At 45.2% G+C, this 84520-nt stretch carries 80 protein-coding genes and 1 other annotated feature (1 of these 81 only partly in view); of the genes, 47 read left to right on the forward strand and 33 right to left on the reverse strand.

Annotated features, from left to right (window positions below; genetic code table 11):
• Positions 1 to 330, forward strand: the final stretch of a protein-coding gene (locus J2T20_RS11530) for a YitT family protein (protein WP_307588553.1). Its footprint begins 561 nt before the window's first position; only the last 330 of its 891 coding nucleotides appear in the window; the start codon falls outside the window, past its left edge; the stop codon is at positions 328 to 330.
• A gap of 168 nt (positions 331 to 498) precedes the next feature.
• Here the strand turns inward: J2T20_RS11530 and ligD are convergent, their stop codons facing one another.
• From ligD to ku, 3 genes are read right to left on the reverse strand one after another with little or no spacing between them, the layout of a single operon-like run.
• The gene (gene ligD, locus J2T20_RS11535) at positions 499 to 1383 is read right to left on the reverse strand and encodes a non-homologous end-joining DNA ligase (RefSeq protein WP_307588419.1); all 885 of its coding nucleotides are present in this window, start codon (positions 1381 to 1383) and stop codon (positions 499 to 501) included.
• A 16-nt stretch (positions 1384 to 1399) separates the two neighbouring features.
• Positions 1400 to 2350, reverse strand: a complete 951-nt coding sequence (locus J2T20_RS11540; protein ID WP_307588421.1) for an ATP-dependent DNA ligase — start codon at positions 2348 to 2350, stop codon at positions 1400 to 1402.
• A 12-nt stretch (positions 2351 to 2362) separates the two neighbouring features.
• Positions 2363 to 3295, reverse strand: coding sequence for a non-homologous end joining protein Ku (gene ku / locus J2T20_RS11545; protein ID WP_307588423.1), 933 nt, complete (start codon positions 3293 to 3295; stop codon positions 2363 to 2365).
• A 133-nt stretch (positions 3296 to 3428) separates the two neighbouring features.
• Between ku and J2T20_RS11550 the strand changes: the two genes are divergently transcribed.
• The 8 genes from J2T20_RS11550 to J2T20_RS11585 all read left to right on the forward strand — a co-directional run bounded on the left by J2T20_RS11550 (position 3429) and on the right by J2T20_RS11585 (position 10214).
• The gene (locus tag J2T20_RS11550; RefSeq protein WP_307588425.1) at positions 3429 to 3599 is read left to right on the forward strand and encodes a hypothetical protein; all 171 of its coding nucleotides are present in this window, start codon (positions 3429 to 3431) and stop codon (positions 3597 to 3599) included.
• A 32-nt stretch (positions 3600 to 3631) separates the two neighbouring features.
• Complete coding sequence (locus J2T20_RS11555; RefSeq protein ID WP_307588427.1) at positions 3632 to 3817, forward strand: H-type small acid-soluble spore protein; 186 nt, start codon at positions 3632 to 3634, stop codon at positions 3815 to 3817.
• A gap of 164 nt (positions 3818 to 3981) precedes the next feature.
• Positions 3982 to 4977: a DMT family transporter gene (locus J2T20_RS11560; RefSeq protein WP_307588428.1), complete on the forward strand. Its 996-nt coding sequence runs from the start codon at positions 3982 to 3984 to the stop codon at positions 4975 to 4977.
• Between the two features lie 96 nt (positions 4978 to 5073).
• Complete coding sequence (gene tsaE / locus J2T20_RS11565) at positions 5074 to 5571, forward strand: tRNA (adenosine(37)-N6)-threonylcarbamoyltransferase complex ATPase subunit type 1 TsaE (protein ID WP_307588430.1); 498 nt, start codon at positions 5074 to 5076, stop codon at positions 5569 to 5571.
• Entirely contained in the window at positions 5561 to 6361 is an 801-nt protein-coding gene (gene tsaB, locus J2T20_RS11570) for a tRNA (adenosine(37)-N6)-threonylcarbamoyltransferase complex dimerization subunit type 1 TsaB (RefSeq protein ID WP_307588432.1), read from the forward strand. Before tsaE ends, tsaB begins: the two co-directional genes overlap by 11 nt.
• Positions 6362 to 6364: 3 nt before the next feature.
• Positions 6365 to 6883, forward strand: coding sequence for a ribosomal protein S18-alanine N-acetyltransferase (gene rimI / locus J2T20_RS11575; RefSeq protein ID WP_307588434.1), 519 nt, complete (start codon positions 6365 to 6367; stop codon positions 6881 to 6883).
• Between the two features lie 2 nt (positions 6884 to 6885).
• Positions 6886 to 7947 carry a tRNA (adenosine(37)-N6)-threonylcarbamoyltransferase complex transferase subunit TsaD gene (gene tsaD, locus J2T20_RS11580; RefSeq protein WP_307588436.1) on the forward strand — a complete coding sequence of 354 codons (1062 nt, stop codon included), beginning with the start codon at positions 6886 to 6888 and terminating at the stop codon, positions 7945 to 7947.
• 380 nt (positions 7948 to 8327) lie between these two features.
• Positions 8328 to 8600, forward strand: a binding site (T-box leader).
• 75 nt (positions 8601 to 8675) lie between these two features.
• Complete coding sequence (locus tag J2T20_RS11585; RefSeq protein ID WP_307588438.1) at positions 8676 to 10214, forward strand: 2-isopropylmalate synthase; 1539 nt, start codon at positions 8676 to 8678, stop codon at positions 10212 to 10214.
• Between the two features lie 408 nt (positions 10215 to 10622).
• On the opposite strand, the gene J2T20_RS11590 is transcribed toward J2T20_RS11585, so the two are convergent.
• Positions 10623 to 12578: an ABC-F family ATP-binding cassette domain-containing protein gene (locus tag J2T20_RS11590; protein WP_307588439.1), complete on the reverse strand. Its 1956-nt coding sequence runs from the start codon at positions 12576 to 12578 to the stop codon at positions 10623 to 10625.
• Positions 12579 to 12797: 219 nt separating this feature from the next.
• Between J2T20_RS11590 and J2T20_RS11595 the strand changes: the two genes are divergently transcribed.
• The 12 genes from J2T20_RS11595 (at position 12798) to msrA (ending at position 23325) form a co-directional block, all read left to right on the forward strand.
• Entirely contained in the window at positions 12798 to 13427 is a 630-nt protein-coding gene (locus tag J2T20_RS11595; RefSeq protein WP_307588440.1) for a 5-formyltetrahydrofolate cyclo-ligase, read from the forward strand.
• 2 nt (positions 13428 to 13429) lie between these two features.
• Entirely contained in the window at positions 13430 to 13906 is a 477-nt protein-coding gene (gene moaC / locus J2T20_RS11600) for a cyclic pyranopterin monophosphate synthase MoaC (RefSeq protein ID WP_307588442.1), read from the forward strand.
• A gap of 44 nt (positions 13907 to 13950) precedes the next feature.
• Positions 13951 to 14436 carry a MogA/MoaB family molybdenum cofactor biosynthesis protein gene (locus tag J2T20_RS11605; protein ID WP_307588443.1) on the forward strand — a complete coding sequence of 162 codons (486 nt, stop codon included), beginning with the start codon at positions 13951 to 13953 and terminating at the stop codon, positions 14434 to 14436.
• 161 nt (positions 14437 to 14597) lie between these two features.
• The gene (locus J2T20_RS11610; RefSeq protein WP_307588445.1) at positions 14598 to 14837 is read left to right on the forward strand and encodes a twin-arginine translocase TatA/TatE family subunit; all 240 of its coding nucleotides are present in this window, start codon (positions 14598 to 14600) and stop codon (positions 14835 to 14837) included.
• Between the two features lie 114 nt (positions 14838 to 14951).
• Positions 14952 to 15713, forward strand: a complete 762-nt coding sequence (gene tatC, locus J2T20_RS11615; protein WP_307588447.1) for a twin-arginine translocase subunit TatC — start codon at positions 14952 to 14954, stop codon at positions 15711 to 15713.
• Between the two features lie 464 nt (positions 15714 to 16177).
• Entirely contained in the window at positions 16178 to 16459 is a 282-nt protein-coding gene (gene groES, locus J2T20_RS11620; RefSeq protein WP_307588449.1) for a co-chaperone GroES, read from the forward strand.
• A gap of 125 nt (positions 16460 to 16584) precedes the next feature.
• On the forward strand, positions 16585 to 18213 hold the full coding sequence (gene groL / locus J2T20_RS11625) for a chaperonin GroEL (protein ID WP_307588450.1): 1629 nt from the start codon (positions 16585 to 16587) through the stop codon (positions 18211 to 18213).
• A 363-nt stretch (positions 18214 to 18576) separates the two neighbouring features.
• On the forward strand, positions 18577 to 19725 hold the full coding sequence (locus J2T20_RS11630) for an ImmA/IrrE family metallo-endopeptidase (protein WP_307588452.1): 1149 nt from the start codon (positions 18577 to 18579) through the stop codon (positions 19723 to 19725).
• Between the two features lie 2 nt (positions 19726 to 19727).
• Positions 19728 to 20222 (forward strand): DUF4411 family protein, encoded by a 495-nt coding sequence (locus J2T20_RS11635; RefSeq protein ID WP_307588454.1) that lies wholly within the window; start codon positions 19728 to 19730, stop codon positions 20220 to 20222.
• Positions 20223 to 20694: 472 nt separating this feature from the next.
• Positions 20695 to 21546 carry a PIN domain-containing protein gene (locus J2T20_RS11640; protein ID WP_307588455.1) on the forward strand — a complete coding sequence of 284 codons (852 nt, stop codon included), beginning with the start codon at positions 20695 to 20697 and terminating at the stop codon, positions 21544 to 21546.
• A 450-nt stretch (positions 21547 to 21996) separates the two neighbouring features.
• Positions 21997 to 22182 carry a hypothetical protein gene (locus J2T20_RS11645; RefSeq protein WP_307588458.1) on the forward strand — a complete coding sequence of 62 codons (186 nt, stop codon included), beginning with the start codon at positions 21997 to 21999 and terminating at the stop codon, positions 22180 to 22182.
• Between the two features lie 177 nt (positions 22183 to 22359).
• Entirely contained in the window at positions 22360 to 23325 is a 966-nt protein-coding gene (msrA, locus tag J2T20_RS11650; protein ID WP_307588460.1) for a peptide-methionine (S)-S-oxide reductase MsrA, read from the forward strand.
• 104 nt (positions 23326 to 23429) lie between these two features.
• On the opposite strand, the gene J2T20_RS11655 is transcribed toward msrA, so the two are convergent.
• Positions 23430 to 23969 (reverse strand): NADPH-dependent FMN reductase, encoded by a 540-nt coding sequence (locus J2T20_RS11655; RefSeq protein WP_307588462.1) that lies wholly within the window; start codon positions 23967 to 23969, stop codon positions 23430 to 23432.
• Between the two features lie 901 nt (positions 23970 to 24870).
• On the opposite strand from J2T20_RS11655, the gene J2T20_RS11660 reads away from it, so the two are divergent.
• The 10 genes from J2T20_RS11660 to J2T20_RS11705 all read left to right on the forward strand — a co-directional run bounded on the left by J2T20_RS11660 (position 24871) and on the right by J2T20_RS11705 (position 34890).
• Entirely contained in the window at positions 24871 to 25218 is a 348-nt protein-coding gene (locus tag J2T20_RS11660) for a P-II family nitrogen regulator (protein ID WP_307588463.1), read from the forward strand.
• A gap of 159 nt (positions 25219 to 25377) precedes the next feature.
• A complete protein-coding gene (locus J2T20_RS11665; protein ID WP_307588465.1) occupies positions 25378 to 26661 on the forward strand; it encodes an ammonium transporter in 1284 nt (427 codons plus the stop codon).
• The gene (locus J2T20_RS11670) at positions 26658 to 26816 is read left to right on the forward strand and encodes a hypothetical protein (protein WP_307588467.1); all 159 of its coding nucleotides are present in this window, start codon (positions 26658 to 26660) and stop codon (positions 26814 to 26816) included. Before J2T20_RS11665 ends, J2T20_RS11670 begins: the two co-directional genes overlap by 4 nt.
• A 203-nt stretch (positions 26817 to 27019) precedes the next feature.
• Positions 27020 to 28813, forward strand: coding sequence for a sensor histidine kinase (locus J2T20_RS11675; RefSeq protein ID WP_307588469.1), 1794 nt, complete (start codon positions 27020 to 27022; stop codon positions 28811 to 28813).
• 12 nt (positions 28814 to 28825) lie between these two features.
• Positions 28826 to 30415: a response regulator gene (locus J2T20_RS11680; RefSeq protein ID WP_307588470.1), complete on the forward strand. Its 1590-nt coding sequence runs from the start codon at positions 28826 to 28828 to the stop codon at positions 30413 to 30415.
• Between the two features lie 108 nt (positions 30416 to 30523).
• Positions 30524 to 31870, forward strand: a complete 1347-nt coding sequence (locus tag J2T20_RS11685; protein ID WP_307588472.1) for an ABC transporter substrate-binding protein — start codon at positions 30524 to 30526, stop codon at positions 31868 to 31870.
• Positions 31871 to 31974: 104 nt separating this feature from the next.
• Positions 31975 to 32856 carry a carbohydrate ABC transporter permease gene (locus J2T20_RS11690; RefSeq protein WP_307588474.1) on the forward strand — a complete coding sequence of 294 codons (882 nt, stop codon included), beginning with the start codon at positions 31975 to 31977 and terminating at the stop codon, positions 32854 to 32856.
• A gap of 16 nt (positions 32857 to 32872) precedes the next feature.
• On the forward strand, positions 32873 to 33715 hold the full coding sequence (locus tag J2T20_RS11695) for a carbohydrate ABC transporter permease (RefSeq protein ID WP_052087805.1): 843 nt from the start codon (positions 32873 to 32875) through the stop codon (positions 33713 to 33715).
• Positions 33716 to 34161: 446 nt separating this feature from the next.
• The gene (locus J2T20_RS11700; protein ID WP_307588475.1) at positions 34162 to 34644 is read left to right on the forward strand and encodes a DUF2975 domain-containing protein; all 483 of its coding nucleotides are present in this window, start codon (positions 34162 to 34164) and stop codon (positions 34642 to 34644) included.
• A 15-nt stretch (positions 34645 to 34659) separates the two neighbouring features.
• Entirely contained in the window at positions 34660 to 34890 is a 231-nt protein-coding gene (locus J2T20_RS11705; protein ID WP_307588477.1) for a helix-turn-helix domain-containing protein, read from the forward strand.
• Between the two features lie 138 nt (positions 34891 to 35028).
• On the opposite strand, the gene J2T20_RS11710 is transcribed toward J2T20_RS11705, so the two are convergent.
• From J2T20_RS11710 to J2T20_RS11720, 3 genes are all read right to left on the reverse strand, one after another.
• Entirely contained in the window at positions 35029 to 36018 is a 990-nt protein-coding gene (locus tag J2T20_RS11710; RefSeq protein ID WP_307588478.1) for an aldo/keto reductase, read from the reverse strand.
• Between the two features lie 180 nt (positions 36019 to 36198).
• Positions 36199 to 37047 (reverse strand): AraC family transcriptional regulator, encoded by an 849-nt coding sequence (locus J2T20_RS11715; protein ID WP_307588481.1) that lies wholly within the window; start codon positions 37045 to 37047, stop codon positions 36199 to 36201.
• A 158-nt stretch (positions 37048 to 37205) separates the two neighbouring features.
• Positions 37206 to 37517, reverse strand: a complete 312-nt coding sequence (locus tag J2T20_RS11720) for a (2Fe-2S) ferredoxin domain-containing protein (protein ID WP_307588483.1) — start codon at positions 37515 to 37517, stop codon at positions 37206 to 37208.
• 295 nt (positions 37518 to 37812) lie between these two features.
• Here J2T20_RS11720 and J2T20_RS11725 point away from each other — a divergent pair, with 295 nt between their 5' ends.
• Entirely contained in the window at positions 37813 to 39021 is a 1209-nt protein-coding gene (locus J2T20_RS11725; RefSeq protein WP_307588485.1) for a YsnF/AvaK domain-containing protein, read from the forward strand.
• Between the two features lie 74 nt (positions 39022 to 39095).
• Here J2T20_RS11725 and glpX read toward each other — a convergent pair whose 3' ends face one another.
• The 4 genes from glpX to J2T20_RS11745 all read right to left on the reverse strand — a co-directional run bounded on the left by glpX (position 39096) and on the right by J2T20_RS11745 (position 42664).
• Complete coding sequence (glpX, locus tag J2T20_RS11730; protein WP_307588487.1) at positions 39096 to 40091, reverse strand: class II fructose-bisphosphatase; 996 nt, start codon at positions 40089 to 40091, stop codon at positions 39096 to 39098.
• Positions 40092 to 40107: 16 nt separating this feature from the next.
• Positions 40108 to 40908 (reverse strand): pyruvate, water dikinase regulatory protein, encoded by an 801-nt coding sequence (locus J2T20_RS11735; RefSeq protein WP_307588488.1) that lies wholly within the window; start codon positions 40906 to 40908, stop codon positions 40108 to 40110.
• An 18-nt stretch (positions 40909 to 40926) separates the two neighbouring features.
• A complete protein-coding gene (locus tag J2T20_RS11740; RefSeq protein ID WP_307588490.1) occupies positions 40927 to 41571 on the reverse strand; it encodes a helix-turn-helix transcriptional regulator in 645 nt (214 codons plus the stop codon).
• A 166-nt stretch (positions 41572 to 41737) separates the two neighbouring features.
• Positions 41738 to 42664, reverse strand: coding sequence for a DMT family transporter (locus J2T20_RS11745; protein ID WP_307588492.1), 927 nt, complete (start codon positions 42662 to 42664; stop codon positions 41738 to 41740).
• Positions 42665 to 42802: 138 nt separating this feature from the next.
• On the opposite strand from J2T20_RS11745, the gene J2T20_RS11750 reads away from it, so the two are divergent.
• On the forward strand, positions 42803 to 44224 hold the full coding sequence (locus J2T20_RS11750) for an aminotransferase-like domain-containing protein (RefSeq protein WP_307588494.1): 1422 nt from the start codon (positions 42803 to 42805) through the stop codon (positions 44222 to 44224).
• Positions 44225 to 44233: 9 nt separating this feature from the next.
• Here the strand turns inward: J2T20_RS11750 and J2T20_RS11755 are convergent, their stop codons facing one another.
• The 16 genes from J2T20_RS11755 to J2T20_RS11830 form a co-directional block, all read right to left on the reverse strand.
• Complete coding sequence (locus tag J2T20_RS11755; RefSeq protein ID WP_307588495.1) at positions 44234 to 45034, reverse strand: phosphosulfolactate synthase; 801 nt, start codon at positions 45032 to 45034, stop codon at positions 44234 to 44236.
• A complete protein-coding gene (locus tag J2T20_RS11760; protein WP_307588497.1) occupies positions 45031 to 45717 on the reverse strand; it encodes a 2-phosphosulfolactate phosphatase in 687 nt (228 codons plus the stop codon). The genes J2T20_RS11755 and J2T20_RS11760 overlap by 4 nt, the downstream gene beginning before the upstream one ends.
• A 939-nt stretch (positions 45718 to 46656) precedes the next feature.
• Positions 46657 to 48066 carry a nucleoside recognition domain-containing protein gene (locus J2T20_RS11765; protein ID WP_307588498.1) on the reverse strand — a complete coding sequence of 470 codons (1410 nt, stop codon included), beginning with the start codon at positions 48064 to 48066 and terminating at the stop codon, positions 46657 to 46659.
• Complete coding sequence (locus J2T20_RS11770; RefSeq protein WP_307588500.1) at positions 48044 to 48775, reverse strand: FeoB small GTPase domain-containing protein; 732 nt, start codon at positions 48773 to 48775, stop codon at positions 48044 to 48046. The genes J2T20_RS11765 and J2T20_RS11770 overlap by 23 nt, the downstream gene beginning before the upstream one ends.
• Complete coding sequence (locus tag J2T20_RS11775; RefSeq protein WP_307588555.1) at positions 48772 to 49026, reverse strand: FeoA family protein; 255 nt, start codon at positions 49024 to 49026, stop codon at positions 48772 to 48774. Before J2T20_RS11775 ends, J2T20_RS11770 begins: the two co-directional genes overlap by 4 nt.
• A gap of 238 nt (positions 49027 to 49264) precedes the next feature.
• On the reverse strand, positions 49265 to 49723 hold the full coding sequence (locus J2T20_RS11780) for an SRPBCC domain-containing protein (protein ID WP_307588502.1): 459 nt from the start codon (positions 49721 to 49723) through the stop codon (positions 49265 to 49267).
• Between the two features lie 104 nt (positions 49724 to 49827).
• The gene (locus tag J2T20_RS11785; protein ID WP_307588503.1) at positions 49828 to 50784 is read right to left on the reverse strand and encodes a helix-turn-helix transcriptional regulator; all 957 of its coding nucleotides are present in this window, start codon (positions 50782 to 50784) and stop codon (positions 49828 to 49830) included.
• An 81-nt stretch (positions 50785 to 50865) separates the two neighbouring features.
• Positions 50866 to 52818: an FtsX-like permease family protein gene (locus tag J2T20_RS11790; RefSeq protein ID WP_307588505.1), complete on the reverse strand. Its 1953-nt coding sequence runs from the start codon at positions 52816 to 52818 to the stop codon at positions 50866 to 50868.
• Complete coding sequence (locus J2T20_RS11795; protein ID WP_307588506.1) at positions 52793 to 53563, reverse strand: ABC transporter ATP-binding protein; 771 nt, start codon at positions 53561 to 53563, stop codon at positions 52793 to 52795. The genes J2T20_RS11790 and J2T20_RS11795 overlap by 26 nt, the downstream gene beginning before the upstream one ends.
• Before the next feature lie 136 nt (positions 53564 to 53699).
• Positions 53700 to 54791 carry a GerAB/ArcD/ProY family transporter gene (locus tag J2T20_RS11800; RefSeq protein ID WP_307588509.1) on the reverse strand — a complete coding sequence of 364 codons (1092 nt, stop codon included), beginning with the start codon at positions 54789 to 54791 and terminating at the stop codon, positions 53700 to 53702.
• 256 nt (positions 54792 to 55047) lie between these two features.
• Positions 55048 to 56289 (reverse strand): Ger(x)C family spore germination protein, encoded by a 1242-nt coding sequence (locus J2T20_RS11805; protein ID WP_307588510.1) that lies wholly within the window; start codon positions 56287 to 56289, stop codon positions 55048 to 55050.
• On the reverse strand, positions 56286 to 57392 hold the full coding sequence (locus J2T20_RS11810) for a GerAB/ArcD/ProY family transporter (protein ID WP_307588557.1): 1107 nt from the start codon (positions 57390 to 57392) through the stop codon (positions 56286 to 56288). Before J2T20_RS11810 ends, J2T20_RS11805 begins: the two co-directional genes overlap by 4 nt.
• Positions 57386 to 58894 (reverse strand): spore germination protein, encoded by a 1509-nt coding sequence (locus J2T20_RS11815; RefSeq protein ID WP_373457788.1) that lies wholly within the window; start codon positions 58892 to 58894, stop codon positions 57386 to 57388. Before J2T20_RS11815 ends, J2T20_RS11810 begins: the two co-directional genes overlap by 7 nt.
• A gap of 245 nt (positions 58895 to 59139) precedes the next feature.
• On the reverse strand, positions 59140 to 60138 hold the full coding sequence (locus tag J2T20_RS11820; protein ID WP_307588559.1) for a sensor histidine kinase: 999 nt from the start codon (positions 60136 to 60138) through the stop codon (positions 59140 to 59142).
• A complete protein-coding gene (locus J2T20_RS11825; protein WP_307588513.1) occupies positions 60138 to 60836 on the reverse strand; it encodes a response regulator transcription factor in 699 nt (232 codons plus the stop codon). Before J2T20_RS11825 ends, J2T20_RS11820 begins: the two co-directional genes overlap by 1 nt.
• A 508-nt stretch (positions 60837 to 61344) precedes the next feature.
• The gene (locus tag J2T20_RS11830; RefSeq protein ID WP_307588515.1) at positions 61345 to 62511 is read right to left on the reverse strand and encodes a phosphodiester glycosidase family protein; all 1167 of its coding nucleotides are present in this window, start codon (positions 62509 to 62511) and stop codon (positions 61345 to 61347) included.
• 160 nt (positions 62512 to 62671) lie between these two features.
• On the opposite strand from J2T20_RS11830, the gene J2T20_RS11835 reads away from it, so the two are divergent.
• The gene (locus tag J2T20_RS11835; protein ID WP_307588516.1) at positions 62672 to 63250 is read left to right on the forward strand and encodes a histidine phosphatase family protein; all 579 of its coding nucleotides are present in this window, start codon (positions 62672 to 62674) and stop codon (positions 63248 to 63250) included.
• Positions 63251 to 63588: 338 nt separating this feature from the next.
• Here the strand turns inward: J2T20_RS11835 and J2T20_RS11840 are convergent, their stop codons facing one another.
• Complete coding sequence (locus tag J2T20_RS11840) at positions 63589 to 64803, reverse strand: SLC45 family MFS transporter (RefSeq protein WP_307588518.1); 1215 nt, start codon at positions 64801 to 64803, stop codon at positions 63589 to 63591.
• 4 nt (positions 64804 to 64807) lie between these two features.
• A complete protein-coding gene (locus J2T20_RS11845; RefSeq protein WP_307588520.1) occupies positions 64808 to 65545 on the reverse strand; it encodes a glycerophosphodiester phosphodiesterase in 738 nt (245 codons plus the stop codon).
• Between the two features lie 246 nt (positions 65546 to 65791).
• Between J2T20_RS11845 and J2T20_RS11850 the strand changes: the two genes are divergently transcribed.
• The gene (locus J2T20_RS11850) at positions 65792 to 66280 is read left to right on the forward strand and encodes an NAD(+) diphosphatase (RefSeq protein ID WP_307588522.1); all 489 of its coding nucleotides are present in this window, start codon (positions 65792 to 65794) and stop codon (positions 66278 to 66280) included.
• 78 nt (positions 66281 to 66358) lie between these two features.
• Here the strand turns inward: J2T20_RS11850 and J2T20_RS11855 are convergent, their stop codons facing one another.
• Positions 66359 to 66598: a glutaredoxin family protein gene (locus tag J2T20_RS11855; RefSeq protein ID WP_307588523.1), complete on the reverse strand. Its 240-nt coding sequence runs from the start codon at positions 66596 to 66598 to the stop codon at positions 66359 to 66361.
• Positions 66595 to 66921: a bacillithiol system redox-active protein YtxJ gene (gene ytxJ / locus J2T20_RS11860; RefSeq protein WP_307588524.1), complete on the reverse strand. Its 327-nt coding sequence runs from the start codon at positions 66919 to 66921 to the stop codon at positions 66595 to 66597. Before ytxJ ends, J2T20_RS11855 begins: the two co-directional genes overlap by 4 nt.
• 661 nt (positions 66922 to 67582) lie before the next feature.
• Between ytxJ and J2T20_RS11865 the strand changes: the two genes are divergently transcribed.
• The 11 genes from J2T20_RS11865 (at position 67583) to J2T20_RS11915 (ending at position 82947) form a co-directional block, all read left to right on the forward strand.
• Positions 67583 to 68035 (forward strand): YhcH/YjgK/YiaL family protein, encoded by a 453-nt coding sequence (locus J2T20_RS11865; RefSeq protein ID WP_307588526.1) that lies wholly within the window; start codon positions 67583 to 67585, stop codon positions 68033 to 68035.
• Positions 68036 to 68301: 266 nt separating this feature from the next.
• On the forward strand, positions 68302 to 69831 hold the full coding sequence (locus J2T20_RS11870; protein ID WP_307588528.1) for a response regulator: 1530 nt from the start codon (positions 68302 to 68304) through the stop codon (positions 69829 to 69831).
• 17 nt (positions 69832 to 69848) lie between these two features.
• Positions 69849 to 71648: a sensor histidine kinase gene (locus J2T20_RS11875; protein ID WP_307588530.1), complete on the forward strand. Its 1800-nt coding sequence runs from the start codon at positions 69849 to 69851 to the stop codon at positions 71646 to 71648.
• A gap of 20 nt (positions 71649 to 71668) precedes the next feature.
• Positions 71669 to 73210 (forward strand): response regulator transcription factor, encoded by a 1542-nt coding sequence (locus J2T20_RS11880; protein WP_307588532.1) that lies wholly within the window; start codon positions 71669 to 71671, stop codon positions 73208 to 73210.
• Between the two features lie 115 nt (positions 73211 to 73325).
• Positions 73326 to 75020, forward strand: a complete 1695-nt coding sequence (locus tag J2T20_RS11885; protein WP_307588534.1) for a sugar ABC transporter substrate-binding protein — start codon at positions 73326 to 73328, stop codon at positions 75018 to 75020.
• An 89-nt stretch (positions 75021 to 75109) separates the two neighbouring features.
• Complete coding sequence (locus tag J2T20_RS11890) at positions 75110 to 76078, forward strand: ABC transporter permease (RefSeq protein ID WP_307588536.1); 969 nt, start codon at positions 75110 to 75112, stop codon at positions 76076 to 76078.
• A 47-nt stretch (positions 76079 to 76125) separates the two neighbouring features.
• Complete coding sequence (locus J2T20_RS11895) at positions 76126 to 77040, forward strand: carbohydrate ABC transporter permease (RefSeq protein ID WP_307588561.1); 915 nt, start codon at positions 76126 to 76128, stop codon at positions 77038 to 77040.
• Positions 77040 to 78578, forward strand: coding sequence for a glycoside hydrolase family 43 protein (locus J2T20_RS11900; RefSeq protein WP_307588538.1), 1539 nt, complete (start codon positions 77040 to 77042; stop codon positions 78576 to 78578). Before J2T20_RS11895 ends, J2T20_RS11900 begins: the two co-directional genes overlap by 1 nt.
• 24 nt (positions 78579 to 78602) lie before the next feature.
• Complete coding sequence (locus J2T20_RS11905; RefSeq protein ID WP_307588540.1) at positions 78603 to 79595, forward strand: endo-1,4-beta-xylanase; 993 nt, start codon at positions 78603 to 78605, stop codon at positions 79593 to 79595.
• A gap of 91 nt (positions 79596 to 79686) precedes the next feature.
• On the forward strand, positions 79687 to 81777 hold the full coding sequence (locus tag J2T20_RS11910; protein WP_307588542.1) for an alpha-glucuronidase family glycosyl hydrolase: 2091 nt from the start codon (positions 79687 to 79689) through the stop codon (positions 81775 to 81777).
• A 30-nt stretch (positions 81778 to 81807) separates the two neighbouring features.
• The gene (locus J2T20_RS11915; protein ID WP_307588544.1) at positions 81808 to 82947 is read left to right on the forward strand and encodes a glycosyl hydrolase family 8; all 1140 of its coding nucleotides are present in this window, start codon (positions 81808 to 81810) and stop codon (positions 82945 to 82947) included.
• 52 nt (positions 82948 to 82999) lie between these two features.
• Here the strand turns inward: J2T20_RS11915 and J2T20_RS11920 are convergent, their stop codons facing one another.
• Positions 83000 to 83509 (reverse strand): GNAT family N-acetyltransferase, encoded by a 510-nt coding sequence (locus tag J2T20_RS11920; RefSeq protein ID WP_307588546.1) that lies wholly within the window; start codon positions 83507 to 83509, stop codon positions 83000 to 83002.
• A gap of 102 nt (positions 83510 to 83611) precedes the next feature.
• Between J2T20_RS11920 and J2T20_RS11925 the strand changes: the two genes are divergently transcribed.
• Entirely contained in the window at positions 83612 to 84304 is a 693-nt protein-coding gene (locus J2T20_RS11925) for a copper homeostasis protein CutC (RefSeq protein ID WP_307588548.1), read from the forward strand.
• The last annotated feature ends 216 nt before the right edge of the window (positions 84305 to 84520 follow it).

The following is an 84520-nucleotide window of genomic DNA, read 5'->3' on the forward strand; positions in this document are numbered from 1 at the left end:
TTCTCACTGATTGCCTACTATATCGCATTTAAGATGATCGATGTAACGCTTGAAGGTCTGGATCAATCGAAGTCTGTCTGGATTATCAGTGATAAATTCCGAGATATTGGTGAGGCACTGACGGAGCGTTTAGGACGTGGTGTTACTTACCTGGAAGGTGAAGGCGGGTTTTCAGGTGACAACAAAAAAGTTATCTTTGTAGTCATCACACGTCTTGAAGAAGCGAAGCTTAAAGCTATCGTTGAGGATTGGGATACGGATGCATTTGTTGCAATCGGTAATATCCATGATGTTAAGGGTGGGCGTTTCAAGAAAAGAGCCATCCATTAGCCGAGTTCATATACAAGCTCTACTTAACTGAAAGGCATTTGTACGTAAGATTAGAGCAATAAATGCGGCGGGGAAATTCCTGTGGTCGTATTCTCATATATATTACTTTCGTCCACGAGTTGGGCGTTGGATCAGCCCGTAGCATGGGTTCATGCTGCGGGCTGATCTTTATTTTAGCTGTCTGATAATATCTTCCACCGGCTGAGGGGGCACCTTTTCTATCAAATCTCCTAAGCGGCCCAATCGCTCTTCAATGTTCAGCAGGTGAAAGTCAGTAGGAGCCACATCCTTATCGACCTCGGCCCAGGTTAGAGGTGTAGATACAGTAGCTAATGGGCGTGCGCGCGGAGTATAAGGAGCTGCTAAAGTTTTCCCCCCGAAATGTTGAAGGTAGTCAAAATAAATTTTATCCCCACGGTCTTTCTTCAAACGTTCCAGTGTGAATAGTCCCGGGTATTTTTCGGTGACAAAACGTCCGACAAAGTGGCCGATTTTACGAAGCTCCAAAAAGGTGACACCCGGTTTAACGGGAATAATAATTTGAATACCGGTGGCCCCGGAAGTCTTGGGTACGGAGTTCAATCCAAGTGAGCTAAGCACGCGCCCTACAATAGATGCAGCTTCCATAATACGGGGTTCGATCTCAAGGGAGGGATCCAGATCGATCATCCATTCACAGGGGAGGTCGCTGCCGATATAGTGTAAGGAGGGGTGGAATTCCAGTGCGGCGAGATTGCCAAGCCAGAGCAGTTCGGGCAAACCTTCAAGCACAATATAAGTGATGTTGTCTTGAGTATAGGTTTGAACGAAGGGAGGCAAGGGATCGGGTGCATTTTTTTGATAAAAAGACATCCCCCCTACACCATGGGGATAGCGGATGACCGTCAGCAACCGTTTTTGGCAATAGCGGAGCAGATACGGGGATAAGGCGGCAAGCTTTTCTAAATAGATTCGTTTCGTGATGCCGCGCTCGGGCCAGAGCAACTTATCTGGATTGGTGATGGATAAGGTTTGGCCGTGTATGGTAATAGAGCCTTTGACGGATACCGGCATATAAATGTCCTCCTTTCTAGTTTTTTTGCCCCGTTAATCTGCATTCCCTAGGTGGAATATCCACTGAAGCCTGAATCACCGGGTGGCGAAGCGTACCTGAAGGGTTCCACTCCAGAAAATGAACCTTAAAGACCAACTGAGGGGAAACCCAGAAAGCTCCTGCATAGCGCTGTGGGAGGTTGGTAAAAGGCATGGTTGGGGTAGCAAGCTTAAGGGCTTGGTTAGTCAACAGGCGCCAGTCCTCCATTTTCAATCTTCCGGAACCTGCATGGCCTATATATTGCAATCTTCCTTCTTCGTCATACAGGCCCAGCAGAAGGGCGTTAACCCGTCCATCTCGAAAGGTAACGCCTCCGGCTACGGCTGTGACGTCGGAAATGATTTTTCGTTTTTGCCAGCGTTTGTCTTTTCCGCCTGGAGTATAGGTGCTAGAGAGGTCTTTACACATAATCCCTTCTAATTCATGGGATTGGGCTGAAGCCCAAAGTTCTTCCGGATTCGTATAGCTAGGGACAATTTGAACATGCGGATATGGGATTAACATTTCCTTAAGCAGTGCCTGTCGACTTGATAAGGGCTGGTTGAGTGTCCAAATCCCGTTGCAAAATAAAATATCGAATACCATATAAATGACCTGTATCTGATCCTTTGCTGAGCGGATGGCGGCTTCTTTCCTTAAGCTGTCACGCCTCATGACCTCTTGGAAGGAGGGTTTTCCGTTGCTTAGCGCAATAATTTCTCCATCCAGAATAACGGAGTCTGCCTTGCAGTAAGCCTTGATGTCTGTAAGCTCAGGGTATTGCGGAGTTCTGCGATTCCCCCGACGGTTAATTAGCTCCGTGCAACCCCCGTCATAATAGGACAGCATACGAACGCCATCCCATTTGATCTGGGCAATCCATGTATCTCCAACGGGAAGCTGATTCGTAAGGATCGGCTCAAAAGGTATAATAGGAGAAAATTTCATTAGCCGATCCCCCTAAGATACGGTTTCTTTACTCTTGGCACTCCGCCGCTTGGGCTTGGGTGTGATCACAGGTGCTTCTGCCGTATCTTTTTTTGATTTTGTCGCTGCCTTTTTGGCACCGCCTGCTGCAGCTTTGCGGGATTTCGGTGCAGTTACAGTCCCAGGATCTGAAGGGATATGCTGTACCGCTTCTATACTGGCCTGTAAAGCTGCCATCAGGTCGATCACATTGCTCTCCTGGCGTACTGGTACAATGTGGAATTCTTCCCCTGCTATCTTGTGGGAAATTAGATCAAGCATTCGTTGCCGATAATCATCGGTATATTTGCCAGGCTCAAATGGAGTGGATAATTGGGAAATAAGAATCTTAGCCATATCCAGCTCCTTATCATTTACAGCTGCTGCTTCCGGCAGGTTAGGGACTTGGGAGACCGGGCGAATCTCATCGGGATAATAGATGGTCTCGATCGCCAGGCATTCTTCCAGAACTCTGATGGCTGCCAGACTGCTTTTAGAGCGGATGGATATTTTGGCAATGCCGATTTTACCGGTTAGTCTCATAGCTTCCATAAGAAGACGGTATGCATTAGTCCCTGCTTGGTCTGGAGATAAATAATAGGTTTTCTGAAAATACATCGGGTCAATCTCAGTCAAGTCTACAAAGTCCAAGATGGTAATGTTCTTGGTACTTTCCTCAGTAAGCTGATCCAGTTCTTCTTTATCGAAGGTGATGAACTTCCCTTTCTCATATTCATATCCCTTGCCGATCTCTTCCCAGGCGACCTCTTTATCACAGACAGGGCATTTGCGTACGTAGGACAATGGACTTCCGCATTCTTTGTGGATATAACGCAATGAAATGTCTTTGTCTTCCGTAGCCGAGAACATTTTAACCGGCACATGGACAAGTCCGAAGCTTATAGCCCCTTTCCAAACGGTATGCATGACTGACACCTCCTACAATTTTTACGCTTAGTATGAAGCGAAAGGCATTTTTCTAGCCAGATGCATTTTTTGTAAAGCATGGGGGAGAATAAGCCAAGCACAAAAACGAAATCGGTTATAGCGGAGGAATATTGTGGATCATCGATTAAGCGAAACCTTAGGTGAGGGCTTTATCCCGGCTGTTGCAGTGGATTGGGAGGCCATAACCTCTCTCTCGGAAGATTTTGAATCGGATATGGATACGAATAACTTAGATCCGGAGGGGACCTTAGGTGATCTCTCCGAGATGGAACCGAACGAATAGACTTTAACGACCGATGGAAGGGGAACAGGGTAATGGATGTTCAGCGCGCACAGGATATTTTTGCATCCAAGGATATGATTGCCGTTCATTTAGACGGAGAACCGGTATGGATTGAGGAAGTGGATGTTGCGAATAAGATGGCTACCGTTCAGGTTGGATCCCGACCAACCAATACGCACACAGTGGGTGTGGAACGGCTGGAGGAACAAGATCACTAACTCGTAAAATTGGAAGTACATCGATAAATATTGTCGACTTAAGGCCATGTGTGGGATTACCACACATGGTTTTTTTTGTTTTTATGGATTGACGATATGATCTGACAACCCATATATTAATTTTAAATATAAGTTTGAATTGGATAAGGAAAGAGTTGATAGTCATGCGTCCTTTGTTGCTCGGTATTTGTTCGGCTTTATTTTTTGCAGTAACATTTGTATTAAATCGCCGGATGGAGCTTTCAGGGGGAAGCTGGGCATGGAGTGCGTCTTTACGCTATTTGTTTACACTGCCTTTCTTTTTCACTATTGTGGCAGGGCGGAGGAAGCTTAAACCTCTGTTAACAGCGATGTCAGAGCGCCCTGTGGCCTGGTTGAAATGGGGAACCGTCGGCTTCGGGCTGTTCTATGCTCCAATCTGTTTTGCTGCTGCCTACGCCCCGGGCTGGCTCACTGCAGGAACATGGCAGATTACCATCATCTCCGGCTCCCTGCTTGCCCCTTTCTTCGGACAATGGGTGACGAGTCCTAATGGCACTGTGTACCAGCGTGGGAAGCTTCCTTTAATGGGACTAGCTATGTCTCTTATTATTCTCGCAGGTGTGGCCTTGCTTCAGTTGGAGCATTCACAGTCTTTGACACCAAGACAGATCCTGCTGGGTATCCTCCCGGTTCTAATCGCTTCCTTCGCGTACCCGCTCGGAAATCGTAAAATGATGGTGCTGTGCGGCGATCAATTGGATGTATATCAGCGAATTCTCGGGATGACTTTGGCGAGTCTACCTTTTTGGCTTATTATAGCTGTTTACGGGTTGTTTGAGACGGGTCTACCTTCTACAGAACAGATAGGGCAATCCGCGATTGTAGCGGTATGCTCAGGAGTGATTGCGACAGTACTTTTTTTCCGCGCTACAGATATGGTTCGGCACAGTATGACAGGTTTGGCTGCAGTCGAGGCCACTCAGTCATTGGAGGTACTGTTTGCCTTGTTTGGTGAAATGTTGATCTTATCGGCCCCGGCACCTTCCGCCCTCTCTTGGATAGGAATTGCAGTCATTATGATTGGGATGATATTTCATAGTTTGGTGTCACAGCGATCAGGCAGAAAGTTCTCAACAGTAAAACATAGCACAAAGAAAATATATCCTCCCAGTGCCTAAGGAATCGGTATCGACAATTGTTGCGGTAGGGCAATCATATCCGATATAATAAAAAGTATTGAAATTCGGAGGGTATAAGAAAAAGGTGGTCGTTGAGTGGACAATATTACAGAGACGGTTTTCACTTACCGTTCTTACAGCCTTGAGGATACTGAACTTTTGGCGGGTGCAATTGCAGCTGCTTCTACGGCAGGTACTGTCATAGGACTGGACGGTGACTTGGGAGCAGGGAAAACAGCATTTTCGCAAGGTTTTGCCCGCCATTTGGGAGTACAGGGCATCGTTAACAGTCCTACTTTTACAATTATTAAGGAGTACTCGGGACACTTGCCGCTCTACCATATGGATGTTTATCGGCTATCCATTCAGGAGGCAGATGAGCTCGGGCTAGATGAGTATTTTTATGGACAAGGGGTTTGCCTTGTAGAATGGAGCAGTATCATCACAGAGTTATTGCCTCCGCGGCATTTGCACATCTATATTGAGACGGTTGGATTGGAAGAACGAGTGATCACGCTGACCGGAATCGGGGAGCCATATGGGGCCGTTTGCCGTAATCTGATCCAGAATGGGGTTAAGAAAGATGACGATTGAAAAGAAGGAGCCGCGTAAGCGGTTTTTGGCGTTGGATACCTCCACGGCAACACTTGGTGTAGCCGTTACGGAGAACAATAGTGTGGTTCATGAGATTAATGCTTCCGGTGAGCGGAATCATTCTGTTCATTTGCTGCCTATTATAGAACAGGCTTTGCAGGCTTCGGGAACAAGCGGGAATTCACTTGCTGGTATTTCCGTTGGAGTGGGACCCGGCTCTTATACAGGCACACGTATTGCTGTAAGTGCTGCGAAGACGCTGGCTTGGGCTTGGGATATTCCTGTGGTCGGCGTCTCTAGTCTCCAAGCGCTGGCATGGGGTGGCTTCATGAAAAGTTCGGAGGATGCTGTGGATGATCATCACGCTCCGGATTGGATTATTCCGCTGCTGGATGCCCGCAGAGGTCAAGCCTATACGGCTTTATTTGCTTCTAACGGGAGGGTTAGCCCGGAGAGGCTTGCGCCCGATGCCATCCGTTTAATGCAGGATTGGGTTCAGCAATTAATACAACTTCTACAGCAGGCCGAAGTCGAAGGGAACAAGCCGCACTGCCTATGGTTCGTAGGGGAGACCTCACTACATGCAAGTGATGAATCACTTGAATTGCTTAGAGGAATAACGGACATACGTGCGGTGCCTTATGAGCTTGAAGGTCGCTGGACGGGATTTCTGGGTGAAGAACGGCATTCTCACGGGAGTGACGACATTCATAGCCTGATTCCTAACTATACACAGCTTACCGAAGCGGAAGTTAATTTGCGTAAAAGCACTGAAGGAGGCTCGAAATAAAAGATGACGGAAGCGGATGCAGTTAGAGAGCAAAGTGACCGGCTTGTATTTCGGCTGATGAGGGTGGAGGATATCCCTAATATTCTGATTATCGAGCGGGAAGCTTTTACAATGCCATGGACCGAAGAAGCGTTCCGGAATGAACTGACGCATAATCATTTTGCTAAATATATGGTTATGGAACATCAAGGTCAAATTATCGGTTACGCAGGTTTGTGGGCGATTGTGGATGAGGCGCATGTGACGAATATCGCTTTGCTTGAGGCTTTTCGGGGGCGGAAGTGGGGAGAACAGCTGCTGGATGAGCTGATGAAAACGGCCTCATACCTCGGTATGAAATCTATAACACTGGAAGTAAGGGTATCGAACCAGATCGCCCAGAATTTATATCGCAAAAAAGGCTTCCGGTCCGCCGGCACGCGTAAGGGATATTACTCCGATAACCGTGAGGACGCACTGATTATGTGGGCCGATCTGCCGGCTTACGAGGAAGAAAGGGTTAGGGAAGGAAGCGTGAAATAGGAATGGAGATTGACAAGGATATGGATAAGGGAGCTTCTCAAGCTGTATATATATTGGCGATTGAGACAAGTTGTGATGAGACAGCCGTCGCAGTCGTTAAGGACGGCAGTGAGGTGCTGTCCAACATCATTTCCAGCCAGATTGAAACTCACCGAGCCTTTGGTGGAGTTGTACCGGAGGTGGCCTCCCGTAAGCATGTAGAGGTAATTACGCTGATCATAGAAGAGGCAATGGCTGCTGCCGGAATACAACCTCACCAGCTAGCCGCTATAGCTGTAACCCAAGGCCCCGGCTTAGTGGGGGCTTTGCTTGTAGGAGTGGTAGCCGCGAAGAGTCTTGCACTGGCTTGGGGTAAACCTCTAATCGGTACACACCATATTGCCGGTCATATTTATGCTAACCGGCTTGTGACAGAATTGAAATATCCCTGCATGACTCTGGTAGTGTCCGGGGGCCATACCGAGTTGGTTCATATGGAGCAGGAAGGCAAGTTCCGTATAATCGGCCGTACCAGAGATGATGCTGTAGGTGAAGCCTACGACAAGGTTGCCCGAGCTTTAGGTTTTCCTTATCCTGGAGGTCCGCATGTGGACCGTCTGGCCCGGGAAGCATCGGAAGTAGTAACCCTCCCGCGTGCCTGGCTGGAGCCGAACTCCTATGACTTCAGCTTCAGTGGCCTGAAATCGGCTGTCTTGAATGTAGTGAATCAGACCAAGATGAAGGGTCTGACACCTGACGTGGCTGCGATTGCCCGCGGTTTTCAAGAATCGGTTGTTGAAGTCCTTGTAGAGAAGGCTATTCGTGCGGTTCGGTCGACTGGTGCCAAACAGCTTCTGCTGTGTGGTGGTGTTGCTGCTAATGGGGGTTTGCGCGCGGCGCTTACAGCGCGGTGTAAAGTAGAGGGAATCGAGCTTATTATCCCGCCTCCTATATATTGTACGGATAATGCGGCAATGATAGGTGCTGCGGCTTATGTGAAATGGCGGCATGACGGCGGCACTCCGCTGGATATGGTGGCTGATCCCGGCTTTTCATTGGAAAAGTGGTCCGTTTCAGCCTATTGACTATTGCCATAGAACCCGAGTATAATCTTGTCAATTAAAGAAAAGATAAACGCAATGATCGGAAGCATTAGGGGAATCCGGGATAAGAGAGCTGCGGGTAGGTGCGACGCAGTCGAAGGATACCTGAACTCGTCCGTGAGCGGAATGGTGGAACAGGGACCAAAAGCTAAGGTCTAAGTACACGATTACGGGTCACCTCCGTAAGAGGGTTGTCATGTAAGTGACGAGGAAGAATGATTTCCTTGAAGCTGTGTGACAGGTAGAGTGGGTGTCTTGGACTGCATAAGTATTGCAGAATCTTGATGTCAACAAGAGTGGTACCGCGAAGGTTAACAGCCTGTCGTCTCTTGAATGAGATGGCAGGCTTTTTTGTGTATATTTATAACGCAATGAACGGGAGTAGTAAAGGGTAATGTGATGATCAGAGAGCTGCGGGGTGGTGTGACGCAGACATCGCAGCCCTTGAAGCTCGCCCGGGAGCGGAATGGCGGAAAGGTAAAGATACGCCGTTACGGATGTCTCCGTTACCAGACCTTCACTTATTTCGTGCTTTAGCAAGAAGATGAGTGGAGCAGAGCTGGACGCAGCTGGGTCATTACTGCCTATGCGTCAACAAGAGTGGTACCGCGGAGGGGAAACCCGTCGTCTCTTACAAAGAGATGACGGGTTTTTGCGTTTTTTTATTAACGTATCCTTCAGAACCATATAAAACTTTAGGAGGAATTTCCATGATTATTCCGGTAAAGAAACGTATTCAGATTTTTGATACCACCCTGCGTGATGGTGAACAGGCTCCAGGTGCCAGCCTGACTCCCGAGCAAAAGATACTACTTGCCGTAAAGCTGGGCGATCTGGGTGTGGATGTATTGGAGCCCGGTTTTCCAGTATCGAGTCCGGGTGATTTCGCGGCGGTTGAGACGATTTCACGTAAGATACGGAATGTGGAAATTTGCGGTTTTGCACGTGCGGTTAAAGGAGATATTGATGCTGCCCTGAGGGCTACACGTGACGCCGAACGTAGACGTATTCATTTGTTCATCTCGTCCTCCGACATTCATCTGCGCCATCAACTGCGCAAGAGCAGACCTGAGGTTGTGGCTGCTGCAAGAGAAATGACAGCATATGCCCGCCAGTTCTGTGAGGTTGTAGAGTTTACAGCTATGGATGCAGCACGAACCGGAATGGATGACTTAATTGAGATGGTCGAAGCGGTTATTGAAGAGGGAGCTACCATAATCAATTTGCCGGATACCGTAGGTTATGCTCTGCCGGGGGAATACGGAGAGATGTTTCGCAGGGTAAGACTGGGTGCAAGAGGAGGGGAAAGGGTTAGTTATAGTGCTCACTGCCACAATGATTTGGGTCTTGCTGTTGCGAATAGTCTAGCGGCGATCGAGGGGGGAGCGACCCAAATTGAAGTAACCGTTAATGGTGTGGGCGAACGTACGGGTAACTGTGCATTAGAGGAACTGGTGATGGCGCTGGAGACACGCGGGGATGTTCTTGGTGCTGAGACGGGAATTGTTCTGGATAAGTTATATGACGTCTCGCGATGGGTTAGCGGAGCCATGCATTTCCCAATTGCTTATAATAAACCGGTTGTAGGCCGAAACGCCTTCCAACATGAATCGGGTATTCATCAGGATGGATTGCTGAAGGATCGCAGTACGTACGAGATTATGGACCCTGAGCGTTTGGGGATTCCAAGAAGCATGATTATTCTGGGCAAGCATTCTGGCAGACATGCATTAAAAGATCGTGTAGCAAAATACGGAATCGCTCTGGACCCTCAGGAACTGGAGACGCTGTACGAATCCTTTAAGCAAACAGCAGACCGTCAAAAGGTTGTCAGTGATGATCAGCTGCTTCGAATGGTAAGCAGCACAACAGGTCAGCAGGCACAGGTCTATGATCTGGGTGATGTACAGGTCTTGGCCGGAAGTGCACCGCGCCGAATTGCAGCGGTCACCGTTCGTCACTTGAAAAGCGGTACGGAATCGTCGCATACCAGTATGGGAGACGGACCGCTTGAGGCCGTGATCGCTGCGATTGGGCAAGGGATATCTGAGAATATCGAATTTGCTGGTCTTGAACTCCACTCCCTTGGAAGCGGGGAGAATGCTCAGGCGGAGGCAGCCGTAATGGTGGAGTGGGAAGGGATGAAATTCAGAGGAACAGCCACCCATCAGGATATTGTAATGGCGGCTGGGATTGCTTATATCGCTGCCTGCAACTCTGCTTTGCTCAGCACCCTCTCTGATAAGTAATACCTACAAATTCACGGCCTTACTAAATAAGGAAACTGAAGCTTCATTTTAGGCTTAAAAAGTAGAGATTTAGAGCGGACGCGCATTTTGTCAAGATGTGGACAAAGTTATCCACAACTTCTTCTGCAATTGTGTAAAAAGCGTGTAAAACCAGCATTATCGCCCCTTTTTTGAATCCTCAAAATAGGGGCTTTTATTAAGGAGATAAGTTGTGGAAATTGTGGATAATGTGGATAAATCGGTGGATAAAAAATCATTGACAACATAAATAGCGATTTAATGCCTAAAAAAAGACCCAAAGGGTCTTTTTTTAGGGAAGGTTATACACCGAATCTGGGGATACAGCTGTGGATAAGTATTTATGAACAAAACCAAAACAGTTTAAAAATATTTTCTGTGTAATTTACACTATTCGTCAGCTAGAATTTCCCATTCGCTAAAATATCCTGCCAGCCGCTCTTTTTTGATTTTTAAATCCTGTTCATGCTCCTGCAGCGCCATATAATCCTGATAGACCTCCGGCTTCGTCATTTCATTCTCTATACCGGCAATTTCTTCTTCCAAGGAGGAAATGTTTTCTTCCAGTTCGGCAATACGCCGCTGGCGGGTACGTTCCTCTCGTTTGGTCTGTTTATCCGCTTCAAAGGAGGTAGAAGTTCCTTTTTCAACAATTGTGGCGCTGTCCTTTCCGATATTCTTTGAGGCTCCTGCGGATGCTTGCTCTGCTGCTTCTTTGGCAATATCCTCAAGCTCGCGTTTTTTATCGACATAATCATCGTAGTTCCCAAGATAAGGATCAATACCGTTCGGATGAAGCTCTAATACACGCTCCGCCATCTTGTTAAGGAAATACCGGTCATGGGATATGAAAAGCAAAGTGCCCTCAAAATCCATCAGTGCGGCCTCAAGCACTTCCCGGCTGACCAAATCCAAATGGTTGGTAGGCTCATCGAGAATAAGCATGTTAGCACCGCGCAGCATGAGCTTGGAGAGGGCAACCCGCGCTTTTTCACCGCCGCTTAATGCCGCAATCCTTTTCAGGACATCCTCGCCGCTGAACAGGAAGTTGCCGAGAATGGTTCTAATCCGAGCTTCCTCCAGCATCGGATATTCGCTCCATAGCTCTTCAAGAACGGTATTACGAGGGTTGAGACGGGTCTGCTCCTGATCATAGTAACCAATCTTTACCTTGGCACCCCAGTTCACGCTTCCGGCCGAAGGCTCACGGCTGCCGATTAGGCATTGCAGCAAGGTGGACTTCCCGATTCCGTTTGGACCAATAAGTGCAGCAGTTTCACCGCGCCGAAGTTCAAAGGATGCCCCAGTGAACAAGGGTTCGCCTTCAACAAAGGCGACTGCGGCGTCACGAACCTGCAATACCTCTTTACCGGACATGAAATCAGGCTCGAAGGAAAAGTTGGCTTTTTTTAGATCACCCATAGGTTTATCCAATCGGTCCATTTTCTCCAAGGCCTTACGCCGGCTTTGTGCCCGTTTTGTAGTTGAGGCCCGTACGATATTGCGTTGAACAAAATCCTCCATACGGGAAATTTCATCCTGTTGCTTATCGTATTGCTTAAGTCTGATTTCATACTCGGCAGCTTTAAGTTCCATATATCGTGAGTAATTTCCAGTGTAGCGTTGGGATTGATGGCGTTCGATCTCGACTATGGTAGTGACAAGACGATCTAGGAAATAACGGTCATGGGATACGACCAGTATCCCGCCGGCATACCCTCGTAAATAATCCTCCAGCCAAGTGAGGGTTGCGATATCCAAATGGTTGGTAGGCTCATCCAGTAACAGAAGATCAGGGGCCTGAAGTAGAATGCGGGCCAATGCGAGTCTAGTCTTCTGACCGCCGCTTAATGTGGAGATCGGTGTCTCTGGAGCAAAGTCGCCAAAGCCCATGCCGTGGAGAATACTCCGAATACGTGTATTCATTTCGTAGCCGCCATGATCCTTGAACCAATCTGAACGCTGGGCGTACTTTTCCAGCAGGTCTTCATATCGCTTCGGATCTTCCGCAAGCCGTGGATCAGCAATCTGCTGCTCCAGCCGACGAAGTTCTCCCTCTGCTTCTATCAGCGGAGCGAATACAGCCAACATCTCTTCTTGAATGCTGCGCTCGGATTGCAATCCGCTGTTCTGGGCCAAGTAACCAATGGTGGTTTCTTTTGATTTATGAATTTGTCCGCCGTCATAAGACATTTCTCCGGCTAGAATTTGTAGGAATGTAGATTTACCGGCACCGTTAACTCCCACGAGACCGACTCTTTCCTTTTCATTTACTTGCAGGCTGATGCCGTCTAATATGCTTGTTATACCGTATGATTTCGTAATACCTGTCGCTTGAAGAAGCATAACAATGAAACCTCCACCCATGCATTTTTCGCCTTGGCATCTATAGCCGCAGCCTTGGATTATCTATTACTTTAGTTTACATGAAAAGCGTTTTCTACGCGAGAGCCTGCAACTGGCGGGTGAGATTACGTATTTAAGCTATCTTGGCGAACCGGGGACAAGAGTGGTAAACTGAATGTACCAACAAGATTAGGAATGGAAAAGAGGAGGGGGCCGCTGATGTCAGGCCACGATGTTATCCTCGCTGAAGAAAAGCAGGTGCTTCGCCGTCAGATGGCTGTTGCCCGGGACACGGTATCCCCCGACCAGAGAGAGTACTTATCCTCGCTGGTCTGCGGTCATGCTTGGAACTTTCTGCAGATGAATAATGCAACTTCTCTTATGACCTACGTCGCCTTTCGTTCCGAGCTGGATACCCGGCCTATTATCGGCAAAGCTTGGGAGGAACAGTGGGAAGTATATTTACCCCGTGTGCTTCCCGGCAGCGGGACGATGGCCGTACATCGGGTTCGTTCCTGGAGCGAGCTGGCTCCCGGAGCCTTCGGGATTCCGGAACCGATTGTTCCCGAGGAAACCGATTCAACTCTTAGTTCTTTGCCGGCCATTGTATTTGTACCTGGGCTCGCTTTTGACAAGCGGGGTGGCAGGCTTGGCTACGGGCGAGGCTACTATGACCGTTTACGGGCGACCTGGGAGTCTGTTACTCTGGATTCGGAGATACCTCCGATTTGGATTGGACTTGCCTACAGTATACAGCTGGTAGATAAAGTGCCAATGGATATTCATGATGCCTTCATGGATTTTCTAATTACCGAGGATGGCATACTAGACTGTCGGAAGGAGAATTAGGATTGAAGCTGACACATTTCAACGAGCAAGGAAGAGCAAGAATGGTTGATGTGAGCGACAAGGAAATTACCACTCGGATGGCTACCGCAGTAAGTCAGGTCAAGATGTCTCCCGGGACATTCAAGGCCATTAAGGAAGGCACCGTTGGTAAAGGGGATGTCCTTGCCGTTGCTCAGGTTGCCGGAATTATGGCGGCCAAGAAGACGGCAGACTGGATACCCATGTGCCATCCATTACCGCTTACGGGTATTGATATCCGCTTTTCCGATAACAACAAAGATGAACTATATATAGAAGCAACAGTCAAAACTACAGGGAAGACGGGTGTGGAGATGGAGGCGCTGACCGCTGTTTCCGCATGTGCATTAACTGTGTACGACATGTGCAAGGCACTGCAGAAGGACATGATTATTGGACCGACCATGCTTGTCTCCAAGAGTGGCGGCAAGAATGGGGATTACGAGCGGGAAGAAGGATAATATCCTGGAGCACTACAAAGTACATAGAGAGGAAGGTCGAACCTATGGCGTGGAAGACAGCAATCCTGACAGCTAGCGATAAAGGGGCTAGAGGTGAACGTGAAGATACGAGCGCCCAGGTCATCAGGGAACTGGTTGAGGAGGAGCTTGGGGGCGAGATTGTTGAATACAGAATCGTACCCGATGAGCAGGATGAGATTATCGCGGCATTAATTGAATTGACAGATTATTTTCAGGCCGATCTGGTACTGACAACCGGTGGAACAGATCTGGCGATACGTGATGTAACACCCGAAGCAACCCGGCGTGTAATCGAGCGGGAGGTACCTGGACTATCGGAAGCTATGCGGAGTACTGTTATGCAGAAGAATCGGAGTGTAATGCTGTTTCGCGGGATATGCGGTATTCGCGGACGTACACTTATTGTCAATCTGCCCGGAACTCCGAAAGGTGTTCACGAGAATCTGGCGGCCATAATGGATCAGCTGCCTGAAGCACTTTTAATGGTCACAGGCCAATATCGTCAATAACCACCTCTGTTCAAAAGAAAGCCTTGCGGCAGCTCTCCCTGTTACTACAATCGTTACAGCATTTGTCATAGATAAGAGATGCATGTGTGACATTAGTTATGGTATCATTGAATTGTTAGAACGATATCGTGAACGGTTAACAGTAACAAGGAGGGATAACTATGCCGAATATAGGTACACCAGGAATTATTTTGTTAGTCATATTGGCGCTGCTGCTCTTTGGTCCTAATAAACTTCCAGAGCTTGGCCGTGCGGTAGGACGGACTTTTCGTGAGTTTAAAGAAGGTGCGCGTGATGTTATAGGCGATGCAGAACCGACTCATAAAAAAGAAGCTCCTGTTGCGGCTGCCCCGCAGAACGTTTCTGCAAATATTACGCAGGACAAACGCTTGCCGGAATAATAGTACAACGAACACAGGGGGCTATCCTGTAAGTCACAAAGACTTATGGGACACTCCCTTTTTTGCGCTTAAAAGCCAATATGAACTTTATAGCTGAAATGGGATGGTGGCAGCATGTCTCTGGAATCGGAAGGAATGTCGGTGGTTGATCATCTCACCGAACTGCGCAAAAGAATCATCTATGTGCTGCTTGTATTTTTAGCGGGACTTGTGGGCGGACTGTTCTGTGCGAGACCCATTTATAATTATCTGATCAGCGCGGATATTGCCCAAGGCTTCGTCTTGCATGCTTTTTCGTTTTGGGATGGGATCGGGATGTATATGAAGATTGCGATGACGGTATCACTTGTGTTATCCATACCTTTCATCGTTTATCAGCTGTGGGCGTTTATAAGTCCCGGACTGCGCCCGGAGGAACGAACAGCAACCCTGCGTTATGTACCTTATGTATTCATACTTTTTGTACTCGGTGTCGCTTTTGCTTATTACGTTATTTTTCCAATGGCACTCTCCTTTACCATCTCCATTACTAGAAGTATGGGGCTTGAAGAGACTTACGGAATCGCACAATATTTCAGCTTTATGTTCAGTTTGGTCATACCGTTGGCGATCTTGTTTGAGCTACCCTTGCTCGTTATGTTTTTGACTAAGCTACGTATTCTTAATCCGCTGCGTCTGCGTAAAATGCGTAGATATGCTTACTTTGCGCTTGTCTTTATTGCGGTGGTCATTACTCCGCCGGACTTCATTTCGGACTTTCTAGTCACGATTCCACTGCTGGTGCTCTATGAGTTCAGTGTATTTCTGTCCTCCATTGTGTACCGTAAGCAACTTACTGCCGATGCGGAGCGGGAGGCGCGTTATAGTAAGACCTAAACCCTCCAGAGGTTGACTATAGGAGCGAACAGAGCGGAGGGTCGGAGGGATTCTGAAGAAACGGCAGTGTTCGCAAGAACCCTCCGAACCCGTAGCGGTTTGTTTCACATACGTTCAACCACTGATTTTGGTTTTGAGCCAAGATTTTAAGGCATATTTTTTTTCGGAGTGGATAGAATGAAAGAAGGTATGACTTGTACAGGCCCTAAAACCATATTTTTCCCGAAAAAGAGGGCGATTTGTGTAAAAGGACTTGAAATTCCCATTCAAGTTGAGTATCATAAAAATTGTTGTTAGCACTATAGGCTGTCGAGTGCTAATGTGCTGAAAAATATGGAAACAGGCGCTGAATGTTACGCTAAGCTCATATTTTTCGAGAATATCTGTGAATCTAACGATTCATTTGATAGTCCTAACTATTGTTTTCAAGGTAAAAAACATAATTCAAAGGAGGCTATTTTTTCATGATCAAACCTTTAGGTGAACGCGTATTAGTAGAAGCGAGCGAAGCGGAGGAAACCACTTCTTTCGGAATCGTACTTCCAGACTCTTCAAAGGAAAAGCCGCAAGAAGGTAAAGTTATTGCCGTAGGAAGCGGAGCATTGAAGGATGGAGTTCGTGTACCTTTGGAAGTTAAAGAAGGCGATCGCGTTATTTTCTCCAAGTATGCAGGAACAGAAATCAAGTATGAAGGTAAAGAATATTTGATTATGAAAGAAAGCGACATTCACGCGATCTTGGGCTAAGCACAAGATTCTCATAAGTAGTAACCCAATTACTTACAACACATAAGATTATGCTTCCGGGGTAGTTTTGAACGAAGTATGGTCACGAAGTAACGCTCACAAAACTTTTAGGAGGTAATCTAACAATGGCTAAGGAAATTAAATTTAGTGAAGACGCTCGCCGGGCAATGCTCCGCGGTGTGGATGCTTTGGCAAACGCAGTAAAAGTAACACTTGGACCGAAAGGCCGCAACGTGGTACTGGAGAAGAAATTCGGCAGCCCGCTTATCACTAACGATGGTGTTACTATCGCTAAAGAAATCGAGCTTGAAGATGCATTTGAGAACATGGGTGCACAACTCGTTAAAGAGGTTGCTACCAAGACTAATGATGTAGCCGGTGACGGTACTACAACTGCAACTGTTCTTGCTCAAGCGATGATTCGCGAAGGTCTGAAGAACGTAACTGCAGGCGCTAACCCTATGGTTATCCGCAAAGGGATCGACAAAGCAGTTAAAGCTGCTGTTCTGGAATTGCAAAGAATTTCCAAGCCGGTTGAAGACTCACAAGCTATCGCTCAAGTAGCTTCAATCTCCGCAGCTGACGAAGAAGTAGGTCAACTGATTGCTGAAGCTATGGAAAAAGTCGGCAAAGACGGCGTTATCACCGTTGAAGAATCCCGTGGATTCCTTACTGAGCTTGAAGTTGTAGAAGGTATGCAATTCGACCGTGGCTATATTTCTCCATACATGATTACAGATACGGACAAAATGGAAGCTGTTTTGGAAAACCCGTACATCTTGATTACCGATAAAAAAATCAGCAGCACGCAAGAAATTTTGCCGTTGCTTGAAAAAATCGTTCAACAAGCTAGACCGCTTGTAATCATCGCTGAAGATATCGAAGGCGAAGCACAAGCTATGCTGATCGTGAACAAACTGCGTGGTACTTTCAACGCTGTTGCTGTTAAAGCTCCTGGCTTTGGCGACCGCCGCGAAGCTATGCTGCAGGATATCGCTGCTCTGACTGGTGGTCAAGTGATCACTGAGAAGTTGGGCTTGGATCTGAAAAGCACTTCCATCGATCAACTGGGTAACGCTCGTCAAGTGCGCGTAACCAAAGAGAACACTACAATTGTAGACGGAAGCGGCGACAAGGCTGATATCAATGCACGTGTGAGCCAAATCCGCTCCCAATTGGAAGATACAACTTCCGAGTTCGACAAAGAAAAACTGCAAGAGCGTCTGGCTAAATTGGCTGGCGGCGTAGCCGTTGTCAAAGTTGGAGCTGCAACTGAAACTGAATTGAAAGAGCGCAAACTTCGCATCGAAGACGCCCTGAACGCAACTCGCGCTGCGGTTGAAGAAGGTATCGTGTCTGGTGGGGGTACAGCTCTTGTGAACGTATATGCTGCTGTTGCTGCTGTAGAAGCTACTGGCGACGAGAGAACAGGCGTTAACATCGTTCTACGCGCTCTGGAAGAGCCTGTACGCACTATCGCTGCTAACGCGGGTCAAGAAGGTTCCGTTATCGTGGACCGTCTGAAAAAAGAAGCTATCGGCATCGGCTACAACGCTGCTACTGATGAGTGGGTGAACATGTTCGAAGCAGGTATCGTTGACCCTGCTAAGGTAACACGTTACGCGCTGCAAAACGCAGCTTCCGTAGCTGCAATGTTCCTGACTACCGAAGCGGTAATCGCTGACAAGCCAGAACCAGACAAGGGCGGAATGCCTGATATGGGCGGCATGGGCGGTATGGGCGGCATGATGTAAGATTTTTGAGCCTTGCATTGGTGAAGTAGTCTAGGCTATTTCAGCCCAGTTTGAGAACTGGTCACGTTAAAAACTATTTTCTAAAGTATAGACTACTTCCTAAAAACAGGAGGTAGTCTTTTTTATGTTATTAAAATTTGCTTTTCAGGATTTTCTCGATGACAGACGGTTTAAGAACACAACAGAAAAGAATATAAGGAACTATCAAACTATGCTTGGTGAGTTTGTGGGGTAAAATGTAAAACGATACGATAGCCTATAATTCCAGTATGTGGTATTATAGGCTCAATATACATATATGATGTATGAGTTGGAATGTAGGACTTAAGTAATAGGGTTGAGAATATTTACAGGAGGTGAACTATGACTACAAGAGTTCCTGTTAAAAAAGAATTATTAATATGGGCATACAATCGTAGTGTTCAACAGGATAAGTTGCACAAAAAGTTTAAGTTATTAGATGATTGGTTGTTAGGTGAAAAACAGCCGACATTTATACAACTAGAAGATTTTGCCGCAGCTACTGCCACTCCTTTAGGGTATTTTTTCTTAAAAACACCCCCAATAGAAAAGTTACCTATTCCTCATTACAGAACACTAGAAGATGGGGAAAGAGAGCAAGTAAGCCCAGACCTAATTGAAACATTACATATAATGCAGAGAAGACAAGATTTTATGCGGGATTATTATGAACAATATGTTGGAACAAGACTTGAGTTTGTTGGTTCTGGCAAAGATTCTAATGTCTCTGAATTAGCATATAAGATTCAAAACTTATTAGATTTAAAGGGAAATTGGGCATATCAATTTAGAAATTTCCAAGAGGCATTAAAATATTTAATTGAAAAATGTGAGAAAAATAGAATTACAGTAATGCAAAATGGGATTGTAGGTAATAACACTCATCGTCCATTAAATGTTGCGGAGTTTAGAGGGTTTGTACTAGTAGATGATATGGCTCCATTGATTTTTATTAATGCAGCGGATTCAAAGTCTGCTCAGATATTTACTCTTGTACATGAAATAGCACATATTCTATTGGGTTCTAGTGCAGTAATTGAGGCATCTCCAATAAATACAAATAACCAACATATTGAGAAATTGTGTAATGAAGCAGCCGTTGAAATGTTGTGTCCTAAAGAGTTGTTTGAAGTCCAATGGGAAACTCATTATCCTGATGGGGTTGTTTATGAAACATTAAGTAACATATTCAGAGTTAGTCCAATTGTTATCGGAAGAAGAGCAATGGATTTACATTGTATTACTAAAGAAGAGTTTTTTAGTTTTTACTATGACTATTTAGAAAAATTAAAAAAGCAACAATCTAAAGGTTCCTCTGGTGGCGATTTCTATAACACGACTAAAAGTAGATTAGGTAATATATTTACAAGTGCAGTTATCTACCAAACCATTACAGGCAATATTCAATATACAGATGCATTTAGATTAACTGGATTAAAAAACAAAACGTTTGAAAATTATGTTAATTTCGCAAGAGAAAGGGGTGTGTAACAGTGTATGTATTAGACGCAAATGTATTTATAAGTGCACATAGAGGATATTATGATTTTGATTTAGCCCCAAGTTTTTGGAAATCTTTAATTACCCATGCTGGCAAAAATAATATATGTAGTATAGATAAAATTCAAGATGAAATTATTTCTCCAAACTCACAAAATGCAGATAAACTGCATATATGGACTGCTGAGAATTTTAAAAATTATTTCGAACGTACAGATTCTCAAGATGTGATTGAAAGTTATGCGGAAATTCAACAATGGGCATACAGTAACCCACAATTTACAGATAGTGCTAAAGAGGAGTTCGCTCGGAATGCAGATGCTTGGTTAATCGCCTATGCGAAATCTAAAAATTATAAACTAGTCACGCATGAAGCAAATAATCCAGAAATGAGAAAGAGAATATTGATTCCTGTTGTTTGTAGAGAATTTAATGTTGAATATGTAAACACTTTTGAAATGTTAAGAACTTTACAAGTAAGTTTTTAGTTGAAATCATATTATTTAAAATTTCGAATGAGTGTCAATCATAAAGAAATACTAATACTCCATAAGTATACACAAAGTCGTGATCAATTGAAGCCAAAGAACAATTCAAATTCCTTGACGCTTTTCTGGTCAGGGTAACTTCAAACTTTTAATTTCTATTAGAAGTTTAGGAGAAGAATTGTCATGATTTTCATTAGTCACGCGAAAGCAAGGGCATGTGAGATAAGAGGAAGATATAATTGTCATTCAAAGTTTATGTGCACACAGTTCAGCAGATATGTTTTAAAGGCAGAGACTCCCGAGTAAAGAAGATAAGCAGAAGCTGTAGTTAGCATTTGTTATAGGGTAAAATTCGAACCGTAATTCAGTTTTATCTAGGAGATTCAACTGCCACTTTTGGGGATTAGTACGTTAGCGTTGACACAAGATTTAATTGAAAATATAAAGTGTCTTGAACGAAAGGGAAACGCATATGAAATACTTGTTAATAGATACAAATATTTATTTTGATTTCATCGTATTTAGGACAAAACACAATCCTCCGGAATCATTGCAAGCGTTAGAGCGAATGTTGAATTTTTATACGGCACAATTAATAGTTCCGGAAATTGTAGTTAAGGAAACTAATCGACACATTAACCAAATGGTTCATTCTATAGGGAATAATTTGAAGGATATTTCTGAACGGTTGGAAAAAAGTTATTGGTTAAGTTTCGATGAACAAGGTAATAAGGAATTTAAAAAAGACATTGATGACTTGAATAATAGCTTAAAGGGGATTTACAATCGTTTCAAGGAAAAAGAACTTGCTTATTTAACTGTTGCAAAGAGAAAAATAAATGGCGGACTATTTAAAAATGAAAATTCGGTAATCATTCCAACGACACCACAAATGATTACCAACGTGATGAAGAGAAAAATGTTCAAAACGTGCCCTTTTCATAAAGATACTGAATCATACGGAGACGCCTTGATACTAGAAACGCTTTTTGATGTGACTAACTCTGATTTTTTTGATACAGCAAATGACAAAATCTATTTTGTCAGTCGAAATGAAAAAGAATTTGCTAATCCGAGTAATAAGGATGAATTTCATGAAGATATAGTCCAACAGCTTGAAGATACTGGTTTGAAGAATACCATCTTTTATTCTCGATTCTTCTACAAGACACTGAAAGAAGAGTTCAATGTCGAAATCGCTGACGCTATCCAATTCGAAGAGGATTATTATAATGATATGATAGCTGGTTACGGTGATGAGACTGATTTAGAAATTGATGAAGATTGGTATTACGAATCATATAGAGATGACAGAGAAAGATGAAATTAGAAAGCAGTGAAATGCGACTAATACTGTCATTTTCTTGTATGGGTAAGATAATAAGAGGCTTCTCATGAGTTCACTGAACTTGTGGGCAGCTTCCTTTTTCATGGTCTTGGTGCATTACCGACGGTACCAGTGTGTGCAGACCCCGATGGTTTTGTTGCAACCTATAAATCTGGCGGCCGGGCCTATACTTCCAAACCAAATGGCACCTAATCCTGATTTTTGGATACTAAATCCTTTACTACTTAGTGGGATTTGTTTACCATGGCATTTGGGACATGCTTATCTAAGTTTCCCAAATGTACGTTTGAGGTCGAAGCAATTGCCCAAGGTTCTATAACTGCACCAATTCCGTCCTCAGATATCTTTGATAGCCTATATTAAATAATTCGTCCATTTAGAAAACCCCTGTGAAGGCAGAGATTCAACATAGAAAGGAGAATGACGATGACCTATTCGCAGCGTTCAACCTTCTCAGCAGCCTCCTCAGATATAACCTATCTGGAAGTTCAAATCGAGGCTGCCAAGGAAGAATTGGAACAAGCCAAGATTGCTGGCCAGCAGACGCTATTAGAGGCGGCCCGAAACAAACTTGAAGGTTTGGAATCCGAACTTGCCAAGTTTGAGGAATAATTCGTTAGCGTAGAACGAAATTAATTTAATCTTCATAATACTTTCATATGAAGTTAAGCTAAGAGGTTTATATTAAACACATAACCCCCTTATAAAATATAACTCGACCCCGCTAAACATTGGCGGGGTCACTTTTTTTCTATAAACTTTAGAAAAGAAATGAAGGGAGCACGGCAGATGAATGGAAACTCTCCAAAGGAACAGCTAGCCACTTTTGCAGGCGGCTGCTTCTGGTGTATGGTTAAGCCTTTTGACGAGCTGCCGGGCATTATCTCCGTTCTTTCGGGCTATACGGGAGGACATACGAATCATCCTACTTATGAAGAAGTAGGTACAGAAACGACCGGGCACTTAGAGGCGGTTCAGATTACGTACCAAGAGGACATTTTCTCCTATCAAAGACTTCTAGATATCTATTGGCAGCAGATTAATCCGGTGGATGATGCGGGGCAATTTATGGATCGCGGGTATTCCTATCGTACAGCCATATTTGTTCACAGTGAGGAACAACGGGAGCAGGCGGAGGCTTCAAGAAAGGCGTTGCAGACAAGTCGACGATTCAAGGGCCGCATAGTTACAGAAATCCTTCCAGCGGGGCCGTTTTACCCGGCAGAGGAGGTTCACCAGCATTATTATAAGACCCACCCGTTTGATTATAAAATGTACCGTAAGAGTTCAGGACGCGACGACTTTGCGGAGAAACATTGGAATACGAAAGAAGATCTGAAGCGTCTGCGAGAACGGCTGACGGATCTGCAATATGAAGTCACAAGGAATAGGGGGGATGAGCCTCCGTATCAGAATGAATATTGGGACAACGACCGGGACGGAATTTATGTCGATGTGGTCGACGGAACGCCGTTGTTCAGTTCAAGGGATAAATTCGATTCCGGATCAGGCTGGCCCGGCTTTACTAAGCCCATTGCAGAAGGCCTGATAACCAAGGAGGCGGATTTACGCAATGGCCAGGTCCTGACGGCTCTGAACAGTCGGTTCAGCCATTCCCATCTGGGACACCTATTCTATGATGGTCCTGAAGCCGAGAAGCTGCACTACCGAGTGAAATCAGCGTCTCTACGGTTTATTCCGAGGGAAGATCTGAAACGGAGTGGGTTGGAACGTTATCTGAATCTATTTGATTAAAGAAAACAAACACCCCTCATAGTTGCATCGGGGACACCATAAGGTGCTTAGCCAATGTCTGCAATGAGGGGTGTCTTTTCATATTGAAAAAAATGGATCGAGTATTAGCGTAATACCTTCAATGCGCCGCTCCAAGCAACCACTTGGTCAAGCATGCCGTTTACATTGGTGAGGTGTAGATCAGCTGGCTTGAAGACAGTCCCGTTCTCGAAATCAGTGAACAATGACAATGCCGGATGTACACGAACGTCAGCTACAGACAATTCACCCAAAATTCCACGAAGGTGTTCTGCTGCACGAGCACCGCCCACGGAACCATAACTTACGATACCTGCTGCTTTATTGTTCCAGGCATCACGCGCATAGTCGAGGGCATTCTTCAAAGATGCCGTAATACTGTGGTTATACTCTTGGACAATAAATACGAAGCCGTCCAGACTGGCAAGTTTTTCGTTCCAAGCAGTCGCTTGTGGTGTAGCATCAACTTCTCCCAGTAGTGGAAGCTTGAAGTCTGCAATATCTACGATTTCATAATTAGCATCCCCACGTTGATTTGCAACACTTTGTACCCATTCCCCAACCTGTGGACTCAGACGACCTTGACGTGTGCTTCCTAAGATAATTCCGATATTTAACTTTGACATTGTTTTTTCCTCCTCTGTTGTTGTAGTTCTACCCAATACTTTGTCTAAAAAGCCCATTACTACACCTCTCGTTTCTTCAAGCTTTAGTTATAAAGAAGATAATTTATTGATATCTTTAAGTTAAGATTTTTTATCATAGGATAATATTAATACATTAGATATCCATTGTCAAGTAACTTTATAATAGTTAGTCCTACACCTCCAATCCCATTGAGCGAATGGATAAGGAAATTCCCAAGCGACTGAAGCCCATGAACAGCCTGAGGTAGTCCGTGAAATAGATGTGTTTTATACACTTATTACTAGCTTTTAGTGCTCGGATGGATGGATAGATGTACTTTGTGCAACTAAAAACATGAATATGCCGGTTAAACCCCGGAATACCCAAAAATAAGTGTATAAAGTGCAATTAAACACCCTAAAGTGTGCTAAGGGAGAAATATAAGTGTACGTTGTGCAGTTATATAGATTGAAACCCATGTAGGTAGACGATTTGCCGTATTTGTCGCGGATACCCGAGCAGATACTTCTACTCTCATACACAAACTTCTTGACGCTACCGATTACAAGGTTTTATTTGTGATTTAGAGGGGGATTTTCCCTCTAAACTTTATTTGCCACGGATTCAGACTCCTGGTAGCAAGCTGGATCCAAAACAAACTTTGTAATTATCCGTTACTCGAGAACAATCAAATCTGTTGAGTGTTCTCCCCGTGTTGCCCTACATGAACACCTAATAATTTCCGTATGGTTAAGTACAATCTATATAGTAATCGGTGTAGTCTCCTTATACAGATAAATATGAAGAGTTATTTAAAGATCCAATCCTATGATCTAGGTAGAGAACAAATATTATGGTACAATTCGTTTATGCGGAGATACACTAATATGGAGGATACATATGAAAAAAGTAGAAGCTATTATTCGTCCCGAAAAGCTTAGAGAATTAATCGATGCGCTGCGAGTTATTGAGGTAACCGGTTTCACCGTTACTCAGGCACAAGGGCGTGGCCAGCAGAAAAATACTACGGGAGTATATAGAGGGAAATCCTACACGGTAAATTTGCATCATAAAGTTAAGATTGAAATCGTAGTCTCCGATAATAAAGTACAAGAAACCATTGACACCATTATCAAAACAGCGCAGACCGGGGAAATGGGCGATGGTAAAATATTCGTTCTACCTTTGCTTGAAATGTACAATATTAGAACAGGAAAAACCGATGAAACGATAGACGAATTGAACTAAAATAACCTGGTAATCTAAATAAAATAAATGCAATATTCGGAACAGGGCCAAGGCTTTGTTCCTTTTTTATGTAAGCAAACATAACATTTGATGTTGACAATTTACCGCTCTCTTTATAATATTGTTAATGTTATATAAAGTAACAGGGAGGGTAACACCATGAATGCCGGAACAGATGTCGCATTAAATACGATTTGGGTAGTCATTGCTGCTGCAATGGTTTTGTTTATGGAAGGCGGCTTTAGCCTGCTTGAAGCGGGATTTGTTCGCACAAAGAACGCAGTGAATGTAACCATGAAAATATTTGTCGATCTTACCGTGGGTGTCTTGGCTTTCTTCTTGATTGGTTTTGGAATTATGTTCGGAAAAGACTATGGCGGACTCATTAGCTTCAACTTTTGGGGCGCTTCACAGTCTTTACATATCGATTTTAATCTTCCTTTATCTGCTTATGTTCTGTTTCAAATTGGCTTTGCTATTGCGGCAATCTCGATCATATCAGGTGCTGTCGCTGAGCGGATGTCTTTTAAGGCTTACATCCTGATTGCTGTTTTTGTAGCAGCTATACTATATCCAATCTCGGGTCACTGGGTGTGGAATCCTGATGGATGGCTTGCTCAGTTGGGGATGAAGGATTTTGCAGGCTCTGCTGCCATTCATGCTCTGGGAGGCTCTGCCGCTTTAGCCTTTGCTAAAGTCTTGGGTCCTCGCCGCGGCCGCTTCAATACAGACGGAGATGTGAATGTATTTGCTCCAAGTAATATCCCGCTGGCCTCCGCAGGAACTTTTATACTATGGTTCGGGTGGTTTGGATTTAATGCAGGCAGTACTTTGAGCGCCTCTGATGTTAACCTTTCGATTATTGCTTTAAATACAATGTTGGCCGCTGCTGCGGGAGGAACCTCCGCCATGATCTACACCATGTTCCGTTACGGCAAAGCGGATCCAAGTATGACTATGAACGGAGCATTGGCTGGACTGGTTGCTATAACAGCGGGATGTGCGTTCGTAACACCATACTCCTCTATTTTAATAGGGCTGGTTGCAGGTCTTCTTGTAATCTGGGGGACACTCGCCATTGATAAGCTTCAAGTGGATGATCCGGTCGGTGCGGTTGCGGTTCACGGAATTAACGGTTCTTTCGGTACCTTGGCTGTTGGTCTCTTGGACCAAAAGGAAGGACTCCTGACTACAGGGCAGTTCCACTTATTGGGTGTTCAACTCCTTGGAGTCATCGTGGTGGTCGTGTGGGGCTATGTGCTAAGCTACGGTGCGGCAAAGGTTATAGAAGCGACCGTTGGCCTTCGCGTCAATGATGCGGAAGAAGAAGAGGGACTGGACATGGCTATGCATGGCATTCCGGCTTATAATGAACTGGAAAGATTCAGTGACCAACCGGGAATGGATCCATCCTTGTTGCTGAAAACGGGGTCCGGGGATTGATCAGAGGACCGCAAGGTGATCTTCCAGATAAGTTGGCCAAACCGGCCAAGCGGGCGCTAGTGGGAGCAGGTTATTTACGATTAGAACAGCTCACCAAGCTAAGTGAAGCTGAGGTTATGAAGCTGCATGGCATGGGACCCAAGGCCATGGAATAGCTCCATCAGGCGCTTATGGATAAAGGGCTGTCATTCAAAGAGGAATCTTAGACTGGAGGACGAAGTTGAATCCATCCTCCGTTATATGGAATAAATGGAAACAAGAGATCTGTCTAGAGTTCATTGAACTTGAGATAGGCCTCTTGTTTTTATGTTATGTTCGTTTAGAATAAGTAAATGCTGTTGAAATGGAGGGTCTTAGTATGCAATTACTAAAGCGTTTACAAATAACGGAATGGTTCCGAAATCAGTTGATTCGTAAGAAGATTATGTTTATCTATATGCCGGTCGTTATCATACCTTTATGTATTCTGGGTTTTGTTTCTTACCATGTCTATACAGAGGCTATTGTCAAAAAAACGGTAAAAAGCGTCTCGGACAACTCCACCTTAATCATTACGCTCATCAATGGCATGCTCACGAACACGGAGAGTGCAGCAAATATGCTGACATTGAATTTGAACAAGGTGATTTTTGAGGAACGTTTTACGAAGGATGGAGAAATATCTGATTTACAGTTGTATACGCAGATCACAAATCAGCTAAGTTATGCGCTGCTCGTATTCCCGGACGTGGAGTCCGCTGCTTTTATAGATAAAAATAATGTGGTATATGGGTCCAACCTAGCTATGGAGGCTAAAGCGGAGCTTGTAGCAGGGAATCGTATGCTGAACAAACTGGAGCATACCAATGGCTCCAATATTTGGTTCGCCATGGAACGCCGAAATTATCTGGTGACCAGCACAGAGCAGCCCGTACTCACGCTGGGTAAACGTATTGTTAACATTAATACAGGTGAGCAGCAAGGTTATCTCATTCTAAATATGCGTGAGAGTACATTATCAGCCATTTACCGTAATATCGGGTCTATACAAGCGGGATCTTTTATAATTTCGGATTCGAATGGGCTTGTGGTATCGGCACTCGAAACGAATAAGGTTCTTCATCCATTACCAAACGGTGCAATGAAAGATTGGGTACTTGGAACAGAACAGCCCAATGTGATTCAGCCCTCTCCTGAAGGCAAAATGCTGCTAGTAAGCACGGATATTAAGAAGCTGGGGTGGAAGCTCATATCCACAGTTCCATACAATCGCTTAACTCAGGATACAACCAAGATTACTCAATTAATTATCTTTATTGGTTTTATCTGCTCGTTGTTTGCGATTCTGGGAGCGGGGGTTTTGTCCCAGTGGATTGCAAAGCCTATCATTAGTCTCTCTAGGCAAATGAAACATGTTAATGAAGGTAACCTGGATAATCAGCTGGAAATCGCATCAAGAGATGAAATCGGGATACTGGCGTCTGGCTTTAATATGATGATGCAAAGGATAAAGGAGCTGCTCCTGAATATCAGTGCGGAGCAGAGAAAAAAACGCGAGTATGAGCTTGCTCTGATTCACGCTCAAATGAAGCCGCATTTTCTGTACAATACCCTGGACGTTATTTATACGCTGTCAGAGATGGGAAGGGCAAGAGATGTACAGCGGACCACGAAGGCCCTTGCCGACTTCTACAGAGTAGCACTTAGCAACGGAAGAGATCAGATCTCTCTTGAGGATGAGCTTAGCAACGTTCAGGATTATTTATCCATTCAGCGGATTCGCTACTCTGATGTATTTGACTTTACCATTGATATTCAGCCGGAAATCCTCTCCTGTATTATCCCTAAGCTTACGCTTCAACCTCTTGTGGAAAATGCGATTTATCATGGATTAAAGACCAAGGAGTCCTTTGGGGAGCTGTTAATTCTCGGCTGGCGTGAGGGTGACAAGGTTATTCTCAAAGTGAAGGATGATGGAGTAGGCATCGCTCCTGAACGTTTGCAAACATTGACCACTGCAATTAAGGATCAAGAAAATCAAGTTGGCTACGGTCTTAATAGCGTCCATGAACGAATCAGGCTCTATTTTGGCGAGGAATATGGTCTACATATCACTAGTATTCTTGGACTTGGCACAGAAGTCTCAATTGAGCTGCCTTATCAGACCAGTTAGGAGGTTTTTATATTGCAAAAAGTAATGATTGTGGATGACGAGGTTATTTTTCGGGATTATTTACGTGGGGCCCTGGACTGGGAGACGCTTGGTTTTGAGCTTGTTGTCGAGGCGAAGAATGGAATCGAGGCGCTAAAGCTCTGTATGGAGCAGCCGGTGGATATTGCGCTGGTCGATATAACGATGCCTTTCATGGATGGGCTGGAGTTAACCGAGAAGCTGAAAGATCAGTATCCTGAGATGAATGTGGTGCTTATTACGGGCCACAATGAATTTGAATATGCAAGGAGAGCGCTCAAGCTGGGTGTGGAGGATTATATTCTGAAGCCGTTCTCCAAGGATGAGCTGATGCTGACCCTTTTGAAGCTGCAGAGAGAGTACAGGAAAGTTCAGGTAGAGAACCTTACGCTCAAGGAAAATAACCGGATGATGCAGGAAAGTTTCCTTAATCAGCTCATTAGCAACGAATATAATCTGACCGATGCGGATGTACTCAAACGCCTAAGTCCATTTGACATTCATATTCAAAACCCTTGTTTTATCGTCGCTTGTATCGAGATCGATCATATCGACCGCAAGTGGGAGAAAGTTAGTGAACGACTCTTGATGAAATACGCTGTCACCAATATCCTGAATGAAGCTCTCGAAGAGGGCTGGAATTATAATATTTTTAACGGGCCTGAAGGTCGAATTGTATGCCTAGTCGAACACTCGAATGCTCAAACGAACATCACTCCCTCCTTGGAAGGGTATAAGAAGCTGGGTTCGTTAATTAAGAAACACTTGAACTTTACCATTACTATTGGAGTTGGTCGCAGTAAAGGGGGATTTAAGGGGATTTCAAGCTCTTACAAGGAAGCCCTTGAAGCGCTGCAGAACAAATTTGTGCTCGGGCATGATCGGGTCATCGCCTACAGTTCTACTTTGACAGAGAGCGGGAAGCGGGCTTTTTACCCTATTGAGGTTAACGAAGAATTACTGATCGGGCTTCGAATGCGGAATGCGGAAAGGGTGCAGCTAATTCTGGACGGCGTATTTGAATCTACCCGGGAAAGACGGTTATCCATTGATTATGTGTATGTCATTTGTATGGGCCTGATTGCTGTGAATCTTTCCTATATTACCGAAGCGGGGCATCCGATAGAGGATTGCTTTGGAGAAAACTTTTTCCCATATAGTGAAATTCGCAAATTTGAATCCGCCGAAATGACCTTCGAGTGGATTAAGCAGTTATTTGACAGAGCCATCCGATATACAGGGCAGTACAAGAATACCCGAGCTTCAAAGATAGCCCAATCCGCCAAAACTTACATTGAACAAAGCTATGCAAACTCTGAGCTTCAGCTTGAGCATGTGGCGCAGCATGTATTTATTAATGCAAGCTACCTTCGAGCTGTATATAAAAAGGAATTCGGTATGACGGTTAGCGACTATGTCACCCAATATCGAATGATGAAAGCGAAGGAGCTGCTTGGACGGGGCGGAATACGCTTATCTGATATCGCGGAGAGGGTGGGATATAGTGAGGCGAGTTATTTTAGCAAAAGCTTCAAGAAATTCTACGGGTATTCACCAAGTGAGTATGAGAAGAGCCGCGGTTAATATTTATTCATACGCAGATAGTACCAGAAGCAAGCAGTTTTTGCATTATCAACCGCAGTTATTCTCTCTATACTCAGGGTAGTAAGAGATCTTGAAGGGGGTTAGGAAATGAGAAAGATAAAAAAGGCAGCAGCAGCACTGGCAAGTCTAAGTTTGATTGTTGTAAGCGCTTGTGGATCGAATAACAACACAGTTAACGAGACAAGTAATACGACCGCCGCTACAAATGCTGTGGTTAAGGAAGAAGCGACAGCGGCACCGCAAGAAAATGTGAAACTTCGCATATATGCCCAATATTCTGACGATGATACGAAGCTTCCTTATGATTACGCCGTGGCAGAACTGAAGAAAGAGATGCCAAATGTGGAATTGGAGCTGGAAGTACAGGCTCAAGATGATGGACAGAAGCTCAAAACCTACGCGGCAACCGGCAATTTACCGGATATCTACCAAGCGGGAGTAGACATTATTAATACCTTTAAAAAATCCGGCAATATCCTAGAGCTGGATAAATACACCGATCTTTATGGCTTCAAAGACAAAATGTTCAGCAGCACCATGAATACATTAACCTCTGATGATGGCCATGTATATGCATTTCCGTATGCAGGCAATGAATTCATGCTCCTTTACTATAATAAAGAACTGTTCGAGAAAAATAATATTAAGGTTCCAACCACCTATGATGAGCTGATGATAGCTGTAAAAGGCTTTAATGCAGCAGGTGTTACACCACTCGCATTATTTGCCAAAGAAAAATGGCCAACTGTGGCTCTCTACGATATGTTCGTTACCCGTCAAGAGCCAGCAGGTATCGTGAAGCTGGATAAAGGCCAAGTAAGTCCAAGTGATCCGGCCTACAAACAAGCCGCAGAGAAAATTGTAGAACTGGTAAAAGCAGGCCTGCTCCCTAAAGGTGCAACTAACCTGAACTATGACCAAGCCGCTTCGCTGTTCTATGAAGGCAAAGCCGCAATGTTCCTGAATGGACAATGGGAAATTGCTACTTCCACTGAGAAGCTTGGAGATAAAGCAGGCTGGATGTACTTCCCAGGCGTCGATGCAGCTTCTTATGAGACAAGCAAATACTCCTTTATCGGTGGCGGAGGTCCTGGCGGATATGCCGTCAATCCGAACACAAAAGATCCTGAGCTTACAGCAAAGGTTGCAGCCTTCCTTTCTCTGAAATATGCAGAGTACAAATATACACAACGCGGTAACCCAATTGTAGCAACGAAGGTAGAGATACCGGTTGTAACGGAATACCCGGCAATGATGAAACAGCTTTCCGATGATATCGAGAAGATAACCAGCACTACCGCGTTTGCCTGGGGATTGTCTGATGCTAAATTCAAAGCCGCAATTGAAGATGCTACTCAAAGCTTGATGACTGGTGGCTATTCGGTAGAACAATTTATTAAAGATGTAACAAAGGCAGTTCCACAGGCTAAATAGCAGCAACGGAGGATAGAACTCGCTCAAGATAACGCTCGGGTGGGTTCTATCTGCTTTATAAGCAACACTAGAGGCACGGATAGATTCGCAGGGGATGTGATGACATGAGAAAATATTTGGGCAATAAGACAGCGATTGCCATATTCACGCTGCCCGCGCTCCTTTTGTATACAATTATGGTGTTTTACCCGATTATGCAAACCTTCTTTCGCAGTATGTTCGAGTGGGATGGGCTCTCAGCGGGAACCTTCATCTGGTTTGATAATTATAAAGAACTGTTGAATGACAGTGTATTCCATACCGCTATTTATAATGGGCTTATCTTTGCTGCCATCATTACAGTGACCCAGATCGGGATCGGTTCCATTCTGGCATTTGCTGTATCGGATGTATCTTTTAAAGGCCGCAAGATTCTTAGAATAAGCTTTTTTATTCCAGTAGTTCTATCAATCACCGTGGTTTGTCAATTATGGCTATCTATTTATAACAGTGAATATGGCCTGATGAACAAGCTGTTCGACATGTTGGGAATTCAATATCATCAAGACTGGTTGTCGAGTGGAAAATCGGCTATTGTCGCTATCGCTTTCGTCAATGCCTGGCAGTACATGGGCTATCATTTTGCCCTACTGCTTGCAGGTGCGAAATCCGTACCGGAGCAATACATGGAGGCCGCTCGTATTGATGGTGCAACTAAGCTTCAGGCGATTGTCAAAATCACTATTCCAATGATGGCTGAAACCTATAAATTCTGTATGGTCTTTGCGGTTACAGGGGGGCTTAATGCCTTTGCAAATATGTATATTATGACCAGCGGCGGGCCAGGGACTTCAACCTACACGCTTACCTACCTGATGTATCGCTCTGCTTTCCGTGTAGGAGAGTTCGGATATGGCAGCGCAGCAGCAGCTGTATTAGTCATCGAATGCCTGCTTGCAACACTTATCATCAACCGCCTGGTTGCCAGGGAACGAATCTCCTACTAAAAGGAAGTGTACAAGTATGACCCGGTTTAAGAAGCTGCTTAACAATAACTGGCCTGTCGCCTGTTTCATGTGGTTATACGCTCTATTATCCGTATATCCATTGGTGTGGATGATCTTCTACTCTCTCAAAAATAATGATGAGATCTTCGTATCGAATCCGTTTGGGTTCCCAACTCACCTGCGATTTGAGAATTACGTGGATGCTTGGTCCAAATACAATGTTCCGGTCTATTTCTCCAACAGTTTAATTGTAGCGATTGCCACGGTCATTGGGGCGATTACGCTGTCAGTAATGTTCTCCTTTGCGGCAGCAAGACTGCAGTGGCGCTTTCGGGGAATTGCACACACGTATATGATGATCGGCATGTTCATACCGATCCAGGTCATTATGATTCCGCTGGCTATTCTCGTTCGCGATTTCCATATTGCCAATACGTATGGAGCTCTGATAATACCCTATATAGCCTTTAATCTGTCGTTCACTTCTATAGTATTTTATGGTTTCTTCCGCAGCATTCCCGTTGATTTGGAAGAATCGGCTTGTATTGACGGTGCAAGCATTTATCGGACATTCTTCAGTATCATGCTGCCGATTATAAAACCTGCGCTCGCGACTATGGTCATTTTCATTTTCCTGAATTCATGGAATGAGTTTACTATGGCTGTTATTCTGATTACCAAAGAAAGCTTGAAGACGCTGCCGCTGGGACTTTTGTTCTTCCAGGGACAATTTACGACCAATTGGGGGGCAATGGGAGCGGCGATGACGATTGCCAGTCTGCCAACCGTGTTGATCTACATGTTGTTCAGTGAACAGGTGGAGAATGCACTCACCGTTGGGTCCGCAGTAAAAGGGTAAACAATAGCTTAATAAAAGACAGTCAACGACTTTAAAGCTGAAGTCATTGACTGTCTTTTTTTGAGCAAACTTTGGTATCAGATAGATAAGAGCAGACTCTTCGGCACTCTATAGTGGATTGATCGTAAAGAGGGAATGAATGTTGCCGTCCGGATCTGCAAAAAAACCGGTTGTGTTTCCCCATGTCTTCAATTGAGATTCGTATTGTCTGCCATCAACGCATTCAAACAAATGGCAAGCCGCACACCTTCGTTCTGGAATTCCGCGTAATGGCTCTCATCGACCACACAATGGAAACCCATCACATCCCGGTAAAAATGTGCCAATCGGGTACTTTACTCGATTAAATCATAACATAAATATATTATATAACAATTGAAATATATTGTTAAACGATAAACTTTGTGTTAAATTCAAATCGATAATAAATAAGTGAGGTGCTTTTTATGAAACGAGGAACAACACTCTTTTTAAAAACAGCTGTTATTCTTATTGGAATCCCAGTTCTTGCTTTGTGCATATTTTTGGTGCCTGCGATAGCGAATTATACAGCAGAATTGTATCCAGATATTGCTTATATGAAATATCTCGTTTTTATCGATTTGTATGCAACGGCGATACCTTTTTATTTTGCTCTGTATCAAGCTTTTAAACTTTTAAGCTATATTGACAAGAATAAAGCTTTCTCGGAATTATCTGTAAGAGTTTTAAAGAATATAAAATACTGTGCATTTACAATCAGTATCTTATATGTGGTAGGCATGCCACTTTTCTATCTCATGGCAGAGAAAGACGACGCCCCCGGTGTCATACTACTTGGAATGGTCATGATTTTTGCTACAATAGTTATTGCAGTCTTTGCTGCCGTTCTCCAAAAACTTTTACAAGAAGCCATAGATATAAAAGCGGAAAATGATTTAATAGTCTGATCTGAGGTGAATAATATGGCAATTATAATCAATATTGACGTGATGCTAGCTAAAAGGAAAATGAGCGTTACAGAGCTTTCGGAGAAGGTTGGAATAACGATGGCTAATCTTTCCATATTGAAAAATGGAAAGGCAAAAGCGGTTCGATTATCAACTTTAGAGGCGATTTGCAAGGCTTTAAAATGTCAGCCTGGAGATATTTTAGAATACAAAATTGACGAAGACACTCAAGAATTAAATGAATAATTGAAACAGGCGGATATAGGCAGTGGAAGTACCGGGAAATAATAAGATAATGTGGAAACAAAAATACGGCAAAGGTGTTTCGGTAATCCCGTAAAGGGACTATCAATACCTTTGCCGTTTTGTTATTTTCTTTCGGAATTATCCCCGCAGAATATTCTCGATTTGCTCAAGCTCTTCTGCACTGAGTTCTGGAGCATTCAAGGAAGCAACAGCGTCCTCAATTTGGCTTACTTTGCTGGCACCGATGAGGGCTGAGGTTACTTTGCCTCGACGAAGTACCCATGATAGTGCCAATTGCGACATCTTCTGGCCACGTGCAGCTGCAATATCGTTCAGCTTCCTTACCTTACCGATAACCTCTTCCGTAATTTCCTTCTCGGACAGGAACACACTTGGTCCTGCCGCACGGGAATCCGCAGCGATACCGTTCAAATAGCGGTCAGTTAGGATACCTTTTTGCAGAGGAGAGAAGGCGATAGAGCCAATACCTTCTTCTGCAAGAACATCCTGCAGACCATCTTCGATCCAACGATTGAGCATGGAATAGCTTGGCTGATGGATAAGGCAAGGAGTTCCAAGCTGGCGTAGAATTTGAGAAGCTTCACGGGTTTGCTCCGCGCTGTAGTTGGAGATCCCTACATATAATGCTTTACCTTGACGTACGAGCAAATCCAATGCTCCCATAGTCTCTTCAAGAGGTGTGTTTGGATCTGGACGGTGGTGGTAGAAAATGTCGACATAATCCAATCCCATCCGTGATAAGCTTTGATCCAGACTGGACACCAGATACTTCTTGGAGCCCCATTCACCGTAAGGTCCCGGCCACATGTAATATCCGGCTTTGCTGGAGATAATCATTTCATCGCGGTGTGCGGAGAAGTCCTTAGTAAGAATTTGTCCAAAGGTCTCTTCTGCAGAGCCTGCTGGAGGACCGTAGTTATTGGCTAGGTCAAAATGAGTTATTCCGAGATCGAAGGCTCTTCTTACCATGGCTCTTCCGTTCTCAAATACATCATTGCCTCCAAAATTATGCCACAAACCGAGCGAGATCGCCGGAAGGCGCAAGCCGCTTTTGCCTGAACGGTTATATGTCATACTGTCGTATCTGGTAGGACTGGCGTTATACATGTAATGTTCCTCCTAAATGTTTTATGAAGCCTGGGACAATTAGCTATTCTGCTCATCAAAACCGGTTTCGATACGAATGGTTCCTCGATTATCTGCTTCGTAAGCGGTTCCTAACTTAACTGTGTCACGTTCAATTGTAGCGAAAGAGTGGACTTATGCGTATGTCAGTATGGAAGGGATTTATAGAACAATGTCATTATTGATCTGCCTAAATCGATATTCCTTCGGTGAACATCCCTTTACCTTCTTGAACATCCGTGAGAAGAGTAGGGCATCCTGATATCCAACGGAGTGGGCAATCTCACCAATCGTACACTGAGTTTCTGCTAGCAGCTCGCAGGCCTTGGCTATGCGAAAGTTCAATAAATACTGCTGCGGCGGGATACCGATGGATTTTTTGAAAAGGGATGATAAGTATTTGCGATCCAGCTTTAACGTGGAAGACATCATCTCTACTGTGACATTCTCACAATAATGTGAATGTAAAAAATGGAGGCACTGCTCCACATAAAGGCTTTTTTGCTTAGGCAAAGGAAGGATGTCGGGAGAAGCAGGGACTGTTTGCAGCAGTAGGGCAAGGAACTGGTAAAGGATTGCTTTTAAAGGTAAATCAAGACTATCTGTAATCTCCGCAGCCTGTGTAAGTCGTTCATACATCTCGGGCATTAATTCTAGATCCATAGGAAATACGGGATGCTCAGGAGACAATGATGTTTTGGATAAAAGATACTCGACCTGCTCACCCGTAAATGCGATCCACGAATAGGTCCATGGCGTATGCATATCGGCTGCATAATAAGTAACGATGTGAGGGTAGGTCAGAAAGGCTTGTCCAGCTTGCAGGGGTTGAGAATATTCTCCTACGGTTAGCCGGCCTGTTCCCTCGTGAATGAAATGGATCTTATAAATTTCACGAACACCGGGGCCGACAGAATGTCCCGGTACACAGCTCTCACGCCCCCAGTAATGTAGATGCAGGTCAGGATTGCCCCGAAAGGGACGTTCGGAATTGTAATTAAATATAGACATGGCTGCTTCAGCCTCTTTTCTAATAAGGTGTCTAGGTGGCAAGACGACATATTTCTCTAGTATACAATATATTTTAACGGACTGATAAAACGCAAATAAGAGGTGTCTCATAGCCCCGAAAGGCTTGATCACCCCTTAGTGTGTATCCTTGTAGACGATTAAGCCTCCATCTTCAGCATAACCAGCTCTTCCACGGGCTCGCCCTTAATTAAATGCTCCTCAACAATCCGCGGAACATCGTCCAGGGTTAAATTGTAGTACCAAATTCCGTCAGGATACACAATTAGAAAGGGGCCGTTGCCGCACAGTCCCAAGCAGCTTGTTTTGTTCATCTTTACCGTCTTGTGGATACCCTTCGCCACTAGCTCTTCCTTGAAAGCCTGCATAAGGTCCTCCACCTCTTGATTAGAGCAGTGCTCACTGCAGCAAAACAGCAAATGGTCCTTCAATACCTTTAACCGCATGTTCATGGGTTTACCTCCTGTAATGTTGCATTTATTAACATGATTACAGAAATTATAGCTTCTTAAAGGATAGAATGAATAGTGAAATAACAATTGTTCCCAAAATATTAACAAATGAGGTATTTGTGTAAATTGCGTGTAAGATTATATAACTTACAATGGATAACATTGTAGAGATTGTGTCCGAGAGAACCTGCTTTGAATATGCAAATTCCAGTTTATTTGAGAGGTGATTGGTTAATATAGCTATGTACAAGGCATGCTAACTCAAATGAAAACTAACTAGCAGGAGGGAATCGTTATGAATAAGAAAATTGTAGGTGTATTTCATACCGAACATGAGGCTTCTCAGGCTATTGAGGAATTAAAGCAGCATGGTTTTCAGGCAGATGATATCTCAGTCATTGCTAGAAATAAAAAAGATATAAATACAATCAATGAGGAAACGGGAACCAAAGGAACTGGAGGATTGGCTTCCGGGGCTGCAACAGGTGGATTCCTCGGAGGTTTGACTGGACTTTTAGTGGGGATTGGCGCATTAGCTATTCCGGGCATTGGACCCATCATTGCAGCAGGGCCAATCGCGGCTACACTTGCAGGAGCTGCTGTAGGTGCGGGTACAGGTGGATTGGTGGGCGGATTGATTGGGCTAGGTATTCCAGAGGAACATGCTGCAAGCTACGATAAGCATGTAGAAGAAGGCCGGATTCTTGTGATGGTTGATGCCGACACCTCCAAGGCAGATGATATTTATTCTGTTTTCCGCAGGAATAATTCCGCTAATTCTGACCACTATACAAACGATTATGCTTATAACAATACTTTTGGAGAAAAGGTGGTTGGAACTGTGAAGGATACTAGCAGCACTGTTGGAGATACAGTCGGGGATACTGTTAGAGGCGCACGTAACGTGGTTGAAAATACGGTGGATGCCGCATTTAACGGCTCTGGTCTGGAAGGGCGTATGGACACTGGACTCGATACCATGAATTCTGGAACGGCGGCTGGAACCACTCCCTTAGATAATGCTTACAGACCGGGAATGACGGGAACAGTAGACACCGATACCGTGGCCATCACTAGCTCTACAACTGCTGATCTAACAGATCGGGATTTGGAACGGGATGAGGATCGCAAACTGCGCCTGCGCGAAGAACAGCTGGATATATCCAAGATTAATGTGGAAATGGGCGAAGTATTTGTTCATAAAGATGTTATTGAGGAGCAAAAAACAATCAACGTACCCGTTACTCGTGAGGAGGTTGTTATCGAACGCCGGGCTATTAATGATGATCCGACAGGAGAATCCGTCGGCATGAATGAAACAATCCGTATACCAGTAAGTGAAGAAAGAGTGGAAGTCAGCAAAAACACAGTAATTACAGGTGAAGTGGAAATTCATAAGCGGGCCGTTCAAGAAACACAACAAGTTAAGGATACTGTGCGGCATGAGGAAGCTCGGATTGATAAGACGGGTAATGTGACGGTTAGCGGTGAAGATGATCTCTAAGCATAAGGGGCTTGACCGGATTCCCGGCCAAGCCCCTTATTAATACATATCTTATCTAAGACATCAAGGCTTGCTTACATAGACGCTACGTTCTGTCTATTCGTAATCCCATCCGGAATTTCTTTGCCCGGCAAGTAGTGAATGCTGCGGATATACCGAATCGTACGGCTCTGCGCCCTCATAATGACGGAATGCGTCTCCGCACGCTCTTTTCCGATAAAACGTACACCGCTTAAGAATTCTCCGGAGGTGACTCCAGTGGCGGCGAAGATCACATCGCCGGTTCCAACCATGTCTTCCATGTACAGCACACGGGTGGGATTGGCAATTCCCATCCGCAGGCAGCGCTGCATTTCGAAGGGTCCCTCAGGCAGTAGTTTTCCCTGGATTTCACCACCAAGGCATTTCAAGGCTGCAGCTGCGAGCACTCCCTCGGGAGCCCCGCCGGAGCCCATGTACAGATCAACATCACTGTCAGGCAAGGCTGCAGCAATAGCTCCTGCTACATCTCCATGACCCAGGAGTTGGATACGCACACCGGCTTCGCGCAAGCTAGCGATCAGCTTCTCATGCCGTTTACGGTCAAGAACCATCACGGTTAACTCGGAAAAGGCTTTGCCGGTATGAAGGGAAGCCTTCTGTAATGTAATCTCCACAGGATCTTCAATATTTAGCTTGCCGGCGAGCTCTGGGCCGCAGGCCAACTTCTCCATATAAATGTCAGGGGCATGCAGAAGGCTTCCTTTATTGGCAATGGCGATCACGGATTGAGCATTATGCAACCCGCAGGCCACCACCTCTGTTCCTTCCAACGGATCCACGGCCACGTCAACCGATGGGCCGCTGCCGTTCCCAACTCTTTCCCCTATGTAGAGCATCGGGGCATCATCCATTTCACCTTCACCAATCACAACAGTACCGTCGATGGAGACGGAATCAAACATGGAACGGATAGCGGTGGTAGCCGCATCATCAGCTGCATTCTTATCTCCCCGGCCAATCCAGCGGGCTGATGCCAGAGCACCCATTTCAGTAACCCGTACAATCTCAAGAGCTAATTCGCGTTCCATATAATTCCCCTCCTGTTCAAATGTAACCCATGATGATTCCGGCAGTTTCCTCGATAGCTTTATCCGTTATGTCAATAACGGGGCAGCCCAAGCGGGTAAATAATGTATCGGAGTATTCCATCTCCTCGGTAATGCGAGCCATGCTGGCATATTGGGAGCCTATAGGAAGGCCGAGCATCTTAAGACGCTCAGAACGGATCTTTAGCATGTGCTCAGGGTTCATTGTAAGTCCGATCAGCCGGTTCGGAGGCAAGCTTAGAAGCTGCTGCGGAGGACCAATCTCCGGAACAATCGGATAATTAACGACCTTTTTACCCCTATGGGCTAAGAAAATACTGAGCGGCGTCTTGGAAGTACGTGACATGCCCAGTAATACAATGTCCGCTTTCAGCATAGCACCGAGATCCCGTCCGTCATCACAGGCCACTGTAAATTCTATGGCCTCAATACGGCGGAAGTAGTTCTCATCAAGCTGATGGAGAAGGCCGGGTTTACGCTGAGGGGCACTATGGAAGGTATCAATAAATGCCTGCATCATGGGGCCCATGATGTCTACAATCCGAAGATCAAGCCTTACAGCCTCTTCACGTATGGTCTCTCGAAGCTCGGGTTGAACGAGAGTATAGGCGACAAAGCCCTGAGTCTGGGCCGCCTCTTCCATCAATTTCCTCAGTTCATCCTCATGTCTTACATTGCCGTATCTACGGATCGTAACTTTCTGATTCTGAAATTGGTGGATGACGGCCTGTACGACAGCTTCAGCCGTATCTCCTATAGAATCCGAGCATATGGTTATGAATTGTGAAGACTCTTCCATACTGTTAGGTTCCTCCCGTTATTCTCTGGCTTCAAGATCGAGGAGAAGCTTTACGATGGAAGTTTTCGTCAGGCGCCCAACAACGTCCAGCTTTGTGCCGGCACCCTCCATTTCGCAGGGAACAACCACCGGCAAGCTGTCTACCTCGTGAAAAATCATTTTATGTGCCGCATCAAGCACCGGATCATCCGGTGAAACCGTTACTACTTTAGGCTGACGCGTCATAACCATACTTACGGGCATGGCGGCTGCGCTTGGATTTCCAAGCGTTACCTTCAGAAAGTCCTTGCGGGAAGCAACACCGGTAAGCTTGCCGTCATCGTCGCAAATGATAAGAGTGCCCACATCCTGCAGAAAAAGTGTCACTACGGCATCCTGAATGGTAGTGGTCTCGCGAATAATAGTAGGAACGCTCTGAATATCCTTTACCTTCGTTTCATGCAGCAGGTAACCGCTGCCTAGACCGGGAGATGATTTCTTACCCAGAAAATAACCGACTTTCGGTTTAGCATCGATATATTCCAGCATAACCAGTACAGACAGATCAGAGCGAATGGTCGGCCGGCTTAGAAGCAGGCTCTCCGCAATCTGTTCTCCGGTAATCGGAGCTCTTTTTTTCACAATATCAATAATTTGTAATTGACGTGATGTCAGTTCGATCACAGGTTCCCTCCACTTTTCGGATACAAGTCGGTAATCCTCTGATGAAAAGGAGTACCGATTCTCAGCTCCCCCTTTCATATATGAGTCTTATTGACGTATTAATCATCTTTATGAGTTATATAATACATAATAGTGGTCATTAATGCAACATATAGTACGTACTATATCAGATTTTTTTGGATAATTGTGCTCTATAACGTGGTTTTTGGATCAATTGCTTTAATGCACTGCCATTTACAAGCACGGTACCCGTAATTATGGTTGCTACGCCAACTAGAGTTATCCAGGAGACGGCTTCGTTATAGAACAGCACGCCCACGCCGACTGCAATGGGGGGAGAGATATACAGCCAAGTAGCAGGGAAGACCGGATTGGTCTTGGCAACGAGCCAGTAATACAAGCTGTGACCTACCATGGAGCCGATTACCATTAGATAGAGCATCGATCCGGCAGCCTTGAAGGAGAATAGAATGTCAACTTGTACCTTCTCCGTAAAGAGGGACAACACAAGCATTAATGCTCCGCCGTACATCATTTGCGCTGCATTCAAGGCGATAGGAGAGACCTTCGGGAAGGTAGCGATAACTTTTTTGGAATAGAGCGTCCCTGATGCGTAGCCGAGTTCACCGATTAGGATCACGACGCAGCCTATCACCCATAGGGAAGAGACATCCACAGAAAGGTTTGGCAGGACCAACAGAAGCACTCCGGTAAAGCCGATAAGACAGCCATATAAGGAGTGAATAGGTGATTTTTGCCGTAAAAAGAGGGTCTGTAGCAGTAAAATCATAATGGGGCCGGTAGCCGACAGCACCGCAGCAAGCCCAGAAGAAACGAATTGTTCCGCCCAGTATAGGGCCGAGAAGGTTCCGAACGTCAGTGCAGCTCCCGTAATAAGCATTTCTTTGCGCAGCAGCAGCGAGAAGCTGACTTTTTGTTTCCAAACCATCCATAGGAATAGAACAGAACCTGCTAGAAAGAAACGTAATCCGGCGGAGAAAAACGGGGGCAGACCTGCATCCACGCCGATTTTTATCGCGAGAAAGGTCGTAGCAAAGATTAGACATACCAAACTATAAGCCAAAAATATCATTTTCAGTTCCCCTTTAGCCTCTAAGTATTCCGTTAATCATAAAGGGGAGAACATAGAACAGATTATCAACAGCAGAACAGATGAGAAGCAAATTCGTGTACAATATAACAAATGAGTGGTGAGAGAGAGGGATACGCTATGAAAAAGGCAGTCGAAGACCAGCAGACACACCCGCTATTTCGACAGGTGTATGAATTCATAATCAACCGTATGGAGAGGGGGGAATGGAATGCGCATGATAAGCTGCCCTCTATCCGCCTGTTGGCTGAAGAGGTGAAAGTGCATCGACTGACCGTATTTAAGGCATATAAGCAGTTAAAAGAGGACGGAAGGGTCTATGTGCGAGATAAGTCTGGCTATTATGTATCCCCGGGTACCATGCTTTCGCCGGATTTTGAGGACAATGCGGTAGTGTCTTCCTATCTGCTTACGAACCCGCTTTCTGACATTCAACGCGTACCGGCTAAGTATCAGTTCTCCCAGGCACTTATTGATCCTAATCTGCTGCCTAATCTCTATTTATCTGACTATGTAAAAAAAGTGTTCGATCTGTACCCGAAGGTCATGGGGACGTATTCGACCGTTCAAGGGGATGACGAGCTTCGGGAGACGCTAAGCCGGCATTTCAATAAGCATCACCGACTGCAGCTGTCTTCGGAGGAATTATTGATTACTTCAGGAGCTCAGCAGGCCATAAATCTAATCGCCAAAATTGTGTTGGGACCCATGGATACGGTGCTTGTAGAGAGGCCGACTTACAGTGTGGCTATGGATATTTTTAAGCGGGAGGGTGCGAGGCTTGTCCCGGTTCAAATTACTCCGGAGGGCTATGATCTGGAAGAGATCGAAGCGTTGATGGCGAAGCATAAGCCACGCATGTTCTATATGAACCCTACCCATCACAATCCTACCGGGTACACGGTTCCGGTGCGGCAGCGCAAGCTCTTGGTAGAACTGGCAGAGCGCTACCGCTGCCTGCTGGTTGAAGATGATCCCTTTCGTGATATGTATTTCGATGAGGAGCCGCCGCCGCCCTTTTTTGCCTATGATACAGAGGGCTGGGTCATTTATATCAGCAGCTTCAGCAAATATGTAGCTCCCGGTCTGCGCATATGTGCCGTGGCCTGCCGCTTCCCCTTCATGGAGAGATTAATTACGGCCAAATCACTTGCGGATAACGGGACTCCCCTGTTGAATCAGAAAATCTTCCTCCATTACTACACCTCCCCGCGCCTGCAGCAGCATCTCGTGAAGCTGAGGATTGCACTACAGGTTCATAAGGAGATTATGGAGGAAGAGCTGGCTGCCACAGGCTGGGAGTGGAAGGCTCCGCAGGGTGGTTTGAACTTATGGGTGAAGCTGCCGGAAGAGATCTCTGTTGAGGCTTTGTTCCGGTTATGTGCACAACAATCGATAGCCTTTGTCCCGGGCGAGATCCTCGATCCCCTCGGAGAGATGAAATCGTGGATCCGTCTGAGTTATTCTTTTGCGAATGAAGGTCAGCTTCGGGAAGGCATGCGGTTATTGAGGGCTGCAGCCGAGAGTCTGCAATCCTTATAAATCATCTTTTCATTCGGGTACCACTTGAAATAGAGAAGGTGCTGTTTCCTTGTTAAGAAAAAAAGTATCAGATCTCAGCCCGAGCCTTAGTGTTTCCAGGGGAATCGGGTCTGTGAAGGAGATATTAGCCAGGTTCACATTGGGTCCAGCCAGCTGGATGAATATCGTCTGCAGTTTTTTGGAGGGAGCCTCAAAAATGATTTTTTGCAGATCAATTCCGGTTTCTATGATTTTATCAATAATCTCCAATCTCATTTCTCCATTGTCACGGCATATCCCGCTGGTACCACTTTCTCTGGCTTCCGTAATTACCCTTGCGGATCCCGCTTCCAAATCCTCCTGTATCCATTCCACCCACTCGGATGCATCCTGAAGCAGGGCCTTGGAGCTATCCTTGGCGCCGACTTCACTGAAAACTATAAAATCTTTGGAGAGGTTTTTGATAAACATCGCCTTTTCTTTATTGGTCATCTCCAGCGTCCCGTTCGATATCTCGATATATTTACAGTTGAACCTGTTGAGGTACCTTTCGAATGCACTCATTTTATTTTGGCTGATGAATTTCTCGAATAAGGTTCCGCCAAAAAAGAAGTCGATCCCGTTTTCTTGCAGGCAGGCTATTTTTTTCTCCAAATGCTTGGTTACCACAGAGGTTCCCCAACCGAATTTTACATAATCAATATATTGCCCTGAGCTAAGGATAGTATCTTGAAAAAACTGTAAAGGGACACCGGTATCAATGAGCGCGGTAATCCCCTGTTCTCTCGGTTTGCTGCTTCTCTCGGGCAGGTTAAGTTCAGTATCCATCACAGGTCAACCCTCACAATCCTTGGCAAATTATTATTCTGGCTCACTTTCATGACAAATGGTGTGTGCAGTTCTTCTAAACACATTGCTATATCACCACTCCTGAATTCCGGTCTTTTCAAGTCGTAAAACTTATGGGCAGCCTCTGATGTGTTGATTCTTGAAGCGGTTTGGGCCGCAAGTAAGCTATCGCCATTCTCCAAGATATCCTTCATATACTCCGCACAAGCTAGGTCTTCATCTCCGGTAGGATGGGAAGCGATGATTTGAATGCTCTGATCGACTCCGCAGAGTTGTAGAATATGTTCAGCAGTTGTTCTGGCATTCGTAAATCCGGTGACGAACACATGCTTTGCGTCCAGCGCATTCAGTGCCGCCTTCACTCCATTGGTAGTCTTTTGGACGAGTGTTCTCCCCTGCAGATCGGCCTGAAGAAGACTAACCGGGGAATTATCAAGATCAAACCCTGCGATATAGAGTCCATTTGTTTCCCCTGCCAGCATGTATTCAGGGTAGTCTTCCTTCATTCGAAATGCCGAATCGGTTGTCCCGGCCAGCAGAATCTCCTGTACCCCTTGAATAAAAGCATAATGGGCAAAGGTAAAGGCCCGTATGACATCGATGACAACATTCACTTCAGCATGTGACAAATGGGGAGAGTGCCCCTGATAAAGTTTAACTGCCATCACTTGCTCCTCTCCTTTTCAATACTCCTATACTGCAGGTAGCAGTAGGTTTTAACCGCTGCCCTTCTCTGTTTATCAGCATATGCCTAGTGTATTCGCCCGTTTAACGGATGGTGCCTGACATGGATTACGCACGTTACCGGAGGTTTTTTTGAGTGGATACTCTGTGAACAATGCGTATATTTATCGACACACGTACCGAGACACACTTATCGATACACTTGCCGAGACAAACTTACTGAGACACACGTACCGAGTTACACGTACCAAGAAACTACTAAGCTTCCTTCAGTGGCTAAGTATGAATTAGAGGAGTTAATCCCATTAATTGGGCGAAAATCGGAGGTAGTCAGTGAAATAGATGTATTTTGTACACTTATTTCTAGCTTTTGGCGCTCGGATGTATGGATAGATGTACTTTGTGCAACTAAAAATACGAATATGCCGGTTAAACCCCGGAATACCCAAAAATAAGTGTATAAAGTGCAATTAAACACCCTAAAGTGTGCTAAGGGAGAAATATAAGTGTACGTTGTGCAACTATATATATTGAACCTATGTAGGTAGACGATTTGCCGTATTTTTGTCGCGGATACCCGAGGAGATACTTCTACTCTCGTACACAAACTTCTTGACGCTACCCCGAGTTGCGGATGAAGAGATAAGAAGAAAGAAGAAAGTTAGAATAGCAGGAGTATGTAAAGTATTAGTAAGCGGGGGATATAGGAGGTGTATGTGTTGGGGGTATGCAGGTGGACTATGGTGTTGGAGTACGAGGTAGGTGTGTGATGGTGTGGTGTTGGAGTATGCAGGCTGAAGTGTTGTGTTTGGAGTAAAAGGGTTAGCAGCTAAGGCATACAGCTAAAAGACTTATACCCTTAGGCGCTCCTAAGAATATAAGTCTATGGTTTAGGTGGTGATGTGGGATTCAATCTGTGATTACACCCAGCCGAACAATCGGACAAGTTGGGCAACGGTAAAGGTAACCGTAATGGCGATGCCGAGTGGGATGACTGCTGAGAGTACAGCCCACTTCATGCTTTTGGTTTCCTTATAAATATTGATGAGTGTCGTACCGCATGGATAGTGGAGCAGGGAGAACAGCATCATGCTGAGTGCCGTAAGCCAAGTCCAACCTTGCGCTAGAAAGATATCCTTAATGCTGCCGAGGCCCTCAATATCTACCATGGCCCCGGAGGACATGTAGCCCATCAGCAGAATAGGGAGTACGATTTCATTCGCTGGGAGCCCCAGAATAAAGGCCATAATAATAAAACCGTCCATGCCAAGCAGGTTTGCGAAGGGATCGAAGAAAGCAGCCATATGGTTCAGGACGCTATCCCCACCGACAAAAATATTACCCAGCATCCAAGTGATAATCCCGGCTGGAGCCGCAACGATGATGGCCCGGGTTAGCACGTTAAGCGACTTTTCCTTGGAAGTTATAAGAATGGTTTTCCAAATTTGCGGACGGCGGTACGGCGGGAGCTCCAGCGTATAATGGGTGGGAACACCGCGCAGCGCTGTTTTGGACATCACCCAGGAGACGGTTAGAGTAACGATAATACCGATCAGGACCAGACCCATCAATACGGAGGCTGTAGCAAGTGTTCGAAGGGTTCCCGTTGTAGCCGCTCCAGCCATAAATAAGGAGGACAATAGAATCAGAGTAGGCCAACGGCCATTACAAGGTACAAAGTTATTAGTCAGTATTGCCAGCATGCGTTCCCGAGGCGATTCAATAATACGTGTAGAGAGGATAGCAGCAGCATTGCAGCCAAAGCCCATCGACATGGTCAAGGCCTGTTTGCCATGCCCGCCTGACTTCTTGAATAAGCGGTCCATGTTGAAGGCCACGCGGGGTAGATAACCGAAATTTTCTAAAAGAGCGAAGACAGGGAAGAAGATCAACATCGGCGGCAGCATGACACTGATTACCCATGAGGTTCCCCGGTACAATCCAAGAACAAGCACACCATGCAGCCAATCCGGAGCATTCACGGCTTGAAAACCGGCGGTGAGATAACCTTCCAAGAAGCCAAAGAAGGAAGCGAGCCAGCCTGAAGGGTAATTGGCTCCGGCAATGGTAATCCAGAACACGACTCCCAGGATTGCGAGCATAATCGGAAAACCCCATATTTTGGAGGTAACAATATTATCAAGCTTATAAGTGCTCTTCAGTTTTTTCTTATCGCGGTAGGTTACAGCATCGCTGCAGATCCCTGCAGATACACCATAAATGCCACTGACAATCTCATCTCGAATGGCTCCGCCGTCAGCAAGACTCTTGGCGGCGAGCAGCAAAGAATCGATAGCTTCAGAACCCTTAGTCGTATGCGGTGACTCCATGGCTAATAACCTCCTTTGTTCCAGACATCGTTTTTCGGCTGATGTTGTCTTTAAGTGAAGTAAGCAGGCTGTCTTCACCGTCCAGCAGGCGAAGTGCTATCCAGCGTGCCGGGAATTTGGAACCGATCGTTTGCTCTACCATCGGCAGAAGCAGGGCAATCCCTTTTTCAATTTCATCATTGTAAGTGATATGGAGAGGTTGGGCTGTAAAAGCACCTGTAGCGACACGTTCCACCTGATCAAGCAATGCTGAAATTCCGATTTTATTGCGCGCCGATATGGCAACGACAGGAACACCGAGTCTCTTTGAGATAGCCTTTAGGTTAATTTCAATACCAAGTCTGCGGGCTTCATCTATTAGGTTAATGCAGACAACCGCCCGTCCGGTGATCTCCAGAACTTGCAGGGCAAGATTTAGATTGCGCTCAAGCGACGTAGCGTCAAGAACCACGAGTGTCACATCCGGCTGCTCAAAGATAATATAGTCTCTGGCGGCTTCTTCATCTGCCGAATTGGAATACAGCGAATACGTCCCCGGAAGATCGACTGCTTGGTATTTATGACCATTGTGAGTGAACTCTCCCTCGGCAGTGATAACCGTTTTGCCAGCCCAGTTGCCTGTATGCTGGCGCATACCGGTCAACAGGTTGAAGAGAGTGCTCTTACCCGTGTTAGGGTTGCCCGCAAACGCGACAGTGTAATGACTCATGATTCTCCACCTCCGATGCATTCTCCGTAAATCAGTGAGCTTTCTTCTCTGCGCAAGGCAATCGTTGTGTTGCTTATCCGAAAGGCGGTAGGGTCTCCAAGCGGACTGCGCCGCAGAACCTCCACGACATTGCCGACCACAAATCCGAGGTCAAGCAATCTTCTTCTTAACACACCCTGAACCTCTATACCGCTAATGCGCAGCGTACTTCCGTTGACGGCTTCTGACAAAGGAATACTAGTTCCGGTCATCATAAGATCTCCCTCTTTCATTATGGTTTAGTTAATGAGCTATATTTTACGTTGAATTTTCATCGATAGTTATTTTGTGGTAAGCCACAATAGTAGTATACGTAAATAACTTTGTCCCTGCAACAAAAATGTTTCCCGAGGGCAAAAAAATATTCCCCTGCCGAAAAGCAATTGCTTCTCAGTAGGGGAATAGAATTGAAGCTCTATTTTATATGCTCAATGGGCGCTGTAGCGACTTCTATTCCCAGCTCCCAAAATCAAGCGTTCTTCCGGTTTCAATCAGCGTTTTTGTATTGCTCATAATCTGCCACCAAGCGCTTTTGCTGCCCGCATAGGAAGGATCGTCAGGATGCCACTCATCGTGAATTAGTGTCAGCTTAGTACAGCCCCCGACCGGGTCAAGCAGATAGGTTATCCGGGATTCATAATTTTCGCCGCCCTTAAGATAGGAAGGTCCAACCTTATGAATGAAGCGGAGAGCCTTCTGTGGGGTGAACTCCAATATTTTACCATATACATGCAGAGTTTCATCACCTTCAGCACCCGGCCCAATATACTCCAAGAGTTCACCTTCCTTGAAGCTGGAACGAATCACGCTGCCGTAGTAGATTTGCTTCGTACTGTCAGGGGAGATTAAATGTTCCCACACCTTTTCGGGTGTTGCTCCAATATAGAATTCGTATTTTAGTTCCTTCATTAATCTTCCTCCTTCAGGGATATTGTCATTTATGTCCTAAGACATAGCTTTACTATACAAAAAGACCACTGACAATTACGGTCAGTGATCTTAAAATTTTTTGTTTAGGTTTCATAATGGTGTGCCACCTCGGAGGCGACAGAAGCCAGTTTTTGCTTCAGGGCAGCGGGTTCAAGGATGGTTAAGGTTGTACCATATGGCAGAAGGAAGTAGGGAACATAGGTGAATAAAGAGGTTTTATCCAGTTGGAAGCGTGCTTGCCCCTCTGTACGCTCCTGAAGCGTATGTCCGAACAACCAGTGACTGCATAAGTCATTCAAGATTTCTTCTCCGGATTGGATGAGAACCGTAACCAACTTCTCCTCGTCCTTAGAGCCGGGAAGAAGACCTTTCAGCAAAAACTCACGCGCGGAGAAATCGGTAGGACGTTCAAAGCTCGCACCCGTTCTCAGCAATTCGATCATCCGATCCACCCGAAAACTGCGAATTTCTTGTCGTTGATGGCAATAAGCCACCGCATACCATTGCCCTTTCCAGAGAACAAGCCCATAAGGGTCGATAGCTCTTGAGGTGGGTGCTTCGGTATTTCCCTTGCGATAATCCATGTGCAGTGTGTAACCGTTGGCCGTACAAAATTCCAGCTCCTTTAGCAGATGCTCCAGCGGTGCGGTTGGAGAATGCAAGGTTTCAATACCGCTCTCGTGGCGCTCCATGTGCTCTAATTGTCCGGAATTACTGTACCTTTTAAGCTTATTTATCGCTCGGTCTAGAGCTTCCACATAGGGATAGCCGGTTCCCCGGGCGAAGGCAGAGACTTGCACGAGAGCCTGCTGCTCTTCGGAATCGAAGAATAATGGGGCTTCTTTAAAATGCTCCGGGAGGCTGTAACCTCCACCAAGCCCGGCATCGGCAATAATCGGTACGCCGCTGGCGCACAGCGAATCTATATAGCGGTACACCGAGCGAATGCTGATTTCCAGCGCTTCAGCCACTTCCCCGGCAGTTCTTTTTCGTTCCTTCACCATCCAGAGAATGGACAGCATGTGATCGGCTTTTGACATTATGGGGTTCCTCCCGTACGGCGAATCCAGCACAACCAGTGTACCGCGAAAGCCTCAATCCGCCAAACCCGAAGTTCTACCCTATACCATCATCTTTTTAAGGCTGTGAATATAGCGCGACTTAACGATGAGGAAGAATACGGTTTGTAGAATCAGGCAAGCAGCAAAGGTAGTTAGAACAGGCTCAACTACATTAGTGATACCCATTTCAGTAAGAATAGGGCTGATAACCACCAGACTTTGTATGGCTGACACGACGATCGGGATATAGAACAGGATTGCAATCTGTTTCGTAGCCGCAGCAGACATTTCACTAGTGCTAAGGCCGATCTTGGACAGTGCACGATACATACGGATGTCAGCCGCCAGCTCGCTATGGAGCTTAAAGTATAAGAAACTTGCCGATGAGACAGAAAATATCAATGCGACAAAGATACTGATGAAGCTGAGCATGGCTGTACTTTGTTTAAGAAACAAATAATTACTGGCGCGCATTCTTAAGTAGAAGCTTAGATCGCTGTTATTTTTAATTGCCGATTCATTCCACTCCGTAAGATGGTCTCCAACCTTCGCTTCTTGGCTATCTACTGTTGGTAATGAACCTGTATCCCACGCCGGGACCTTATATAAAAACATGATTGTAGATATAATGTTTCTTCCTGATTGAGCAGATTTGGCCACCGACAGGGTATCCATCCACTTATCCGGAACAATGAGTAGAGGTGCTTCAGCAGGTGAAAAACCTAGAGAGTCACTAACAAGATTATCCTTAATGTTAAGTGCAGTAGTCGGCTGTTCTTCTAAAGTAAGCATTCCATTATGAACATAGTCAGAGGTTTCCATTTCCTTTGAAGTAATGAGAATAGCCTCATTTAGTCCAAGCGAGCTTTCCTCAGGAAGGCCGATTAAGGGAGCTATCTGCATATATTGAGATAAGCTTAGAAGCTGTAATAATTCACGTTGGCTTCCTTTGGTAAACCCGTCCAGAATATCGGCTCTTGCCTCCGTGTATTCTACCCCAGCTGCCTTCAGTTGTTCAACAATTTCACTTCGATCGGGCTCAGCAGCAGGTTTTTTGTAATAGGTTTTTGTGATGGCAAAAGGATTGGCTGAATAAATCTCTCGTCCAGCCTGATTAATCGAAAGGACTACCCCTGCGCCCATGCTCGCTATGGCAGTGACAACAGTGATCATGAATAACATTCTGGAATTATCCCGAAGCTTATAACTCATTTCTGAGATCCAGAGCAGCCTCGTGCCGCGCCAAGTAGATTTTCTGCTGCGCTGCAGCAGGCGCATGATCAGAACGGATAATTGAGAGTAAAAGAAATAAGTTCCGGCAATACCCGTAACAGCTGCGAGAGTTATCGACACCGGGCTTAGCTGCCAGCGTATCGCGTAGTATCCAACGGCCAACAATGCAGCCCCGAATAAAGATAGAAGTATTGAGGCTTTGGGTTGTTTTTTTGGCTTGGCATTACCCTGAAGCAGCTCCAGGACCTTGTTTTTGCGAATAAACAGCAAAGTGAAAATTGATATGACCAGAAATAACGAGAGAAAAGAGGCGGAGGTAATCACTATAGCCTTCATCGGCCAGTAAAAGGGCAGTTCTCCAATTCCAATTGTTTTGGTGCTGAGCAGAAGGAAGAACTTGGAGAGCAGCATGCCCCCGGCAATTCCACTGACGATCGCAAATAGTCCGATGATCATATTTTCCAGGAAAATCAGCCCGTTAATCTGACCCGGCCTCGCCCCCAGTATGGACAAAAGTCCAAACTCCAAATTGCGCGACTTGAGAAAAGAGCTGATAGAATACAGCACAAAGAAAAAAGCAAATACATACACAATGTAGGCCGCTACCTGCATGCTCGTTGCTGCTCTGGGTCCCATATCACTGTTTGTAATTTCCGGGTGATAGATGAACACGCTATAGGCAAAAAACACCATGACCATAAAGGAGCTGCTTAGAAAATAAGCAATATATGCGCGCGCGTTGCGGCGAACATTATTAAACGCGAATTGAGGAAAGTTCATGACTATTCCCTCCCCAGAACGAGAGTGTGTCGATAATCTTTTGAAAGAAGGCCTGGCGGTTGTCTCCCCGGTGTATTTCGGCAGCTAGCCTACCGTCTTTGATGAAGACAATTCGGTTGCAATAGCTCGCTGCCAGTGGATCATGTGTCACGAGCATTATGGTGGTTCCTTCTTTACGGTTGATATCCTCCAGCGATTCCATCACGATCCGTGAGGAGTTGGAATCCAGCGCACCTGTAGGCTCATCGGCCAGAATCATAGCAGGAGAGGTAATAATCGCTCGGGCAATCGCTGTCCGCTGCCGCTGTCCGCCTGAGATCTCGAAGGTTCTTTTATTCAAAATATCTTTGATATTCAGCCGTCCAGCCACTTTGTCGAGCAGGGATTCCATCTCGCTCAACTTCCGATTATCCAGTGTTAACGGCAGTACAATATTCTCGGCAACCGTTAAGGTATCCAGCAGATTGAAGTCCTGAAAAACAAAGCCGAGCTGTCGACGCCGAAAATGGGCCAGTTCCTTTTTATTCAATACGTAGGGGTTACTGCCGTTGATGTTTATCTCACCTGAAGAGGGCTGATCGATGGTAGATACCATGTTAAGCAAAGTGGTTTTTCCGCTGCCTGACGGTCCCATAATACCGACAAATTCTCCGCTTTCAATGCTGAGGTGAATATCGGTTAGCGCTTGTGTGGTCACTTTACCCGGATACACCTTATTTAAGGCTTTAACTTCCAGAACGTTCATGTAGGTCAATCCTTTCCTGTAGAAGCGCAAGGCAGTGCTTCTTGGTCTGCTTCCAATGTACAGGATGTGTCCCCGAGGTGCTATGGATTTACCTTAAAATTATCTTACAGCGCTGTTAAGGTTATGTTCGTATTTATTAAGAAGAGCGCTTGTTATTACCTCGAACCAAAATGGTCAGAGCGAGCAGTATTGGGATGGCGATCTGGAAGAGGGTGTCTATCTTAAGGCTGGGTCCTAGACCAAAGGTAATATGCTGCGTGTAGTCCCTCTCCAGAAAGGAGGCGGCATAGATCATAGCCCCAACGGGATAAACGCACCATTTCGCTGGCTTCCCGATCAGGCCTGTAACTCCTTTAACAGCGCAATAGTAGAATAGCATCATCTTGAGTTGCAGCCCAATGAACAGCTGAATGGTGACCAAGATGTCAAGTCGTTCAATAAACTTCAAGCCGGATAAGGTCCGAACGGTTTTTAGGAAGGGAAGCTGGCTTATTCCGGCTACAGTCGGCCCGAGTACAGCCACATTCAACGCGTTCATGAAAATTAGAAAGATACTGATGGCTATATAAGCCGAGAGGGTGTTTCTAACCGGAACTCCGGGCTTATTCCATAAAGACCACAGCATCAGAAATACAATCATCTGGCCGAATGGAAAAGAAACAATATCCGGTAAAGCAGCTTTTAATATCGGTCTAAGGCCGCTATCAAATACTGGCAAAAGATGGCTGAAATTCACAGAGCCCGCAATTCCGAGCAGAAAAATGAGCAGTCCATAAAAGGAAAGCACAATCGGCAGCAATACCTCGGGCAGCCGGAAGATGACCTCGGTACCCTTCCATATGGCGTAAAGCGCGGTAAATACAAAAATCAGCATTGTGAAAGACATCGGGGTCCTCTGTAATAGTGTCATGGATGTCAGCTCACCCAAATCGCGTACATTACGCATGGATTGGTAAGCGAAATACATGCAATAGGTTCCACCGATGATGGAACCCGCAATACGTCCGAAATGGAATTTTAACATACCAATCAGATCCATCTTGGGGGAGCTGTGCTGAATCCATAATAGTAGGAGAAGAAGCAAGAATCCGGCCGCCGATCCAACAATCATCGCCAGCCAAGAATCCTGTTTGGCCTTGCTGCCGAGAAGAAACAGCGGCGTACTGCCAATCTCGAACAGCATAATCATAAATATAATTTGCAGGGAAGATACTTGCTCTTTTACCATGAATAAATTAACCCCCTAACCATTGGATAATCGCTTTACCGGCGGGTTGAAAGAAGGCGATATACAGAGAAGAGACGCTAAGGCTCGGTGCCTGTATACTTCCGGATATATGCTTATAAGCACACCATGTAAGGATACAACCGTACCACAAGCAGTGCCGTTTACGTCCTTTCCCTCCCAGCTGTTTGCATCCCCAATAAAAAGCAATGGTATAGAGAACAAGAATTATAACTATTCTCATACATGCACCTCAATCCTACTCTATGGACTTAAAGGATTTGTTGCTTAAGCCCACCCGGACAATCTTTATCTCTACATGGGGGCGAATTTCAATCTTTTGAAAAACGGTATCCCAGCTTTTATCTTTTTCGATTTGCTTCCAGTGTTTACGGTCGCTGCGGTGAATCTTTACAGCAAAGCGCGTGACGTCGGCGTTTAACTTCTTAACAGCCTGCCATGAGTTTTCCATTAGACCCAATATGTTTGATTCGACGGTTTGTTCCATTTGCGAAATAGCAGCCCGCTTATTCAAATCCATAACGCTACCCAGCTCTGTCAGCACACCAGTGCCTTTTACGCTTACATCCATGATGTAATGGTCTTTTGCCCATATGGGATGAATAGTAGTCTTGGCTTCTTGGAGAATAAGTGAGGCATCAGGCTTCTGGCTCACTTTCGGTTGCGAGGCGAAGGAAAGAGTAGCCCTCTGGATCTGATTGGTTAAAAAAGATAAACCTAAGGCTTCCTTATCGGACAGCCAGCCTACCATACGTTCTCCCTTAATAATGCCAAGTTTCCCCAGAGCCAGCCGGGAAGGCAGATCCGTGCGGTTGGTTTCGGTGAGCTCATTCATAACCTCTTTGCCCGTAAGGCGGATTTCCGGAATAACTGCACTTTTGGATTCAGAGGATAGGGCCATGGCTAACTCATACAACCGGACACCTGGATAAAAGGAGACCAATTTGGACTCCTGCTCGATCATCAGCTGTATGCCAACCCCCTGATTCTTGGTCAACTGCATTAACTGATTTATAATGTCGCTAGCTTTGCCTTGAGCAATAAATACATAGACGGTTTCTCTGGCATCCTGCTTACGTAGAAATATATCAATTAATTGGGTAATGCCGCCCTTTCGTGCCAATTTTTCTCCAAGGACAGTAATTCGCGAGTGGGAGAAGAACATTTCCCGAGAGCTTGTCATATTGGTTTTTTCGATGGCGTCCATAATCGTTTTTCCCTTTACCGTGAAGGTTAAGAAAGGAGGGGCACTCAAGCTGGCGCCTCCACCTCCGCCCGAACTGCTGGAGCCGGCGAAGGGGTTGATCACCTGATAGGTGGCTACCCATTGATTGTCCTCAAAGTCGTAGCCCGAAGCTGATGTTATTCCCAACTCATTCAGCTCCCGGTCGTCCCAGCAGCCGGTTAACAGAGTGGATAGAACAAAGAGACATAGCAAACAACAGATAAACTTGTTTCCTGAAGTAGTTTGTTTACTCATGTTTCACACCCATTCTTCTTGGATTTAGACTGACGAAACCGGTGAAGTAATATAATGGCCAACGGAAGGAGCGCGTTGAACAGAATGAAAACCAAATAACAGGCTTCATTGCTGTATGCATTAAATTTAGCCGGGTCATGCCAGGTAAACAGGCACTCTAAAGCTATCACCAGGCCGAGTGCCCCGATATATGGTGTGCTGCCCTTGACACGAAATGTCTGCTTAAAACACTCTACGGTAGCAAATAAGAAAATCGAAAACTTAAGGTAGATGGACAATACCCAATAGGAGATGAACAAGATATCCATTCGCTCGATAAATTTTCCGATATGAAGAACGCTGGTAGTCGAAAAACCTGGATAAGTGGTCAGCTTGATATAATCAGGCCCAAAGACCAACAGGCTTGTAATCACAGAAAACATCAGTAATAGAGAAACTGAAAGAAGACCCAACCAGCCAATAAAACGGGCCTTCTGCGGAGATTTCAAATACGGGGCAAGAAATAGCAGAACGGCTACCTCTGACAACCATGAAATGGGTGTCAAACTACCGAGTGTAAACTCCGCAACGTTATGGTCAAATAGTGGAAGGAGACGATGAATATTCAAGTTTCCGGATAATCCAATCAGATAAAGAGGGGTAAAGAACACTAAAGGCATGATAACGATGCTGTTCACTCTGGCAATGGACTCTATTCCCTGCTTCACCATATAAATCGTTATCAACAGAATTAGGAGAGTTAATACAGTAACTGGGGTATTTAATAGCACGTTATCCTTAATGAAATTTACGAATTCGCGCAAAATTCCAGACGATGTAGACAGATAGAACTGGAGCAGCAGCAGGCCCAGAACGGTAGCAATCAGGGATGAACTTTTTTCTCCAATCCAATCCAGAAACGGTGCACCGTTGTTAATTCGAATGACTGTTCCAACAAGTGCTGCAATGCCTAGCCCGACCAGAGCGGATAAAATAATGACAAAAGGTGCGTCCTGTTCCGCATAATTACCGATAATGCCGGGAAGCACCACAGTAACCGTTGGGAAAATAGTATTCACAACTAACATAGCAGCTTGAATGGAGCCGATTTTTCCGTTTATGATGGATCATCTCCCTGCGGCTTTTTGTTTATTTCAACGGGTTGAGGTTTCTGATTGGGAGCTTGTCTCCGTGTTTCTTTGCCTAAATTGTTCTTAGGGCGGATAGCCATGTTCCATAGGGGTACACGAATGAATACATCCTTGAGATAGCGCGGAGTCATAGGGGCAACTGGAGACAGGTAGGGAACCCCGAATGAACGCAGTCCTGCTGTATGGATGAGCAGGACGATCAGAAAGGACATTATTCCGAATAGACCCAATGAGCCTGCAATTAGCATCATGACAAAACGGATGAGACGAATTGAATTCGCAATCGCCAGTGACGGAATCACAAAGTTGGAAATGGCGGTGAAGGAAACAATGATTACCATTGCAGCTGATACTAGCCCGGCTTGAACGGCGGCTTGTCCTAGAACGAGAGCTCCGACGATGGAAATCGCTGGACCAATGGTGCGGGGCATACGTACTCCGGCCTCTCGAAGAACATCAAAGGTTATCTCCATCAGCAGTGCTTCCGCCATTGCCGGCAGAGGTACACCTTCACGCTGGGAAGCCACGCTGATGAGCATTGTTGTTGGAAGCATCTCTTGGTGAAACGTAGTTACAGCAATATATAAAGCAGGAAGCAGCATGGATACAAAAAAAGCAGAATACCGGATTAAACGTAAGAAGGAAGAAATATCAAAACGCTGATAGTAATCTTCACTGGATTGGAAGAAGCTGAAGAAGGTAGAGGGAGCCAATAAAGCAAAGGGTGTTCCGTCAACAATAATACCGACCTGTCCTTCCAGAATGCCTCCAGCCATGGCATCAGGACGCTCTGTATTCTGGATGGTGGGAAAGGGAGTCAGTCCACCGTCCTGAATGAATTCCTCAATGTAATTACTCCCCAGAATACCATCCGTATTAATGGAATCCAGGCGGCGGCGAATTTCAGTCAGCACCTGCTCACTAGCCAGGCCCTGGATATAAATGAGGGCTACCCCCGTTTGGGTGCGCTGTCCTATTTTATATTGCTCGATTCGCAAATCCGGTGTTTTCAGTCTTCTGCGCAGCATGGAGGTGCCTGTACGCAGGCTCTCGGTGAAGCCTTCCTTAGGACCACGAATTACCCCCTGGGAAGTAGGTTCGTTGATGCTCCTTTTTTCCCAACCGGAGGTGTCGGCAGCAAGGCCTGTACTAATCCCGTCCAAGAGAATGAGTGTGTAGCCCTCAAATAGCAATCCCAGCATATTTTCGATCGTTAGGCATTCTTTGACGCCACCCACCGGCAGCATCTGATCTTGAATCAGGGAAATGGCTTGCGCGGCAGAAATGGAATCGGACTCCGAGGTGATGTTTTCCATCAGCGGTTGTAGTACGCCCCGGTTTAATGTTTCGGAGTTAACCAAGCCGTCAATATATATAAAAGCCATAGACAGAGAGTTTAAGGATTGGTTAGTGAACTCCCTGACTACAACATCGGAGCTTTTGCCGATACGGCTGCTGATCTCCTGTAAATTCATTTTCAGTGAAGAATCTAGCGGTCTTGGAGCTGGGACGGAGTTAACGGGAGCCTCGATAAGGGGCTTCTTGTGGTTTGACTTTTGTTTGTTGTTCACACGTAATCCTCCGTCCTGAATCAATAGTTGTCTTAGTATCCCCTAGGTTTTGATCCTTATTCTTCCTGATATACATAAATTAAGGGTACTCCTGTCTGAATCAGACTTGGAGTACCCTTATGCGTTATCTATTCATTTGTGCTTTTCTATCATTCTTGTATTTTGCGTGTGCTAATGAAAGTGAGCCGCAGAATGGTCCCTTCCCCGGGCCTGGATTGAAGCTCCACCTTATGACCGAGCCTAGTGCAAATCTCACGAACCAGATACAAACCCATGCCGGTGGATTCATGATACTGTCGTCCGCGTTCTCCGGTGAAATAAGGATTAAAGACCCGTTTAAGATCTTCGGGAGAAATACCGATTCCCTGATCCGTAATTTGGAGGATGGTATCCGTTCCTTGAGAATATGAAGTGATCGTAACGGATTTATTTGTTCCCTGCGTATAATTCACTGCATTGGTTAAGATTTGGCTCAGCATGAACCGAAGCCATTTGGCGTCGGTGTACACTGAGAGTTCCTCATTAATCTGTATTACCGGGCGTATCCCTCGGCGGATAAAAAGTCTGCGATTCTCGCTAACCGCCTCACTCACTGCCTGACGCAAGAAAGTGGGCTCAACGTGGAAGTCATCCTCAAACCGGTCTAGGCGTGCGGTATATAAGACCATCTCCAGTCCTTTGCGCAGCCGCTCCAATTCTTCCTGAATGCTGTCGGCAGCGGCATCCTCCACATCCTGCAAGGTAAGCTGAATGACAGAGAGAGGTGTCTTCATCTGGTGCACCCAGCGATTAATGAATTCGATATGCTGATCCATACGCCGTACCTGTGTGTGTAGCTGTTCTTGATTGTGTTGGTCGTATCTGCGGATGAGTTCATCCATGGCTTCGGGCAGCGGGGCGGTTCCGAGTGAAGACCGATGATCGAGCCGTGCAGATTCAGGATGGCTTAGTCTTTGGTATAGTCTATAATGTTGAAGGTAACGGAAGCCAAGGTATAAAGCAAGAATAACAAAACTAAGTGTCATTCCGTACAAAATAATACGGATAGGTCTGTTCTCCCCTGACAACCAATACAGCAGAGGGACGAGCACGGTTTGGGCCGCATAAAATAACAACAAAGGCAGCTGATTCTTCCAGAAGAGTCTCATCATTCGTTGATGCCGCTTAGGCTTAGGCGGTAGCCTGCGCCTCTTATGGTCTCTACAGCCTCTTCAAGTCCAAGATCCTTAAGTTTCTTGCGAACCCGGGTTATGTATACGTTCAATGTATTATCATCAATAAAATGCTGGTCCTCCCACATCAGATCAAGCAGCCGCTCCCGGCTAACGACACGACCTTCCTTCTGCAGCAAAGCCTCAAGCAGGAGGGCTTCCTTCTGAGTAAGCTCGGCTGTTTCTTCATGATATTGAATGACTAATCGCTCGGGATATAGGGTTAGACTGCCGGATTGCAGCTTACGCTCCTCCTGATTCTGGGCATAGGAGCCATAGGCTCTGCGCAAGTGGCTGCGGATTTTGGCCAGCACAACCTCATAGTGAAACGGCTTAGTGATATAGTCATCCCCTCCGTTCTCTAAAGCCATGACCTGATCCATTCCACTGTCTCTTGCAGAGATAAACAATATGGGACAGAGGGACAGGCTGCGAATTTGCCGACACCAATAGAAACCGTCATATTTTGGCAGGTTAACATCCAGCAATACCAGCTCAGCAGAGCTTTCTTGAAAGCTATCCAGCACAGCGCTGAAATCTTTAACAATTACTGTATGATACTCATATTTAGACAGGTAAGCACTAAGCAAACCCGCAAGCTTGGCGTCATCCTCGACGATCAGAATGGTCTCCATGTTATCACTCCTCTCCATATAGCTACAGTATCACGGGCAGGGGAAAGCATGCAAAACTAAGGGGAAGCCATGTAATAGGCTTTTCGAATTTACAGATAGTTGCACAATGTACACTTATTTAAAGTAAAACAACTAACTTAGGACGTTTAAGTGCACAATGTGCAACTAAATAGAGGTTATATCGAAATCTCAGCCGTACATTGGGGATATAATTGTACAGAGTGCAATTAAACGGTTAAATTCGGTGAGCAAAGCGATTTTAATTGTATAAAATACACTTAAATCTGCACACCCACATTGGTTACTCTTACTTAATAGAGCGTGCCTCACACGTACGCACTTGCCCACACGCACGAGCGCACACTCTCACACGAAAAGTACGCACTTGCCCACACGCTCGAATCAAACTCACTCACTCACTCACTCACTCACTCACTCACTCACTCACTCCCACACAAATCCGCTCTTACACACTAATGCATATCTCTTCAGGTAGACTTCAGACTTCCTATTGATATTTTACCACGATGGCGTTGCTGATTTGGCGACCGGGTGTCGTAAGGTACTTACCGTTATAGTACAAACCGCTAGAGGCACCACCGTCTAGATTCATGGCCTGATAAGCCCCGGCTTGCTTCATGATTTCTGCCAATTGCGGAATAGTAGCGCCGCTTGAGGTTAGCAGAATCAGTTTGTGGTCCCGTGTCAGACCCAGTGCACTGCGCGCGCCGCCGCCTGTCAGGATTTTGGGGTCTTTGAAACCTTCACCTTTCACATCGAGCGATATCTTTCCGTCAGTGAGCAGACGGGGACCCGCCTGCAGCCCGCCTTCAATCGAATTCGCTGCGAATTGATCCTTGAAGTCCAAGCCGGGAATAAGTGCGGCCAGATGATTCTTGTCATAGGTAAAAATCGCCCGACGATCCCCAGAGCTGTTCTTCAGCATTTTTCCGCCGCTGACAATATAACCATAGGGTGCTTTATAATCTCCTTTGGTATAGGCATCAAAGAATGTGCCGTTGATGGCGACAATGGCATTATTGCGTTTTGCCAGACTGCTAAGCTCCTCAACCTTGCCTACCGTATTTCCTGCCAGTACAACGTCGAGCTTAACCTTCGGATGCAGGAGGGCAATGGTTACTGTTTGCACACTGAAGGAGCGACTACCGACTTTATAGTTTTTTTTACTACTGACAATCGCCTGTGATTCTTGTGGGATAAGCGCCCCTGCAAGGACAGGTAAAGTCGCAGATGTATCTCCACTCTGAAGACTTAAAGATGATGCCATCGCGTTCCATTCCAGCTGCATACCCAGCGCCTCACTAACAAAAGAAAGCGGAACATAAGTAATACCGTTATCGCTAAAGGCAAGATCTGTGAGTGAAACAGGCTTATCATTGATGTAGGCGGTGGCTTGGCCCAAATATAGAGTGAGCTTGATGTCTTTTTTTACAATATCCATTCGTTTCTCGGCCGGGTTCCAAGTCGTAGTTATACCTGCATAACCGTTCAAGAAGCGGAAGGGGATGAAGGAATGGTTGTTCTTATCCACAAACACAGCATTTTTAACCATGGGTGTGGCTGCGTAAACGGGAGAACTGGGAGAAAAACCTGTGCTAATCATAATAATAAGAACAGCAATAACCAGAAACAGTTGTGATACATGTTTTTTCATAATAAATGAAAGCTCCTTTTGGCATAAAAAGTCTGCGGGATAATAATCATGCTTTTTATATTAACATATGATCGAGGGCTGGAAATTCCTATTTATCCCACGCTTCGTTTATAATAAGAGAAAGTATCATCCTATAACTGGAAAAAAGGCGGTTGTAAACTTGACTAAGATAGGCTTAATTCGGCATGGAAGTACCTTTTGGAACAAGGAGGGCCGTGCACAGGGACATACGGATAATGCATTGGACGAGGAAGGCAAGCAGCAAGCGGTTGCTATTGCAGAACGTTTAAGCGGCGAGCAGTGGGACTTCATTTATTCCAGTGATTTACTTAGAGCGAGACAAACCGCAGAGATCATTGCAGAACGATTGGGCATTGAAATTGCAGGGACTTTGCCAGGCATCCGTGAGATGAATGGCGGTTTAATAGAGGGAACAACGGAGGCGGATCGGATCGAACGGTGGGGCAGCGCTTGGAAAACCCTTGATCTGGGGATGGAAACTCCCGAAGCGGCTAGGATTAGAGGCAGTCAGACTATTAAGGACATTGCCGCCAAGCACCCGGGAAAAAACATACTGATTGTGAGCCACGGAGCCATTCTTCGTCACAGCCTTAGAGAACTGGTACCTAACCTCAGCGTGGATGAAGTGTTGAAAAACACTTCGATTACCCGGATTAATCAACACGAAGGAGCTTGGAGCTGTGAGCTGTATAACTGCGTGGAGCATTTGGATATCTGAGCCTCTGAATAGTAGCAGTCAAGGCTAACCAGGTAAATAAAAATACCCCAGCCCGGCGGAATATCAATATTCCACAGGTTGGGGTATTTTGTTGTCCATCGTTACAAGAGAATAAAGGTTCTGGCTGTCATGTGGACTACAGATCCGTTATTTTCGTGCAAAACAGGAATGAGAAGCAGAAGTGGACACAGGAGACGCTATTCCTAAATATAAGCTCTTAAATAGCTCGATTTCAGCTCAATAGTGAATTCTGTGTCCGCATAGATGCGAAATGGGGCGTTTTGAAGTAAATAAGGTCTTTAGAGTCATTAGTATTCTTATCTAGCAGATCCTTCGGCCTATGCGCCCGGAGTATGGAAACGACTCGCAGACTTCCTCCGCCCCGTCATCATAATGAGGCATAGGAGAGCTACAACCATACTGATGGACGCTACGTAGAATAGGATAGAGTAATCGTACTGATCTATTAATAAACCAAGCATAGGGGGCGAAGTAATCGCCGCGAGTGAAGACACCAGATAATACATACCCGTACGAGTCCCTATACTTTCTTCTGTACCTGTAGCCACAACATAAGGGTAGGAATTAATATTAATACATGCCCAGAATAGCCCTCCCAGCAGAAGCAAACTCCGCAATACGAGCAGATCTTTGGCAAACCCTACGAGTGAATAGACGGCGATTAGACCGCATACTCCGAGGATAATCATTTTCTTTTTCCCAAAACGTGCCCCAAGCCAGCCGCTCGGAATGGCAAACAATACGAAAGCTAAAGAGAAGAAGGTAAGGGAGAAGGATGCGGCCTGCTCGCTCAGACCCAGATGATGTTTGCCGTATAGAGTGAACAGGGTCTCTACACCTTGATAAGCCACGAACCAGAAGAAAATAGCCGCCAGCAGCCATCCGGTCGTACGGTCGAGTTGTCCCCTGAATGAAATACGGTTGGGTTGTACGTTTGCCTCTGTGACCGCCGTTTCCTGCCCTTGGTTCACACCATCCCGATGCTCCTTAATGTACCGCGAGACGATAAACAGGCACAATAATGTAATCACACCAGCCACGATAAAAGGCAGAGCAGTATTTGCTTCGTAAAGGATTGAACCCACACCAAAGGCCAAAATGGCGCCGATACCGCCCATAAAATTGATAAGTCCATTAGCCTTCGTACGATGAGTATCGGGTGTAATATCGGGCATTAGTGCAACGGTTGGAGAGCGGTACAGACTCATAGCCAGATTCATCAGCATCATATACAGCAGCAGCGTAAAAAGTCCGGTATGAAACGGAATCAGCATAGTTAAGACAGCAGCCAACGGCATTCCGATCATGAGATACGGCATTCTCCGACCTAGACGGGTGGAAGTTCGGTCACTTCGGTTGCCGATCCATGGCTGCAGAAATAATGCGAAATAATTATCAATGGTCATCAGGAAGCTGATCAGAGCAACGCTGTGCACGTATTGTTCCAAGAAGAAAGGCACAAAGGCATTATATAAGCTCCAAGTAATACTAATGCTGAAAAAGCCAAAGCCCAGCAGCCAGACTTTTTTCACGCCGTCACACTCCTTCAGCAGCCAGAAGTTTGGCCAACACATCGGGATAGTCCGTGATGATTCCGGATACACCTGCCTCTAGAAGAACCTTCATCTGCTCTGGATCATTTACCGTAAAAGGATGATAATCCACACCGTGTTCTGCAGCCCCATACACAAATTCAGGTAGAACTGCATAGTGGTATGCGTGCAGAGCCGTTGCTCCAATCGTAGCAGCGTAATCCCAGGGACGATACAACCCTTCCATATATAAAATTCCGGTGCGGATTTCCGGGGCCAGAGTATTGCAATAAGCCAGTGAATAATGGTTGAAGCTCGACAATATGACTTGCTCAGACATGTTAAAAGCTCTGACGGCTTCGATCACCTTTTCCTCCATGCCCGGGTATAGAAAGACGCCGTTCTTCAACTCAATGTTGAGGATGATGTCCTGTCCCTGCAGCAGTTGCAGCAAGTCCTCCAGAGTTGGCAGGGTCTCGCCGCCGAAGTCTTTGCCAAACCAAGATCCGGCATCGAGCCTTTGGAGCTCTTCGAGCGTCTGATCCTTCACATAACCGGTGCCGGTAGTCGTGCGCTCCAGCTCTTCATCATGGATGAGGACAAGCTTCCCGTCTTTGGTCATTTGAACATCCGTCTCGATGCCTGTGGCGCCCAGTTCAAGGCTTCTGCGAAAGGCTACCATCGTATTCTCCGGACATACTGCGGACGCACCCCGGTGCGCAAAATTCACAATTTTGTTCATTGATTTCTTGTCCCTCCAACTCATCGTTTATGGTTGCCTCTAGTTCAGGCTCCCCTTCTAATTCCACACCCAACAAAGAAACCCTGTCCGAAAAAACCAGAGGAACTTCATTTCTTCAAATTTAACGCAGCGATTACACTGTAAAAAACAGGCGATGCCAAAACGACATCAGCGTAATTGTACCGGCTTCTAAAATTGGTTAAAATTATAGCTGGACTTATTATCCATACTGGAGGGGAAAGCAGCTTGAGACATTGTCATGAATGCGGAACAAAGTTGGTCGATAAAGAATGTGACGGGGAAGGTTTGATCCCTTATTGTGATCACTGCGCTTCCTATAGATTTCCTATCTTTAGTACAGCGATCAGTACGGTTGTTATGAATAGAGATATGAATAAGGTTCTTCTAATTCAGCAATATAATCGGCCTTACTACATACTGGTGGCAGGTTATATTAACAAAGGGGAAAACGCTGAGGAGACTCTTATCCGCGAGGTCAAAGAAGAAATTGGGCTGGAAGTTGTAAGTAGTGAGTACATGCGCAGCCTATATTATGAACCTTCAAATACCCTAATGATCAATTATATAAGCATTGTGGATTCTGAGGATTTAAGCCAGGTCAGCTCGGAAGTGGATACAGCCGTTTGGTTCACTCTGGAGGAGGCTGCAGCTTCAATTAAAAAGGATAGTCTGGCCGAAACCTTTTTATTAGCGGTTATTAAGAAGCTGAGCTGATTCATGGTTTTAATGAAAAGAGCAGAGCCCTTGCAGAACATTCTGCAGGAACTCCGCTCTTTTTTTGCTAGTTACAATTTATACAGCCGCTTGAATTAAAGCCTGGATCTCATCGGCATTAAATCCTTTTACGACCACGTCTCCAGCAACGGTTACGGGAACTCCCATGAATCCCAGTTGCTCGACTTCCTCTTGATACTGTGTGCTAGTCATAACATCTCTTACTTCAAACGGAATTCCTTGTTCCGTCAGCATTTTTTTTACCATAGTGCACTCACTGCAGCCGGCTGTTGAGTAGACAATTACTTGCTTGCTCATGCGTTCACAGCCTCTTTAATAGCGGACTGGGTGATTTTCCAGTGGGAGGTGTTCCAGCGTACTTCGCCATCTTCCAGCAGGAAAATTTGCGGGGATTCATGCTTGATTCCGAAATCATCAGCAATTTGCAGTGATAAAGGACGATCTTCAATAACATGGACGATAGCCGCAGACGTGTCCGCATCCTTCAGGAATGCCTGGAACTCATCATGAGCCTTGGCGCTGATCGGACAAGTGGTACTATGTTTGAACAGCAGGTGCTTACCGGGCTGGTCTAGAAATTGCTGCAAATCTTCTGGGGTATGAAGTTGTTTAATGGACATATTATCACCTTCCTGAATATGATTCTCTTATTGTGGAACTGTACTGATGATTGTAGCATAGTTCAAAATTAAATCAATTACAGTACATGAAAGTGTTACTCTGGCTGATTATGGTTACTTGAAAGGAAAGGAAGAGTGTGGTGCAGAGGAGTATGTAGTGGAGTGTAGAGTAGTGAGAGAAATGTAGAGGAGTGTGTCGTGAAGGGAAAAGGAGTGTGCGGACGAAGGTGCTATTCTCTTACACAAACTTTTTGACGCTACCAAGCAGATGCGGAGGTAGTGAGTGAGATAGATGTATTTTATACACTTATTTCTGACTTTTGGCGCTCGAATGTATGGATAGATGTACTTTGTGCAACTAAACACACGAATATGCCGGTTAAGTCCATGAATACCAAAAAATAAGTGTATTCAGTGCAATTAAACACCCCACAGTGTGCTAAGGGAGAAGGATAGTTGTACTTTGTGCAGTTATCTGCGAAAACTAGGGGCCGTGATTTAAATTGTACTCCTTCAATTACAGCACACGTGAAAAATGGCATAGACCAAACCTTAATAAACCCTTATTATGAATTATATAAACATTTATAAACCTATATACACCTATACGTACCCGAAAGGGCGTAATAGCTGAACATCACATTTTAGGGGGATTACCATAGTGATCGTAGATTCTTTAACACATCTGCTGGAAGACGAGGCTGCTTTCGGACCAAAGATTCAAAGGGGACTGCAATTTTTACGCGACACGGATTTTACTGGGAAGGTAGCGGGACGTCATGAAGTGGACGAAGAACTCTTTTATTTCATCAATGAGTACGAGACAAAAGCTGCTGAGGAATGTTTCTGGGAAGCGCACCGAAAGAATCTGGACCTCCATTATATTCTGGAAGGTAAAGAGAAAATCGGGTACGCTGCGATTGAGCGTCTTAATGTAAAAGAAGAGTACAGTGATGAGAAAGATGCCGTATTTTTCACTGGAACTTTAGAATCCACAGTAGCTGTATGCTCCGGGGATCTAGTGATCTGTTACCCGCAGGATGGGCATATGACGGCTGTTATGGCTGGTGAGAAAGAAGCTGTTCGTAAGGTTGTATTGAAAATTAAGATCTAATTTTGTGGGAATTGAACAAGAGAATCGCCTTTTGAAATGGTGGGTTAGACCCTCTATTTTGAGGCGATTTTTTGTTTTATAAGGAAAAGACATCAGATCCGTTAACATAAACTGGCCGCATTTTTCGATTCCACTCTACTATAAAAGTATGGTAGCATGAGTGATATCTTATTTTCGACGAGCCGCGCAAGTCTACCTAACTCATATTGGAAGCGGATACATAAATATGATTCGAAGTCAATCTAATGTTAAGGGAGGGAATGGAAATGATGAGAGTGATGCTCGTGGATGATGAGCCTTGGGTTCTTGAAGGATTAACCACGATGATTGACTGGGGGAAGTACGGCTTTGAAGTTTGTGGAGAGGCGTTAAGCGGCCCGGATGCATTGAGACTGATACAGGAGCTTAAACCTGATTTGGTCCTTACGGATATCCATATGCCGGTGATCAACGGTCTTGAGCTAATTACAAGAATCAATGAGCTGATGGCCAACCCTCCCAAGTTTGTGATCCTCAGCGGATATGATGATTTTAAATATGCCAGAATTGCGCTCCGTCAGAAGGTAAATGAGTATTTACTAAAACCGATTGATGATGAGGAAATAGAGGCTTTATTGGGCAGGCTCAGTACCGTTATTCAAGATGAAATGGCCTTGCAAAAGATGGTTAACAAGAGGCAGTCTTTGGTAGTGAACAGCCTGATTAACCGTTTCATTCAAGGGGAGCATGATGACAATTTGGAGCTTCAAGCCCGGAAGTTAATGAACCTTCAGGACGAAGCCGAACTACTGTGTATAGTTATGGGTGCAAATCCTTTGGAGCAGCAACTAGAAGATTATTTCCCTAGAGGTCTGGCTTGTTGCTTTCAGGATGGAACCGGGAAAACCGGCATTCTAGTTCAATCAGCTTCGATTACCCAGGACAGTCTTGAACTTATGGTAACCGAGCTTCGCAGAGCTATCATGGAATGTTCGCAGGAGCCGGCAATCCTTGCAATTAGTGAAAGAAGGATCGGTGTTCAGGGCATCCGCAGAATCTATCTACAGTCATTGGAAATATGGAAACAGAAGAGAAATCAAGAGAAAAGCGGGATTTTTTATTATAGTGAGATACCCAAAACCAAAAAGAATGATGACCTTCATGAGGAGAAATTCAAACAGCTGTTGGATAGGGTTATAGCTCACGATACGGAACGAATAGAATCTGGTGTGAAAGAGGCCTTTGCGTCCTTTGCCGAGAACCTGTTGACGAATGAGGTTGTACAGATCTATGTGGCCAACTTGGAATTGACCCTTTGCAGGCTGATTGCGGAGATCAATGGTGAGCCGAATCGCATCATGAATACATTGCAGTTGGAGTATGGGAATTTGGGAGATCAGAATGACTATACAAGACTAAGCCGGTATGTGGGTAGATTGTGTGCGCTGGCGGATGGCTATTTATTTGAATTGAAGCAGCATAATGAAGGGAATACGATTTTTAATGTGATTCAGTATGTGGATCGCGAATTTCGCACTAAGCTGCAGCTTCAGGATTTAGCCAGACAGTTTCATATGAACTCCACCTACTTGGGACAGTTATTCAGAAAACATGCCGGGCAAAGCTTCAGCGAATATCTGAACGAGAAACGGATTGAGGAAGCTAAAAGCCTGCTGAAGAGAACACAGCTGAAAATATCCGATATTGCAGTACAAGTGGGGTACCCGAATACAGACTATTTTATAGATAAATTTAAGAAGATCGTCGGGGTAGTACCCTCTGTATATAAAAATACAAGCCAAACCAAGCAGCTATAGGGGAAGAAAGGTGCTCTATGAAGATCAGAAAATTTAGATTTGGGAACATCGTCAATAACATTCCGCTGAACTATAAATTTTTCCTCATTTATTTCGTAGGTGTACTTCTTCCGATTATGATCATCAACCTAGTCTTCTTAGATCAGATAACCGATTTGATTAAGTCAAGAGAGCAGCAGAACCTAGAGATCTCTTTAGAGAGAGCTAGAAAAGATATTCAGGATTTTATTGAGGGAGGGGTGGCGGTCAGCTACGCACTATCTACCGATAAGAACCTATATGAGATGCTTGACCGGACGTATAAGGACCCTTTGGATTTCTACGATACCTTTAACGAACAGCTAAGGGACCGTATGAGCAGCTATATGCCGGTAAATAATCAAATTCAGCAGATTAGTGTATTTACGAATAATAACTCCATTGTTTCCGGGGGCAATTATCATATCCTCAATCCGAAGCAGTTAGAAAGTGACTGGTATAAGCAGACCCTGGCTGATAAAAGCCGTCTTTTTGTTACCGCTTACCGTTTAGCCGAGACCACCAATAAATCCTCTACAGCACCCTATCTGAGTGTAATTGAAAAAATGGACAACTATGAATCTTATAGTACGTATGAAAAGCTGCTTAGAATTGATTTGGATCTGAGCAAAATCTATGACTACATTGTTAGAGAGAAGGATTATTTAAGACTGTCCCTGGTCAATGAGCAGAACCAGATTATTATGTCAGCAGAAAGCGGTTATCAGAGGGGAACGAAGGAACCCTATCCTGTATTCGAGCTGCCCAATGATAAGAACCAAGAGGACGTTCATGTAGTACCCATAGGCTCAGCAAACTATATTAAAGGTTGGCGTATTGTTGGAGTTACAGAGGGAGAGCGTATTTCCCAAGCCATTCTGGAAATGAGAGTGTATGCGGGAATTCTGGCCTCCACTGTAACCTTGCTCACCTCTATTTTTATATACATCATGTTGAGATCTTATAATTATCGGGTGAAGCGGCTGTCGAGACATATGCACAAGGTGACGAATGAGAAGTTCGATTTAATTCAGATCGACGAAGGCCGCGATGAGATTGGCGGATTAATTCAGAATTTCAACATGATGACCTCCCGTATGAATTCACTAATTAATGATGTCTATAAGTTGGAGATCCAGAAGAAGAATTTGGAGATGGAAAGGGTGCGGGCCGAACTGAACTTTTTACAGAGTCAGATGAATCCGCATTTCTTGTTCAATACGTTAAATGCGATCCTTGTTGTGTGTACCAAAAATAATTACTCCGACGTTACAGATATAATAAAAAGTCTATCCCGATTGCTCCGGAGGCTGCTTAGCTGGAAGGAAGATCTCGTATCCCTTCAAGAAGAAATGACGTTTATTGAAATGTATTTGAAAATTGAGAAGTTCCGCTTCAGAGACAAGTTTGAATATCAGTTCGAGCTTGATGAGCAGTCGCTTCAATATAAAATCCCGAAGCTCAGCATGCAGCCTTTGGTGGAGAACTCCTGCAAGCATGGCCTGCAGACGGTGGAGGGACTTGGAATTATTAAAGTGAAAACTTCCGTACGGGAAGCCCGTTTGCATATCACGATTTCGGACAATGGGAAAGGCATGGAAGAAAATCTGCTGAAGGAAATAATGTTCTCTGTTCGGAATGAGGGTCCCTCCGAGACAAATATCGGAATTCGAAATGTATACCGAAGACTGGAACTTTATTATGAGGATCAAGTACGTTTCGATATCAGTAGCAGTCCCAATCAAGGTACTGTGGTCTCCTTTGACATTCCGCTAAGGCTGCTGGAACGGATAAATTAGTATCGGAAAGGAGAAAGACCATGAAATTCAAAGTTTTATTGATAGATGATGAGCCAAGTGCCCTTGAGGGGCTGCAATTATGGATTAATTGGGAAGAACTTGGCTTTGAAATATGTGGTACCTGTAGTAACGGTGTTGAAGGATTGAAGCTGATACACCAGTTTGGACCGGATCTGGTCATTACAGATGTGAATATGCCGCTGTTGAACGGGCTGGATATGATTGCGGCCTGGAAGCAAGAGAATGTGAAGGACATTAAATTTGTTATATTAAGCGGTTATAGTGAATTTGAATATGCAAAGACAGCGATACGCTACGGAATTAACCATTATCTGTTGAAGCCGATCATCCCTGAAGAAGCCGAAGAAGAGTTAAAGGAAATATATCTGGAGCTGGAACAAGCCCTACAGAAGCAGAATCTGAATCAAAGGGCCACATCGGAACAGGCGGTTACCCTTATAAAGGGACTATTGAATGAGAAACCGGAGGATAAGACAGACCTCACGGTACTTACCGAATTATCCGCAGGCAGATTGGATTGGAACTTTTGTCTGATCCAGACGGTGCCCGGAATATATGCTGAGCTAAGAGGAAGAACGGCGTCCATTGTAGCTGAGGAAAGTACCATGTTTCTCATTGATCTGGAGCCCAATAGTTTCGGAATTGTCTATGGACGTTCCTCTTCGGATTCTAACGAGAATACCAATCTTTACTATGCCTTGAACCAACTGCAGCAGATGTATCCAAGAGAGCATTTGCTTATTGCAAGAGGTGCCTCTGTGGAATCCTTGAGCAGTATCTTGAACAGTTACCGTACCGCCAAAGAAGCGTTAATGCACTATTTTTACGATCCGGCTACTCCCGGTATTCTATCCTATCAGGATATACACCATATGCCCTTCAATTACCACTATGATCAGATGCTACTTATGGACGACATGATTAGACCTATTAATCTGCTGGACCAAACAGGCTTCAATCAAGCCGTGGATTCGGCAGCCAACAGTTTTCGAGAGATGCTTATTGCTCCGGAGGTAGTGAAGAAGATTGTCATTCATATTGTTTACAAAATTATAGACTATACCCGTGAAGCTAGCGAAGTTCAGGTAGCGACTTTACTGAAGAAATTTAGAATACCCGAAATATTTGATTCAATGGTTACCTTGGATGCTTTAATGAGCAACTTATTAGCTTGTGGCGAGGAGTGTATTCATACTTTATTGCTGGAACAAATGAAAAGATCGCAGGGTATCGTGAAGCAAATAAATGATTATATCCAGGAGCATTATCGCGAGGGGCTTACGATAAAGAAGCTGGCTGAGGTTTTTTTCATGCATCCGGTCTATTTGGGCCAATTATTGATTAAGAAGAACGGTATTCCTTTTAATGAGCAGCTTCACGATCTTCGAATCCAGGAAGCAGAGCGTCTGCTTCAGCTAAATAAATTAAAAAACTGTGAAATTGCCGAGGAAGTGGGTTATTCCAATTACAGTCAGTTTCTCAAGCAATTTGAAAAGAAGATGAAGATGTGCCCAAATGTATATAAGAATGCCAAGACCTAAACTTTTTTGGGGTACTCCTTTAATTAGGTCGTATTTTCGTTAAACCATCACTTCTATAATTAGGGTTGTAAGGGCTTACATCATTGTGCAACACCAAAAATATTGGAGGTGCTTTATGGGGGGCAAGTCAAAAGCAAGGTTCAAGCTTAGTTTGATTGCGTTGTTAGCATTAAGTTTTACCCTATCAGGATGTGGTGGGAACAACAAGACGAATTCTGAAAGCAAAGGGAACACAGCAACAGCAACAGCTGCAGCGAATAGTGACAGCAGTAAGGTGGAGCCATTCGACATCAGTGTCTTTATTGGTCAAGCTGGCCAGCAGCCGACTCCGGACAATAAAATTTACAAAAAGATTAAAGACGAATTAGGAGCTACCTTTAATTATGAATATCTGGCAGGCGATCTCAATCAGAAGCTTGGGGTTATGATTGCCGGTCAAGATTATCCAGATGTAATGACTGGGAATACAAAATTGACAGCAGCAGGTGCTTATATTCCGCTTGAGGACCTGATTGAACAACATGCACCGAATTTGAAAGCGCATTATGCGGACTATTGGAACATGATGAAGGATCCAAATGATGGACACATCTATATCCTGCCGAACTATGGTGTCTACAACGGTAAAGTAAACAGTACTTATTATAGCGGGCCAGCCTTCTGGATTCAAAAGGCGATCCTGAAAGAATTTGGCTATCCGAAGGTTAAAACACTGGATGAATATTTTGATCTCATTGCCAAATATAAAGAGAAATATCCAACCATTGACGGAAGCCCTACCATCGGATTTGAAATCCTTAATAATGACTGGAGAAACTGGGGACTGTTTAATGCACCTCAGCATCTGATTGGTCATCCTAATGATGGCGGAGTTGTAGTTAAAGATGGCGTGGCGGAAATTTTTGCCGATAAAGATTACGCTAAACAATACTACCAGAAGCTTAACGAGGCTAATGAACTGGGTCTGATTGACAAAGAAACCTTCGTACAAAACTATGACCAATACATGGCTAAATTGTCCAGTGGTACGGTTCTGGGTATGTTTGACCAACATTGGAACTTTGGTGCTGCAGAGGATTCCTTAAAGACTCAAAAGAAGGATGAAAGAACCTATGTAGGCCTTCCTCTTGTGTTCGATACCAATACAAAGGACTACTATCGTGATCTTCCGGTTCTTAATTTAAATAATGGCTTTGGAATTAGCGTGAATGCCAAAGATCCGGTAAAGATCATCAAACTGCTGGATGCGCTTATGGCCGAGGATTGGCAGAAGACACTCGCCTGGGGTATTCAAGGAGAAGATTATGAAGTCAATGAGAAAGGCAGATTTATCAGAACTCAGGAACAACGGGATAACGCAGTGGATTCAACCTGGATATTGGCTAATAAGGCCAAGACGATTGTTGACTTTGCACCGAAGCTTGAGGGTAGCTATAGTGATGGGAACTCCACAGGTGCGGATTCTCAGATTGAAGAATATCAAGCCGGACTGAAGCCTTATGACAAGGAAATCTTAGATGCTTACGGATTCAACAGTTACGTTGATTTCTTCAGTGAGCCACCAGCGAACCCTGTGTATTATCCAGCCTGGTCTATCGATCTAGTGGAAGGTTCCGAGGCTAAAGTCGTGAATACGAAACTGAATGATTTGTCTACAAAGTTCCTGCCAAAAGCAATACTGGCTGAACCAGCAGAATTTGATTCAGCTTGGAGCGAGTATGTAGCACAGATTGGTAAAGTTAACGTGAAGGCTTATGAAGATAAAATCAATGAGCAAATTAAATGGAGAATTGATAAGTGGAGTAAATAAGCAAAAGATTCTTTAAACAAATCAGAAGGTGGAGGGCAGTGCCTTCCACCTTCTGAAATATAAGCATTTGGTGGGGAGATCAACTATATATGGATGAGACCTTAGCGAGAAAAAAAGTCGTCCGGCATCCTAAGAAACCAAAGAAGCAACCGATCACTTGGTCGATTATTAAAAGCCAAAACCAATTGATATGGATGTCTGTGCCGTTATTGTTCTATATTATTCTTTTTGCCTACGTTCCTGTATGGGGATGGACTATGGCCTTTCAGAATTACAGACCGGGACGCCCTTTTAGTGAACAAAAGTGGGTGGGCTTCGATCAATTTAAGTTTCTTCTTACCGATGATAACTTCCTAAGAGTATTACGGAATACACTTGCTATGGGTTTGATTAACATGATCCTCGGCTTTGTGACTGCGATTGTACTGGCACTGTTATTGAATGAAATTCGGAAGGTATTCTGGAAGAGAACCGTACAGACCATTTCCTATTTGCCTCACTTTCTTTCATGGATCATAGTTACCGGGATTGTGGCTACTTCGTTGTCAATCAATGACGGTATCATCAACATCGTTCTAATGAAACTGCATCTTATTCGTGAACCGATTCTATGGCTTAGTGAAGGGAAATACTTCTGGGGCATCGTAGGGGCTTCACATGTATGGAAGGAAGTCGGATGGAACACAATCATCTATCTGGCGGCTATCGCTTCTATTGATCCTGCGCTATATGAAGCTGCTGAAATTGATGGAGCGAATCGCTATAAGAAAATGGCGTTTGTTACCTTACCGGGCATTAAAGCAACAATCGTGATTTTATTGATAATGTCCGTGGGACATGTACTTGAAGCTGGATTTGAAGTGCAGTATTTGCTGGGCAACGGTCTCGTTGTAGATTGGTCGGAAACCATTGATATTTTCGTTTTGAAATACGGGATCGCCCAAGGGAATTATTCATTAGCCACTGCAGGTGGTATTTTCAAAACGGTCGTTAGTATAACTTTGCTGCTGTTGGCGAACTGGACTGCTAAACGGCTTGGGGAAGAGAGGCTGTTATAAACATGGGAACTGAGCAAGTTAGCCCTCAGAAAACTGCAGGCATTGTAATGAAGAAACGAATAGGATCAAATGGCATCGAGCCTGTTCTGTTTAATACATTTAACACGATTTTCATGATCATTCTGGTAACGGTAACGTTATATCCATTTCTTAATACAATTGCTGTCTCGTTAAATGCGGGGAACGATACGATTCGCGGCGGGATTTACTTGTGGCCGCGGCAATGGACGATGCAGAATTATAAGGCGGTTTTTGCTTCAGGAACGATTTATGATGCATTTTGGATTTCGGTAGCGCGGACAGTTATCTCTACGCTGTTAAACATTTTTCTGACTACAATGCTTGCCTACACCTTAAGTCGAAAAGAATATGTGTTCCGCAAGTCGATCACGGTTATATTTGTGCTCACGATGTATTTCAGTGCAGGCTTAATCCCAGGATATTTCCTGATTAAACAGTTGCATTTGCTAAACACCTTTTGGGTATATGTTATACCGTCTATGCTTAGTGCCTTTAACATGATTGTAATAAGAACCTATATTGGGACACTTCCTGAAAGCCTCATAGAATCAGCAAAAATTGATGGCGCAGGAGACTTCAAAATTTTCATGAGAATTATTTTCCCTTTATGTAAGCCGGTGCTGGCAACGATCGCTCTTTTTGTTGCTGTCGGGGCATGGAATTCTTGGTTTGATGCCTTCCTGTATACGTCTTCAAAACAAGAGCTGAGTACTTTGCAGTATGAACTGATGAAGCTGCTCTCCTCGACCATGAACTCCAATAGTAACCCGAATGTTGCAGCAGGAATAGGGATGAAGGAGAATTCTGCACTGTCGCTGGTGACTCCAATATCGATCCGGGCTGCGGTGACGATTGTTGCATCCGTTCCGATTTTATGTGTCTATCCGTTCTTGCAGAAATATTTTGTAGTGGGCTTAAATGTGGGGAGTGTTAAGGAGTAATGATGAGTTTATCTTCAATTACTTACTCGAATCCGATTCTTCCCGGATTCTATCCCGACCCGAGTATTACGCGGGCAGGGGATGACTACTATTTGGTTTGCAGCTCCTTCGAGTATTTTCCGGGTGTACCTATATTTCATAGCCGCGATTTGATTCACTGGACACAAATAGGTCATGTGCTGAACCGAATGAGTCAGTTGGATACACGAAGCAGTAAAAGCTCCGATGGGATATATGCACCAACCATCCGCTATCATAACGGAACCTTCTATATGATAACAACAGACGTATGGGGGATAGGGAACTTTTACGTAACCGCAACGGATCCTTCAGGTCCTTGGTCTGATCCAGTGATTATTCCCTATGGGGGAATTGATCCTTCCCTTATGTTTGATGAGGACGGCAAAGTCTATGTCACCGCGCAGCAGGGAGCGGATTACGACTCCCATGTTATTCAATATGAGATTGATATTGATACGGGCAAGGCTTTGACGGAGCCAGTTGTAATCTGGACCGGTGATGGCGGACCTTGGACGGAAGGACCACACTTGTACAAAATCAATGGAATGTACTATATCATGACTGCTTCAGGAGGGACGGCCAAAGAACATCGTGAAATTATAGGACGGAGTTCGCAGCCCTATGGACCCTTTGATAGATTACCGCATCCTATTCTAACCCATAGTGAAATGGAAAGTCCTATTCAGTACTTAGGGCATGCTGACTTGATTGAAGACCGCAACGGAGATTGGTGGGCTGTGTTTCTTGGTGTTCGACTTGTTGATTCGACCTACACCGTGCTTGGGAGAGAGACCTTTCTTGCCCCTGTAATCTGGAACGAAGAAGGCTGGCCCTTGATTGATAACAACGAAGGGACGGTCAAGCTTGCAATGAGCGTTCCACGGGTTCCGGGAGCCTCCCCTCAACCAAACCTTTACGGAAAAGATAACTTTGACGATGAGGGCTTGCCTTTTGCATGGACATTTCTTCGGAATCCGGCTCAGGGGAGCTGGTCTCTAACTGAACGGCCGGGTTGGCTAACCCTTCGGGGACAAGCGGGGAATCTGAATGAAGCGGGTCAGGTTTCGTTCGTAGGCAGAAGACAGCAGCATACTCGGGCTGAATGGAGTACTTTGCTGGAATTCATAAACCCTGCATCGGGTGACGAGGCTGGATTATGTGCCAGATTGGATGAGAATGCGCATTATGAAATTACTCTGGGCCAACAAGAGGGTCAAAAAGTTATTTCTGCGATTTTGACTGTTGGAGGGAAAACGGAAGTCGTAGCTGAAGTTCCAACTACAGCAGAGCGCGTATATCTGAAGATTAAGGCCGAACTTACAGATTATTCATTGTTGTATTCCTTGGATGGTCAAGAATGGGTCGAGTTGGCTGCCGGAGCGTCTTATTCCTTATCCCCTCAAGGCGTTGAAGGAAATGGTTTCACAGGTGTTGTCATCGGGTTGTATGCAACAGGTAATGGAACGATTTCTTCGGAGCTAGCCTGCTTTGATTGGTTTGATTATCATATCTTGTAAGTTTCTTTAGGAGGTCCTTAATACATGAGAGAACCGGCACTTAAATCTATATTTACTAAGGATTTTAAGATTGGAGCGGCAGTAAATCCTCTGACTATACAATCACAGGAGCAACTGCTGGCCTATCACTTCAATAGTATTACAGCTGAGAATGAAATGAAGTTCGGAAGCCTGCATCCTGGGGAAGATGTTTACGCCTTTAGTGATGCAGATCGGCTAGTGGCTTTTGCCCGAAAGTATAACATGGCTATGCGCGGACATACACTGCTCTGGCACAATCAGACAAGTAATTGGCTGTTTCAGGACAGGAATGGGGGAACTGCAAGCAAAGAACTCCTGCTTGACCGGTTAAAGTTTCATATTCATACAGTGGTGGGACGCTACAAGGAGGATATTTATGCCTGGGATGTAGTGAACGAGGCTATTGCTGATGATGGAGATGAGCTTCTCCGTCCGTCCAAGTGGCTTGAGATAGCCGGAACTGACTTCATCGCTAAAGCATTTGAGTATGCCCATGAAGCAGATCCGAAGGCGCTGCTGTTCTACAACGACTATAATGAATCCGCCCCCAACAAAAGGGATAAAATTCACACGCTTGTAAAGTCGCTGCTTGAACAGGGAGTACCCATCCACGGCGTTGGCTTGCAGGCGCATTGGAATCTATATGATCCAACCCTGGATGACATTCGTGCAGCTATCGAGAAATATGCTTCGTTGGGACTTCAACTGCAGCTTACTGAGCTGGATGTGTCCATGTTCCGCTTCGAAGATCGAAGAACAGATCTTTCAGCGCCAGGTGCCGATCTCCTTGAGCTGCAGGCAACACGTTATGAAGCTTTATTTCGATTATTGAAGGAATATCGTGACGTAATCAGCTCGGTTACTTTTTGGGGAGCAGCTGACGATTATACGTGGCTGGATGATTTCCCTGTCCGTGGTCGGAAAAATTGGCCTTTCTTGTTCGATGAGCAACACCGGCCAAAGCCTGCCTTTGATCGGATCGCTAATCTGCTGTGAAGTAGATGTAACTTCATGCATCCATATGCTAGACTTCCTTGCCGGTACCTGGTACCGGCATTTCCTATTAAATTAAAGGGGATCGGTAAATATGGTGAGTAAAAACGGGGCGGTTAAGGAATATGCGGACAGTCCTTTGTATAAAGCCTGGCTGCAATATGCCCCAGTAGATAACCTGATCATACGGAATAATTATGGTCGGCTTCTTAGTCAAATAGTTGTAGACGCAGAGTTGACAGGTGTTGTGGCAACAGCGGTTGAGGAACTTCTGCGTGGTGCCCGTTCTATGTTGGATGTGGAACCTGCAATAATGACCGAAATTCCTAAGGGCTCCTATCTCCATATCCAAATAGCTAAGGAAAATGCTGAGAGTGGACGTAAGGAAGGGCCGCGCTGGAAGCTGGAACGAGATGCTTTTACCTTAAGGCAGATCCAGGCGCTCGAGGGCAATCGGCTTGAATTGATCGGGGGCTCAGCAACGGGGGTGCTATACGGTGTATTTCATTTATTACGCCTAATCTCTTTAGAATTAAGCCCCGAGGGTCTGGAGGTAGAGGAATATCCATCTAACCCGCTTCGCATGATGAATCAATGGGATAACGCCGATGCTACGATAGAACGCGGTTATGCTGGGAATTCCATTTTCTATGAAGGTGGGCGAATCGTAAAGGATGTAAGTAGGGTCAGAGATTATGCCCGACTATTGTCCTCTGTAGGGATTAACGGGATATCCATTAATAATGTCAATGTTCACGATATTGAGACTTCATTCATAACAGAGCCATTTTTGCCGGATGTTGCTCGTCTTGCTGACCTCTTCAGAGCCTATGGGATCACACTTTTTCTAAGCATTAACTTTGCGGCACCGATTACAATTGGTGGTCTGGATACCGCCGACCCGTTGGATGATAAGGTTCACGTTTGGTGGGAGAATACAGTGAGTCGGATATATGATTATATTCCTGATTTCGGCGGCTTTCTGGTTAAGGCAGATTCGGAGCACCGTCCAGGACCCTTTGCGTATGGTCGGGATCACGCAGACGGAGCCAATATGCTGGCAGACGCCTTGGAGAGGCATGGAGGTCTAGTCATTTGGCGCTGCTTCGTCTATAACTGTATGCAGGATTGGCGAGATCGTTCCACGGATCGGGCTCGGGCAGCCTATGAACATTTTAAACCGCTGGATGGCAGGTTCCGCGACAATGTTATTTTGCAGATAAAGAATGGACCTATGGATTTTCAGGTGCGCGAACCTGTTTCTCCGCTGTTTGGAGCCATGAAGGAAACCAATCAGATCATTGAATTTCAAATTACGCAGGAATATACCGGACAGCAGCATCATCTTTGCTATCTGATCCCGCAGTGGAAGCGGGCCCTTGATTTTGATACACATGCGGCTGGTGCCGGCAGTAAAGTGAAAAAGATTGTGGAAGGCTCACTATTCGAAATGAAATACAGCGGCATAGCAGCCATCTCGAATATCGGTGACGATGAGAATTGGACAGGACATCCCTTGGCGCAGGCTAACCTGTACGGCTACGGACGTCTGACGTGGAATTCCGATTTAACCTCTGAAGAAATTGCGGAGGAGTGGACGCGGATGACCTTTGGAAATGATAAAACAGTTGTGAGTACAGTCCTTCAAATGTTAATGGATTCGTGGCCTATATATGAAAATTACACAGCGCCACTTGGTGTAGGCTGGATGGTAACCCCTCACTATCATTATGGCCCAGATGTAGATGGGTATGAATATTCCCGGTGGGGCACTTATCATTTTGCGGACCGGAACGGTATGGGCGTCGACCGTACTACGGCGACTGGTACGGGTTACGCTGCTCAGTACTTTCCACCCCAATCTGAAATTTACGAGTCATTGGAACGATGTCCGGATGAACTGCTGTTGTTCTTTCACCATGTCCCGTACAATCACCGCCTGCAATCCGGAAAAACGGTCATTCAGCATATTTATGATACCCATTTTCTCGGAGCGGAACAGGCAGACCGTTTACAACAGAAATGGGAGGCCCTATTAGGTAAAGTCGATACCGGCCGTTACCAGCAGGTTGCAGACCGGCTGGCTGAACAGGCTGAACACGCCAAATACTGGCGAGATGTTATTAATACTTATTTTTATCGTAAATCCGGTATTACGGATGAACAAGGCAGAACGATCTATTAAAGGATCATCCATAAGAGAGGCTGGTAACGAATGACGGAAAATAAAGGTGCTTTTCATACCGGAGAATATCGGAATGTACTGGAGGAATACGGATACGACCCTGTACAAATTCAGGAACGTTTGGCTGATACTTGGCGGGTGTTGTTTGAAGGCGACGAAGAAACACGGATATACCATGATCAAGGGGAAGAGCTGGGCTACATGCTGGATACGGGCAACCTTGATGTACGAAGTGAAGGCATGTCTTACGGAATGATGATGGCCGTTCAACTGGGTCATAAAGAGGTGTTCGACAGGCTATGGCGATGGACTAAACGTTATATGTATATGGAAACCGGTGAAAATTCGGGATATTTTGCCTGGTCCTGCAATCCGGACGGATCGCGTCTGTCAAACGGACCCGCACCGGATGGTGAGGAATTTTTTGCGATGGCCCTGTTGTTCGCTTCTCACCGTTGGGGAGATGGCGAAGCCCCTTTAAATTACGCTACACAAGCTCGTGATCTACTCCGTACTTGTATTCATAAAGGGGAAGACGGAATTGGCTATCCGATGTGGAATCCGCAGAACAAGCTGATCAAATTCGTACCTAACTGTGAATATTCGGATCCCTCTTATCATTTACCACATTTCTATGAACTGTTCGCGCTTTGGGCCTATCCTGAGGATCGCCAGTTCTGGAAGGAGGCTGCTGAAGCTAGCCGGGATTATTTGAGAATGGCCTGTCATCCTGTGACGGGATTAGCACCGGAGTACGCTTTTTATGACGGGACCCCCAATAACGAGAGAGGTTATGGGCATTTCTATAGTGATTCTTATCGGGTAGCTGCGAATATTGGGTTGGATTGGGAATGGTTTCGTGAAGATCATTGGGCATGTGAGGAAGCCAACAGGATACAAGCGTTTTTTGCAGACAAACAGCCCGATGATTACAGAAGATACGCGATAGACGGTGAGGCTTTTGAAGAGAAATCTCTGCATCCTGTGGGACTTTTATCCACTAATGCTGCGGCTTCTCTGGCGGCTACGGGAGATAATGCCCGGAAATGCGTCGAGCTATTCTGGAATACACCGCTTCGAACCGGAGTAAGAAGATACTATGATAACTGTCTTTATTTATTTGCGCTGCTGGCGTTGAGTGGTAATTATAAAATTTGGACCCCTGAATAAGGGGGACTTGAGGAAAAGGGAGCCTTCGGGCTCCCTTTTTTAGGTGATAAGGCTATAGCTTCTTATAATAGAAAACAGTCGCATGAAGTTCACCGTTCGCAGACCGCGCATAATAGGGAATTCGGCCCCCTTCAATATATCCCAGGGATTGATATAGAATATTGGAAGGATCGCCTTCCCGGGTATCGAGCACAATAAGTTCTCTTGCTTCAGACACCGCAGCAGCCTCAGCTGTGACCATAAGCAGACCAGCAATCCCCTTTCTGCGATGTTCAGGATGTACCATTAGCTTGGCAATTTCAGCACGATGTCTGGCGTTCGCTTTGGATGCCAGATGTAACTGTACCGTACCCACGATCATATCTTTCTCTTTGGCTATCCAGAGCATAGTTCCGGGTTGGATTACGTTCTGCCAATACTGATGAGCCTCTTCAAGATCCAGTGGGGGCAAGAAGCCGATTGATGCGCCATCCTCCACGACACTAATCAGTAAATGGCTTAAGCTCTGCTCCAGTTCGGCATCTAGCGATTCTACTAAAGTCAGTGTAATATTAGTGTTCACTAAGAATCTATCCTTTCGCAGCTCATTTATTTTGCATATATTTATTATATAGATGTGAATAGTGTTTACAATATTCTTTAGATGAGGGAGGCGAACAAGTGGATGCTTTTAGAAATTATTGCTACAACCGTAAGGGACGCAGTCCTAGCTGAAAAAGGGGGCGCAGATCGGATTGAGCTCATCACAGCGTTTAGTGAAGGGGGTTTGACACCGAGTCTGGCGCTAGTAGAGAAAGTTCGGGAATCGGTAACCATACCGGTAAGAGTGATGATTCGACCGCATGCTCGGTCTTTCCAATATGACGAAGAGGATATCGAGGTGATGCGGCGTGATATCACCCATATAGGCTCTGTTGGTGGGCTAGGGATTGTTATAGGTATGCTTCGGCAGGACGGGACTGTAGATGAGGAGAATTTAAAGACTCTCTTGCATGCCGCAGATGGAATGGACGTTACCTTCCATCGTGCGTTTGATGAAGTCCTGAACCAAACAGAGGCGCTGAAAGTATTGTCTCGATATCCAGAGATCACCGATATCCTTACCTCTGGAGGTGCTGAAACTGCACCGGCAGGGGCAGACCAGCTGGCGAAGCTGAATAGCCTGACCGCTAAACAATCGCTGGCGATTCTGGCGGGGGCAGGTCTCACAGAACACAATCTCGGAGCCTTCCTTCAACAATCAGGTGTAAGGAGAGTGCATTTCGGTTCAGCTGTAAGAGTAGACGCTGATCCGTTAATGCCTATAGATATGGATCGGCTCAAGGCCATCCGAGCTATTTTGAATTCAAGCAAGTGAATGTGAGCGGCTAAAAAGTGCCCTACTAATAGGAATGGAGTTTTCATTGGCCTCCAAAAGATGCCTGATTTTTTCTATATATATCTTGAACTGAAAAAAATAACATCAGAGGAGAGTAACGAAGCATTCCTGTTGGTGTTAAGAAATGACGTTTGCCAAAAGAAAGAGCGCCTCTGTAAGATAGAATCATGTCACGGCCAGTGACTAACAAAATTC

Source organism: Paenibacillus wynnii, from assembly GCF_030812855.1.
GTDB classification, from domain to species: domain Bacteria; phylum Bacillota; class Bacilli; order Paenibacillales; family Paenibacillaceae; genus Paenibacillus_AQ; species Paenibacillus_AQ wynnii_A.

Coding starts and splice junctions, on each gene's coding strand:
- ligD (WP_307588419.1), bottom strand. CDS start 1,383: ATGCCGGTATCCGTCAAAGGCTCTATTACCATACACGGCCAAACCTTA.
- J2T20_RS11540 (WP_307588421.1), bottom strand. CDS start 2,350: ATGAAATTTTCTCCTATTATACCTTTTGAGCCGATCCTTACGAATCAG.
- ku (WP_307588423.1), bottom strand. CDS start 3,295: ATGCATACCGTTTGGAAAGGGGCTATAAGCTTCGGACTTGTCCATGTG.
- J2T20_RS11555 (WP_307588427.1), top strand. CDS start 3,632: ATGGATGTTCAGCGCGCACAGGATATTTTTGCATCCAAGGATATGATT.
- J2T20_RS11560 (WP_307588428.1), top strand. CDS start 3,982: ATGCGTCCTTTGTTGCTCGGTATTTGTTCGGCTTTATTTTTTGCAGTA.
- tsaB (WP_307588432.1), top strand. CDS start 5,561: ATGACGATTGAAAAGAAGGAGCCGCGTAAGCGGTTTTTGGCGTTGGAT.
- rimI (WP_307588434.1), top strand. CDS start 6,365: ATGACGGAAGCGGATGCAGTTAGAGAGCAAAGTGACCGGCTTGTATTT.
- tsaD (WP_307588436.1), top strand. CDS start 6,886: ATGGAGATTGACAAGGATATGGATAAGGGAGCTTCTCAAGCTGTATAT.
- J2T20_RS11585 (WP_307588438.1), top strand. CDS start 8,676: ATGATTATTCCGGTAAAGAAACGTATTCAGATTTTTGATACCACCCTG.
- J2T20_RS11590 (WP_307588439.1), bottom strand. CDS start 12,578: ATGCTTCTTCAAGCGACAGGTATTACGAAATCATACGGTATAACAAGC.
- J2T20_RS11595 (WP_307588440.1), top strand. CDS start 12,798: ATGTCAGGCCACGATGTTATCCTCGCTGAAGAAAAGCAGGTGCTTCGC.
- J2T20_RS11605 (WP_307588443.1), top strand. CDS start 13,951: ATGGCGTGGAAGACAGCAATCCTGACAGCTAGCGATAAAGGGGCTAGA.
- J2T20_RS11610 (WP_307588445.1), top strand. CDS start 14,598: ATGCCGAATATAGGTACACCAGGAATTATTTTGTTAGTCATATTGGCG.
- tatC (WP_307588447.1), top strand. CDS start 14,952: ATGTCTCTGGAATCGGAAGGAATGTCGGTGGTTGATCATCTCACCGAA.
- groES (WP_307588449.1), top strand. CDS start 16,178: ATGATCAAACCTTTAGGTGAACGCGTATTAGTAGAAGCGAGCGAAGCG.
- groL (WP_307588450.1), top strand. CDS start 16,585: ATGGCTAAGGAAATTAAATTTAGTGAAGACGCTCGCCGGGCAATGCTC.
- J2T20_RS11630 (WP_307588452.1), top strand. CDS start 18,577: ATGACTACAAGAGTTCCTGTTAAAAAAGAATTATTAATATGGGCATAC.
- J2T20_RS11640 (WP_307588455.1), top strand. CDS start 20,695: ATGAAATACTTGTTAATAGATACAAATATTTATTTTGATTTCATCGTA.
- J2T20_RS11645 (WP_307588458.1), top strand. CDS start 21,997: ATGACCTATTCGCAGCGTTCAACCTTCTCAGCAGCCTCCTCAGATATA.
- msrA (WP_307588460.1), top strand. CDS start 22,360: ATGAATGGAAACTCTCCAAAGGAACAGCTAGCCACTTTTGCAGGCGGC.
- J2T20_RS11655 (WP_307588462.1), bottom strand. CDS start 23,969: ATGTCAAAGTTAAATATCGGAATTATCTTAGGAAGCACACGTCAAGGT.
- J2T20_RS11660 (WP_307588463.1), top strand. CDS start 24,871: ATGAAAAAAGTAGAAGCTATTATTCGTCCCGAAAAGCTTAGAGAATTA.
- J2T20_RS11665 (WP_307588465.1), top strand. CDS start 25,378: ATGAATGCCGGAACAGATGTCGCATTAAATACGATTTGGGTAGTCATT.
- J2T20_RS11675 (WP_307588469.1), top strand. CDS start 27,020: ATGCAATTACTAAAGCGTTTACAAATAACGGAATGGTTCCGAAATCAG.
- J2T20_RS11685 (WP_307588472.1), top strand. CDS start 30,524: ATGAGAAAGATAAAAAAGGCAGCAGCAGCACTGGCAAGTCTAAGTTTG.
- J2T20_RS11690 (WP_307588474.1), top strand. CDS start 31,975: ATGAGAAAATATTTGGGCAATAAGACAGCGATTGCCATATTCACGCTG.
- J2T20_RS11695 (WP_052087805.1), top strand. CDS start 32,873: ATGACCCGGTTTAAGAAGCTGCTTAACAATAACTGGCCTGTCGCCTGT.
- J2T20_RS11700 (WP_307588475.1), top strand. CDS start 34,162: ATGAAACGAGGAACAACACTCTTTTTAAAAACAGCTGTTATTCTTATT.
- J2T20_RS11705 (WP_307588477.1), top strand. CDS start 34,660: ATGGCAATTATAATCAATATTGACGTGATGCTAGCTAAAAGGAAAATG.
- J2T20_RS11710 (WP_307588478.1), bottom strand. CDS start 36,018: ATGTATAACGCCAGTCCTACCAGATACGACAGTATGACATATAACCGT.
- J2T20_RS11715 (WP_307588481.1), bottom strand. CDS start 37,047: ATGTCTATATTTAATTACAATTCCGAACGTCCCTTTCGGGGCAATCCT.
- J2T20_RS11720 (WP_307588483.1), bottom strand. CDS start 37,517: ATGAACATGCGGTTAAAGGTATTGAAGGACCATTTGCTGTTTTGCTGC.
- J2T20_RS11725 (WP_307588485.1), top strand. CDS start 37,813: ATGAATAAGAAAATTGTAGGTGTATTTCATACCGAACATGAGGCTTCT.
- glpX (WP_307588487.1), bottom strand. CDS start 40,091: ATGGAACGCGAATTAGCTCTTGAGATTGTACGGGTTACTGAAATGGGT.
- J2T20_RS11735 (WP_307588488.1), bottom strand. CDS start 40,908: ATGGAAGAGTCTTCACAATTCATAACCATATGCTCGGATTCTATAGGA.
- J2T20_RS11745 (WP_307588492.1), bottom strand. CDS start 42,664: ATGATATTTTTGGCTTATAGTTTGGTATGTCTAATCTTTGCTACGACC.
- J2T20_RS11750 (WP_307588494.1), top strand. CDS start 42,803: ATGAAAAAGGCAGTCGAAGACCAGCAGACACACCCGCTATTTCGACAG.
- J2T20_RS11760 (WP_307588497.1), bottom strand. CDS start 45,717: ATGGCAGTTAAACTTTATCAGGGGCACTCTCCCCATTTGTCACATGCT.
- J2T20_RS11765 (WP_307588498.1), bottom strand. CDS start 48,066: ATGGAGTCACCGCATACGACTAAGGGTTCTGAAGCTATCGATTCTTTG.
- J2T20_RS11770 (WP_307588500.1), bottom strand. CDS start 48,775: ATGAGTCATTACACTGTCGCGTTTGCGGGCAACCCTAACACGGGTAAG.
- J2T20_RS11775 (WP_307588555.1), bottom strand. CDS start 49,026: ATGACCGGAACTAGTATTCCTTTGTCAGAAGCCGTCAACGGAAGTACG.
- J2T20_RS11780 (WP_307588502.1), bottom strand. CDS start 49,723: ATGAAGGAACTAAAATACGAATTCTATATTGGAGCAACACCCGAAAAG.
- J2T20_RS11785 (WP_307588503.1), bottom strand. CDS start 50,784: ATGTCAAAAGCCGATCACATGCTGTCCATTCTCTGGATGGTGAAGGAA.
- J2T20_RS11790 (WP_307588505.1), bottom strand. CDS start 52,818: ATGAACTTTCCTCAATTCGCGTTTAATAATGTTCGCCGCAACGCGCGC.
- J2T20_RS11795 (WP_307588506.1), bottom strand. CDS start 53,563: ATGAACGTTCTGGAAGTTAAAGCCTTAAATAAGGTGTATCCGGGTAAA.
- J2T20_RS11800 (WP_307588509.1), bottom strand. CDS start 54,791: ATGGTAAAAGAGCAAGTATCTTCCCTGCAAATTATATTTATGATTATG.
- J2T20_RS11805 (WP_307588510.1), bottom strand. CDS start 56,289: ATGAGTAAACAAACTACTTCAGGAAACAAGTTTATCTGTTGTTTGCTA.
- J2T20_RS11815 (WP_373457788.1), bottom strand. CDS start 58,894: ATGAATTTACAGGAGATCAGCAGCCGTATCGGCAAAAGCTCCGATGTT.
- J2T20_RS11820 (WP_307588559.1), bottom strand. CDS start 60,138: ATGAGACTCTTCTGGAAGAATCAGCTGCCTTTGTTGTTATTTTATGCG.
- J2T20_RS11825 (WP_307588513.1), bottom strand. CDS start 60,836: ATGGAGACCATTCTGATCGTCGAGGATGACGCCAAGCTTGCGGGTTTG.
- J2T20_RS11830 (WP_307588515.1), bottom strand. CDS start 62,511: ATGAAAAAACATGTATCACAACTGTTTCTGGTTATTGCTGTTCTTATT.
- J2T20_RS11845 (WP_307588520.1), bottom strand. CDS start 65,545: ATGAACAAAATTGTGAATTTTGCGCACCGGGGTGCGTCCGCAGTATGT.
- J2T20_RS11855 (WP_307588523.1), bottom strand. CDS start 66,598: ATGAGCAAGCAAGTAATTGTCTACTCAACAGCCGGCTGCAGTGAGTGC.
- ytxJ (WP_307588524.1), bottom strand. CDS start 66,921: ATGTCCATTAAACAACTTCATACCCCAGAAGATTTGCAGCAATTTCTA.
- J2T20_RS11870 (WP_307588528.1), top strand. CDS start 68,302: ATGATGAGAGTGATGCTCGTGGATGATGAGCCTTGGGTTCTTGAAGGA.
- J2T20_RS11875 (WP_307588530.1), top strand. CDS start 69,849: ATGAAGATCAGAAAATTTAGATTTGGGAACATCGTCAATAACATTCCG.
- J2T20_RS11880 (WP_307588532.1), top strand. CDS start 71,669: ATGAAATTCAAAGTTTTATTGATAGATGATGAGCCAAGTGCCCTTGAG.
- J2T20_RS11885 (WP_307588534.1), top strand. CDS start 73,326: ATGGGGGGCAAGTCAAAAGCAAGGTTCAAGCTTAGTTTGATTGCGTTG.
- J2T20_RS11890 (WP_307588536.1), top strand. CDS start 75,110: ATGGATGAGACCTTAGCGAGAAAAAAAGTCGTCCGGCATCCTAAGAAA.
- J2T20_RS11895 (WP_307588561.1), top strand. CDS start 76,126: ATGAAGAAACGAATAGGATCAAATGGCATCGAGCCTGTTCTGTTTAAT.
- J2T20_RS11900 (WP_307588538.1), top strand. CDS start 77,040: ATGATGAGTTTATCTTCAATTACTTACTCGAATCCGATTCTTCCCGGA.
- J2T20_RS11905 (WP_307588540.1), top strand. CDS start 78,603: ATGAGAGAACCGGCACTTAAATCTATATTTACTAAGGATTTTAAGATT.
- J2T20_RS11910 (WP_307588542.1), top strand. CDS start 79,687: ATGGTGAGTAAAAACGGGGCGGTTAAGGAATATGCGGACAGTCCTTTG.
- J2T20_RS11915 (WP_307588544.1), top strand. CDS start 81,808: ATGACGGAAAATAAAGGTGCTTTTCATACCGGAGAATATCGGAATGTA.
- J2T20_RS11925 (WP_307588548.1), top strand. CDS start 83,612: ATGCTTTTAGAAATTATTGCTACAACCGTAAGGGACGCAGTCCTAGCT.